Origin of the sequence: Asticcacaulis tiandongensis (assembly GCF_006475605.1) — a bacterium.
Taxonomy (GTDB): Bacteria; Pseudomonadota; Alphaproteobacteria; order Caulobacterales; family Caulobacteraceae; genus Asticcacaulis; species Asticcacaulis tiandongensis.
In genome coordinates this window covers 1,314,857-1,406,801 of the sequence record NZ_SSBC01000010.1, presented here as the reverse complement: position 1 = coordinate 1,406,801, position 91,945 = coordinate 1,314,857, and the positions used below count along the sequence as shown (strand labels likewise).

Here is a 91,945-nt window from a genome sequence, read left to right as displayed (position 1 = left end):
CAGGCAGAAGGTTTCCACCAGACCGGCCGCATATTGTTCGACATCGCCCGGGTTTGAAATGCCCCAGTCACCCAGAACCAGTTGGGTTTCACCTGTGGTGGTGTTGAGTTCACCCTTACGGAAGGCAGCCCCGAAATCAAAGCGGCTGTCGCCACCGAGTTCGTAGGTAGCGTCAATGCGGAATTCATCCACATCGTGAGTCTGGCTGTTAGCCCAGGTACGTGCGATCTGTGAACCCAGATCTCCGAGATCCAGACGGCCATTGTCGTTACCGCGAATGGAATCGTCCATTTCGTAACGCTGAACCGGGAAGCCGCTGCGGAAATCAACTGAGTGAGAGGTTACAACCGGTGCACCGATGGAGACGGTGGTCGAGGTCGAACCATTCGAGTTGTTCGGCAGGGATTCGCCCTTGGACTTATGGTAGTCGAAATTAACCGTCAGGTTGTCGCTGACATTCCACTGTGCATTAAGTCCAAAGGACTTAAGGGTATCCTTGGTCGAGCGATACTGTTGCTCAAAGCCCATATCCTTAACAGGTGAAAGGGTTTCATGCATAAATACGGCAGTGCTGACCGGACCGTCTTCGAAGATGACCTGATCGAACGGACGGTTGAACCAGTTGGTCTGGTCCATACGTTGTTCAGTGGCTTCATTCTCAACAAACAGAACATCCGCCGTGAACAGCCAGTTTTCTACCGGACGCCATTGAGCCGTGGCTTGAACGTTTGTGCGCTTCGAGTTGATGTCGGAGATGTGGTAACGCGAATCATTGGCGAACGAGACCCACTCGGTCGCGCCTGGGGCGTTAGTAACAGTGGCACCCGGAGTTATGCGGTTGCCGCCGGGTAAGAAGGCGCTGCCGGGTTCGATATTCCAGCCATTGACAGTTGCCGAACGGGTGGTGATGTCACGTTCCGAATGGGCACCGAACAGAGAGAAACCAAAGGTGCGGTCTTCGTTAGACCAGCTGTAGGCGCCGGACACTTCGGGGGTCCAGTCCTTGCCGTCATAGACGTTTTCGCCATGCAGGCCCTTAACGGTGATCGAACCTTGTGAACCGGCACGGTTCAGCGGACGCAGGGTTTCGATGTTCAGGGTTGCACCAATACCGCCGGAAGAGATGTTAGCTTTACCTGTCTTATAGACCTTCAGGCCGCTGACGCCGTCTGAGGCGATGTTGCCGAAGTCGAAGTTCCGGCTTCCGCCGCCAGCGGTATCACCCGTCTGGTCACCACCGATTGCGGCGATGTTTGCGGTTGGCATGGTACGACCGTTAAGGGTCACAAGGTTAAAGCCCGGGCCAAAACCACGCACGGTGACTTCGGAACCTTCGCCGTTGACGCGGTTGATCGACACGCCGGTGATGCGTTGAATCGATTCGGCTAGGTTAGTGTCAGGGTATTTACCCATGTCTTCGGCAGAGATGGCATCGACGATGCCGTCCGAGTTTTTCTTGACGTTCATCGAGCGCTGAAGCGATCCACGCACGCCGGTGACGACAATGGTCTCTATTTCTTCGGTGCCTGTGTCGACACCCTGTGCCTGAGCGGTACCTGCCATTACGGCGAGGGTCGAGGCGCTGCAAAGCGCGACCCCACGCAGTAATCTTTGCAGATTCCGGCTGTTGTTCTTACGGCTCATTATGTTTCCTTCCGACTGTATTATTATGGTTATGGCTGTGCGTCCGCAGACGGCTGAGCGCAGGGGCGCAGCACACGTTTGCAGCGTTCAGTACGCAAACTCACCCGGACGTCACGGCGGTTACCATGTGTGCCGGGAGCATTGTCCTAAGGGAGCGTTTTGAACCTTTTGAGGTTTCCGACGTTCCTGCCCCGTTCGGGATCGCCCAATGGGATCAATCCTCGTTTTTTATGGGGTAGCGCTATCATGATAACGTTGTCAATTAAAGGGGGTTGGGACATTTCAAAGACATTTTTAACGTTATGAATGGCTGGTCGTTGCAAAAAGAACACAAAAATGTTTTTATAAATAAAATTTGTAATAATATTTTCGAAATTAGTTATTGATTTATATGCATAATATCTAAGATTGTGATAGCGTTGTCATACAATTGTGTGCAAAAATTTTAGGGGTTGGGGTGGCTCTGTCATTGCGCAGGGCGCATAAGGCGGGTGGCAGAGGCGAAATGCGCTTTTTCTGACAAATTTCTGCGGAAACTGGCGTCTGGTGCATCCTTAAGGGGACAGATCGACATCAGGGATTATGCAGCATGAAATTTTTCCTAACCGGCCTTGTGATTCTCGGGGGCTGTTTCGTCCTGCCCGCCGCGGTACAGGCAGAGACGTCACCGCGTGCCTATTATTTCGGCAGCGATCTTTCGTATGTGAATGAGATGGAAGATTGCGGAGCGGTTTACCGGGATAAGTCCGGTGCCCCGACGGACATATATGGCTTGTTTGCAGAGACCGGTACCAATCTGATTCGTATTCGTCTGTGGAATGATCCGCACTGGACGGATTATTCGCATCTGACGGATGTGAAGCGGGCCTTGCGGCGGGCGAAGGCAGCAGGGCTGCCGGTGTTACTGGATTTTCATTATTCCGATGACTGGGCTGATGGCGAGAAGCAACTGGTGCCCAAGGCCTGGGTCGGGTTGTCGGACGATCAACAGGCCGAGGCCTTATATAAATTCACCTATGACATCCTGATGGAGCTCCATGCCGAGGGGCTGATGCCGGATCAGGTGCAGGTGGGCAATGAGACCAATGGCGAAATGATGGGCGATCTGACCTATAGCGAAGGGCAGGCGAAAAAGCCGATCAACTGGGAACGCAACGCCAAACTGTTCAAGGCCGGTATCAAGGGGGTTCAGGATGCAGGTAAGGCGGCAGGCAAGATGCCGCGCATCATGCTGCATATCGCCCAGCCGGAAAATGTTGAGCACTGGTTTCTGGAGGCGACGCGCCATGGTGTGGACGGTTATGATCTGATTGGTATCAGCTATTATCGCAAATGGTCGAAGATGGATCTGACGGGATTGGCGGCGGTGATGAACCGGGTGCGCCATACCTATCCGGATAAGGACATTGTTGTAGTGGAAACCGCCTATCCGTTTACCGATGACCATAATGACCAGAGCGGAAATCTTCTGGGGTCGGATTCGGCTTTTGCCCCCTATGATGTCACGCCTGAAGGACAGGCGCGCTATATGAAAGATCTGATGCAGCTGACGCTCGATAATGGCGGGGTCGGTGTGGTCTATTGGGAGCCGGCATGGGTTTCGACGCCGTGCAAGACCCGTTGGGGTACGGGGTCGAACTGGGAAAATGCCACCTTTTTTGATTTTGACGGTAAGCCCTTGCCGGTGCTTGACTGGCCCACGGCGGACTATGTCTATCCGGTAGAACTGACCTTTGTTGTGGCCGGCGAAGGGCAGGAGGCCCTGTATATAACCGGTGATTTTACCGGCGGGCTGGCTGTGCCCATGCAGAAACGGGGCAGCGATTTTGTCTATTCGAGCTGGCTGAAGCCGGAGGCGCCGATTCTGGTGGGGGTGGCTCCGAAGCCTGAGGCATTGGGCGATGCCGAAGCATCGGAAATCATCGTGCCCAAAACGTCGGCGCGGGTCAGGCTAAGTGTGGCGCAATAACAGTCTCTAAAACGTCACAGGTGAATTAATTGTCATACAATTGTCTGGTCAAAGGCAAATTCTCATGCTTTACTCAAGGCGATCACCCGCACCAAGACGGGCGACGTTTCAGACAGGGTAAAATATGGAAAAGCGTAGTAACGGGAGGCGTCTCGCGGCGTATCGGTCGTGAGTATGCACCAGGAGCGGCTGGCCTTTGTGGGGACACATATCATGCCGCATGAAGCCGGATTGCGACAATGGCTGATGCGGGCCGGACTGAGTGAATCCGAGCGCGATGATCTGGTGCAGGAAATGTATTATCGCCTGTTGCGTCAGACGGGGTTCAGGCATATCACCAATCCGCGGGCCTATATGTACCGGACCGCGCGCAATATTCTGCTTGAGCAGGTCAGGCGCAATCGCGTGGTATCGATTACCACCGTGCAGAATATTGATGAACTGGGGATGCTGGATTTTACACCCTCCCCCGAGGACACGGTGTCGGCGCGGCGTGAACTGACGCGGGTGATGGACTTTATCGAAGGCCTGCCGGAACGTTGCCGGTCTGTGTTTGCCCTGCGGCGTATACATGGTCTGTCTCAGGCGGAAACAGCGCAACGTCTGGCGCTGAGTGAGAATGTTGTCGAGAAGGAAACCGCCAGAGGGTTGAGTCTGATACTGGCGCGCATAGCCGAAGGTGATTCAGACGCATTACAGGCAAAAGCGCTCACCCCTTTGGCGACCGGTCAGGTTAAGGCGGGCCATGTCACCTGAGGCTTTGTGTATCGATGAGGTGGCGGCCCAATGGGTGGCGCGTCAGGCCGACGCGCCGCTGGGGGCGGAGGCGCAGGCGGCATTTGATGTCTGGTATGCCGCAGACACCCGTCATCAGGGGGCCTATTTCAGGGCGCAGGCGGCCTGGGCCATGCTGGGGCGGGCCCGTGTGATGGGGGCCGGACAGGTGGTGCCTGAAAGCGTTACAGAAGCGGCGGCATTGGCGGCCCCTGTCGGTCAAACCGTAAGCGTCACCAGACGGCGGTGGCTGGGGCGTGTCGCCGGCGGGGCCGTGGCGGCCTGTGCCGGTATGGGTTTTGTGACGCATCAGGTCACGGGGGGGCGTGTCGCCTTGCAAACCGGTGTCGGGGAACTGCGGCGGTTGCCGCTTAAGGATCAGACCATAGCCAGCGTCAATACCGACAGCCATGTCGAGGTCGCCCTTAAGCCGCATCTGCGTGAAGTCAAACTGCACAAGGGAGAGGTGTGGTTTGATGTAGCCAAAGATCCCGAGCGACCGTTTCAGGTGCAGGCTGATCATCTTAGGGTTCAGGCGGTGGGGACGGCCTTCGGTGTGCGCCGCTTTGACAATGGTATAGAGGTGCTGGTCAGCGAGGGCACGGTCAGGGTTCGTTCCGAACGTTTATCCGAGGTGGATATGACGCTGACGGCGGGGCACATGGTCTTTGTGGCTTTTGATCAGGCCGATGCCCGTGCCGATTTCAGACCGGAAAGCGTTGATCGGGCACTGGCCTGGCGTGAGGGGCAGATTGCGCTGGATAATGACCGTCTGGATACGGCGATTGCTGAATTCAACCGCTATAACCGGCAAAAGATTGTGCTGGCGGACGAAGCGCTTGCCGGAGAAAAACTGGTGGGCTGGTTCCGTACTGACCAGCCCGAAGCCTTTGCCCGTGCCGTGCATGAGGCGCTGGGGGCACCGGTGAGGGTCAATGCGCAACAGATTACGATTGGTGAGACGGTAAGCGCTGCTGCCGGATAAAATTTATCGTCAGTCTTCGGCGGAAATGACAGCGTTATTCATCTTAGGGGCAGGGAGGGTGAGTGTCGCGAAAAAAGAGCGGCATTCTAACCCGTAAAATAACCACGGCCCGGTCAACCCGACGACCAGAGCCAAGATAAACGGGAAGCACATGTCATATCTATTCGGAACATCTTCAAGGATGGCTCTTTCAAGCGTGGCTCGTTCAGGCGTAGCTCTGGCGGTTTCCGCTATTGCCGTTATGTCGGCACCGGCCGCCTATGCGGAAACGGCGCGGGCCTTTGATATCGCCCCGCAACCTGCCGCCAGCGCGGTGCAGGACTTTGCGCGTCAGTCAGGCCTGCAAATTCTGGCCAGTGGCGACGACCTTGAGGGTTTGCGCACCAATGCGGTCAAGGGCACGTTTACGCCACATGCCGCGCTGAAAAACCTCATCAGCGGCACGGGCCTGACGATCAAATCCAATGATGGCCGCGTGGTGGTTCTGACGCGCGTGCAGGCACAGGATGCGGCCTCGCAGGCCGATACGGCACAGGCGGTCGCCCCTGCGGAAGAGCCGCAGGAGGTTGTGGTCGTCGGCATGCGCCGTTCCATGCGCGATGCCATTGCCCAGAAGCGTAGCCATTCCGGTGTGGCGGAATATGTGTCGGCCAAGGAAATCGGCGTCCTGCCGGATGTAACCATTGCTGAAACCCTTGCGCGTTTGCCGGGTGTCACCGCGACCCGCGACCGGGGTAATGATTCTCAGGCGGCCATACGCGGCATCGGCCCGCGTATGGTGCTGGGGACAATCAATGGCCGCGAAGTGGCGACCTCTGAACCTGACCGCAACGTGCGCTGGGAAATCTATCCGTCCGAAGTGGTATCCGGGGCGGCGGTATATAAATCGTCGGAAGCGCGTCTGTTGTCCGGTGGTATTTCGGGCACGGTCGATCTTCAGACCATTCGTCCGCTGCAATATAGCGGGCCTGAATTCGTCGCCCGTGCCGGTCTGGTGCATTATGATGGCGGTTCGGAGTTTCCGGACTATGACCGTACCGGCTGGCGCGCCTCAGGGTCGTGGGTCAAAAAGGTCAATGATCAGCTGGCCTTTGTTATCGGTCTGACCGGACAGAACCAGAAGAACGGGTACGAAAGTTTCCGGGGCTGGGGCTATAATGACGATAAGATACGCTCAGGCGATTCCACCGGCCCCATTGTCGCGGGCGGGCCGGACGTACCAACGCCGTGGGGCGCAGGGGCGCAGGCGAAGTTCCTTGATGCCGATCGTCTGGGGGCTTCGGTCGGGTTGCAGTATCGTCCGAATGAGCGGTTTGAACTGACCTATGACCTGCTCTATTCGAAATACAAGATCGATGAAAAGCAGAATCAGGCCTGGTACGGCGGTAATAACTGGGGCAACTGGGACGGTGGCAATGTGGGGGCCCATACTGACCCCGTTATCATCGGCGGCGATTTGGTAGGGGCGACGACGGCCTGGTCCGAGATCACGGCGGTGGTGTCGCGGTATCAGGAAGACAAGTCGCTTCTGGTGACCGGTCTGAACGGTAAGTGGATGCTGGACAACTGGACGGTGAGTGCCGATCTGTCCTATTCGACGGCCGAGCGGGAGAATATCTGGCGTTCGGTTCAGATGAACTATTATCCCGAAAGCATGACCTGGCGTCTGGGGGAAGACCCGCACATCAGCGTGTCGCAGCAACCCGATGCGGCTACGTTTACACCGGAGGCCGGTGAGGCGTCACCGGGGCGGGTCAAGGATGAACTGACCTCTGGCCAGCTTGATCTGCGGCGTGATTTCAGCGGGGATTTCTGGACGAGCCTCCAGTTCGGGGCGCGTTATGCAGATCGCACCAAGTCCGAGGCGATTGGCTATGGCACAAATCCGGCACCTCTGGCCGGTGTCACGGTCGATGGCTCAACGCTTAAGGCCTATGAGTTTAAAAACTTCGACATTCCGGCTATGCTGGATGGCAATTTCGACAGCCTGCTGCGGACGGTTTATGGTGCAAATGCCGTGGCGGTTAACCCCGGTAGCCTGCCGTTCAATGCCGAGGTCTCGGAAAAGGTCTGGGAAGGCTATGTGCAGGGTAATTTCGACACGACCTTCATCAATGCCCGTGCCGTCGGTAATGTCGGTGTGCGTGTGGTCGATGTTGAAAGCCTGTCGACAGGAGATTCTACGGTTAGTCAGTGGGTTGAGGTAACGCCCGGCAACTGGGTCGAGCAATCCGTCGTCACGCGTGTCTCAGCGGGGGTAAGCTATACCAAGGTGCTGCCGAGTGCTTCGGTAAGCCTTGAGGTGATGCCGGGGACCTATCTGAAGCTGGGGGCGGCGCGGGTGATCTCACGGCCGCCGCTGAATGAGCTTCGGGTGAACCGCAGTCTGTCGTCAGGTGCGCCCTATACAGGGTCATCCGGAAACCCCTATCTGAAGCCGTTTGAAGCGGATCAGATTGATGTGTCCTATGAGTATTATTTCGGTGCCGAAGCGCTGTTTGCGGTGGCCGGTTACTATAAGAAGGTCGGCAATTATGTGGGTTACAGCCAGCGGTCGGAAACGATCAATGGTAATAATTATGTGCTGACGTCACCGGTTAATTCGTCAGGCAGCGGCGGTATTTCCGGATTGGAATTTACCTTCCAAACGCCGTTTAGTGCCTTAACGGATGTCGCGTTCCTCGATAATTTCGGGGTCTACGCCAATCTGGCGCTGGTCAATTCCGATATCAAGGAAAGGGTGCCGAATGATAATCCCATGCCTATGGTCGGTATTGCCGATCAGACGGGGATTTTCGATCTGTGGTATTCGGCCAATGGTTTTGAGGCGCGTCTGGGGGCCAAGTATAACTCGGAATATACGGCACTTATGGGGTGGGATTCTTCAGCCCTTGTGCGGGTCAGGCCGTCAACGACGCTGGATTTCTCGGCGTCATATGCTGTGACACCGGCGGTGTCGGTGCGCTTTCAGGCGGGGAACCTGCTGGATACCCCCAGTGAGGTCTATACGGACTATAAGCGCCATCGCACGGGTGATGTCGAATATTACGGGCGCAGGTTCCTTATGGATCTGACGGTCAGGTTCTGAGAATGAAAAACAGGCTCCGGAAAACCGGAGTCTGTTTTATTGTGCGGGTATCACGCTCACGCTCAAGAGGGGAGGGGGTCAGACGCGAATGTTCAGCAGGCTGCCCGGGCGCAGGATGCGGCCTTCTTCGGGCCGGACAGGCTCGGCGCGGGCAATGTCTGCGGCCTTAAAGACGGTGGGCATATTTTGGGCGGCGGGGGCCTGAGTGACGGCTGTTTTTTTGAGGGTCGCCAGTGCCTGAGCGAAGCTGTTGGGCTGGCCTGAGGGGGCGTCTGAAACCGGTGCTGCCTGAGGGGCCGGACGCACCGACGCGTTGCGGAGCATCTGAGACAGGGAAGGGGTAATAGGCGTGCTCATGGCTTTAACCGGTACGGGTAAATTATGGTTAATGCGATCTTAAGGGTAAAAGGTCTTTCCGCAAAGTTAATATTGTATACGGAAATTAAAACGGCCCTCCTTGGGGGGCAAGGAGGGCCGCGCATGTCGCCGGTTTCGAGGGGGGGGGATGATCCCGGCGACTTACTTGGTGGCTGACATCAGTTGTATGACGTTCGCCTATAGGAAGATAAATAGGACCTATTTCAAAAAATGGAAGACCTAAAATAAAAAACTCACGTTATTTTTTATCAGGTCCAGTTGTTTTGAAGCAAGTCAGCGGCATTGTGGTATTCACCAACCGTATTTATCGCAACCGTGTAGTATAATGCCAGCATTACGCGAATAGTTTGGCCCATCCACGCTTCTCACGACCTTTCCAGGCCCCGCGATGATAGACGTCTGAGGCGATCAGCGGTACGACTGTAGTGGCTTCGGCAAAGACCATCTGCTCATAGGTGGTGTCGACCTTGCCCCATGAGGCGGCTTCCTTGAGGGTCGAGGACGAACAGGCCCCGTCACGCACATCGGCCACCGTGATCTGAACGGCATATTTGTGCATGTCGGCTTCGACGCCCAGAATTTCGGCGCAGACGACCGTGTCCTGTGCGAAGTTTTTCGGCACCCCGCCGCCGACCATAAACAGGCCGGTGGTGCCCGCAGCGATCTTGATGTCCGTCAGTTCGCGGAAATCGGCAATCGCGTCGAGCATCAGGTAAGGCTTGCCTGCGGCGGCGCGTTCTTTCTGGTGCTTCACCAGACCGAAACCGGCAGACGAATCGACAAAAGCCGGACAGAAGATCGGCACGCCATGCTCATAGGCGGTCTGGATCAGGCTGCCTTCTTTCTTGGCGTTTCCTTCCGACAGCCACTTGCCCATTTCCCAGATGAATTCGCGTGAGGAATAGCCGCGAGGCTCAAGGCGGTTGGCGATCTCAAGGATCGTGTGGTCGCAGGCCTGAAGCTCTTCTTCGTCGATATAGGTGTCGTAGATGCGGTCGATATAGTTGTCGCGCAGGACGTTGTCGTCCACCTGACCGGCGGCCTGATAGTGCTTGAAGCCAAGGGCTTCGAAGAAGTCCATGTCAACGATCGAGGCGCCGGTGGCGACGACGGCATCAATCATGCCGAACTTGATCATGTCGCGGTAAACGTGCATGCAGCCGCCTGCGGAGGTCGAACCGGCGAGGATCAGCCAGGGCGAGCAATCCTTGTCTTCGAGCGCCATGTTGAAGATGTCAGCGGCGCGCGCGGTGTCGCGGCTTGAGAAGCTCATCTTGCGCATGGAATCGATGATCGGGCGCGCGTCGTAGGACGTGATGTCCACGTGCTCGACGGTATTTTGCAGCAGTTCAGCCTTGGTGTTGGGGGTATTCGCGTTCATCTCTTGTGTCCTTTAGGAGATAAGAAGGTGGACGCCCGTCATTAAGTTTGTCGCGCATTTTTGTCCCAAAACCGCTGGGCACTTTTGGGAATGCGCTTCAAGCCTTTTGACCCCCAGACGGTGCGATGGGGAAGGTGCGCGGGCCTATACGGCATAAGGGCGCAATTTGCAAATCAAGGTTTTATAAAACCGATGAAGGCAGGCGCGGGTCAGGGACGCTTCATGGTGAAGCGGGCGGCTTCGGTGATCGCGAAATAATCGCCTGACCCGCCGCCGCGTAAAATGGGTTCGGCGTCAGCCGTGTGATAGACGCCATCGGTCAGGAGCGTCTGAGCGATATGCACGCCAACCACTTCGCCAAATACCATCAGGCCGTTGGTTTCGGCACCGACAGCGTTTTTGAGGGGAACGATCTGGGTTAGCTGGCATTCAAACGACACCGGACTTTCGGCCACACGCGGGGCCTTGATCAGGCGTGACGGCACGGGCGTAAGTCCCGCCAGTTCAAATTCGGAAATCTCCGGCGCGACCATAGCTGAGGTCTGGTTCATCGCTTCGGCCAGTGGGCGGGTCGCCAGATTCCAGCCAAAGCTGCCGGTGGCTTCGATATTACGCACCGTGTCCTTAAGGGTGGTGGAGGCAAAACCAACAATCGGCGGGCTATAGCTGAACAGATTGAAGAACGAATAGGGGGCGAGGTTAAGCCTGCCCTGTGCGTCCGTGGTCGAAATCCAGCCGATGGGACGTGGCCCGATGATGGCGTTCATCGGGTCGTGCTTAAGTCCGTGGCCTTTCGCGGGTTCATAGAAGTGTGCGTTATTCATTTTGCCCCGTATTGTTAGATGAGGCTGCGGCTAAATCAGAATCCCCCTCTGTCACTTCGTGACATCTCCCCCAGCGTAGCTAGGGGAGTATGAAGCGGGGGGAGCCTTAGATGCCTTCGCCATAGGCGACACTGTGGATGCCGCATTCGGTCTTTTCCTGACCGGCCCAGCGACCGGCGCGGGCGTCCTGACCTTCTTCGACCGGCTTGGTGCAGGGGAAGCAGCCGATAGATGGATAACCCTGCTCGACCAGAGGGTGCGGTGGCAGGTCATTTTCGGCCATATAGGCCTTGATGTCCTCGGACGTCCATGTCGCCAGCGGATTGACCTTATAGTTTCGGCCATCCCACTCAACGAGCGGCATGTGGGTGCGCGTCGCGCTCTGGTGACGCTTGCGACCGGTGATCCATGCCTGATAATCGTCCGTGACGCGGTTCAGCGGACGTACCTTACGCAGGGCGCAGCAGGCATCGGTTGACTGCTGCCACAGGATGCCCTTGGGATCGAAGTCTTTGGCTTCCTGCGGATCGGCCTTGAGGTTGATCAGGTTGGTCAGGCCAAGCTGCTTTACCAGCTGGTTGCGGTATTGTGTGGTTTGAAAAAAATGGCGGTCGGTATCAAGAAAGATTACCGGCGTATGCGGATTGATCTCAGACACCATATGCAGCAGCACCGCCGAATCCGCGCCGAAAGAGGAAGACAGGGCAATCTGTGACGGAAAAAACTCAGTCAGGGTCAGGCGCAGAATCTCCTGCGCCGTCAGCCCTTCGAGGCGTGCGGAAATCTCCGCTGCGTAAGCGGTTTCCGTGCCGTCTTCGACCTTGAGTGTGTCGATAAGTGTGGTCATATACCTTCAGGCTTCGGTTTTGGCGTGGCGTAAAGCCCAAACGGGTTTGTGGGCGTCAGCCGCGCTTTGATAGCTGTACTGATATAGGGATTTGATCCACGCAATAACACCCTCAGGGTCGGCATCCTTAAGGAGCAGCTCGGTAAAGCCGCACCGAAGCATGTAATGGGCCTGATCGCGCAGCACATCGCCGACCGCGCGGATCGGGCCGGTAAAGCCCAGATTCTGTTTCAGAATACGCGCTGTCGAATAGCCGCGCCCGTCACGATAGCCGGGGAAGCTGACCTCAACCAATGCGATCTTATCGAGATAGGGGATCAGTTCGCGCACATCATCGCCCGGCTCGATGCGCACACCATAGCGGCCATTGAGGGTGGGCAGGTCGGCCAGGGCGCGTTTGAAGGTCAGAACATAGGCCCCGTCGGCACCGATGGCGTCTTCGTCGGCCAGCAGCTGCCAGTCATTGGCGATAACCTGACCTTCAGCGGTGATCAGTTGCGGCGCAGATGCGGAATTAGGCTGGCTCATGCAGGGCCTCTTTGAATGTGTCGCGACCGAGACGGCCCAGCGTGTCGATGAAGCGTTCCGACGGATCGGTGCGCAGTTCAAGATAGAGCTTTACCACGCGCTCAATGGCGGCGGGGACGTCTTCGGCAGACAGGCCCTTACCCGTAATGGCCCCAAGCGCGGCCTTTTCGTCGGCACGGCCGCCGAGCAGAATCTGATAGAATTCCACGCCCTGCTTATCGACCCCCAGAATGCCGATATGGCCGACATGGTGGTGACCACAGGCATTGATACAGCCGGAAATCTTGATCTTCAGTTCGCCGATAGTGTCGGAAAGCTGGGCGTCCTCAAAGCGTCTGGAGATGTCCTGCGCCAGTGGAATGGAACGGGCATTGGCCAGAGAGCAATAGTCGAGGCCCGGGCAGGCGATCATATCGGTGATCTGGGCGACATTGGCCTCACCGAGGCCCGCAGCATCCAGTTTCTGATAGATCGTATAGAGGTCGTTGCGATGGACATGGGGCAGGATGATGTTCTGTTCGTGTGAGACGCGCAGTTCACCATAGGCATAGTCATCGGCCAGATCAGCCATCACATCCATCTGGGCATCCGAGGCATCGCCCGGTACGCCGCCGATGGGCTTAAGGGAGATGGTGAGGCTGATGTGGTCGTCATTGCGATGCGCCAGCGTATTGTTGCGCACCCAGCGGGCGAAACGGGAATCAGCGGCTTTGGCGCGGTCGAAGGCGGCCTGATCGAAGGCCTCAGCCTTATAGGCCGGTGCCGGGAAGAAGCTCTTGATGCGGGCGATTTCCGCATAGGGTGCGTCGATGGCGTCCTGATCGAGGGCGTTCCATTCTGCCTCGACCTGACGGGCATATTCTTCGGCACCGAGGGCAGCCACCAGAATCTTGATGCGCGCCTTGTAGCTGTTGTCGCGGCGACCATAGCGGTTATAGACGCGCAGACAGGCTTCGAGATAGCTCAGGAGCTTTTCACCGGGCAGGCCGGATTTGATCAGCGGAGCGACGGCGGGAGTACGACCAAGGCCGCCACCGGCATAGACGTCAAAGCCACGCTCGGTCAGTTGCAGGCCGATATCATGTACCCGCACGGCGGCGCGGTCTTCGGTGGCACCGGTGATGGCGATCTTGAACTTGCGCGGCAGGAAGGCATATTCGGGGTGGAAGGTGGACCACTGACGGATCAGTTCGGCCCACGGGCGCGGATCGTCGATTTCGTCCTTCGCGGCACCGGCGAACTGATCCGTCGTGGTGTTGCGGATGCAGTTGCCTGAGGTCTGGATGGCGTGCATCTCAACCTCGGCCAGTTCGTCGAGAATGGCGGGTACCTCGGCCAGCTTGATCCAGTTGAACTGAATGTTCTGGCGGGTGGTGAAGTGGCCAAAGCCCCGGTCATAGGTGCGGGCAATATGGGCGAATTTACGCACCTGACGCGAGGACAGCACACCATAGGGCACGGCGACGCGCAGCATATAGGCGTGCAGTTGCAGATAGACGCCGTTCATCAGACGCAGGGGCTTGAACTGGTCTTCGGTGATCTCACCGGACAGACGGCGGCGCACCTGATCCGAAAATTCGGCGTTACGCTGTTTGACGATGGCGTGGTCGTAATGGTCGTAAACGTACATGACTTCAGAACACCTCAGGACGGTTGTGGGCCTTGGCGGTATCAAGCGCGGTCTGGCCTATGGACGGGCCATTGGCGCGGACATGTTCGCGGACATATTCACGCTGAACCGGCGTGTTCTCATCCACCAGAGGAATCAGATAGGCACCGACGATCTCGGTTTCGCGCGGCTTCCAGGCCTCAAGGATCGCGTCGGCTTCGGCGTCTTCAAGGCGCTTGGCAAGGGCGGCGTCCTCAACCCAGCCTTCGGGCCAGTTGTCAGACGCATACCATATCACCAGCCCGTCCGTCAGACGATTGGCGGTCAGAAGTTTCATACCTATACAGTCCTCTCGGTGAAGGCGCGCTCTATTATAACGGAAGCGTCGCCGGTCGTATCTGGGTTTGTCCGGTAAAGGTGGGCTACCTCGCCGATAATCAGCAGGGCGGGGCCGGACGGGGGCTGATCCTCAAGGCTTCGCGGCAGGGCCTCAAGGCTTGTCCGCCAGCGGCGTTCATTGGCCCTTGTGCCGTTTTCCACCACCAGAACCGGTGTGTGGCGGTCACGTCCGTGACGGATCAGCCGTTCGGAAATCAGACCTGCGGTCGCCACGCCCATATAGATGACCAGCGTATGATGGGCTGCGCTTAAGGCTTCCCAGTCAAGTTGTAAAGGCGTCTCTGAATCGCCGCTTTTGGCGTGGCCGGTAATGAAGGTCACGCTTTGGGCATGGTCGCGATGGGTCAGGGGCACGGCGGCCGAGGCGGCGCAGCCCAATGCCGCCGTAATGCCGGGGGTGATATGCACGTCGATGCCTGCGGCTTTCAGGGCTTCGACCTCTTCGCCGCCGCGTCCGAAGACGAAGGGATCGCCGCCTTTGAGGCGCACGACGCGCTTGCCGAGGCGGGCCTGTGAGACCAGAAGTTCGTGAATCTGATCCTGAGGCACCGAATGGTTCGAGCGCGCCTTGCCGACATAAAAGCGTTCGCAGTCACGCCGCGCCAGATCCATGATGCCATCACCCACCAGACGGTCATAGACAATGACATCGGCCTCACTGAGGAGGCGCAGGGCCTTGAGGGTCAGGAGTTCAGGGTCGCCGGGGCCGGCACCCACCAGATGCACGATGCCGGTGCGGGGTGTGGGGTGGCGGGCGTCTTCAAGGGCCAGAGCCACGGCGGCATCGATATGGCCTTCGCGGGCCAGTCGGGCGGCGGGAGAGTCAAGGACGCTTTCCCAGAACCGGCGGCGGTCATCGACATTCGGGAATATCTCACGCAAGGCGGGGCTGAGGCGCAGGGCGAAATCGGCGACATGGGTTTCGGACGGCGGGACGGCGGCTTCGATCTTGCGGCGCGTGTCGCGCGCCAGTACCGGCGCGGTGCCGCCGGTGGCGACGCCAATGCTCAAGGAGCCGCGGTCGATAATGGCGGGGACGTGGAAATCGCTCAGGTCGGGCTGATCGACGACATTGACGGGTTTTTGAGCGGCGCGGGCCAGTTCCGCGCCTTTGACAGCATTTTGCCGATCCGTGAAGGCGACAATCACCAGAGAGGCGTCCAGAAGTTCGTCAGGGGTGGGCCAGCGGTTATGGACGGGGGCGCTGACGTTCAGGTTCGTATCCCCTTCGGGAACGAACAGGTCAAGCCGGGCCGGTGTGCGGCTCAGGAGGGTCAGTTTGCGCACAAGCACGTCCCCCGCGCCAATCAGGGCGACGCGTCGGCCATCCAGCGGCCAGGACAGGGGTAAAGCCAGCATACGCAAATCCGAAAACGACAAGAGGGCCTTAAAACGGGTTAAGGCCCTTAACAGGTTTGTTTTACGCCTTTATGGGTCGGAATGAAAACGATGCTTTGTCAGGCAAAGGTTTAGGGGCGCTAATCAAAAGGCTTCAGGCACTTTTACCGTCATAGGGGTGGATTTGAAGGGCGCTCAGATCAATGTCGGACAGACACCGAAGATTAAGCGCCACAGTTTCGCTGCCGTCAGGGGCTGTGCCTTCGCCATAGGGCGCGATGCCACAGACATTGCAGAAGTGGTGGGCGATCTTGTGCGTATTAAACCGGTAGGTCGAAAGGTCTTCGCGCGGTGTTTTAAGGCTGAAAGCGGTGGCCGGGGCAAAGGCCAGCAAGCCGCCACGTTTCAGGCACAGGGAGCAGTTGCAGTCGATCCCTGAGGTGAAATCCCCTTCGACTTCAAAGGCGATCTTGCCGCAGTGGCAGCTTCCCTGATGCGTGGTCATTATGTGTTCCCTGATATGATTATGGCCTGACTATGAAGTCAGGCCATATCAAAATCAACAGGGTCTTTTTATCAGACCAGAGAGCGGAACTTAAGGGTTCCGTTGACGGCCTTAAGCTCCTCAAGGGCTTCGCGGGAATAGCCACGGTCGACATCAACGATGACATAGCCCAGACGCTCATTGGTCTTAAGGTGCTGCGCCAGAATATTGAGATTATATTTGGCGATGATGTTGTTGATGGTGGCGATGACACCCGGCACGTTCTGGTGGATGTGCAGGAAGCGGTGGCGGCCTTCGACTTCGGACAGTTGTACGTTCGGCATATTGACCGAGAAGGTGGTGTCGCCACGGCTGATGAAGTTCAGAAGGCGCTCGGAGGCAAATTCGCCAATGGCTTCCTGTGCTTCTTCGGTTGACCCGCCGATGTGCGGCGTCAGGATGACGTTCTCAAGGCCCATCAGTTCGCTGACGAACGGGTCGTCATTGGTGCGCGGCTCTTCGGGGAAGACGTCAATGGCGGCACCATAGACCTTACCGGATTTGACGGCTTCGGACAGGGCAGCGATATCGACCACGTGACCGCGCGACAGGTTGATGAAGATTGCGCCGTCTTTCAGTTTGGCGAACTGGGCCTTGCCAAAGAAGTTCTTGTTTTCGGCGCGGCCATCGACATGCAGGCTCAGGACGTCGGCTTCGGCCAGAAGCGCATCGAGCGAGCGGTAACGACGGGCATTGCCGAGTGTCAGCTTTTCGGCCAGATCATAATAGATCACACGCATGCCAAAGGCTTCGGCGAGTACGCTAAGCTGCGAGCCGATGGCGCCGTAACCGATGATGCCGAGCGTCTTGTTACGCACTTCGTGGGCGCCGGTTGCGGACTTATCCCACTTGCCGACGTGCATCTTGACGGACTTGTCGTAGATGTTGCGCGTCAGGATAACCGTCAGGCCCATGACCATTTCCACCACCGAACGGGTGTTGGAATAGGGCGCGTTAAAGACGGCAATGCCTTTTTCGGTGCTGGCTTTCAGGTCGATCTGGTTGGTGCCGATGCAGAAAGCCCCGATAGCCATCAGCTTATCGGCGGCATCCAGCACCTTTTGCGTCACATTGGTTTTCGAGCGCAGGCCGAGGACGTGCACGCCCTGAATAGCCTTGATCAGATCGTCTTCGCCGAGCGCACCCTTGACGGTGGTGACATCATAGCCTTCTTCGCGGAAGTGCTGAATGGCAACCGGGTGGACGTTTTCCAGCAGCAGCATCTTCATGCGCGAACGCGGGAAGGAATAGCGGCCTTCATAGCCTTCGAGGTGCAGCACTTCGTCGAATGAGGTGACAACCTGCGTGGCCTCATTAGCGCGGGTAGCGTCAACGACTTTCTGACGCGTTACGTTTTCCGTGAAGGCATAGAAGCGGTCAACGGCACCGCCCGCGAAGACTTCGTAGTCCGTCCAGCCATCGCCGACCATGACCACGGGGCCAGTCAGGTCCCATCCGCGCAGGGCTTCGATCTTACCGCCATCACGTGACAGCGGGTTTTCGGTGTCAACGCCGACCGCTATGCCATTGGCGTCAAACACCAGACGGTTGGCCAGTACGTGTTCCGGTGCAATGCCGTATTCGGCGACAACCGGTTCAATGAATTCATGGAAGCCGCCGGAAATGATGCGGATTTTGCCCGCATAGTCTTTCAGGGCTTTCTGGTTGCGGATGATCGAGGCGCTGACCTGTGATTTCAGATGCTCGGCCAGAGCGGCGATGTCTTCGCGCGTGGGTTTCAGCAACTGCACGCGGCGCAACAGGGCCTCACCGAAACCGATTTCACCGGACATGGCCAGATCGGTCAGTTCGCGGATCGCATTGAGGTCGGTCTGTCGGGCGGGATCGGCAGCGAAGAGCTGACCGGCCAGAACATCGAGCGCCTCGACCTGGGTAAAGGTCGAATCGAAATCGAGAACGAGGGTGGCGAGGGTTTGACCAGAAAGATTTTGGCCGGTTGGCGAAATATGCATGGGCGTCATCGCAAGTCGGAGGTCAGGATAAACCACCTGACAGGTAAGAAAGGGATATGGCAGGCAGATAGGCCAATTAGACCGTCAAAACAACCGTCTTTGCCGTTCAAATGCGGTTACACTCTTTCTTTATGGCTCAACCAACCCTATCTGTGGCAAACTTAAGCCCTTGAACCCTGCCTTTCCCGAACGGTTATTTGCATGACTACGACCTCCGCTCCGATCCGCGATTACGCCGCGCGTTTTGTCCTTGATACCTTGCCGGTTCACGGCAGGCTGGTGCGTCTGGACGAGTCGCTGAATGAAATCCTGTCGGCGCATGATTATCCGGCGCCTGTGGCCAATCTGCTGGCTGAGGCCTGTGTGCTGGCGGTTCTGGTCGGTTCGGCGCTGAAATTTGACGGACGCCTGATCATGCAGGCGCAAGGTGACGGGGCGGTGCGCTATGTCGTCGCAGACTATGATACCAGTGGCACCCTGCGCGGGTTTTGCCGGTTTGACGAAGGCGAACTGAATGCGCTGATCAATGCTAATGCGCAGGAGTTTACCTTGCTTGGGGCGCAGGATTTGCTGGGCAAGGGGACGTTTCTTATGACCCTTGAGCCGGATAATGGCGGTGAGCGCTATCAGGGGGTGACGCCGATTGAAGGTGAGTCGCTGTCGTTATGTGCGGAATATTATTTCGCCCAGTCCGAACAGGTGCCGACCCAGATCAAGCTGGCCGCGGCACAGGAAGACGGACGCTGGCGCGCCGGTGGGGCCATGATTCAGGCGCTGGCCAGTGATGATAGTCGTGGTGATACCCGCGAAGCCTTTACACATGTGCGCGCCCTGTTTGCGACACTGGGGGAAGATGAGCTGACGGATTTCAGCCTTGATGCCGAGCGGTTACTGTATTGTCTGTTCCATGAAGATGGAGTCAGGCTGTCTGCGCCGTTCCAGATTACGCGCAAGTGCCGCTGTTCTCAGGAAAAGGTCGAGGAACTGGTGAAGTCCTTCCCCGGTGAGGATCAGGCTGACATGATCGAGGCCGACGGCAAGGTGCATATCACCTGCGAGTATTGCTCGACGACCTATTATATCGAGCCATAGGACGAGCTTATGCCAGAAGCCTTATGAGCGGGCTTCTGGCGAATGGTTACAAACCGAAGGTCACAAGACCGTTGGCATCAATACGCCATGCGGGGTTCCAGGCAATTTCCCATGCATGGTCGTCCGGATCAGCGACATAGCCGCGATAACCGCCATGCGACGGCGCATCGGCAGGGCGAAGTAACGTGCCGCCCGCGCTGAGCAACTGCTGCATAAGCGGTTCGACGTCACCCTGAGTGGCGACATTATGTGCGAGGGAAAAGGCAGCCGGTTGAGGCGATGCCCATCGGTTCATGTCGGCTTCGAGGGCTTTTTTCTCAAAAGTGCCGAGGACGAAACCGTTCATCTGATAAAAGAGAATTTCATGGTTTTCAAAGACGGGCTGCCAGCCAAAGCCTTCGGTATAGAAGCGGCGTGAGCGGCTGAGGTCTGTGATGCCAAGGGTGATGATGGAAATCTGTTGTTGCATAGCCATAACCTTCTGTGGACGCCTGCGCGGTGCGGGCGAATGAAAGTCATGGGCCGTTTAGCAACGGAAGGACCCGTGTTTCTGCGGGGGGAGGGCCAACCGCACCTCCCTAACCTGTTTTAGACCGGCTGAGTGTAGCGAAATTCCGGCGAAATACCAAGAGGGGGCAAAGACGGATAGTGGGCTTGCTTGTCTTTTTGTACGAAAGCAAGCCAGATGCCCCCCCACCCCGCCCGCAAGCGGTCGCGGTCTCCCTCCCCATTAAAATGGGGAGGTATGAAAAGGATTGTTGCCACGCGCCGGATGAGGGGGTCAGGCCTGCGAGTCGAGGGAATAACCGGCGGAGCGTACCGTACGGATCGGGTCAAAGTCTGAGTCGTTGTTCAGCGCCTTGCGCAGGCGACCGATATGCACATCGACCGTGCGGGCCTCGACATAGACATCATTACCCCAAACGGCATCAAGCAGTTGTTCGCGGCTGAAGACGCGGCGCGGGTGCTGAATGAGGTAGTCGAGCAGGCGGTATTCGGTCGGCCCCAGATGAATGTCACGACCGGCACGTTGCACGCGGTGCGACAGGCGATCCACCGTGATTTCACCGAACTCGACCTTTTCTTCCGACAGGCCCGGACGGATGCGGCGCAGGACGGCGCGGATACGGGCAATCAGCTCAACCATCGAGAACGGTTTGACGACATAGTCATCGGCACCGGTATCAAGGCCGCGGATGCGGTCGGTCTCTTCGGAACGGGCCGTCAGCATGACAATCGGCAGGTTGCGGGTTTCAGGTTGTACCCGCAACCGCCGTGTGACTTCGATGCCGGACACCTTCGGCATCATCCAGTCGCAAACCAGAAGATCCGGCAGGCGTTCGTCTATCATCATCAGGGCATCTTCGCCATCAGCGGCGATGCCGATCTCATAACCTTCTTTTTCAAGGTTATATTGCAGAAGGGTGGACAGAGCGTCCTCGTCCTCGGCGATGATGATATAGGGCTTTACGCTCATGGATACAGATTCCGTCTGGTCACCCATCACCACAGACGGTGACGGGCAGGGTTAAACCGTTGTGCCTTTCGGGCGATCCTCGACATAGTCTTCGCCCGTCAGCTCATAGTGGATGTGTTCAGCAATATTGGTCGCGTGATCGCCGATGCGTTCAAGGTTCTTGGCCATGAACAGGATATGGGTGCAGGCGCTGATGGTGCGCGGGTCGCCCATCATGTAGGTCAGAAGTTCACGGAACAGGGCGTTGTAATGTTCATCGACCTCTGTGTCCGAAGACCAGACGGTCATGGCCATATCGAGCTTGCCACTGCGGTAAGCATCAAGGACGTCTCTGAGGCGCGAGGACACAAGCTTACCCATGCGTTCAATCGAACGCGTCAGGGGCGACATCGGTTCGGCTTCGGAGATGATCACGGCGCGCTTGGCGATGTTTTTGGCCAGATCGCCGGTACGTTCGAGCGAGGTGGAAATCTTCATGGCGGCGACCGTCTTGCGCAGGTCAGCGGCCATCGGCTGACGCAGGGCAATCAGTCGGATGGATTTGCGCTCGATGTCTTTTTCAAGCTCATCAAGACGGTGGTCGCGGGTAATGACGCTCTGGGCCAGTGCCACATCGCGGCGGGCGACGGCTTCGACGGCATCGGCCACCTGAGCTTCGGCCAGGCCACCCATCAATATGACTTCGGCGCTGAGCTGATCCAGTTCTTCGCCGTAGGTTTTGACAATATGCGGGTTCATTTCAATCAGTGTCCTTAACCAGAGGGGTGAGGTTTATAAGATCAACATACGCTGCCCGTTTGCCGGGGCAAGCACCAAAGCGCCAAAACCGTCATTCCCTTCAGGCCAGCCTCTTAAGGCCGACCCTCTGCGCTTTATGTTAGTTTTGTGACAAACATATTACAGTGACGGGCTTTGCGGCCATATCTGTCATGATTCAGTGATGGCGTGGGGTTCAGGTGGAACGTCGAAGCGGCGCGGCTGCGGGAAATAGGCGGTGAAGGCGGTAAAGGTTTCGAGCGGAACCACAGGCGGGGGCGTTGCGTGATCGCTGCGCGGGGCATCAGGCAGGACGCCCAGCGTTTCTTTTTCGCCGGGGGGGCTGTGGCTGACCGATTCGACCAGCAGCCCGCCGCGATGACGGTTGATGATGTGCTTGACGATGGCCAGACCGAGACCTGTGCCCAGCCGGTCACCGCTTTTCTGGCCTTCGACGCGGTAAAAGCGCTCGGCCAGTCGCGGCAGAAATTCGCGCCGGATGCCCGGGCCTGAATCGCGCACCCTGATAACCGTATAGAGGTCTGAGCTTTGGGGGGTGCGGTCTGGTTTTAAAAGCACCAGACGCGCGGCACCGGGTTCACGCACGGCATTGGCCTGTTCCTTGGTTTGGTTAATGCGGATATCGATATGGACTTCGGCACCGGCGGAACTGTATTTCAGGGCGTTGTCGCTGAGGTTCTGAATGACCTGAATGATCTGGTCGCGGTCGGCGGTGATGCGGTAAAGACCGGTGGCGGGGCCGGTCACCCGTAAAGCGACATTTTTTTCGCGCGCCAGAACGCTTAGGGTGTCCATGACGTCATTGACGGCGGACGACAGGTCAGCCTCACCGGCGGGCGGGACGTGCTCGTTCATCTCGATGCGGCTTAAGGACAGAAGGTCGTTGATCAGCCGCCCCATGCGCTCGGCCTGAGCGGCCATGATCCCTAAGAACTTATCACGGGCGGCGGGGTCATCCTTTGCCGGGCCGCGCAGGGTCTCGATAAACCCGCTGACCGAGGCCAGAGGGGTGCGCAGTTCATGGCTGGCATTGGCGAGGAAGTCGGCACGCATACGTTCAATGCGCCGCGTATCGGTTTCGTCATGAATGACCACCAGCGCCAGTTTTTTGGCCCCCGTCGGATTGGGCAGGGGTGCCGTCCAGGCCTGCCAGAACTGATCCTGTGCGCCTGAAGTTTCAAAGGAGGTATGCCGCGCCTGACGATCAAACAGGGCGACATCTACGGCATCAAGCAATTGCGGGTTACGCATGGAGCTGACGAGCAGGCTGTTGTCGCCGGTAATGCCGAACAGGGTGCGGGCGGCGGCATTGGCGAAAACGATCCAGCGGCCGGCGATGTCGTGTGGTTCGAAGCCCGAGACGATCAGCACCGGATCGGGCAGGGCGCTTAAGGCCTCCTGAAAGCCGGAATCTTCGTCGATATTGACCGGAAGATGTACCGGTGTTTCAGGGATGGCGTCGCGCAGGCGTTTGACGTCCTGTGTCAGATTATGCAGGCTGAAGCCCAATAGAGCGATGCCAATCCACAGGGGTCCGTTCCACTGACCCAGCGCGCCTGTGATCAGCAGCAAAAGGCCCACGCTGCCGGTCAGAAGCCCCAGAGGAATATAGGTTTTGTCCGTACCTGAGGTTTCGGTCATAGGCTTGTTCAGATTCAGTCTAACGGGGGTGTCAGGGAATATATGCCGTAAGCGGTGTTAATTTATCATTAGTCATTTCCGGCACACACACGGTCACAACCTCTGTTTGTACAGAGCCTTACGAGGGTTTCACGACAGGGATGTGACGGTGTGCGCAGGGTTTAGGGCGTGGCTTATGGGCGGGTTTGGCCTGCGCCGCGCACGACATATTTGAAAGTCGTCAGCTGATCGGCACCCACGGGGCCACGGGCGTGCATCCGGCCTGTGGCAATACCGATTTCGCCGCCCAGACCAAACTCACCGCCATCGGCATACTGCGTTGAAGCGTTCCAGATCACGATGGCCGAATCCACCTCGTTGAGGAAGGTTTCCGCCGCCTGTGCATCTTCGGTGATGATGGCTTCGGTGTGTTGGGTGCCGTATGTGGCGATGTGGGCAATGGCGTCTTCGATGCCGGACACGACCTTTATGGACAAGACCGGCTCCAGATATTCGGTGCGCCAGTCGTCTTCGGTGGCGGCCTTCATGGCGTAGATCAACTGTGCCTTAGCGTCACCGCGCAGTTCGCAGCCCTTGGCCTCAAGGGCCTTTGCGATTTCAGGCAGAAGGTTTGCGGCCACGGCGTCGTCGATCAGCAGGGTTTCGGTCGCGCCACACACCGAGACGCGACGCATCTTGGCATTGAGGGTTATCTCAAGGGCCTTTTTGGGATCGGCCCTGGCGTGGATATAGGTGTGGTTCAGCCCTTCGAGGTGCGCCAGAACGGGCACACGGGCTTCGGATTGCACGCGCGCCACCAGTGACTTGCCGCCACGGGGAATGATCAGGTTGACCGTATCGTTCAAGCCACCGAGCAACAGGCCCACGGCGTCACGATCCGTCGTCGGCACCAGTTGTACCGCTGCGGGCATGTTATGTCGCGCAAAGGCGTCCTCAAAGGCCGCATAGATAGCGCGGGCCGAATTGATGGCTTCGGAGCCGGTGCGCAGGATCGCGCCATTGCTGGAGCGGATGCACAGGGCTGCGGCGTCCGCCGTCACATTGGGACGGCTTTCGTAGATAATGCCGATGACGCCGATAGGGGTGGAGACGCGGGCAATATCAAGGCCGTTGGGGCGGCTCCAGCGGGCCAGTTCGCGGCCCACGGGATCAGCCAGTGCCGCGACCTCTTCGAGGCCTTTGGCCATGGCTTCGACGCGGTCGGCGTTGAGCACCAGACGCTCAACCATAGCGCTGGAGAGGCCCTTGCCGGAGGCGGCTTCGACGTCTGAGGCATTGGCCGTAAGGATATCGGCCTGACGGGCGCGGATGGCCTGAGCGGCATCAAGGATGATCTGGGTACGGATTTCCGGGCCCGCCAGACGCAGGGCTTCAGCACCTGCCTTGGCGTCTTGCGCCAGTGCGGTCATCAGTTGCGTCAGGCTAAGGCCGGAAGTGTCGTCCATAATAGATATCCATTAAGTATTTGCAGGTTCATACGCTTTTGTAACGAGAGGCGGGAAAGCTACCCCACCACCCCGACCCTCGCGGGTCGCGGTCCCCCTCCCCAATGAATTGGGGAGGTATGAAGGTTCGGGCTTCAATTTAGGGCATGGTTGCCTGATTTACAAGACAGCGCCTCAGGCCTGATAGCAGGTGATAAAGTATCCGTTATCTTCGCTGGCCAGTCCGGCCTCGTAGGCAGCGGCATCAAAGCCTGAGAGGGTGCGGAGGTGTTCGGCAAAGGCGGGCATATTATTGGCCTGATGCGGGATCGTCAGGTCACCGCCCGTGTGGGCAATATGCAGGAAGTGCGTGTCGTCAAACGGGCCTTTGTCAGTAATGAACAGGGTGATTTTCAGCACATCCTGCCAGCGGACATGGACGGCGGTGTGCGGGCCGGACAGGCGGGCGCTGAAGCCTGTGTCGGTCAATGAAAGGGTTAGGCGCTCCGGTGCCGGTGCAGAAAGTTCTGTCGGGCGATGAAGGAGTTTTTTCAGCCAGTTCATGAGCCGAGCACAACCATGTCGTCGCGGTGGATGACCTCGGCACCGGCGGTATAGCCCAGAATGGATTCGGTGTCCTGACTGCCGTGGCCTTTGATCAGGGCGATGTCGTCCGAGCCATAGGCGACGATGCCGCGGGCGCGTTCGGTGCCATTTGCATCACAGACACTGACGCTTTCGCCCTTTTCAAACAGGCCAGTGACGCGGGTAATGCCCGAGGGCAGCAGGCTTTTGCCGTTGTGCAGGGCCTTTACAGCACCATCATCAATATGAATTTGACCAGCGGGAACCACGGTGCCTGCGATCCATGCCTTGTAGGCGGCCTTGGTGGTGGAAGGCGCTTTGATGAGGGTGAAACGTGCGCCGGTGCTTAAGGCGGTGAGGGGTTGGTTTGCGCCGCCGTGGGCAATGGTGGTCGAACACCCTGCCGAACCGGCAATGCGGGCGGCCATTAGCTTGGTGGCCATGCCGCCTGTGCCGACACCCGTATCGGCATTGGCCCCGCCAGCCATGCTTTCGATATCCGGCGTTATGGTCTCGATGACAGGCAGATGTCGGGCAGTGGGGTCTTTGCGCGGATCGGCGGTGTAAAGCCCGTCAACATCAGACAGAAGCACCAGCGCCTCGGCCTGTACGAGCATGGCGGTACGCGCCGCCAGACGGTCATTGTCGCCATAACGGATTTCTTCGGTGGCCACCGTGTCGTTTTCGTTGACGATCGGCACGGCCCCGAGTTTCAGCAGGGTATCGACGGTTTCGCGCGCATTAAGCCAGCGGCGGCGACGTTCGGTGTCTTCGCGCGTCAGCAGCACCTGCGCTACCTTGGTGTCCAGCGGCTCAAAGGCTTCGCGCCAGGCCCGCATGAGGATGGGTTGACCGGCGGCGGCGGCGGCCTGTTTCTGATCGAGCGTCAGCTTGCCGGATCTGAGGCCAAGATAGCGCCGCCCCAGCGCCACGGCACCCGAAGATACCAGCACGACTTCGGTGCCGGAGGCCTTAAGGGCGGCAATATCCTGCGCCAGTCCTTTGGCCCATGCCAGATCGGCCTTGCCGGTTTCCGTATCGACCAGAAGCGCCGACCCTACCTTAATGGTGATCCGTCTGGCCGCCGCCAGATGCGCGGGGAAAGCCGATTTTGTCGTCTGGGAACCCATGAAAGTCTTTTCTAACGCCGCTTAAAATGATAGGCCCGCCGCACACAGAATAGGTTGGCGCACCCCCATGCGCATTTAGCGGACAAACCCCGCCTTAAGCAAGGCAGGTTTGAGACGCCAAAGCACAGAAGTTCAGAGGACGTGAAGTGATGAACTATATCGGCACCCGTGGTTTCAAAGAGCCTCGTAACTTTGCAGGCGCTTTGCTTGATGGCCTGACACCCGATGGCGGACTTTATGTGCCGGAAAGCTGGCCGGTGCCGGCGTTTGATCTGAAGGAAGCTTCGGCCGGTGGCTATGGCGATCTGACCGAAAGCCTTCTGAACCTGTTTGGCGTCAATGTGCTGGGTGAGCACGCCGTTAAGGCTGCCGCCGCCAAGACCGAAGCGGCGTTTCTGCGCAATGGCGAGGTGCCGCTGACCAAGCTTGAGGATAATCTCTGGATACTAGAGCTTTATCACGGGCCTACTCTGGCGTTCAAAGATATGGCCATGCAGATGATGGCCCCGCTGACCGATGCGGCGCTGGCGCAACGCGGTGAGAAGCTGACGCTGGTGACGGCGACATCAGGTGATACCGGCGCTGCCGCTGTGCGCGCCTTTGCCGGTTCCGAGCATGTCAAGCTGATCGTGTTCCATCCGCTCGGTCGCGTGTCGCCGGTGCAGCGTCTGCAAATGACCACGGTTGAGGCCGAGAATGTGCTCAATGTCGGCGTTGAAGGTGATTTCGATGACTGTCAGAAGATCGTCAAGGCGCTGCTGACCGAGCCATCGCTTAAGACCGCCGGTCTGATCTCGTCGGTCAATTCGATCAACTGGGGCCGTTTGCTGGGGCAGGTGCCCTATTATCTGGCGGCGGCGGCGAAATCCGGCGCGGACAAGCCTGAGTTTGTTGTGCCGACCGGTAATTTCGGTGACGCCTTCGCCGGTTGGGTCGGGCGCAAGATCGGTGGCAATGTCGGTCATCTCCATGCCGCCGTAAACCGCAATGATGCGCTTAATCAGGCGATCAATACCGGTCGCTATGTCCGTCGTCAGGCCGTGGAAACGGCGTCTGTGTCAATGGATGTGCAGGCCCCGTCGAATTTTGAGCGTCTGGTGTTTGAAGCCTCGGGCCGTAATGCCGAAACGACAAAGGCCATGTTCGACACCTTTGGGCAGACCGGTGCGGTGACCTTAAGCCCCGAACTGCAAAACGCCCTTAAGGGTGAGGTGTCGGCCTCTACGGTGTCTGAAGAAACCACCAAGGCGACCATCAAATTGGCCTATGAGAAATATGGTCAGGTCATATGTCCGCATACGGCGGTGGCGCTGGCGGCGGCGCTTGAGCGTAAAGGTGATGCGCCTCAGATCGTACTGTCGACGGCACATCCGGCCAAGTTCCCGGCCTTCGTCACTGAGGCGCTCGGTTTTGAGCCGAAAGCACCGGATGCCATTACGGATCTCTATGGTCTGACGGAAACCCTGACCGAAGCGCCTGCCGATGTTGCGGCAGCGGTGACGACGGTAAAATCGTTTATTGAGTGGCTGTAGGACGCGTCTTTTAGGCTGAGGCTCCAGCCCTTTTAAACTACCACGAAGTTTAAGCCCCCTGCCGATAACCGGCAGGGGGCTTTTTTCTATTGCGGGCGGATGGTGAAACTGTAGGTCACCGGCTCAAGCTTGACGCGGTATTTGACATGGGCGCGGCCATCTAGGCTCCAGCCGGTATCACCGCCTACGCCGGTCTGGGCGATGTCGATCAGCAATGAGCCGTCGCCATGCGGCCGGATGTCTGAGCTTTTGCCTTCTCCCTTTGGTTTCAGGTACAGGTCTTCGTAAGGGAAGGCCAGCGCATTGACCGACAGGAACTGATCACCTGTGACCCTGAAACCTTTGCCTGAAGGGGTGTTCAGGGCAATCCAGCGGACATCGGTCTTGTTGCCGCTTTCCTGAGGGCGGATATAGTCGTGATATTGTTCCGCGACCGTGCCGGAATAGAGACCGACAAGGGCTGAGGACTTGCGGTCCGAATAGGACTCCCACGGGCCGCGCCCATACCACTCGGCCTGAGTGAGGGACGGATCATTGTCAAAGCGCAGGCCGAGACGCAAGGGGTCGGGCAGATCATCCTTGAGCGGGATGAAGCTGGCGGTGACGTGCAGGGCTCCGTCCTCAAGCAGGCGATAGGTGTTTTTCCAGTGGGCGTCACCGGCACCGAAGCTGTAGTGCACCGTCACCTGATCACCGGTCACCGACAGGTCACGCAGCTGGCGGTTTTCGGTGTGGGTTTTCCAGATAGCGTGCGTGCGCTGAACGACTGCGCCTTCGTCATTGTCGGTCAGGCCGCGCCAGAAGTTGGGTGCGCCGTTTTTCAGCAGGGTCTGGCCGTTGACGCTGTAGCTCATCAGGCCGGTGGTGGCATCGACCGTCAAACGCGCATTGGCTGCCGAGGCGGTAACTGTGTTGCCGGAGCGCGAAGGCGTGGCAGCGGGCGACGGGTTCGGCACCGTCGTGGCGGCACGAAGGGCAAACTGTTCCCAGCCGACGGTGGCACCGGTGGGCACGCCTTTGATGGTATCGGCCCTGGCGGTGGCATAGACGTTAAGAAGGTATTCGGAGGTATCTGCCGGAAGGGGCGGCAGGTTAAGCGCCACTTCGGTCGACTGACCGGCTGCGGCCTGAGCGGCAAAGGCACCGCGATTGACGATCTCACCGTTTTTAAGCAGTCGCCATTCAAAGTCATAACCGTCGAGGCCGATGAAATCATTGAGATTGGTGACGCTCAGGCGGCCTGTTTTCGGATCGCCTGAGAAGGTGACGGGCGCATAGACCTTGGCCAGTTCGTAATAGTGCGGATTGGGCGTGCGATCGGCCTGAAGGATGCCGTCGCCGACAATCGACATGTCCTTGCGCGGATTGGGGCCGAAGTGGATGCCTGAGGCCCAGTAGTCGCGGCCTTTGTCGTCCTTAAGCAGCATGGACTGATCGACCCAGTCCCAGACAAAGCCGCCCTGAAGTTTTTTGTGGGCGCGGATGGTTTCCCAGTAGTCGGCGAAATTGCCGAGGCTGTTGCCCATGGCATGGGCATATTCGCACTGGATCATCGGCTGGGTGTAGCGCGGATCAAGGGCGTAGTCGGCCATCTTGTCCTTGTCGTCATACATGGGCGCGTAGATGTCGACATAGGCGTTGGGACGGTGCTCGCCATAGAAGGTGCCGTGGCCGAGATAGTTGATCAGGCGGGTCGGGTCGTTCTGGCGAATCCATTTGGCGGAATCTTCGAATGCCGGGCCAAGGCCCGCTTCGTTGCCCAGTGACCAGAAGATAATCGAAGGGTGATTTTTGTCGCGTTCGACCATGCGCGAAATACGATCGACATGGGCGGCGTGCCAGTGCGGGACGAAGCCCAAATGCTGAGACTGTTCGGCCTTATGCATATATTCGTGGGATTCGATATTGGCTTCGTCCATGACATAGAGGCCATATTCATCAGCCAGCTGATAGATGAACGGATCATTGGGATAGTGGGCGGTGCGCAGGGCATTGACGCCCGCCTGTTTCATCAGCTCAAAATCCTTGCGCGTTGTTTCTTCGGAGACGACACGGAAGGTGTGCGGGTCATGTTCGTGGCGGTTGACGCCTTTAATCATGATGCGCTTGCCGTTGACCTGCACCTCTCCGTTGCGGATTTCGACGGTACGGAAGCCGATGTTCTGAGAGGTGGCGGAGATCAGATTGCCCTTAAGGTCGTGGTGTTCGACCACAAGGCGGTACAGGTTGGGCGTTTCGGCCGACCATGTTTTAACGTTAGGTATCTGGCCTTTGAGAACAGCGGGTTTGGAAGTGGTGCCACGTGCCTTTGTGGTCAGGACGGCGGTGTCGCCATCATAAATGGTGGCGGTGACCTGGCCCGATCCGGTCTTACCGGCCAGTTCGGCCTCCAAGGTAAACTGGCCGTGGCTATAGGTTTTATCGAGGCCGGAACCGACCGTATAGTCACGCAGACGGGTCGGGGCTTCGGCATAGAGATAGACCGAGCGCTCAATGCCCGAGACGCGCCAGAAGTCCTGATCTTCGAGGTAGGAACCGTCGGCAAAGCGATAAAGCTCAATGGCAATGACGTTTTTACCGGCCTTGACGAAAGGCGTCAGATTAAATTCGGACGGCAGTTTGGAATCTTCGGAATAGCCGACGCGCTCACCGTTGACATAGATATAATAGGCGGCACCGGCGGCACCTATGTGCAGAAAGACATCCTGTCCGGCCCAGCTTTCGGGCAGGTCGAAGTCGCGGCGAGAGGAGCCAACCTCGTTCATGTCGTGCTTGATGAAGGGCTCATTCATCGGAAACGGGTAGTCGATATTATTGAAGTAAGGCTGGCCGTAGCCTTGGGCTTCCATCATGCCCGGCACCTGAATGGTCTTGAAGCCGGAAATATCGAATTCGGGCTTATAGAAATCAGCGGGGCGCGCCTGAGGGTTCGGGGAATGGTGGAACGACCAGGTGCCATCAAGTGACAGGAAGCGTGAGGAGGCGGATTTGTCTCCGGCGATAGCCAGATCGCGCGTTTCAAAGTTAAAGAAAGTCGCTTTCATCGGCTCGCGGTTTTGTGCGAAAACTTCGGGCTGCTCCCATTCGGCGACCGGTGCGCTCTGGGTTTGGGTTTGGGCCTGAGCTATAAGCGGCGTAAGGCTGATCAGGGCGGCGGTGAGGGCATACAGGCTTACGCGGGTGGGGGAGAGCCGAGAGGGCATTGACGTTTCCTTATTATGTCGGACTATTTTATTTGTATTATTTAATTGCATAGTTCGGAGTGGTCAATGGCTGAGGCGATGACCGTAAAAAGGGCATTAGGCCATTATTAAAGCCGTTTTGGTAGAGTGGATGCAGTGACAACTCAGGAAACGGGCCTGACGGCATGATTTTGCGTTCAATTCTATCTGGCGGTATGTGCGCGATGGCGGGCCTTTGGGCCATGTCAGCGGCGGCAGAGGGGGCGCGGCCCTATCTCAGCTGGCCGGGTAAAAGCGCCGGCGTTCAGGCGACGGCGCCACGACTTGAAAAGGCCCTGCCCAATCCGGCGACCGGTGCGCCCGGTTTTGATATACCGCCCTCGCCTTACGGGCAGGTGGGCAGTCCCTATGTGCAACCTGTGCCCCAATCGGCCCCCAAACCGGTCGTCGTACCGGTCGCGCCTGTCAGGGCCGAGGTGCCGCGTCCGGCAGAGGTCATGCCGCCACCGCCCGTACACATGCCGGAGCCGGTAGCCCCGAAGACGATTGCCCAGCCCGTTGCGCCGCCGGTTGTGGTAGCGCCTGTGGTGACAGAGATGCCTGCGCCAGCCGTTGCGGCACGGACGGAGGAGGGGGCGTTTGTGCTGCCGGCGACCAGTAAATATGCGGGCCGACAGGCTGCGCCAAAGGCCGAAACGCAAACCCAGACCCAAGCCCAGACGCAAACTCAAACTCAAATTCAGGCTCAGGCCCAAACCCAAACCCAACCTCAGGCCGTTACGGCGACGGCTCCGGCGCTGTCGGAGCCGCTGATCGTGCCGGAAAATGAGTCAGTATTCGTGCCGGGTATGCGGGTGACTGATCCGGCGACCCAGTCGCCGCGGTTTTATTCGCTGCATCGGGCCTATGGCTATCAGCCTGATCCGGTGGACAGTCAGGGCGGTGATCTGAAGATTGATCCGTCACGGGTGGAGACCAAAGACTAACGCGCCGTCAGGAAGCGCGCGGAAGATAATTTCGGCTAAAAAACAAAGTAGGCGTCAGTAAAAAACGGACGGCAAAAAAGCCGCCAGATATGCCGATAAAGAATGGGGTATTATAATGAGCCAGACGCTCAACCAGTTGATTGAACTGGCTAAGGAGCCATCGAGTGCCAAACGTCGTGAATTGCTGCGTGAGGTGACGGACATCTTTATGGCGCATCCTGAAGATGTGTCGGGGCCAGAACTGGTGCTCTATGATGAGGTAATGACGCACCTTTCGGGCGAGATGGAAGCTATGGTGCGGGCCGAGATCGCGCAGAAGATTGCCAGCACGCGCAATGCGCCTCTGGGGCTTTTGCGTAAGCTGGCGTCTGATCAGATAGAGGTGGCGGAGCCTATTCTGAAGGGTTCAAAAGCCCTGACCGAAACCGATCTTTTGCATGTGGTGTCCACGCAGGGACAGGGGCACCTCAAGGCGGTGTCACAGCGTGAGGATGTGCCGGAAGCGGTATCCTATGTCATTGTTGAACGCGGGGATGACGAGACGGTCAATGTGCTGTTGCGCAATGATGGGGCACGTTTGTCGCGCCAGACCAATGAGGCCGTTGTGGCCCGCGCCCAGAACAGCCCTGCCTTGCATGAGGCGGTAGTCGGACGTAAGGACTTGCCGGTCGATCTGATGAACGACATGTATTTTGTCGTTGAGGCGCGGTTGCGTGAGCGTATCTTGCAGGAAAATGCGGCGCTTGATCCAACGGTGATCGAACTGGCCCTGTCGAAGAGCCGTAACCGTGTGGCGATTGCACACGGCAGTTTTCCGGAAGACTATGAGCGCATTTCGACTGAGGTCGAGATATTGCGCAACAGTGAAAAGCTGACGCCATCGCTGCTGGCGAAATATATGCGTGACCCTAATCAGACCTATTTCCTTGTGGCCCTGTCGCAGTTGGCGGATATTGATTTTCTGACGGCGCGGCATCTGGTGGAAAAGCGCGAAATTGATGCGCTGGCCATTGCCTGTAAGGCGGCGGGTCTGGAGAAGGCGCTGTTTCTCACCTATGCCATGATCATGCTGTCGTCCGAGGAAAACGCCATGGGCAAGGCGGCGGAATATGGCCGGCTCTATGAAGAACTGCCGAAGGAAACGGCGATGCGCACCATTCGCTTCTGGCGGTTAAGGCGCGTCGAAGGACATGCAGCTTAAGAGACGGTTTCAAAAGACCGTTTTCTGGCCTGCAAAGTCGCACCTTCTGCACTTAAGGTGCGTAACGGCTTGAGTACGCTGCGCTACGGTCCTCGCAGCCACGTCTTTTCGGCCCAGAGTCTGAGCTTTCCTCCAACCTTTTGAAACCGTCTCAAAGATGCCCCTCCGGCCAGCAAGCTGGCCACCTCCCCGCAAAGCAGGGAGGAGGGATTTCAGAGCAGGTTTTCGATTTAATTTGACTGAAATTCGCTCTGAGAGGGCAGCAAGATACCCCACCACCCCGACCGTAAACAGTCGTGGTCCCCCTCCCCGCCAAAGGCAGGGAGGTATGATTGGGATCAGGCCTGACGGATGCGCATCAGGTTACGGTCGGTCAGGCCGAGCAGGGTTTTGAGGCCGAATTCCTCGAAAATATCGCGGGCGGCCTCAAGGGCATAGGCGATTTCGGTGCGCCCCGGCATGAAGCCGGTCAGGTCACAACGTGACACATAAAGCCGTCCCAGATTGGTTTGCAGGATAGCCCAGCCGACCGGATCTTCGTTCGGGTTGGTGGTGATGAGTTCTGATTTGAAGGCATCTTCGGCGGCGTCAAGGGCCAGAAGATCACCCTTAAGCTCAGCAAGGCGCGTCAGGCAGGCGACGCGGTTATTGATCAGTTCGGCGCGCGCCCGCAGGCCCTTTTGCAAGGGCTTGCTCATGGCCAGATCATAAAGCGACAGAGCCTGTTCGGACAGGCGTTCCTCGGCGGTGAGGTCGGCCAGTATCTGCAGGGCCAGAGCCATGGTCTGTTTGTGTTCAAGCCAGTCCATCGGGCTGTGTTCATAGGGCAGAAGATCCGCTTTCAGGCCCAGAACCGACAGGGCGTCGGCGACCCCTTCAGGGGTGCCGTCAATCTGACCCATATGGGCCTTTACCAGCGCCAGTCTCTGGCTCAGGCGGGCCGTGGTCAGGGGCTCAAACTGAGGGTCGAAGCGGATTTTCAGGGCGCTGAGTTCTTTGATGACAGCTTTCAGAAGGCGGCTGTCCTTGCGGTCAATGCCCACCAGCGCCAGAAGGTCGCACCGTTCAATACGGGCATTGGCGGCCTCGATCTTGTCTTTGGTGGCACCGGACTGACGTACCAGATGGTCGTATTTTTCCACCGCACGGTCAATCTGGGCCATGGCTTCGAGCGCCGGTTCAAGATCACCGCCTACGCCTTGGCGCAGCGCCAGACGGGCCAGAAGACGCGCTTCGGTCAGGGTGAAGGCGGCATCGAGGCTGTGGTTATGGTGCGGGTCAACCGCCGCGCGGGCCTGAGCCAGCAGGCTTTCGGCGCTGTCGAGCAGGTCAGGGGTTTCAAACAGGTCATAGCTTAAGAGGCAGATGTCAGCCTGAATGCGGGCGGCACGGGCGGCATCAACGCCATTAATCGCGCTCTGGCCCGCCTTTTCAGCCGCGGTCGTGGCCTTGGTGATGGCCAGGGTGTCGCCGGTGCGGCGGGCATATTCGCGCCAGATCAGGGCTGACTCAAGGCAATGCTCAAGGGTGTTTTTGCTGGAGACACGACTGATCTCGGTGTCGAGGCTGTGGCCCTGAGCGATAAGCATCTCAAGGTTCATCAGTTCGTACAGACTGGTGTCCGGGTCAGAGCGGGCGCTCAGGCCCAATACGTTCTGTCCCAGTATACGCCGCAGTTCGCGTCCAAATTCAAACATTGTAATCTACTCTGGTTTGGCACTGACCGTATCAGGACGATACAGGTGCGGGCCGTTAACCAGAACATTGCAAAGCGTGCGCCGCAGCGGTTATATGAAACCACTGAAACGGTTGATATGTGTGATTATGTCAAAGACAACGGCAGCGACGGCCGCGCTCACCAAGGCGGGCGTCACGTTTGATCTTCATCCCTATGATTATGATCCCGATGCGCCGCGTGTCGGATTGCAGGCCGCAGAAGCCTTAGGCGTTGATCCGTCACAGACCTTTAAGACCCTGATGGCTGAGGTTGATGGCAAGGGCGTGTGCGTGGTGGTGCCGTCCAATGGTGAGGTCAGTATGAAGAAGCTGGCGGCGCATTTTAAGGGCAAGGCCGCGCAGATGATGAAGGTGCCCGATGCCGAACGGGCCACCGGTTTCAAGGTCGGGGGGATATCGCCTTTTGGCCAGAGAAAGCCTGCGCCGACCGCAATGGACGAGACGGCGCAGCTATTTGATCTCATTTACATAAACGCCGGTCAGCGGGGGTTGTTGCTAAGTATCGCGCCCGATGAGGCCGCGGCGTTTTTGCAGGCCGGTTATGTGGATTTGATGGCGTAAAGCCAAAAAGATACCCCACCACCCCCGCGATGGATCGCGGCGGTCCCCCTCCCCGACAAGTCGGGGAGGTATGAAGAAGAGATGGCTATTTAGCCTATGGCGTCTTTGCCAATGGTCAGGCCCTTTTGGACAGCCGGGCGGGCGGCAATCTCACTGAACCATTTGAGAAGATGCGGGAAGTCAGCCAGAAGTTCCGGCTGCTTGTAGGAGACAATCAGGCCATTGATCCACGGGAAGATGGCGATGTCGGCAATGGAATAGTCCCTACCGGCCACGTAGTCGTTTTTCGATAGCTGGGTATCAAGCACTTTCAGGAGGCGTTTGGCCTCATTGCTATAGCGCTCAATAGCGTAGGGGATTTTGTCCTTGGCGAAGACAGCGAAGTGACCCAACTGACCCAGCATGGGGCCAAGACCGCCCATCTGCCAGTTGAGCCATTCCAGCACCTTGTAGCGTTCGGGGCCTGAGGCGGGCAGGAGTTTACCTGTTTTTTCGGCCAGATAGACCAGAATGGCACCGGTTTCAAACACGCTCAGGCCGTTGTCTTCATCGACGATGGCAGGGATTTTGTTGTTCGGAGAAATTTTCAGAAAGTCGGGATGAAACTGTTCGTCCTTGCCGATATCTACCGGTCTGACACGGTAGGGGAGGCCCAGCTCTTCGAGGGCAATGGAGGCTTTGAAACCGTTAGGCGTGGTCCATGTGTGCAGGGTGATCATCGGTAAGCTCCTGAGGGGTATGCAAAAAGAGATGGGGCGCACGGGGGCGAAGTCAATAGAGCATTGTCGCCTGACATAATCCGACCTAAGACAGGTAAGGTTTTAGGGGTAAGGCTTTGATGGGCGATCCTGAAAATGAGGGTGACGGATTGTGGCTGGTCTATGACGGCGATTGCCCTTTGTGCCGATCAGCGGCGCAGGCCATCAGGGTGAGGGCGGCGGTCGGGCAACTTCATATTTTGAACGCACGTGAAGCCGTGGATCATCCGTTAATGCGTAAGATCGGGGCGCTGGGACTTGATCTTAATGAGGGGATCGTCGTCAAATATCAGGGACAGTTCTATCATGGTGCAGAGGCCTTGCATCTGTTGGCTTTGCTCGGGTCGGCGCATAATGGCTTCAATCGGTTTGTTGTGTGGATGTTCGCCTCACAAGGACGGACGCGGTTTATTTATCCGCTGTTAAAAATGGGCCGAAACCTGCTGTTGTGGGTGAGAGGAAAGAAATCATTATGACCAAAGCCACCTTCGAGGCGGTATTTGCGGAACAGTGGGCGGCATTGCCGCCGGTGCTTAAGGCCCATTATGCCAATCGTCCGTTTTCACGTGATCGGGTGACGGTCGAAGGCGTGATGGATGTCGAAATGGCGGGGTGGCTGAAAGTGCTGTCGCCTGTGATCCGCTGGTCGCGCATGCTGACGCCCTATGCGGGGCGTGACGTGCCGGTCACGGTCAGATTTGAGTCAGAACGGGACAGTCAGGCCTTTGTGTTCCATCGTCAGTTCCGTTTCTCACAGGGTGAGATCGTGTTCCATTCGCGCATGATCCCGACAGGGGCGCATGAGGTTATCGAATATATGAATCTTGGCATTGGCTGGCGCGCGGCCTATGTTTTCGACGGTCAACGCGTGCAGATGACTCATAAGAACTATGTGTGGCGTGTGTTTGGGCGTTTGCTGAATTTGCCGAAGTTCATTGAGCCTGTGATCGGGCGCGGCATGGCCTGGGAAGAGGCGGTGTCAGAGGATGAGTTTATCATGCGCATGGAATTGCGCAGTTCATTTTTCGGGCTTTTATATGCCTATGGCGGGCGGTTTCGTATCGCGGAAGTGACCTATCAAGATGCGTGACTCGGTTCTGATACTTGGGGGGTATGGTAATTTCGGCAAGCGTATTGCGGCGGGATTGCTGGCGCGAAATGTGCCGGTGGTCATTGCCGGACGCAACGCGGATAAGGCGCGGGCCTGCGCCGAAAGTCTGGGGGCAGAGTATGCTGTGGTGGACATTGCCGGTGATCTTAAGGGGGCGCTTGAGGCCTTAAGGCCGCGCGTGGTCATTCATACGGCGGGGCCGTTTCAGGGAGCGGATTATCGGGTGGCGGAGGCCTGTGTTCAGGCGGGCGCACACTATGTCGATCTGTCGGACGGGCGGGCCTTTGTCACGGGCTTTGGGCGGCTGGGGGCGGTGGCAAAGGCGGCGGGGGTGACGCTGATCAGCGGGGCCTCAAGCGTGCCATGTCTGTCGTCGGCAGTCATTGAGGCAGTGAAGGATGAATTTGCCGTTCTGGAACGGATTGAGTTTGGTATCTGTCCCGGTCAGGGGGCGGAACGGGGGCTGGCGACGACGGCGGGGATTTTGAGCTATGTCGGCAAGCCGCTGAAGCCCTATGCGGGGAACGACAGGCCCTATGGCTGGCAGGATTTGCGGCAGCATGACTTTCCGCAACTGGGGCGGCGGTTCATGGGCAATTGCGATATTCCCGATCTTGATCTGTTGCCGGAGCGTTACGGGTTTAAGGCGGTGCGCTTTGGGGCGGGGCTAGAGGTCGGGTTCATTCATCTGGGGCTTTGGGCCATGTCGTGGCTGGTGCGCTTAGGGCTGATGCCGGTGGCCTTGCCGAAGCTGGCGGGGCCGTTGCTTAAGGGCGCGGACTTGTTTAACGGGCTGGGGTCGGATGACGGGGGGATGTTTGTCGAGATCGAAGGGGTGGATCGTGACGGTCAGCGGATAAGGCGTGAGTGGCATATTATTGCGCGCGACGGGGATGGGCCGCAGATACCGTGTGTGCCTGCGATCTTGCTGGGGCAGCGTTTGTATGAGGGTGATGAGAGCCTTAAGGCGGGGGCGTATAGTAGTCTGGGGCTGGTGCGGCTTAGGGATTATCTGGCGGCGCTGGAGGGGTTTGCGATTGAGGCGGGGTTTGAGGGGGAGGGGGCAAGACAGGAAGGAAGAGACCCCTCCGGCACTCAATGCCTGAAGTCATTGAGTGCCACCTCCCCGCAAGGCAGGGAGGAGGCAGCAAGGAAGAAGGCCTCTCCCACCCTTCCCGCAAGCAGGGAGGGATTTAAGGAAGATACCCCACCACGCCCGCGCTGATGCGCGGCGGTTCCCCTCCCCATTGAAATGGGGAGGTATGAAGCAGGGGAGGGGTTGCCAAATGGGGGGAAGGGGTGAATGTTTCGGTCAAAGCGATTTTGACAAGGATATATTATGCGCAAGTCCCTGCTTCTGGTTTCGGTCATGTCATTAGGTGTCGCGGGAGTGGCGCAGGCGGATGAGCGTCAGTGTCTGGATGCCCATTGTTTTACCCAGAGCGTACCGGCGATTGAGGGGCTGATCAGCGGCGGGGAGGCGGCGTCAGGGACAGAAGCCCCGTCGTTCGGGACATGGGGGTTTGATCTCAGTGGCATGGACTTAAGCGTCGCGCCGGGTGATGACTTTTTCCGCTATGCCAATGGCAAGGCGGTTGACCGGATTGTTATTCCTGATGACCGTACCTCCTATGGCAGTTTTCTGGCCCTGAGAAATCTGTCGGAGAACCGCTTGCAGGCCATTGTATCGGAACTGGCGGGGCGCAGTGACCTTAGGGGCGATGAGAAGAAGATCGCCGATCTTTATGCCTCGATGGTTGATGTCGAGCGGCGCAATGCGTTGGGGGTGACGCCGTTACAGCCGTCATTGACGCGTATTGCGGCCATTACGGATAAGGCGGAGATGGCGCGCTATATGGGCGAAAGCGCGGCCTTTTTCGGTGGGTCGGTCTTTAGCCCCTATGTCTGGGATGATGCCAAGAACCCGCAAATCTATGCGCTCTATCTGTTTCAGGGCGGTTTAAGCCTGCCGGATCGTGACTATTATATTGCCGATAGCTTCAAGGAGAAGCTGGCGCTTTATGAGGTCTATGTTGCAGATGTGCTGCGCCTGATTGGCCATGAAGCGCCGGAACAGGCGGCGAAGGCCATTGTCGCCTTTGAGACGGAAATCGCTCAGGTCAGCTGGTCGCGGATTGAAAGCCGCGATGATGACAAGACCTATAATCCGATGACGATGGCCGAACTGACGGCCTATGCGCCCGGTTTTGACTGGGGCGGGTTTTTGAGCGGCGCACGGGTTGATAAGGCGCAAAAGATTATCGTAGCGCAGAATACGGCCTTTCCGAAGATTGCGCAGATTTTTGCCGATACGCCGCTGGAAACCTTAAAGGACTGGCAGGCGTTTAAGACGGCAGATCAGGCAGCACCCTATCTGTCGGAAGCGGTGGCTGAGCGGCACTGGCAGTTCCGGTCACGTGACCTGAGCGGTGCCGTGGCGCAACGGCCGCTTGAGAAGCGCGGCATTGCGGTGGCGGAGACCTACCTGGGGGAGGCTTTGGGGCAGGCCTATGTCGCGCGCTATTTTCCGGCTGAGTCCAAGGTGCAGATGGACGCGCTGGTGCGTAATCTGAAAGTGGCCATGGGGCGGCGGATTGACGGGCTTGAGTGGATGAGTGCGGCGACCAAGGTAAAGGCGCATGAGAAGCTGGCGAAGTTTGGCGTCAAGATCGGCTATCCCGACAAGTGGAAGGATTATGCGGCCTTTGAGGTCGTGGCCGGTGATCTTTATGGCAATGTCGAGCGCGGTAACGCCTTTGGCTGGAACGAGCACGTCGAGCGCCTTGATCAACCGGTCGATCGCACCGAATGGAGTATGACGCCGCAGACGGTGAATGCCTATTATTCCCCGACGCGTAACGAGATCGTTTTCCCTGCGGCGATTTTGCAGGCCCCGTTCTTTGATCCTGAGGCCGATCCGGCGGTCAATTACGGCGCGATTGGTGGGGTGATCGGGCATGAGATCACGCACGGTTTTGACGATCAGGGGCGCAAATCCGATGGTGACGGGCATTTGCGGGACTGGTGGACGGCGGAGGATGCGGAAAAGTTCGAGGCGCGGGCCGGACAGTTGGCGGCGCAATATGGCACCTATGAACCCTTGCCCGGGGCCAAGGTGCAGGGCGGATTGACCATCGGGGAGAATATAGCGGATCTGGGGGGTATATTGCTGGGGCTTGAGGCCTATCGCCTGTCACATAGTGAGGCGCCCGTGCTCGATGGCTTTACCGGTACTCAGCGGGTGTTTTTAGGCTGGGCGCAGGTCTGGGCCAGCAAGTATCGCGATGACGCCTTACGGCAGCATGTGGTTTCCGCGCCGCATTCGCCGCCACAATTTCGCGTGATCGGCCCCATGCGGAACATAGATGACTGGTATAAGGCCTTTGGGGTGACGTCGGGGACATATTATCTCAAGCCCGAAGAACGGGTGAAAATCTGGTAGGTGCCCTATGAGCGATATGATTGATAATGCTGATGAAAGCCGCTTTGAACTGCATGTGGATTCGCATGTGGTCTATGCCGATTACCGGCGGCAGGGAAATGATCTCTATATAGATTATGTCTTTGCGCCGGTGCCTTTGCGCGGCACAGGGGCTTCGGGGCGATTGATGGCGGATATTCAGCAACTGGCGGTGGCGCAGGGGCTTAAGATCATACCGATCTGTGGCTATGCCGCCACGTGGCTCAGAAGACATGCCCCAAAAACCTGACCCAAGGTTTACAGGTCGGGGCTGTGTTTCTAAAGTCGTTACAAACGTACTTAAATGACCGAGGACATATTCTATGGGACAGATGATCGAGATTACCCGACCGGATGGCGAAATGCTTTCGGCATGGTGTTCGGGGATCGATCCGGCGCGTCCGAGTGTCATTGTCCTGCAGGAATGGTGGGGGCTGAATGACCACATCAAGGCGATTGTCGATCGTTTTGATGCCGAGGGGTTCAATGCGCTGGCCCCTGATCTGTATCACGGGCGGGTGACGAAAGATGCCGATGAGGCGAGCCACCTGATGAACGGGCTCGATTTCGCGGGCGCGGTACATCAGGATATTGCGGCGGCGCGGGATTACCTTAAGGGGATCAATGCCCATGTGGCGGTGATGGGATTTTGTATGGGCGGCGTGTTAAGTATTGTGTCGGCGGCGAAGCTTGAGGGCTTTGCGGCGGCGGTGTCATTTTATGGGGTGCCGCCGAAGGATGTGGCTGATCCGGCGGAGATCAGCATTCCGTTTCAGGCGCACTTCGGCACAAAGGATGACTGGATCACGCCGGAAGTCGCTGCGGAGCTTGAGGCCGATATGACCGCCGCAGGGCGGTCGCCGGAGCTGCATCATTATGAGGCGGATCATGCGTTCTTCAACCGTACACGGCCTGAGGTCTATGATGCGGAAGCCGCAGAACTGGCGTGGGAGCGGACGATAGATTTTCTCAGGGATAATATCTGAGGGGATTGAGAGACATCGTTCGGGAAGTGCCCCCTCCGGCGCGGACCTTGCCGCGCCACCTCCCCCGTAAACAGGGGAGGATTTAGGGGTCAGGCGTTGCGGAACAGGCGGCCTTTTTCGCCAACGAAGATGATGAGCATGGCCAGTCCGGAAGTGATGACGACCGACAAGGGCATCAGCCACAGGTGGCCGGTCCAGAAGCCGCTCAGGAAACCGCCGAACAGGCTGCCGCCCATCATGGTGATAAAGCCCTGAACTGAGGCGGCGGTGCCGGCGACATGGCCGAAGTCTTCCATGGCAATCGACATGAAATTCGAGGTCGACAGGCTCATGCAGCCGAGCGTCAGGGCCTGAAGGGTGACAAACAGCCAGAGCGGTTCATTGAAGCTGTAGGCAATGGCAAAGTGCAGCACCCCAAAGCCCAGCATGCCTAACTGGGCATAATGGGAAACGGTGCGGGCACCGACTTTTTCGACGATACGCGAATTGAGCAGGGCGCAAACGCTCATGGCGACGACGCAGATGGCAAAGACCGGTGCCAGCCATTCGGGGTGGTTATAGACCTCGTCAAACACCTGAGGCATCAGAGACAGATAGACCAGCAGCATGGCCACTATGGTGGTGCTGGCCAGGGTATAGGTCAGGGACACGCGGTTGGTCAGGAGGCTGATGCTGGTGCGGCGGATATGGCCGATATCGGGCTTGCGGCGGGCTTCGGCGGGTAAGGTTTCCGGCAGGCGGAACAGGGCCCAGACCAGCAGCAACATGGCATATATGGCCAGAGTGACGAAGATGAAGCGCCACGGGGCAATCAGCAGGATCAGCTGCCCCAGAGCGGGCGCCAGCGCAGGCACGGCGAGGAAGATCATCTGGACGATCGACATGACCTTTGCCATGCGGTCGCCGGAATAATAGTCACGGACAATGGCGCGGGAAATGACACTGGCGCAGGCGGCGACCAGCCCTTGCGCGAAGCGCAGGGCGATCAGCAGGCTCATATTGTCGACAAGGGCCGCCAGCAGCGACAGGACGACATAGACGCCTATGCCCCACAGAAGCACATTGCGGCGTCCCAGCCAGTCCGATAAGGGGCCAAAGGCCAGCTGGCCGACGCCTGCGCCCATGAAAAAGGCCCCGATAATGGCGTGCAACTGATTGTGGTCGGTAATCTGAAACTCACGCCCGATGGTCGGCAGGGCAGGCAGAATGGCATCAATAGCCAGCGCCATCATGGCCATGATGGCGGCAGCCAGACCGACAAATTCAGGAAACGAAGGGGCTTTTATGGTGCGTGTCGACATAATGGCCTTCGCCTTAGACCTTTCGGGCAAGGGAGGCAATTAGTTTCAAATGAAATTTTTTCACGGATTATTTCAGAGTGATCCCGATATAAAGGGCGCGCCCTTCGCCGGGATAGAAGTGGCGACCGTCATTGCCAAAGGCATTGGCGATGACATTGGTCGTGGCGACATAGGCTTCGTCGTTCAGGTTGCGTAGGTCGGCATAAAAGCGGATGGGTTTTTGCGATGGTGACCATGTGGCCCGCAGATTCCAGACCGTATAGGCGGGGCTTTGGAGGCTGTTGTTCATGTCGATATAATAGGCCACAGGTGACCACTCGACATTGGGTGACAGGGTGACGGGGCCGATATGGTAGCTCAGTTCGGCGCGCAGATAGTGGCTGGGCACGCCCGGCAAATGGTTGTCGCCATAGACCGGATCGTTGCGGAAGCGGAAGTGGTTGTAGGTGTATGCCGTATTGACCGACAGGAGGCGGGTCAGTTGCCCACCGAGGCCGAGTTCGAGGCCGGCGTGATGGGTGCGGTCGGCATTGACGGCCTGTGAGGAACCGTCAGGCTGACGCAGGATGATATATTCACCGCTTAGGGTCGACAGATAGGTGGCGGCCTCCCAGCGCAGGTTTTTGTACTGACCGCGACCACCGATTTCGCCCGTGGTGGCGCTCTGGTCGTTGAGTGAGCGAAAACCGGGGCCATTGCCGCCGGATAGCTCGCTCAAAGTAGGAGGTTCGTAGCTGCGGCTGAAATTAGTGAACAGGGTATAGGTCTGGGCGTCATAGCGCAGGCCGAGGCGTGGACTGAAGGCCGAATAGCGGTTCGTGCGGCGCTCGGTTGAGGGGAAGTGTTCATCTATGCGGCGGGTGACGGCGGTGGCCTGAAGGCCAGCTATGGCGGTGGTGAACGGCGCAATCAGATGTTCATACTGGGCGTAGGCCTCAAGGGTCAGGGCCGTCAGGTCGCGGGTAACAATGGGGGTGGTGGGCGTGCCAGCGACATTGACGAAGCGGCGTTCTTTTTCCTTGCCGTAATAGGCGTTCAGGCCGGTGGTGAAGCGGTTGGGGCGCAGGCCATAACCGTATCTCAGGCGCAGGCCGTGTTCGTTGGAGCGGCTTTTGATGGCCACGGTGACGGGGGTGTCGAGGCGGCGGTGGCTGGTGTAGGCGGCGAGTGACCATTCCGACAGGCCATCCGTATAGATTCCGCGATAGGCCAGACGACCGAGATCAACATCGCGATAGAAGCGGCCGGTAATATTGGCCGGATTGGCGGTGCGGGTGTCGCGGGCGATTTCGGCAAGGCTTATGGAGCCGGGGATTTCGGCGTCAGCACGGCTTAGGGAGGCAAACAGGCGGTGTTCGAGGTGGGCGGAGGCCTGCCAGCCGAAATTGGCGGCGAGGCGAAGGGAATCTTGTTGATTGTGGTGGCGGAAACCGTCCTGCGACAGGTAGGTCAGGGCCATAAACCCGTCATGGGTCGGGGTGGCAAAGCCTGAACTGATCAGGGCGTGGCGGTGGCCGAATGAACCGGTCTCAAGGCGCAGGCGGGTGTAGGGTTGCGTGCGGCCAGTGGGGGTGATGAGGTTGATCGAGCCGCCGAGTTGGGTCGCACCCTGTTCCAGCGCATTGGCCCCTTTGAGGATTTGCATGTGCTGAATGAGCCACGGATCAAGCGTATTGAACTCAAAGCTGCCGTCGGCGGTGTTGACGGGCACGCCATCCTGAAGAATCAGCAGGCCGCGTCCCTGAAAGGTTCGGGTCAGGCCTGAGCCACGGATGGATAGGCGTAAGGATTCTGCGCCGTTTCTCGGTTGGGCCAGAACACCGGGGGTGAAATCGACCATGTCCTTAAGGGTGGTGGCGCGCTGGTTGGCCCACGCGCTTTCGTCAACAAAGGCGGTGGCACCGGCGACGTCGGCGGTGCGCTGACGCAAGGCTTCGGACGGAGAGGGTGTCGGGCGTTCACCGGTAACGGTGATTTCCACGGGTTCAGGCGTGGTCGGTTGTGGTGAAGCAATAGCAAGCAGGGGGAGGAGATATGGTGACACAGTGGCTCCTTACGGGGTTTGCTTTGGGGCGCGGGGAAAGCAAGATACCCCACCACCCCGATCCTGCGGATCGCGGTCCCCCTCCCCGACAAGTCGGGGAGGTATGGTTAGTTGTGGTGATGGCCGGAACCGGTGCAGCCAAGGCCCAGGACATGGCTGAAGGCGTGGGCCAGTCGGGCCGGGGCATCTGGGTCGTAGGTCAGATAGAGGTCGGGTTCGATCAGTTCGAGTTCCATCAGACACGGCTGGCCGCTGTCGTTTCTGACCATATCGACGCGGGCATAGAGCAGGTCAGGGCCACCGGCATAGTCAAGCGCTTCGTAGGCCAGTTCCAGCGCTTCGGGCGGGACAGGCAGTGTGCGCAGGTTCGCGTCATAATCGGGCTGTGAGCGGAAATCACCGGATTTGGGGGTCTTCAGCACGGCGTGGGAGAACTGGCCGCTATAGAACAGAAGTGACCATTCGCCTTCGGACTGGATGGCGGGCATAAAGGGTTGCAGCATAAGACTCCCCCCTCCGGCTTCGCCGGTCTCCCCCCAATGAATTGGGGGGATATGATCCGTGTCGAGTATAAAAGTGTTTTTGGAACCGGCAGATATGACGGGTTTGATGACCAGTTTTTGCTGATTGAAATCAGCGCGGGCATTGGCGATCACTCTGGGGGTCAGGCTGGCGGCAAACAGGGTAGGTACGGTGCGGATGCCGGATTGTGACAGGTCACGCAAATAATGCTTGTCGATGTTCCATGCCAGAATGCCGGTGGGGTTCATCAGTCTGTGGCCCTTGGCTTTGATGTAGGCGAGGCTTTTACGGAAGTCATCGGGCGCATTGTGATAGCCCCAGACCACCAGCGGACACACCAGATCATAGTCACGCGTCAGGGGCGCTGACCAGGGCTGGGTAAAGATATCGACGGGAAGGTCGGAGAGGGCGGCGCGGTAGGCGTCGACGACGGCGGGCCAGCGGCTGTGGGTTTTATAGTCGGGATCGGGGGTCAGGATCAGGAGGGACTTGCGCATGCTGGCTTTATGCGCAACAGAGGGGGATAAAATCAACCGGATAAATCCCTATGTTTTCTGATTATGATGTTGTTGCCGTCGGTCATGCCATTGTCGATGTTATTGCGCCCGCGGAACCTGCGTTTCTGGCGGCGGAAAACCTGCCTGCGGGGTCGATGACGCTGATTGATCAGCACAGGGCGCTGAATCTCTATGAGAAGATGACGGCGCGTGGGGATGTGACGCAGGAATCCGGCGGGTCGGCAGGTAATACGATTGCCGGTGTCGCTTCGTTTGGTGGCAAGGCAGCCTATATTGGCAAGGTGGCACATGACGCTTTGGGGGAGGTGTTTTCACGCGACCTCAAGCGTCTGGGCGTGACGTTCGGTACGCCGTTTCTGCATGATGATCCGACGGCCACGGCGCGGTGCCTGATTAATGTGACACCGGACGGGCAGCGCACCATGGCGACCTATCTGGGTGCGGCGGCGCTTGTCGGGCCTCAGGACGTTGATGCGGCGATTATTGAGGCGTCGAAGGTAACCTATCTGGAGGGCTATCTGTTTGATACGCCGTCAGGACGGGCGGCTTTTGCCAAGGCTTGTGAAATTGCCCGTGCCGCAGGGCGTCAGACGGCGATTACGCTGTCGGACAGCTTTGTTGTCGATCGCTGGCGTACCGATCTGCTGGCCTTTATCGAGCGGCACATTGATGTGGTCTTTGCCAATGAGAGCGAAGTCCTGTCCTTTTTCCAGACGGATAATTTTGATGAAGCAGTGAAGTTTCTTGGGACCAAGGCTGATCTGTCGTTTGTGACGCGCTCGGATAAAGGCTCTGTGGCGGTGACCTATGATCAGGTTTTGCCGGTTGAGGTGTGCGCGGCAGAGGTGGTCGATACCACCGGTGCCGGTGACCAATATGCGGCGGGGGTGCTTTATGGTCTGACTCAGGGCCTGTCGGTTGTTGAGAGCGGGCGGCTGGGGTCGCTGGCGGCGGCGGAAGTGATCGGCCACTATGGCCCGCGTCCGCAGGTGAATTATGGGGAACTGGCGAAGGCGCGGGGGTTGTTAGGGTAAGCAAGATGCCCCACCACCCCGTAGGTCAAACCGGCGCGGTCCCCCTCCCCAGCAAGCTGGGGAGTATGTATTAAACGCGGCGTTTGAGGGCGATGTAGAGCGCGCCGGAGCCGCCGTGGCGGGCGTGAGCCTGCGAGACACCGGCAATCATATGTGACAGCGCCGGATCGGCCAGCCATTCCGGCGCATGGCGTTTGAGTATGCCGTTTTCAGCCAGACCTTTGCCCGTAATGACCAAAATGGCGCGATAGTCGTTGGCATAGGCCTGATGGACGAAGGCTTTGAGGCGCGATTCAGCCTGAATCTGCGTCAGGCCGTGCAGGTCGAGGCGGGCTTCGATGGGGTCGCGTTCGCGGCTCAGGCGGCGCTTGCGTTTCGGCTCAATGGGATAGGGATCGGATTTGGGACTGTCGCTATAAAGCTTATAGCCCGTCTGGGGTTTGACGGCCTCACCCACCCGAAAAGGGGCCATGGGCAGAGGGGGCAGCTTTGGGGCCGTCATGGTGTTTTTACCGGCAGGCAGGCCCTTCAGGGTTACGGTTTCCGGTTCCGGAGTCGGGGTGGTTGTTGTCTTGAGTTTCGTTTTGGCCGTATGCGGTCGCACAGTCGCCGCTACCAGCGACCACAGGCGTTTGTCTTCGTCTTTGAGCGGGTAACGGGCCATGAGGTTCGCTATGGCATGTTGAGCGCGTAAGGAAAAGATATGAAATATCCCCTACGTTGTAGAATGCCCCCTCCGTCAGCGACTTCGCGCTGACACCTCCCCCGCTTCGCAGGGGAGGATGATTAGGTGAGGGCTTCGCGTTTTTCCTCGAGTTCGAGCCATTCAAGTTCGCCGTTTTCGAGGTCGGTTTTTAACTTTTCCAGCGTTTTCATCAGGGCGTCAAACTTGGCCGGTGATCTGGCATAGAGGTCGGGATCGGAGAGGGCCGCTTCGGTGTTTTTGATTTCCGCCTGCCATTTGGGCATCAGGGCGTTGAGGTCTTCGAGGCGCTTCTGGTCTTTGTAGCTGAGTTTTTTGGTGGCGGGCTTAGGGGCCGGTTTAGGTGCCGGAGCCTTTGCGGCGGGTTTTGAAACCGTCGGGGTGCGGTGGCTGAGTTCGGTGAAAAATTCCGGATTCTGACGCAGGAAATCCTGCCAGCCGCCAGGCGTTTCGACGGTCTTGCCCTTGCCGTTCAGGGCGAGGGTCGAGGTGGCGAGACGGTCAATAAAGTCACGGTCGTGGCTGACGAGGATCAAGGTGCCGTCATAGTCGGCCAGCATGTCTTCAAGCAGGTCGAGCGTATCCATGTCGAGGTCGTTGGTCGGCTCATCCAGCACCAGAAGATTGGTCGATTTGGCCAGGGCGCGGGCCAGTTGCAGGCGGTTACGTTCCCCGCCGGACAGGGATTTGACCGGCTGGCGCAACTGGTTTTCACGGAACAGGAATTCTTTGGCGTAGCCAGCGACGTGCTTCGGCTGGCCCTGCACCATGATCTGATCCGAGCCGGAATTGGCCAGCGCGTCCCACAGGGTTTCCTCACCTTTGAGGGTGTCGCGGCCCTGATCGAGATAGGCGGTTTCCAGATTGGTGCCGAGTTTGATTTCACCGGAATCGGCGTTAATCTGACCGATCAGCAGCTTGACCAGCGTCGATTTGCCCGCCCCGTTCGGGCCGACAATGGCCAGACGGTCGCCGCGCATGATGCGGGTCGAAAAGTTGTTGAGCAGGGTCTTGTCGCCGAAGCCTTTGGAGACGCCTTTGAGCTCGGCCACAAGCTTACCGGAGGTGCCACCGGAATCGATGCTCATTTCCATGGTCTTGCCGAGGTTTTTTACGCGTTCGGCGGCGTCGGCGCGCATGGCCTGAAGGCGGGCGGCGCGGCCTTCGTTGCGGGTGCGCCGCGCAGTAATGGAACTGTAGAAGGTTTTGGTTTCGCGCTCGATGGCCTTTTCGAGGCGGCGCAGGGATTCGGCCTGTTCTTCGACGATTTTTTCTGACCAGCCTTCGAACGTCGCGTAACCGGCGTCAAGGCGCATGATCTTACGGTCATAAAGCCAGTAGCAGCGCTGGGTGACGCGTTCAAGGAAGGTGCGGTCGTGGCTGACGATCAGGGCTGCGCCCCGGAAAGATTTCAGGCGTTCTTCCAGGGCTTCGATGGCGAAGATATCAAGGTGGTTGGTCGGCTCATCGAGGAAGATAAGGTCGGGTTCTTCGGCAAAAGCCTTGGCAAGCGCGGCGCGGCGCTTTTCACCGCCCGAAAGCGAGGCGGCGGAGGTTTGCGGATCAAGGCCAAATTCAAAAAGCTCGGCCTCGGCCAGATAGGATTCGGCACCATCCGAGATCGCCCAGTCGAGTACGGTGTCCCCGTCGGGTTGCGGTTCCTGAAGCACATAGGCGTAGCGTAGGCCCTGCATGAGGGTGCGTTCGCCGGAATCGGCCTCGATCAGGCCTGCCATCAGGCGCATCAGGGTCGATTTGCCCGCGCCGTTCTTACCGACCAGACAGGCGCGAACGCCGGGTTCAAGCGCGATGTCCACGCCGTCAAACAGGGGGTTCATGCCGTCCATCAGGCGGACGTCTTTGAGTGCGAGCAGGGGGGCCTTGGTGTTCATGGGCTTGCCTGTACAGGCTGGGGCCGGTTTTGTGAATAGGGTGTGTGAGGTAGGGGAGGTAAAGTAAGCCCCCCCGCGCTGCGCACGGCGGTCCCCCTCCCCATTAAAATGGGGAGGTATGGATAAGGTGAGGGTTTTGGAGTATGGCGAGGCATGACCAGACCTTTTTGGCAGACCAAGACCTTAGAGCAGATGAACGTGACAGAGTGGGAAAGCCTCTGTGACGGGTGCGGGCTTTGCTGTCTGATAAGGCTTGAGGACGAAGACTCGGGCGAGATCATACCCACGCGGGTGCATTGCAAGCTGTTCGACAACCAGTCGTGCCGGTGCAGTGATTATCCAAACCGCAAAAAATATGTGCCGGACTGCATCAAGCTGACGCCGCATAATATCGAGGCGCTGGAGTGGATGCCGCTCAGTTGCGCCTATCGCCGCATCTATGAAGGCAAAGATTTGCCACGCTGGCATCATCTGATCAGCGGGGATCGTGAAACGGTGCATCAGGCAGGGGTATCGGTGCGCGGGCAGACGATTTCGGAAACCGAGCTGGAATACGAAGACGATGCGCTGGATTATGCGGCGTTTGATCTGCTGGCCGACAAGAGCGACCTGTAAAGGAAAAGGCCACGGGGTTAACCGTGGCCTGCGCTCAATGATCAAAAAAAGATCTAATAGAAAATAGGGGTGCCTTTATGCGGGGGCGCACCGTACTGAAGCCTGACTATTCACATAACCTGACTTTGTGACAGTTGTTTTGCACCTGCGAGCATAAAAGTGAGATAGGCGTTTACCCGCTTAATGTAAAAAAAACATAAGGCAATTCTTAAGGTTACATTTAGTGCCTGAGGTCTTATGCCCCGTCTCTCCAGCCCGTTTATAACTAAGGGCATGGGACGCACGACACTTTCCGACAAAACAATATCGAAAAGAAAAGTGATGCACGAACAACGGCTTATGGCGCTGTTTGGCAGGCTGATGGCGGATTGCGAGGCCATGCTGACACCCGCCCAGTTTGCGGCGGTCGAGAAGCGGGCCAAGGCGCTGAGCGCGGTCAGGCGGACCCTGAAAGAGGTTTACACGAAAGAATCCGAAGGCGGAGAGACGGGTATGCATGACGACGAACAGGACACAGCCGACACGCTTGAAGCCTGGAAACTCAGGCTGGAACGCAAGCTCGATCGTCTCGCTGGGGCGCGAAGCGCGTCAGGCGTGGATGGACGAGATAACGAGCCCGGCGATCGTCAGGGGGATACTGAATGACTGGCGGTTCTGGGCCAGACCGGCGCAGATGCCGCCTGAGGGCGACTGGGGGACATGGTTGTTCCTTGGCGGGCGCGGGGCGGGCAAGACGCGGGCGGGTGCCGAGTGGGTGCAGGCGCTGATCGATAAGGGTTTGCGCTTCGCGCTGGTGGGCGCAAGCCTGCATGATGTGCGTGAGGTGATGATCGAAGGGCCTTCGGGGTTACGGGCTGTGGCGCAACGCGGCAACCGGCCGCATTACGAGGTGTCACGGCGCAGGTTGCGCTGGCCTAACGGGGCGGTGGCCTATGCTTTTTCGGCGGAAGATCCTGAGAGTTTGCGCGGGCCGCAGTTTCATTATGCCTGGGCGGATGAGTTCTGCGCCTGGCGCGCACCGGCGGAGACTCTGGCGATGTTGCGCATGGGGCTGCGGTTGGGAAGTGCTCCGAGATTATGCGTGACGACAACGCCCAAACCTCTGATGGCCCTGAAGGTGCTGATGGGGGAGGCGGGTGTGGTGCTGACGCGGTCTTCGACCCGTGAGAATGCAGCCGGGTTGTCGGACAGTTTTGTCGAGAGCCTCAATGCGCTCTATGGCGGCACACGGCTGGCGGCGCAGGAGCTTGAGGGGCTTGTGGTCGATGGGGATGCGCAGGCCTTGTGGCGGGCGGCTGATCTCGGGCGCCGTTATGGCGCGCGGCCGGTGGCGTTTGATCAGGTGCTGGTGGCGGTTGATCCGCCTGCGACGTCACATGGCGATGCCTGCGGTATCGTGGTGGCGGCTAAGGCGGGGACGCAAGCCTTTGTGCTGGAGGACGCAAGCGTTTCGGGGCTGTCGCCGCTGGGCTGGGCCAAGCGGGTGGCCGGGCTGGTGGCCGATTACGGGGCTTTGCGCGTAGTGGCAGAGGCTAATCAGGGCGGGGAGATGATCCGTTCGCTGCTGGTCATGGCGGGTTGTGACGTGCCGGTAGAACTGGTGCACGCACGGGTCGGTAAGCGGGCGCGGGCCGAGCCGGTGGCGGCTTTGTATGAGCAGGGGCGCGTGGTTCATGCGCCGCTTGAGGGGCGGTTTGTGGCGCTGGAGGAGGAGTTGATGGCGCTGGGAACGGAAGGCGGCAAGTCGCCGGATCGGGCGGATGCGCTGGTGTGGGCGGTGACGGCACTAATGATTACGGGGCGCAGTGAGCCGAGGTTGAGCCGGTTGTAGGGCAGGGTTTTGCCCCCTCCGTCGCGGACTTCGCCGCGACACCTCCCCCGCAGGCAGGGGAGGATGAAAGGCAGGCCCCGCGATCTTATGCCTCGAAGGGGGAAGAGGAAGAGACCCCACCACCACAAAGGCGGGCCTTTGTGGTCCCCCTCCCCATCACAGATGGGGAGGTATGAAAGGGAAGAATGATGGTTGATGTGTTTAAGAAGTGGCGGGAGCAGAAGCAATCGCAGGGGCGCGCTCTGGTGGCCTTGACCGGGCAGGGGCGGGCGCAGTGGACACCGCGCGATTACCAGCATCTGGCGCGTGAGGGTTTTGCCAAAAATGCCATTGCCTATCGCTGTGTGCGCATGATTGCCGAGGCGGCGGCTTCGGTGCCGTTACGGGTTGATTGTGACGGGCGTCATGAAAGCGCGCACCCTATGGCAAAGCTTTTGGAGCGGCCCAATGCCGAGCAGGGCGGGGCTGATCTCAGGGAGGCGCTTTATGCGTCCTTGCAGACGGCGGGTAATGCCTATGTCGAGGCGGCAGGCGGGGATGATGGCCCGTTGGAATTATGGGTGCTGCGGGCTGATCGGGTCAGGGTGCTGCCCAATGCCAAGGGCTGGCCGGAAGCCTATGAATACAAGGTCGGCGCGCATACGGCGCATATCGGGCGCGACCCTCAGGGCTGGTTGAAGGCGCTGCATCTCAAGCTGTGGCATCCGCTCGATGACTGGTACGGGTTTTCACCGCTGGAGGCGGCGGCCTTTTCCATCGATGTGCATAATGCGTCAGGGGCCTGGAATAAAGCCTTGCTTGATAATGCGGCGCGGCCTTCGGGGGCTTTGGTCTATGGGGCGAAGGCATCGGAGCGGTTGTCTGAGGAGCAGTTCAGCCGGTTGAAGGCGGAACTTAGCGAGGCCCATGCGGGGGCGGATAATGCCGGACGGCCATTATTGCTTGAGGGCGGGCTTGACTGGAAGCCCATGTCACTTTCGCCCGCCGATATGGATTTCATCGAGGGCAAGCACGCGGCGGCGCGGGATATTGCGCTGGCCTTCGGGGTGCCGGCGCAGCTTCTGGGGATACCGGGCGATAATGCCTACAGCAATTATCGTGAGGCCAATGCGGCCTTCTGGCGGCACACGGTTTTGCCTCTGGTCGAGAAGACGACGCGGTCCTTGTCGAACTGGCTGGAGCCAAGGTTTCAGGGCGCGCGGATCATTGCCGATGTCGAGACCTTACCGGCCCTGTCGGCGGAACGGGAAGCGCTGTGGGCGCGGCTTGAGGGGGCGAGTTTTCTTGAGGTGGCCGAGAAGCGGCGTCTGGCGGGCTTAAGTGAGGTCGCGGATTGCGGAGGGGCGCATGGGTGAGTGGTTTAGTGGCGGGGTCGTGACGGCCATCATCCTGCAGACCGCTGCGGCGCTGATGTGGACCGGTCGGGCGGGTGCGCGATTAGAGGGGGTTGAGCGGCGTCTGGAGCAGCAGGCCGGTGTGGCGGAACGTCTGGCGCGGCTTGAGGAACAGGCCATTGCCACGCGGGCAGCGCTGGGGCGGATTGAGCATAAGCTGGATGAGGAGCGGCGCACATGACGGTGGTGATCGAGGGTTATGCGTCGCGGTTTTATCAGCGTGATCTCAATGACGATGTCGTGGTGCCGGGGGCGTTTCGTGACAGCCTGACGCGGACGGGGCCAGAGGGAGTGCGGATGCTTTATCAGCACAAGGCCGAAGCGCCGGTCGGGATCTGGGATGAGGTTTATGAAGATGCGGACGGATTATTTGTGCGCGGGCGGGTGTTTGAGGTCACGCCGGAAGCGCGGATGGTCTGTGCGTTGATACGGGCGGGGGTGATTGACGGTTTGTCGATTGGTTTTCGCACGGAAAAGAGCCGGTTTGATGAAACAGGCAGGCTCAGGGTGCTGGCGGGCGTGGCGCTTTGGGAGGTGTCGCTGGTGACCTTTCCCATGTTGCCAACGGCGCGGTTTCGGATAGCTGAAGCGGCGCGGGCGGCGGCGTAGGGAAGATACCCCACCACCACAAAGGCAAGCCTTTGCGGTCCCCCTCCCCAACAGGTTGGGGAGGTATGAAGAATAGCGGTGTGGGGGGAGGCCCCTCACCCTAACCCTCTCCCCTGAGGGGAGAGGGAATTTCAGGAGAAAATGGATGAAAGAAGTGAAACACGCGGTGGCGTCCACCGAGGTGAAGGCGGCCCTGCATGAGGTTCTGGGAGCGTTTGAGGCGTTCAAGGATGCCAATGATCAGCGATTGAGTGCGCTGGAGAAAAAGCAGGGCGATGGTCTGCTGGATGACAAGGTCGCGCGTATCGAGGACGGGCTTCAGTCGGCGCAGGCACGGCTTGATCGTATTCTGAGCCAGAAGTCGCGCCCTGATATTGGCGCGCCGGTTAAGGCTATGCCGGAAGAATCTAAGGCCGCCTGGGACGGTTATCTGCGTTCCGGTCGAGTGACGATGGAGCTTAAGGCCGGTCTGTCGAGCGCGTCGGGTTCGGGGGCTTTGGCCCCGTTTGAGACCGAGCGGTTTGTCGAGCGTCGTCTGGCGCAGGTATCGCCCATGCGTTCACTGGCAACTGTGCGCACCGTAGGGGCGGGCGTGTTCCGTAAGCCTGTGTCGACCGCCGGTGTCGTGGCCGGTTGGGTGGCGGAAACTGCGGCGCGTCCGGAAACTGATCCGGCGACTTTGGCTTTGCTGGAGTTTCCGGCGGCTGATCTTTATGCCTCACCGGCGGCGACGCAGGCGCTTCTGGATGACAGTTTCATCAATCTTGATGAGTGGCTGGCGTCGGAGATCGAAGACAGCTTTGCGGCGCAGGAAACCGCGGCCTTTGTTAATGGTAATGGCACCAATAAGCCCAGGGGTTTCTTAAGCTATACGACGGCGGCGGCACCTGTCTGGGGGCAGATCGGTCATGTGGCTACCGGTACGTCAGCGGCGTTTCCATCCAGCAATCCGGTCGATATTCTGATTGACCTGATCTATGCGCTTAAGGCCCAGTATCGTCCAAACGCGCATTTTGTGCTCAATCGCAAGACGGCGGCGATTATTCGCAAGTTCAAGGATGCCGATGGCAACTATATCTGGTCGCCGGCGTCTCAGGCCGGAGCCTTGCCACAGGTGCTGGGCTATCCGGTGCAGGAGCTTGAGGACATGCCGGATGTGGCGGCAGGGTCTTTGTCGGTGGCGTTTGGTGACTTTGCCAAGGGCTATCTGATTGTCGATCGGGCGGGCCTGAGTGTGCTGCGCGACCCGTATTCGGCCAAGCCCTATGTGCTGTTCTATACGACCAAGCGTGTCGGCGGCGGGGTGCAGAATTTTGATGCCATCAAGGTGCTGAAGTTCGCGGCCAGTTAAAAATCGCGTTCTGACCCTTCTCCTCTGTGTGCAGGGGAGAAGGTGAAAGATACCCCACCACCCCCGCGTAAATCGCGGCGGTCCCCCTCCCCAGCAAGTTGGGGAGGTATGAAGAGACAAGGAAAATGAAGATGGCTGATCCTGTTTCGCTCAGTGAGGCGAAGCTGTTTCTGCGTGTGTCTCATGAGGATGAGGATGCGCTGATTGCGACCCTGATCGACGCGGCAAAAGACCGGCTGGAGACGGCTTTGGGCATTGAACTGACCGAGGCGTCACCTGCGCCGTTACGGCTGGCGCTGCTTGATCTTATTGCGCGGGCCTATGGGGTGCGCGGTGAGGGCGAGGTGTCCCTTGAGGGGCTTGAGCCGTGGATCGCACCTTACCGGCAGGTGCGGTTATGAGTGCGCCCTTACAAGCCGCGCGGTTGAAGACGCCTGCGAAACTTTATCGGATCGCGCGCACGCCGACCGAATTCGGCGGGTTTGTGCGGACGCCGGAATGGGTGGGGACGGTGTGGGGGGATTTTGACCCCGAAAAGCCGGTATCGGGTCTGACGCCCGAAGGGGAAGTGCTGGTGCGGCAGCAGGCGGTATTTACCTGTCGGTCAGCGGAAGGCCTGAGTGTTGGCGGGCGTCTGGTTATCGACGGTAATGACTGGGCCATTCAGGCCTTTGACATCGCTCAGGACAAGGCGGTGCGGGTGCGCATCGAGCGGGTGCAGCCATGAGTGTCGATCCGTTGCGGGGCTTACAGAAAGGCTTGTTGGCGTTTCTGAAAGCGCAGGCCTCGTTGCAGGTCTGGCTGGGGGCGGCAGTCAGGATCTATGACGAGGTGCCGCCGGAACCGGTCTATCCCTATGTGCGGTTGGGGCGTGCCGAGGCGCGATCAATTGGCGGCTTAGGGCCTGAGGTGACCGAACAGGTCGTGACCCTGACGGTGGTGTCGCGCTTTGCCGGTACCGAGGAGGCGCGGGCTATTGCGGCAGAGCTGAGGCTGTTGCTCGATCAGGCGAGTTTGAACCTTGAGGGGCAGCATGTGGTCAGTGTGCGGGTCACCTATGTCGATGTGTTCAGATCAAGTGATCGCTATTCGGTGCACGGGCTGGTGCGGCTCAGGGTGGTGAGTGAAGCAGTGTAGGGGATTTGCCCCACCCACCGCTTCGCGGTCCCCCCTCCCCGTAAACAGGGAGGGATGAAACAGAAGGAGAAAAGATATGGCTTTGCAAAAGGGCCGCGACATGTTGCTCAAAATAGCCAATGGCGCGACGCCTGCGGTGTTTGTCACGGTGGCGGGATTACGGGCGCGGACGGTATCGCTGAATGCGCGCACCATTGACGTGACGGACTCAGACAGTGCCGGTGGCTGGCGGGAATTGCTGGCGGGCGCGGGCGTTAAGTCGCTTTCGGTATCGGGGGCGGGTGTGTTTCGTGATGAGGCTTCGGACGCGCAGATGCGGGAGGTGTTTTTCGCGCAGGTTGCGCGGCAGTGGCAAATCGTTGTGCCGCATTTTGGGCAGTTTCAGGGGCCGTTCCTGATTGCGTCGCTTGACTATGCCGGTGAGCATGACGGGGAGGCGACCTTTGCGGTGACTCTGGCGTCGGCGGGGGAGGTGAGTTTTGTCGCCCTTTAATCCGGCCAGAGGCGAGGTGCTGGCGACCCTTGGAGGGCGTGAGGTCAGGCTGTGTGTGACCTTACGGGCGCTGGCGGCGCTTGAGGCGCATTTCGGGGTGACGGGCTTTGAGGCGCTGGGGGCGCGGCTTGGGGGCATGGGCGCGTCGGATGTGCAGGTCGTGCTCAGGGCACTGGTGCTTGATGAGATCGAGCCGGAGGCCGTTGGATTTAAAGAGGCTCTGGCGGCGATTGTAGCGGCGTTTGCGGCGATGAATGCATGACCGAGACCTGGGGTGCGATGCTGCGGCAGGCGGTGATCGGCTGGGGCCTGTCGCCGCAAGTCTTTTGGAGTTTGAGTTGGCGTGAGTGGGTTTGGCTTACGCAAACCGAGGCAGCGGCGCGGCTTGAGAAGGCAGGGCTTAGGGCCATGATGGCGCAATTTCCGGATGAGGCGGACTAATGGAAAACGAATGGCAGGGCGTCGAGGGGTTGCGGGCGCAGGTTGAGGCGGCGTCCGAGGCCTTAAAGGCGCTGGAGGCTCCGGCCAGAGAGAGTGCGGAGGCCATAGATCAGGCCTTTGCCCGTGCCGGAGCCTCGGTGGTGCGCTCGCTCGGGCGGGCGGCCTCGGATGGCAAGATCACTATGGCCGAACTGGCGGCGGCGGTGATTGCGGCGGTCAATGCCGCGTCGGGTCAGACGCGCGGGGCGGGGTCGCTGGGGGCTGTGCTGGGGGAGATTTTTTCGGGGGCGTCAAAGTCGTTTGCCGGATCTTTTGCTGGCGCAAGAGCCGATGGCGGGCCGGTGACGGCGGGCGGGGCCTATCTGGTGGGGGAGCGCGGGCCGGAATGGTTCAGGCCTTCGGGGTCGGGTGTCATCGAACCGGCAGGCGTGGGCGGGCCGGTGGTTAATCTGACGCTTAATATGGAGGGCGGGGCGGCGGGTCTTGTGCGCTCTGAGGCGCAGATTGCGGCCATGTTGCATCGCGCGGCGCGGTTGGGAGGGCGATAGATGGGCTTTCATGAGGTGTCTTTTCCGGCGCGACTCGCCTTTGGGTCGGGGGCAGGGATCGAACGCAAAACGCAGATCGTGTCGCTGGCGTCCGGCTTTGAGCAGCGGATCAGTCCGTGGGCGCTGGGGCGCAGGCGTTATCTGATCGGGGCCGGGGTCAGGTCGCTGACCGATGCAGCGGCATTGCTGAGCTTTTTCGAGGCACGGCAGGGGCCGCTTTATGGCTTTCGCTTCAGGGATTTTGCTGATTGTCGCAGTGGGGCGCTTAAGGCCGCTGTTACGGCGTTGGATCAGGTGATCGGGGAGGGCGACGGGCAGAAGACTGAGTTTCAGCTGGTGAAACAGTATGGGGCCGTGGTGCGGCCTGTGCACAAGCCGGTTGAAGCGACGGTGGTGGTCGCAGTCGGGGGCGTGGCGGTAACCGGCGGGTTCAGCGTTGATCATACGACAGGTCTTGTGACGTTTGATGCGGCACCGGAGGTGGGCGCACAGGTCACGGCGGGGTTCGAGTTCGACACACCGGTGCGCTTTGATTCTGACCGGCTGGATATGACGCTTGAAGGGTTTGAGGCGGGGCGTGTGGCTGCGGTCCCTTTGATTGAGGTGCGGGTTTAAGAGGCCCCTCACCCCGACCCTCTCCCCTGAGGGGAGAGGGGGGAGGATGAAAGGAAATCTATGAGACAGATACCGGAGCGGATAGCCGCTGCCCTAGGGCGGGGGGCGGCGGGGTTGTGTCATGTGTGGATCATGACGCGTAAGGATGCGCAGCGGCTGGGGTTTACCGATCATGACGCGGCGGTCAGGTTTCTGGGCGTGGACTGTCTGGCCGCCAGCGGTCTGACGCAAGGGGCGGCGTCTGAGGCGCTGGGGTCTGAGGCGTCGGATAGTTCGGTGTCGGGTGTGCTGACGGCTGAAGCCTTAAGGGCGGAGGACATCGAGGCGGGCCTTTATGACGGCGCGCGGCTTGACACCTATGTGGTCAGCTGGGTGCAGACAGAGGATTATTTGCATCTGGCTTCGGGTACGCTGGCGCGGCTCGAGTGTCGGGGGCAGGCGTCGTTCATTGCCCATGTTGAAGGGCCTGCGGCAAGGCTGAGGCAGATAGTGGGCCGCAGGTTTACGCCCCTGTGTGAGGCGGCTTTGGGAGATATGCGTTGTGGTGTGGCCGCTGAGGTCGGGGTGGTCTGCGACAAGCGCTACGCCACCTGTCGCGGTGTGTTTGGCAATGAGATTAATTTCCGCGGCTTTCCCGATATGCCGGGCGAGGATTTTATCAGTCTCTATCCAAGGGCCGGTGACCTGATGAATGGGCGGTCGAGTGGTCACCGGGTATGACCTTTGAGGATATGCGACGGGCGGCGGTGGTCGATGAGGCCCGGTCATGGATCGGTACGCCTTATCAGCATCGCATGAGCTTTAGGGGCGAGGGGTGTGATTGCCTCGGGTTGATACGCGGGGTGTGGCGCGGGCTTTATGGCACAGAGCCGTGGGAATTACCGGTCTATAGCGGCGACTGGGCGGAGGTCGGGGGACAGGAGGTTTTGGCAGCGGCGCTTGGGCAGTGGATGCGGCCTGTGCGGATTGACGAGGCACGGGCAGGGGATGTGTTGCTGTTTCGCATGAAGGCGGTGGCGGTGGCCAAACATGCGGCCATCCTCAGTGCGGGCGATATGGCCGATCAGAGGGCAGAAATCATCCATGCCTATTGGGGGCAGGCGGTGGTGGCCTCATGGCTTGGGACCTGGTGGCGCAGGCATGTCGTGGCGGCATTTGCGTTTCCGGAGATGGGGTGAGGTGTGGATGAAGAGGCCCCTCACCCCGACCCTCTCCCCTGAGGGGAGAGGGAGAATATACCCCGCCACCCCCGCGATAAATCGCGGCGGTCCCCCTCCCCATCAAAGATAGGGAGAAATGAAGTAGAGAGGCAGAGGTTAGGTTATGGCGCAGGTTGTTTTAAGTGCGGTGGGGTCTGCGATTGGCGGGCCGGTGGGCGGTGTCATTGGTGCGGCGCTTGGGGGGCTTGTTGACAAGACCCTGATCAATACGCTTCAGCCGGTGCGGCAACTGGGGGCGCGGCTTGAGGGGCTTCGGGTGTCGGCATCGGCGCAAGGATCACCCATCAAGCAGGTATTCGGGCGCGGGCGCGTGGCGGCTTCGGTCATCTGGACGGCGCGGCTTAAGGAAAGCCGTGAGTCGACGCGGGCGTCGAAGAACGGGCCGCGCACGGAGAGTTTTGGCTACAGCCTGTCGTTTGCCGTGGGTCTGTGTGAGGGGCCGATTGACGGTATCGGGCGCATCTGGGCCGATGGGCAGGTACTGGATATGTCGCAGATTGCCTTCAGGCTGTATAAGGGCGGTGAAGACCAGATGCCCGACAGCCTGATCATGGCGATTGAAGGTTCAGCACCGGCCTATCGCGGGCTGGCCTATATGGTGTTTGAGGACATGCCTCTGGCGGCCTTTGGTAATCGTCCGCCGAACCTGTCGGTTGAGGTGTTCCGGCGCGGGGCAAAGGCGGACGACCTTGAGAACCTGATTGACGGGGTGTGTCTGATTCCGGGGGCGGGCGAATTTGTCTATGCTACGGCGCATAATGTCGTGCTGACGGGCCTGACCAAGGCGCGGTACGAGACGCAGAATACGGCTGAGGGGCAGCCGGATTTTCTGGTGGCACTCGATCAGCTTGAGGCGCAGTTACCCAATCTGAAGCGGGTCAATCTGGTGGTCAGCTGGTTTGGCGACGACCTCAGGGCGGGTCATTGCCGGATCAGGCCCGGCGTCGAGCAGCGATATAAGCGCACGCGGCCCTTAAGCTGGACGGTGGCTGGTGTCGGGCGCGATACGGCACATCTGATTGGCACCTATGAGGGGCGTCCGGTCTATGGTGGTACACCCTCTGACCAGACGGTGATTTCGGCCATTCAGGCGCTGAAAAGCCGTGGTTATGAGGTGACGCTTATTCCGTTTATCCTGATGGATATTGCGGCGGATAATACGAAGCCCGATCCCTATGGCGGAACACGTCAGGCGGCCTATCCGTGGCGGGGGCGCATTACCTGTGACATTGCGCCGGATCGTGTGGGTACGGCGGACAAGACGTCGGTGATTGCGGCGGATGTGGCGGCGTTTTTCGGCGCAGCGCAGGCGGGACATTTTTCTGTGTCCGGCGGGCGTGTGACCTATAGCGGGCCTGACGAGTGGGGGATGCGGCGGTTTGTGCTGCATCTGGCGGCGCTGGGGCAGGCGGCGGGCGGTGTGGCCTGCGTGCTGCTGGGGTCGGAGATGCGCGGCCTGACGACGCTCAGATCGGCGGTCAATACCTATCCGGCGGTGGCGCAGCTTAAGGGGCTGGCGGCGGAGGTACGTAGTCTTGTGGGTGGCGGGACGCAGATTTCCTATGCCGCCGACTGGAGCGAATATTTCGGCCATCAGCCTGCAGGCGGGCATGTGGCCTTTCATCTTGATCCGCTATGGGCTGATGCCAATATCGATTTCATCGGTATAGACTGGTATGCGCCGCTGACCGACTGGCGCGACGGGGACGGCCATCGGGATGCGTCTGAGGCGGCGTCGATCTATGAGGACGCCTATCTCAGGTCGCGGGTTTGTGGCGGGGAAGGCTTTGACTGGTACTATGCGTCAGAAGGCGATCGGCAGGCGCAGGTGCGCACCCCCATCACCGATGGCGCGCATGATGAGCCGTGGATTTACCGACCCAAGGACATCGTCAACTGGTGGGGGCGTAATCACCATGACCGGCCAGACGGTGTGCGGGCATTGATGCCTACGGCATGGGTGGCGAAGTCAAAGCCGATCCGGTTTATTGAGTATGGCTGCGGGGCCATCGATAAGGGGCCGAATGCGCCGAACCTGTTTTTAGATCCGAAGTCTTCGGAGAGCTTTGTACCGCCGTTTTCGACCGGTGAGCGCGATGATCGGGCGCAGAAAACCTATCTGAAGGCGCTGGTCGATCATTACCGGCAGGCGGCGAATAATCCGGTCAGTCCGGTCTATGGCGGGTCTATGCTTCAGGGCATGGATGTCTGGTGCTGGGACGCGCGGCCCTATCCCTATTTTCCGCTTAAGCGTGACGTGTGGGGCGACGGCGATAACTGGCGTACCGGTCACTGGCTGAACGGGCGGCTGGGGTCGGGGGAGGCCAGAAATCTGCTGGGGCAGCTGGTGGCGCAGGTCGGGGTGACGGACCTTGATGTTTCAGGGGTGGTGGGACTGATTGACGGCTATGTCATTGAGCAGCCGATGAGTGTGGCGCAGGCGATTGAGCCGGTGCTCGATTATCTCGGGCTGAGCATTGCCGAGCGCGGTGACGGGCTTAGATTTATCGGCAAGCCGGAGGCTGTTTCGCGGCTGACGGCGGGGGATATGGCCTGCGAGGCACGTGCGCCGGTATTGTCACGGCGTGATCTGGTGACCGTACCGTCAGGCCTGACGCTCAGATGCTACGATCTCGATCGCGATTATCAGTTGCAGGCGGTCTATGTGCGCCATGAAGCGGCCTCGGGCGGTGATACGCTGGGGGTCGATTTGAGCCTGTGCCTGACGGGGGCGCAGGCGCGCGATTATGCCCGGTATTGTCTGGGGCGGGCACGTAGCGTGCGCGAAAGCCTGACGGTCGATATCGGCCCGCAGGCCGCGCTGACGCTTGAGGGCGGTGATGTGGTGCAGCTTGAGAGTGACGGCGCGTTATATCAGGTGAGCGGGATTGAGCGTGCGGAAACGCCTTCGGTGCAGCTTGTGCCGCTTATGGACAGGCGGGCTTTGCTGTCGGTAGAACCGGAAACCGGCGGCGGCGACTTTGCGGGGCGTTTGGTGGTCACAGGCTTCAGGCTTTTGGAACTGCCCTGTTTCGGGAGCAATGAAACCGATGTCCGGCCGCTGCTGGTAGCGACGGCTGATCCGTTTTCGGACATTGATATCTATGCGGGTGCGGGCGTGTCCGATTTACGTTTGCGTGGGCGCGTGACGCATCCGGTATCGCTGGGGCATGTGCTTACGGGGTTGCCGGACGGACAGGCGGGGGTGTGGCTGAGGGCGGCTTATCTCGATATTCATCTGGAGGGGCCAGCGCCGGTGTCACGGACTGAGGCCGAGATTCTGAGCGGGCAGAATATGGTCTGTGTGAAGGCGCGAAATGGGGAATGGGAGATGATCAGCTTCCTTAATGTGCAGGCATTGGGGGGCGAGGCCTATCGCCTGAGCGGGCTTATCAGGGGGCAGTCGGGGACCATCGGGGCTATGGTCGCGGGCGTTGATGCGGGGGCAGAGGTGATCCTGTTGCCGGCTGATCCGGTGCGGGCCGATATGGCGACGGCAGAGATAGGTCTGCCGCGGCTATGGCGGGCGGGGCCTGCCGGATTTGGCGCGGCGGCAGGAGAGGCGTTAGAGGTTGAGGCCAGCTGGACAGGGCTCGCGCTCAGGCCGCGCGCACCGGCGCATGCCCGCATCAGGGGGCGTTACGGGCAGGATATGGCCATAGGCTGGCAGCGCTGTGCGCGGTACGGCGGGGATAATCCTGAGGTCGAGCCGCCGCTGGATGAGGCGTTCGAGATATTCCGCTTAAGGATTTATGCAGGAGAGAGCCTGAGGCGTGAATTTGAGGTCAACGGGCGGACGTGGGTCTATCCGGTGAGCTGGCAATCGGAAGATTTTGTCAGTGGATTCAATGCGCAGGCCCGTCTTGAAATTGCGCAGAAATCGACCACATCTCACTACGGTCTGGCGTTGGAGGTAAGGCTTGTGGCCTGATTTATCTGTATCAGGCGTTGACTAAGTCCCTATCCTGCGCCAACTGCATATGGAGTTTGACGGAGGTTTATCAGTGGCGGGCGATCCCTATAGCGAACTGGGCGTAAAACGTGACGCCAGTGCGGAGGATATCCAGAAGGCGTTTCGCAAGCTGGCTAAGGAACTGCATCCCGATCGCAACCCCGGTAACGCGGCAGCGGAAGACCGTTTCAAGCGGGTGTCGGGCGCGTTTGACCTGCTCAAAGACCCTGAGAAGCGCAAGAAATTCGACCGTGGCGAGATTGATGCGGATGGCCGCGAAACCTTCAGAGGCTATGGCGGGGGCGGGGCGGGTGCGTCTCAGGGTTATGGGGCCTATGGCGGTGGGGCTGGCGGGCGTTTTGATGGTGTCGATCTGGATGACATATTCGATATTTTCGGTGGTGGTCAAAAGCGCGGTCAGGGCGCCGGTGGTGGCGGTTTTGGTGGCTTTGGCGGTGGGGGCTTCGGGGCTCCGAGCAAGGGCAGCGACCTGAAGGTCAAGCTGGATATCGATCTTCTGGATGCCCTCAATGGCAACAGCCGCCGCGTGCAGTTCACCGATGGCCGCACGGTGGATGTCACCATCCCCAAAGGGGCGAAAGACGGTCAGACCCTGCGCCTGAAAGGGCAGGGGGCGGCACCGGCAGGGGGGCGCGGGGCCTATGGCGATGCGCTGGTCGAGCTTAGGATCAAACCGCATCCGATCTTCCGGCAGGAAGGTAGTGACCTGCATATGGACCTTTATGTCTCGGTGCCCGATGCGGTGCTGGGGGGAAAGGTGCAGGCACCGACGCCTGACGGGCCGGTCAATGTTACCATTGCCAAGGGCTCAAATTCGGGTGCCGTGCTGCGCCTTAAGGGCAAGGGCGGCCTTGTCGGCAAGGGGGCGCGGGGTGATTTGTTTGCCCATATTGTGGTGACCTTACCCGATATGCCGGATGCTGATGTGACGGCCTTTGCCGAAGCCTTGCGCAAATCCGCGCCCTATGCGCCGGTGCATCCGTCGCAAAAGAAGAAATAATACTTTCCTGAGGGTTCTGTTCAGATATGGTTCAGGTCTGATGCTGTAAACCGGATGACATGAAACGGATTATGCCCCTTTTGAGTGTGATGGTGTTGGGTCTGGCGGCTACGCAGACCTCTGCCCATATCGCCGTACCCGCGCCTCTGGACGCGCAGGTGCACGATGCCCAATGGGTTAAGGCGCAGTATGACCGCCGTGAGCGCGGCGGGCGTCAAGGGGATGGCCGTGATAACCGCGATAATCGCGGCAATGATCAGCGTCGCGGCAACGAACAGCAACCCCAGCGCACCTATTCGATCGATGAGGCCATTAATCTGGTGGAATCACGCACCGGCGGGCGCTATGTTTCCGGTAATCGGGCCGGGCCTTCGACCTTTGTTATCAAGGTGCAGGTTGGCCCGAACATAGTCTCCTATCGGGTCGATCTGGCCAACCGCTCACTAAACCGGATGTAATTCATGCGTATATTGCTGGCTGAAGATGATCCTGATCTGTCGCGCCAACTGAAGTCTTCGTTGTCGGATGCCGGTTACGTCGTTGATCATGCCCCTGATGGTGAAGAAGCCCATTTTCTCGGTGACACGGAACCCTATGACTGTGTCATCCTTGATCTGGGCCTGCCGAAGATTGACGGTGTGTCGGTGCTTGAGCGCTGGCGGCGTGACGGCAAGACAACGCCGGTGCTTATCCTGACGGCGCGTGGGGCCTGGTCGGACAAGGTGTCGGGCTTTGATGCCGGTGCCGATGATTATCTGACTAAACCGTTCCATACCGAGGAATTGCTGGCGCGTTTGCGGGCTTTGGTGCGACGCGCTGCCGGTCATGCGCAGCCCTTGCTGGTCTGTGGCGGTTTGCGCCTTGATCCGCGCGCGGCGCGGGCGTCGGTTAATGGCGAGCCTTTGAGGCTGACTTCGCTCGAATATCGTTTGCTGCATTACATGATGCTGCACAATGAGCGGGTGATCTCACGCACCGAACTGGTGGAACATCTTTATGATCAGGACTTTGATCGCGATTCCAACACCATCGAAGTGTTTATGGGGCGTCTGCGCAAGAAAATTGGTACCGAGCGCATTGAGACGGTGCGGGGGCTGGGTTACCGGCTGAAACCGCTGCACGACGAAGTGTCAGATATCTGAGCATGGCTGAAAGCAGGATACTCCCTGACCGGATTCCGCCTCTGTGGGGGCGTGGATCTTTGGTCGGGCGGCTGATCCGGTTGGCGGCGATCTGGTTCATCTTTGCGCTTATACTGATCAGCGCCGGTTTGACGGCCTTTTTCAACTATTCGACCGTGACCCGCTTTCAGGCGGGTATTTCCGATATTGTGCGCAATCTCTATACGCATACGGAGTTCGATGCGCAGGGCCGTATCGATATACCTGAGCTTTATAATATCCGCACCGACGATATCTATTCGGGGCTTTACTGGCAGATCAGTGAACTGGATGCGACGGATAAGGTCGTGAAAGTGCATAAGTCGGCGTCTCTGGCCGAGCGCACGCTTACGGGGCCGGAAAAGCTTGATAAGACCAGTGGGGAGCCGGTCTATTATAACGCCGAAGGGCCACGTGATCAGCCCTTAAGGCAGGTGGCCATCTATCTGCGCATTCAGGATCGTCCGCTTCTGTTTATAGCCGGTGAAGACCGCTCGGAAGTCGACCGCAATGTCGGCCAGTTTGCCCTGATTACCGGATCGACTCTGGTGGTGCTGGCCTTAGGGTCGCTGATTGCCATCTTCCTTCAGGTGCGTATCGGTCTGAGGCCGCTGTTTGATCTGACCGATGAACTGGGGAAGGTGCGAGAGGGTCAGAAATCGCGGCTTGAGGGGCAGTATCCGATGGAAATCACGCCCGTGACCGAGCAGATCAACGCGCTTCTGAGTTACGGTCAGGAGGTGGTGGAACGTCAGCGCACCCATGTTGGCAATCTGGCGCACGCGTTGAAAACACCCTTGTCGGTGCTTCTGACCAGTGCGGGAGATAGTCCTGAACCTTTGGCCGACGCTATTCGCAAACAGTCGGCGCTGATGAAGGAACAGGTCGATCATCACCTGCGCCGTGCCCGTGCCGCTGCCCGCGCCCAGCATATGGGGGAGCGCACGCCGGTGGAGCCGGTGCTCGATGAACTGGCGGTGATGCTGGAGCAGGTGTTCCGTGACAAGGGCGTGGTTATCGACTGGCGCGCACCGGAGAATCTGGCGTTTCGGGGTGAGAAGCAGGACTTTCAGGAGATTGCCGGTAACCTTCTGGAGAATGCCTGTATCTGGTGCCAGAAACGTATTCGGGTCACGGCTTCGCTTGGGAATGAAGCCGAGGGCATGACGTTGCTCATTGAGGATGATGGCCCCGGTATGCCGGAAAGCCGCTATGATGAGGTGCTGAAACGCGGGGCGCGTCTGGATGAAAGTGCGCCCGGTTCGGGTCTTGGTCTGTCGATTGTCGATGAACTGGTGCGTGCCTATGGCGGGCGACTGCACTTTGAGCGTTCGGCGCTGGGCGGGCTTAAGGCCGTGGTCAATCTGCCAGCCAATTTCATCACCTGAAAGGGTATCAGGGTTTGTTAACCGTGACGGCGGCATACTGCGGTCCTTATGGATGCTTTTCTATGACAGACTCCCAAGGAAAGCGCGCAGGAAAACTGCCGGAGCATAAGCGTGTCCTGATCCGGCAGGTAGTGAAGGCCATGCCGGTGCAGGTCTTGCTGTCGCTTGAGCGGGCGCTTGGTCTGACCGAGGATGCCCTGCTGGGGGATGTTCATGATATCGTCAGCCTGGAACTGGAGAGCCATGACATCAAGGCGATGATTTTCCGTCCGTTCATGCCGATGTTTGAACGGCGTGAAGACGGCTTGTCGGGTGTCCATTTCCCTGTCTGGGTGCTGGATAATCTGTGGAAAGCGCTTGAGAGACACCAAACCGCGCTGTTTGCCCGTCTGCACATAACCATGCGCGGGTTCAGCCAGTCTGATCCGGTGCCGCCGGTGTTTACCGAACTGGTTGACGCCTCAGCGCAGATGCTGCGCCAGCGGCCAGAGTTAATGCTGCCTGAAGGCCATGATGCGGATGATCAGGCGCTGATTGCGGAGTTTGCCGCCTATCTCGATATCTATCACACCGCCCGCGAAGCCATACGCAAGATGCCGGAATGGCTGGGGCGGCTAACGGCGGATAAGGCGGTGGCGATCCGCATATTATTCAAGGATGCCGGACGTCTGGCGGAGGACGGTGGCCTGCGGTGGCTTGAGGTGGTGTTTGCCAATCTCGAAGATGGTGCAGACATTATGGCCTTTGTCGGTATTGCCTCGGATCGGGCCAATGACCGGTTCTTGAGCCAGTCGGAACTGGCTGTGTTTGGTGAGCGTGTGCTGGAGGCGGCAGAGGGGGCGCAGAGACGGCTGATGCCTCTGATACGGACACCCGATCGTCTGGCGGAGGCGGCAGAGATGGCCTTGCAGGCCCTGCATCTGACGCAGACTATGGAAACGGCGATTGAACTGACCCGTGATGGCCCGTGGGGGCAAAGGGTGGCCCGCATCCGTCAGGCGGTCGCGGCTCAGGTGGAAAGCCAGATCGAACGCTTGCAGCCAGCGATAGAACGGGCCTTGCCCACCAAGGCCGAGCGCCACCACGGACGTGTGGTGGGGGCAACGCCGATAGTGGGGGCTGTGTCCGAACCGGCCATGGCCGAGGTTTTGGGTGTGACCGGGTTCTGCCATCATATAGGCGCAGGGGCGGCACAGGGCGGATATGCCGTGCGGCTCAATCAGTGCATTGAGGCGGGGGAAGCCTATCTGGAGGCCTATCTTGAGGCGGCGCTGGCGCTTTATGCCGATGCCGACGCCGATCAGCAAGCGGTGATCAGTGCCCAGCTTGAGGCCCTGATTTGCCTCACCGGCGCCTTGTGCGGAACGCCGAAGGCCAACCTTGCGCGACGACGTGTCGCGTCTCTGGGGAGCGGGGAACGGTCGAAAACGGTTGCCTAAGCGGTTAAACCCTGCCTTAACCCTCGTTTAACGCCACGCTCTCGTTTAACCTTCAGACGAAAATCCCTGACGTATCTCATGCTGCTGTTTTCCATACTCTCCGCCATCGTGACCGCAGGCCTGCTGGGGGCGGCCTTGCTGTGGACGCGACGCCAGCCGGACGACGAACGGCAAACGGCGCGTGAAGACTATGCCCGCTTTGTCGCCGAGATGGATCGTCGGGTCGCGAACGGGGTTATTGAGGCGTCGCTTGCACACGAAGAAAAGCTTGAGGCCGCCCGTGCCTTGCTCAAGGCGGATGCCGCCGGTGAAGGGGCACGCCGGTCTGTGTCGCCGCTTCTGGGGCTAATCGGGGCTTTTGTGATCGCGGGCGGTGCGCTGGGGCTTTATCTGGTGACGGGTAAGCCGGAACTGCCGGATCAGCCCTATCAGCAGCGGCTTGACGCGTGGATGGCGCAGGCGGAGACGCAGCCGGAAACCATGGCCTCAAAACCTTTGTCAGAAGTATTGAAACGCAAGGCGGCCGAAAATACCGAAGACCCGCAATACTGGATGTTTCTTGGGCGGCTTCAGGTCATGTCCGGTGACTATTATGACGGGGCGAAGTCGTTCCGTGTGGCAGTGACCAAAGCGCCTGACAATGCCGAAGCCTGGTCGAATATGGGCGAGGCCCTGACCCTGATGAACGAGGGTAAGAGCGGGCCGGATGCGCGGACCGCGTTTGAGGAAGCCCTGAAGCGTGACCCCAATGACCTTTCGGGGCAGTATTATATGGGCAAGGTTCTGATTGCCGAGGGGCGCTTTGAGGCGGCGCGTGCCATGCTTGGGGGCTTGCGTGAGCAATTGCCGGTGGGTGACCCAAGGCGTCAGGCGGTGGAAACTGAACTGGCAGCCTTAGAGCAGGCACAGACTGTGGATGCGCAGACGCGGGGGCAGATTGCGGGCATGGTCGCTGGTCTTGAGGCGCGTCTGGCGGACAATCAGGAAAACCCTGACGGCTGGGCGCGACTGTTGCGCTCTTACCGTGTGCTGGGGGATGTGGCGTCCGAGGCGCGGGTGCTGGCGGACATTGAACGCGTCTATCAAAAAAGGCCTGAGATAAAGGCCAGTATAATCGAAAAAGCAAATCGCCCCGTAGGTAGTCAGTAGGATCGAGAGCGTAGGAAAAATGGGTTTCTGGCCGAAGTCAGCGCGGGCACGTCGCCGCCTGAAGATATTTCTGATCGCCGCCCCCGTGCTTATTGCCGGTGTGGTGCTGGCCCTGTTCGTCATGAAGGATCAGGTCGTCTATTTCTATACGCCCGCTCAGGCCATTGAAGCCAATGCCCCCCTGCATAAAAACATGCGTCTTGGGGGGCTGGTGAAGGACGGCAGTGTGCGCAAGGCCGAAAACGGTGTCGTGCATTTCGTGGTCATGGATCAGAAGGCGGAAATGACCGTCAGTTTCAAGGGCGATTTGCCTGATCTGTTCCGTGAAGGGCAGGGCGTGGTCTGCGAAGGGCAGCTTGTGTCGGAAACGGCGTTTGAAGCGCGGACGGTTCTGGCCAAGCATGATGAAACCTATATGCCGAAGGACGTGCAAAAAGCCCTTGAGGAACAGGGCGAATGGCGTCCCGATGCCGAGAAATACAAGGAAGCGCCCAAGCCATTTGGCGCGACATCCGAGGGTATGCAATGATTGCGGAACTCGGCACCTTTTGTCTGGGGCTGGCCTTTGTGCTGTGTGTGGCGCAGGTGCTTCTGGTGCTGGCCGGACAGTTTAAAGTCTGTCGCGGCGTTGAGCGTTTTAGCGAAGGCCTGTCCTTAAGTGCGGCACTGGCGGCGGCGCTGGCCTTTGCGGCGCTGTTGTATGCGTTTGTCGTCTCGGATTTTTCCGTCGCCAATGTGGCGCACAATTCGCATACCCTGAAACCGATGCTCTATAAGGTGTCCGGCGCGTGGGGCAGCCATGAAGGCTCAATGCTTTTGTGGTGTGTGATCCTGCTGGCCTATGGGGCGTTGATTACCCTGTTCGGGCGCGGATTACCGGAAAGCCTCAAGCACAAGGTGCTGGGGGTTCAGGCGCTTCTGGGGGCCTTGTTTGCCGGTTTTACACTGTTTTCGTCCAATCCTCTGGCGCGGATTGATCCGGCCCCCTTTGAGGGCCGTTCGCTCAATCCGATGTTGCAGGACCCCGCACTGGCTTTCCATCCGCCGCTTTTGTATCTCGGCTATGTCGGTCTGTCGGTGGTATTTTCCTTTGCCGTGGCCGCGCTGATTGAGGGGCGGCTGGATCGCTCATGGGCGCGTTGGGTCAGGCCGTGGACACTGGCGGCATGGGTGTTTCTGACGCTCGGGATCGCGTTGGGGTCGTTCTGGGCCTATTACGAACTGGGCTGGGGCGGCTGGTGGTTCTGGGACCCCGTGGAAAATGCCTCGTTCATGCCGTGGTTAGCGGCGACAGCACTGTTGCATAGCGCCATTGTTATGGAAAAGCGCGACGCCCTGAAGTCATGGACGGTGTTTCTGGCGCTTCTGGCCTTTACCTTCTCGATGATGGGCGCGTTTCTGGTGCGCTCGGGCGTGCTGACCTCGGTGCACGCCTTTGCCGTTGATCCGCAACGCGGGATTTTGCTGCTGATCATCCTGTTTATTACCGCCGGTGCAGGATTTACGCTCTATGCTCTGAGAGCCGGATCGCTCAATTCCGGCGGCGTCTTTGCCAATGTCAGTCGTGAATCGACGCTGGTGCTGAACAATCTGCTGATCTTTGTCGCCCTGACGACGGTGTGTCTGGGGACGCTTTACCCGTTGTTGATGGAGGCAGTGACGGGGCAGGCGATTTCCGTGGGTGAGCCCTATTATGTCTTAAGTTTCGTGCCCGCGATGGGTGTAGCCATGCTTCTGCTGCCGTTTGCCGGACTTATGGCCTGGAAGCGCGGGAACCTTAAGGTGGTCTGGAAGCAGCTTGTCGGGGCGGCGGGCTTAAGTGTACTGCTGGCGGTTATTGGTCTGGCGCTGACGCGTGATCTGACAGCGCTTAAGGGCTTAAGCCTCGGCATCGGATTCCTGCTTGGGGGATGGGTGATATTCGGCAGTGTGCAGATGCTTATGGAGCGCACGCAGGTCTTTAAGGTTCCCGCGAAAGATGCCTGGAAGCGGTTTAAGGCCCTGCCACTGGCGACACATGGCATGGTGCTGGCCCATATCGGACTTGGGGTGTTTGTCCTTGGGGCCGTGGTGGAAACCAATACCCGACTGAGTGCAGTCGATAATCTGAGAATTGGCGAGCAGATTACGGTGGCCGGTTATCAGGTCACGCTTAAGGATGTTAATCAGGTGCCGGGGCCAAACTATGATGCCGATCAGGCGGTGATTACGGTACGCAATGCCCGTGGTCAGGTCTGCGAAGCGCGGCCCGAGCGCCGGTTTTATGCGGCGTCTTCAAGTGTGACCACCGAAGTGGCCCTGTGTTTCCGCCCTGTCGATGATCTTTACTTTGTGCTTGGCGAGCCGGTCATGACCCCTGAGGGGGCCAGATGGCAGGTCAGGGCCTTGTATCATCCTTTGGCGCGCCTGGTTTTCTTTGGGCCTTTACTGATGGCACTTGGCGGCACATTGTCCTTGTTTGACCGACGCCTGCGTTTGGGCGTGGCGGCGAAGGGTAAAAAGGTATGAGCCGCAAAATCCTGATCATTCTGGCCATGATCTTCGGGTTGACACAGATCGCTTCGGCGGTTCTGCCGTCCGAGGTGATGCGCGACCCCGATCAGGATGCCCGTGCGCGGATGCTTTATCGCGAAGTGCGCTGCGTGGTCTGTCAGAACGAAAATATCGCCGGTTCCAGTGCCGATATTGCCGCCGACATGCGCCGCGATATTCGCCTGCACATCCGTGAGGGCCTGAGCGATGCTGATATTCGTCAGACCCTGCGTGACCGTTATGGCGACTATGTGCTGTTTCGTCCGGCGCTTAATCCGGCGACCCTGGCCCTGTGGTTTTTGCCGGTCATTGTCCTGATCATTGGCGGGGTTATTTTTCTGCGCCTGCCGCGAAAGGCGGCAGAGACTGAGGGGGCGGTAGACGTGGCGGAACTGTCCGCCGAAGAACGTGCGCGGCTTAATAAGCTGCTTGAAGACGACAATAACCGGTCATCCTGACGTCATCATTTCGCCGTATCAGAAGCCTTAACTCGTGAACGGGCGTACTAAAAAGCATCTGAAAACCGGATTAACCTCTGGTCTAAGGCCGAAAAGCGCTTATGTTATCCGTCAGGGTGCTGTCTAAAGGCGCTTACACAGAAGTGATGAAATAGGATCGATAATGGGGAACAGGTTCCTGAATACGGTGTTCAAGCATAAGGGTACGGCAGCCGGTGTCGTTGGCGGACTGATGCTTGGGGCCGCAGTTGCCGGTGCGGCGGTGTCGGGTTTCGGCAGCAATGGCTATGACGGTGCGACCCTGCTCAAGACCGCCGAGGTCAAGCCCGTGGCCCCGCCTGCCGGTGCGCCCATGTCCTTTGCCGACATCATCGAGCGCGTGTCGCCTGCCGTGGTATCGATCGAAACCAAGGGCAAGGCACAGTTGCCGCAAGGTATTCCGTCTATTCCGGGCTTTGATTTCCGCCTGCCGGAACAATCCGAAGCCCCCGAAGTGCGTGGTGCCGGTTCGGGCTTCTTCATTTCGGCAGATGGCTATATTGTCACCAATAATCACGTCATCGAAAATGCCGATGAGATTACGGTTGAGCTGACCAATAAAACCAAGCTTAAGGCAACGGTCATCGGGCGTGATCCGGCGACCGATCTGGCGGTCATCAAGGTGGATGGCCAGAATTTCCCTTATGTGAGCTTTGAAACCGAAACCCGCCCGCGTGTCGGTGACTGGGTTGTCGCCGTGGGTAACCCGTTTGGTCTGTCGGGGACGGCGACCGCGGGTATCGTTTCGGCCTTTGGTCGTCCTGACGGGGCGCAGGGCTATGTTGAATATATGCAGATCGATGCGGCGATCAATCGCGGCAACTCCGGCGGCCCGACCTTTGATCTCAATGGCCGCGTGATTGGCGTCAATTCGGCTATTATTACGCCTTCCGGTGCCAATGCCGGTGTCGGTTTTGCTATTCCTGCCAATACGGCTGAGGCCATTACCTCCAAGCTGATTGCCGGTGGCAAGATCGATCGCGGCTATATTGGCGTGTCCATTCAGGCCGTCACCGATGATATTGCCGAGAGCCTGGCGCTTAAGGACAAGGATGGCGCCTATATTGCCGATATGGCACGGGGTGGCCCTTCGGAAAAGGCCGGTGTGCAGGTTGGCGATATCGTCAAGAAGGTCAATGGTGAGGCGATCAAGACCTCTACGGATCTGACGCGCCGCGTCGCCGATGTCCGTCCGGGCGAAAAGCTGACGCTTGAGGTGTTGCGTAACAACAAGCTGGTCAATGTGACCATTACCGCTGCCCTGCGTCCGTCCGAGGATGAGCTGGCCAAGGGGCTGGGCAACAATCCGGTGGCACCTGACGCCAAGGGGCTTGAGCCGGTTCTGGGTATCAAGGTGGCCCCGATTGATCCGGCGGCACGTCGCAATTTCAGCCTCAGCGACACGGTGAATGGTCTGGTGGTGCTTGAGGTTGAGGGCACCAGTGACGCGGGTAAGAAGGGCCTTCGGGCCGGTGACGTGATCGTGCGGGCCAATAATCAGGCGGTGACCAGCCGTGAAGCCCTCAACAAGATCGTTACCGATCTTAAGGCTGAGGGACGCCCAAGCATTCTGCTTCTGGTGAACCGTAACGGAAGCAATATTCCGCTGCCGCTCAGCCTGAAATAGATGATTGCAAAAATGTAAGAAAGATAAGCGGCTCCGCAGGTTTACGGGGCCGCTTTTTTTCTTATTATGCGAAGAAAAAGGGGAGGTCGCATGACGCAGGTTCTGATTGTTGAAGATGACGTGGACGCGGCCCTGACCATGCAGAAAGGCCTGCGTGAGGCTAACATTCACGCCACCCTGACGCATGATGGGGAAACGGGCCTGAGAGCCTTACGCGCCGGTGCGTTTGATGTGGTCATACTGGATCGCATGATGCCGGGGCTTGACGGGATTGCCCTGCTTGAGCGGGCGCGGCAGGAAGGCATCGATATTCCGGTCCTGTTTTTAAGCGCGTTGGGTGAGCTTGAGGATCGTGTCTATGGCCTTAAGGCCGGTGCTGACGATTACCTGACCAAACCCTATGCTATTGTCGAACTGGTGGCGCGTGTCGAAGCGCTGGCGCGGCGCAAGGATAATGGCACGGGCGGGCTTGAGGCTGTGCTGAAGGTCGGCGCGCTGGAGATGAACCTGATTACGCGTATTGTCAGGCGCGGCGATCAGGAAATTGACCTTCAGCCGCGCGAATTTCAGTTGCTTGAGTTCCTCATGCGCAATGCCGGTCGCAGCGTGACGCGCACCATGCTGCTTGAGAAGGTCTGGGCCTACCATTTCGATCCGCAAACCAATGTCATCGACGTGCATGTGTCGCGCCTGAGGGCTAAGCTGGATAAGGGTTTTGACCGCGCGATGCTGCATACGGTGCGCGGTGAAGGCTATCAGTTGTTGCCTTAAGCATGGCATCCCCCACGCCCCAACCGAGGCCTCTCCAGCCCAAACCGCCTCTGCAAGTCAAACCTATGTCCTGGCGCAGCTTTCTGCGGCAGACGCCGTTCCGCCTGACGCTGTTGTTTATTGTCGTCTATGCCTTTGTGGCGGGCATGATCTTCGGCTATTTCTATTTTGCCAATGCTGCGGAAACCCGTGCCCTGACCGATATGCGGGTCAGGATGCGGGTTGAGCATTTTCGCGATATCTATGAGGTTCAGGGCCCTGAGGCCCTGCGGCGTATAATTGCACATGACGACAGTCCTGACTGGTTTATGGTCGAGCAGGTGCATAATGATCAGGGGCAGGTCACGGCGCAAAACCGGCGGGCGACGGATCTGGTGTCGCAGGGCGGTTTGGCTGATGCGGTCCCTATGTCAGCGGTTGGGGCGCAGGATTCTGAACCCGTTCAGCAGCGGATAGACCCGCCGGGCAGCAAGTCCTTTTATCTGCGCGGTCAGGTGGTGCGCCTCGGGCCGGACACGCGTCTCTATGTGGCCATGGATACCTCATGGGCGGATCGCGGCTGGCACATGGGGGTTAAGGCGATCTGGGGTGGCGCGGGGCTTTTGATCGTGCTGGGGCTGATGGCCGGTTTGCTGATTAACCGCGAAGTCTCCCGATCGGTGCATGACCTGATGAAGGTGCTTGATGCCGTCAAGGAGGGGGATCTCAAGGCGCGGGTGGTATTGCGGGAGTCCGGTGACGAATTTGATGCGCTGGCCGAGCGGATTAATGACACGCTGGACCGGATGGAAGGCACTATTGGTAACCTGAAATATGCCGGTGATGCTATTGCGCACGACCTGAGGACGCCATTATCACGCCTGCGAACCCGGCTGGAGGTGGCGCTTTATGAGGTGGAAACCGATGCCGCACAGGCACCGGATGTGCTTGAGCGGGCGCTGGCCGACACCGATCAGTTGCTGCGCACCTTTCAGACCGTGTTTGCTATGTCGCGTCTGGAGGCGCAGGGCAAGGCCCCTGATCCGCAGCTCTTCGATGCGCAGGCACTGGCCTGTGATATGGCGGAACTGTTCGAGCCTCTGGCGCAGGACAAGGGCCTCGCGTTTGATACGGAATTTGCAAGTAATCTTAAGGTGTATGGCAACCGCGATTTTCTGGCGCAGGCGCTGTCCAATCTTCTGGATAATGCCATTAAATATACCGAAAACGGCGGTATTACCTTCCGGTTGCGGCAAACCTCAGGCGGAGACGTTGAATTTTCCGTGACCGATACGGGGCAGGGGGTGCCGGAAGCCGATCGGTTACGCATCATCGGGCGCTTTGTCAGGCTGGAAAGCAGCCGCTCCTTACCGGGGGTGGGGCTCGGTTTATCCCTTGTTGAAGCTGTGGCCCGTGCACATGGCGGGCGATTAGCCATAGACGAAGGCCCGGGAATCTATAAAAAGGGTATATATGTAAACAGGGGGCCGGGCTTGAGAACGGCTCTGGTCTTGCCGCCTGTGTAAAAACATCCGTTCCAGACCTAGCGAGTTGATGAAAGATATACTGTTCGCCCCGCTGATTGATCGCCTGCAACCCTGCGGCCCCGTGCTGAACGAAGGGGCGGTAGCGCATAATTTCGAAGCTATTGCTGAGGATGCGGACACAGACGGCTGGACAGATGTTTTTGAGCGCGCCAAACCGGCTCTGGCACCGGTGGTGTCTTCGTCACCTTATCTGGCGTCTCTCATGCGCCGTGATCCGAAGCGTCTGCATGAAACCCTTGTGTCGGCACCCGAAGCGCGCCTTAAGGCCATATTGCTGGCCACTGAGGCCCTGACGCACGATGCGCTTAATGCCGAAACACCGCCGGATACGGATGCGGCCAAGAAAAAGCTGCGTCAGCTCAAGGCCGATACCCATCTTCTGACGGCGCTGGCCGATCTGGGAGATGTGTGGAATCTCGATCATGTGACGGCGGCCCTGACGCGCTTTGCTGATGCGGTGACCGAAGCGGCGATTGCGCTGGCGGTGCGTGAAGAACGCGATCGCGGGCGGCTTAAGGCCTATGATCCCGCCGGTGAACGCGGTGTCTTGCCGGGCCTTTTTGTGCTGGCCATGGGTAAGCACGGGGCGGGCGAGCTTAACTATTCCTCGGACATCGACATCACTTTTTTCTGTGAGTTGGAGGAACTGCCGCTCAATGACGGCCTTGAGCCGCAGCCGTTTGTTGACCGTCTGGCGCGGCGGGTGTCCAATATTCTCTCTGATCGTACCGGCGACGGTTATGTGTTCCGTGTCGATCTGCGCCTGAGGCCTGACCCGTCTTCGACACCGACGGTCGTTTCCGTGCCGTTCGCGCTGAATTACTATGAGACCGTCGGGCAAAACTGGGAACGGGCAGCCTTTATTAAGGCACGCGCCATGGCCGGAGATCCGGTCGAGGCGAAGCTGTTCATGCAGTCACTATCGCCGTTTATCTGGCGACGCAGTCTCGACTATCCGGCGATTGCCGATATTCACTCCATCAAACGCCAAATCCATGTTCACAAGGTCACGGATCGTCTTGATCCGGCGGGCGCGAACCTCAAGCTTGGGGTAGGCGGGATTCGCGAGATCGAGTTCTTCGTTCAGACGCAGCAACTGATCCTTGGCGGGCGTGACCCGTCCCTGCGATCACGCCGCACACTTGATGCGCTGGATGCCCTGCGTCGGGCCGGACATCTGGCGCCGGCGGTGGCCAAGGAACTTAAGGCCGCCTATATCCGTCTGCGCGACTGGGAACATCGCGTGCAGATGATCCATGACGAGCAGACCCACACCCTGCCGCAATCCGAAGAAGAGCGGCTGAATGTCGGGGCCCTGTCGGGTTTCTCGAACCTCAGTCGCTACGATCTGGCGGTGTCGCGCACCCTGAAGCTGGTCAATAGCCATTATGGCGAACTGTTCTCGGAATCCGAAGACCTGTCGTCTTCGTTCGGCAGTCTGGTGTTCACCGGTGTTGACGATGACCCAGAGACCCTGAAAACGCTGGAGCGGATGGGATTTGATAATCCGTCACAGATCAGTGCGACTATCCGTTCATGGCACCATGGGCGTATTCCGGCCACGCGTACCGAACGCGGTCGTGAGCTGTTTACGCGTCTGGTGCCAAAGTTGCTTGATGCCGTCAATGAGACCGGTTCGCCCAATCAGGCCTTTACGCGTTTTGCGGCCTTTTTCTCCAATCTGACGGCCGGGGTGCAGATACAGTCGCTGTTTCTCGCCAATCCCAAGCTGTTTAATACCATCGTCGAGATCATGGGCTTCAGCCCGCGTCTGGCGACCTTTCTGTCGCGCTATCCTACCATTTTCGACGCTATGCTTGACGCCGGATTCTTTGATCCGCTGGGTGAAGATGTCGATCGCCTGATTGCCGATGAGGTGGCGCGCGAACCACAGGACCTCGAAAGCGTCATGAACGCTTTGCGTCGTGTGTGCCGTGAACAGCAGTTCCGTATCGGCATGCAGGTGCTCAATGCCCGCCTGACGACCGAGGCGGCAGGCGCGGCCTATGCCCGTCTGGCGGACGCCTGTATCAACCATCTGGCGCCCTTAAGCCTTGAGGAAGTGCATCGTCAGGGGGGCGATCTGTCGGGCCATGTGGCGGTTGTGGCTCTGGGGAAACTCGGGTCGCAGGAAATGACCGCGCGGTCTGACCTTGATCTGATGATCATCTATTTGCCGGATGATCCGTCTGAGGTGTCAAGCCTGAAGCAATGGGGTTCGGAGACTTTCTTTGCCCGCTTTACCCAGCGCCTGATTGCCGGACTATCGGCACCGACCCACGAAGGGTTGCTGTACGAAATTGACATGAAACTGCGGCCTACAGGGGCGAAGGGGCCGGTGGCGGTGTCTCTGGCGGCATTTGAAAACTATTATACCAAGGATGCCGATACCTGGGAGTTTCAGGCCATGACCCGTGCGCGGGTGGTCTGGGCGTCGGATGAGGACTTTGCCGATCTGGTGCGCCTGAAGATTGAAACCGTGCTGCGCTCAAGCCGGTCGGCGTCAAAAACCGCTCAGGATGTACTGGACATGCGTGCGCTCATGGAACGTGAGCGCCCCGCCAAAAGTTTCTGGGATTTCAAGCTGTCGGTCGGTGGTCAGGTTGATTGCGAGTTTGCCGCCCAGTATCTGCAACTGATCCATGCGGCCAATGGCGGACCGTTGCGCGTTTCGACGCTGGCAGCGCTGTCGGCCATGCAGCGGGCGGGGCTGGCGCCAGCTGAGCATATCGAAGCCCTCTCGAGTGCCTGGAAGGTGCAGCAGGCTCTGGCCCAGATCATGCGCATATCGCTTGAGGCCGATCACGATCCGCGCAGCGAATCCGAGGCGTTTCAGCGTAAACTGGCCCGGGCGGTACACACGCGTCGCCTTGATACGCTTGAAAACAAGCTGAAAGAGATCAGAAAACGCGCCCGTGACGCTTTTGAGGCCGTGGTAATCCCCTGACCGTCTCTAAGTCCTTCTCCAGAAAGGGGAAATGTGGTGACACCGATTGAATCTATTGTGAAACGGTGTTATTTTTACGGCTTGTGATCTCTTGCATTTATGCGGGGCACAAAAGGGGGCGCATCATTTCAAGGGCCAGGACACAGGATCGGAAGCGATCAGGCAGAGCGCTGTCGCTTATTCTGGCGGCCTGCGCAATGGTCGGGTGCGCTTCATCGCCCGTGCAGAATGGCGCGCCACTCAAGGGGTCGAATGGCCTGTCACTAGCGCCGACCTTGCAGGAAATTGCCCCCACCCGTCGTGCGCTTTTTGATCTGCCGCCGCCAAATCGCCCCGTAGCTGTGGCCGTATATGGCTTTACGGATCAGACCGGACAGTTTCGTCAGTCATCCGTCGGACAGAGCTTTTCCAGCGCGGTCACCCAAGGCAGCACATCAGTGCTGGTCAGGGCGCTGGAGGATGCCGGCAAGTCGCGCTGGTTCACCATTGTCGAGCGGGAACAGGTTGGCCGCCTGATGCAGGAGCGGCGTGTTATCCATAATATGCGCGAGATGTATCTGGGGGAAAAAGGCTATGACCCGCAAGTGCTGCCGTCATTATTGTTTGCCGGTGTCCTGCTTGAGGGCGGAATTATCGGATATGACTCAAATACGGTCACCGGCGGCATAGGGGCCGGTTACCTGGGCATCAGCGCACGTACCCAGTACCGTCAGGATGTGGTTACGGTCTATCTGCGGGCCGTTTCGGTGCGCACGGGCGAGGTTCTGACGACTATTACCTCAAGCCAGACCATTTCATCCTATGCGCTGGGGGGCGGGGCTTTTCGCTATGTCGGTTTCAAGAAGCTGCTTGAGGCCGAGGCCGGTATGACACTGAATGAGCCGCGCCTGATGGTATTGCAGCAGGCGGTGGAGCACGCCGTCTATGGTCTGGTGATGGAGGGTGTTGAGCTGAAGCTGTGGGAGTTTCAGGATACCAGCGCGGGCTGGCCCTATGTCTGGCATTACCAGAAAGAAAGGGATTCCAGCTATTTACCGGCCAATCTGGCGCACGCGAAGGGCCTGTCGCACGAGAAGTGAGTGGGTTATGGCCTTGGGCATGTGGTGTACAGGCACAGTTTTTCCTGATTTTCGACGGAAACGAATAAATCTTACGTAAAAAGAACTATCAGGTCCGTCACGGGTGATCGGGCAAACAGGCATTAGGGCCGTTTTCATAACGGTTCATGATAACGGTTATGACCAGACAAGATTTGACCAGACAGCATCTGACGCTCATAAAGGGGGGGCAAGCTGCGGACAGGGAACAGCCTGCGGAGGCAGGACGGGCCGCACGTGACACAATGACAGCGCATTTGGATCCGGATGAGGAACTGATAAACAGGGTGGGTCAGGGCGATATCGCCGCGACCCAGACCCTTGTGACGCGCAAATTACCGCGCATGCTGGCGCTTGCGCGCCGGTTGCTGGGCGATGCGGCTGAGGCCGAAGACGTGGCGCAGGAAGCGCTTTTGCGTTTGTGGAAACAAGCCGGACACTGGGTTCCCGGACGGGCCAAGCTTGATACCTGGCTGCATAAGGTCGCTGTCAATCTTTGCTATGATCGTCTGCGCAAGCGTCGGGATATGGTCGATGCGGCGGATATTGAACTGGTCGATGAACAGGCTGATCCCGCAAAACGTCTGGATCAGGTCGAGGTCAGCGCACAGGTTGAGGCCGCATTGAACGCCCTGCCGGAGCGGCAAAAACTGGCCATTGTGCTGTGTTATTATCAGGAATTATCGAACATCGAAGCGGCCAGCCTGATGGATATATCCGTTGATGCGCTGGAAAGCCTCTTGTCGCGAGGACGCAGACAACTAAGGGCACTTCTGGCGGGGCAGCAGCAGAATCTTTTGGGGCATGACGCTGTCGCCTCATCTGACGGTACCGCCTTTAAGGCCATTTCAAAAACAACCCAACGCACCGCTTAAGGAAAGAAAGGAGCCCCGAAATGATGCGAAAAACAATGCGTTCAGACCGCTTTAGGGCGATTGTCGAAGCCTATGGGGTGCGCCCGCAATCCTGGCCCGACCATGAGCGTCAGGCGGCCATCGACTTTATGGAGCGCCAGCCCAAAAAAGCGCAGGCCCTGATGGGAGCGGCGCGCGAAACAGATATGTTTCTGGATATGTCGCGTCCGCTTCAGCCCTCTGAGACCCTGCATTGGGAGACCTTGGCGCGTTTGATGCCGGGCTTGCAAAGTTCGGCGGAGATACTGGCCTTTGCCCGTCCGGTGCGACCCAGCCCCGGCTTTCTGCTGGCGACGGGGCTGGGCCTGATGGCGGCCTGTGCCGCCGGTATGATCGTGGGCATTAATATCGGCTTGATGAGTGCAACTGACATGCGCGTTGAGGAGGTGCTTGCCGCCTCCAGCATGATTGATCTGGAAAACTGGTAATGACGACACAGCCTGTAAAACCGAAATCGCTGAAGGTCTGGCTTGGGGCCTCCATAGCGCTCAATCTGTTCCTGATCGGGGCAGGGGTAGGGCTTGGCTATATTGCCAATGACAAGTGCAAGATATTGCCTGCCAATCACCAGAAGAAACCGGCCATGCACTATCTGACAGACGGGCTTTCGCCGGACAGCAGCGAAAAGGTGCGTAAGATCGTGACGGCGGCGGCGCTTGATGGTGAATCGGACATGCAGGCCGGACGTGACCATCGCAATGCGGCGGTGAAAATCCTTCTGAGTGACACACCCGATGCCGTGGCCGCTCAGGCCGAAATCAGCAAGGCCCGTGCGGCTGAAAGCCGTGCCAAGGACAAGATTGAAACCGCTGTGGTGGGGCTGCTGATCGATTTGCCGGCAGCGGATCGGGCCATTGTTACCGAGCATCTGGTGCGCACACCGTTCCGTGCCCGTCATAAGGCTCTGCATGACCTTAAGAAGGCGGAAGAGGCGGCGGCCCAAGGGACATCAGCGGTGGCGCAGAGCAAGGCCAGCGCGAAATAAACCGTTAGGAGGCCAGAGCTGACGCAGGGGGCGTGGGTTCCTGTGAGCCGTCGTCTGTGTGGCTGAGGTCTGTGTCCGGCTTGCGGGTGATCGGCAGGATGATGCTGACGGTTGTGCCCTGACCGACGTTGGAATCCACTTCCAGAGAGCCGTCATGTAACTCAATCAGAGACTTGGTGAGGGCCAGCCCCAGACCGGTGCCTTCACGCGTCTTGGAAAACTGGTTTTCAATCTGCTCAAAGGGCTTGGCCAGCCGGTTCAGATTTTCTGCCTCGATGCCAATACCGGTATCGGCGATATAGAGATGCACATTATTGTCGGTCGAAACCGCTGAGATGGTCACCGAACCGCCGGAGGGGGTGAACTTGACGGCATTGGTCAGGATATTGAGCAGTACCTGTTTCAGGGCGCGGAAATCGGCCTCGATTTCCGGCAATTGCGGCAGGTGAACACGCAGTTTCAGGCCTGCCTTTTCCGCCCGCTGACGGATCAGGCGCAAGGTGTCCTCGACGACCTCATCGATGGCCAGCGGCTCGAAATTAAGGTTGAACTTACCGGCCTCGATCTTTGACATATCGAGAATATCATTGATCAGCGCCAGAAGGTGCTGGCCGGAACTGAGGATATCTGCGGAATATTCCTTGTAACGGTTATGCCCGAGCGGACCGAACATCTCAGAGGCCATGATCTCAGAGAAGCCGTTAATGGCGTTCAGCGGCGTGCGCAACTCATGGCTCATATTGGCGAGAAACGCGCTCTTGGCTTGATTGGCGGCCTCGGCGCGCAGTTTTTCCAGCTCGTATTTACGTGCCAGATCGGCCTCCTTGCGGCGGCTTTGCTCCAGCTTATCGACCATGCCCTGAAGCTGTTCTTCGCCACGACGGCTCATCTCTTCTTGAAGCTTGACGGCGGTGATGTCCGTGCCTGATACGACGCGCCCACCTTCGGCGGTGCGACTTTCGGAGATTTGTATCCAGCGCCCGTCATTCAGTTCGGTTTCGACAATGCCTTCGCGGTTATCCGCGGCGGGCTGGCTGCGGCGGATAGATATCTGCATGACCTGTTCGATCAGGTCGCGTGGCGTTCCCTGACGCAGGAAGCGCTCATCAATGCTGAACGTCCGGCCGAAAGTGGCGTTCCACATCAGAAGGCGACCCTTGCGATCCCACAGGACAAAGGCGTCGGACACGCTGTTGATGGCGTCGGTCAGGCGGGTCTCGGCCCTTTGGGCGCGGGACTGGGCCATGCGTTCGCGCGACACATCAAGCGCAACGCCGCTAAAGCGCGTAAACCCGTTGGCACCCCGACTGCCGGTCGCCTGACCGCGTGCGTCGATCCACAGGGCGCGTGCCGTGTCGTTAGGCACGCGGAAAGAGACATCCAGCGCGCCGGTAGAGCGGGCCGTGTGCAGCGCCTGACGGAACAGGTCGCGATGTTCCGGAGCAATGCGTGAGAGGATTTCTTCGGTGCTGGCCACGCCGCCGCCACCCCAGCCGAACATGACGCCGGTGACATCGGACATATTGACCAGATCCTGCTCAAGGTCCCAGTCCCATATGCCACAATGCGCCGCTTCGACCGCCAGACGGTAGCGTTCTTCGTTTTCGATATGCCTGCGTTTTGCCTGCGCGCTGCCGCGTCCTTGCAGATACAGGAGCCAGGCGCTGATCAGGCCAATGAGCAACGGCCCGCCGACCAGTAATCCGCCCTTGATCCAGCCGCTCAGGGGCGTGCTGATACGACCGGCGGGGACGGCCTGTAAGGTGGTAAAGCCCAGCATATCGCCGGTAGCGCTGGCGACCCGCACAAACCCGCCTTCGGTCAATGCGCCCTGTGCGACTGTGCCGGAACCGGCATTATTATGGATTTGCTGAGGGCTGAGCGCCAGCGCCTTTTTGACATCCTGCCCGTTCAGACGTTCATCTGAGGACAGGACGATGACGCCTTCGTTGTTCAGCAGGGCCGTCAGGCGCTCGCGGCCGTTTTCCCCATTCATCAGACGCGCCGACAGGCGGGCGACAATTTTCGGGCGACCGGGGCCGGGGGTAAGAACGGCATAGGCCTGAGGGGTTGGTGACAGGCGGGACGTGACGGGGACAAGGTCAAAGCTTTTGTCGGTTGCACGGGCGGCCTGTTGCAACAGAGGCTGGTCGTCGTCACCGGTGCGCACCAGCACTTCGCCATCGGGGCGAATAATGGCCAGACCGGTGATGGCGCCATTGGATTGTTTGACGATATTTTCAAGCGCCGCAAGGGTTTGGCCGCTGTCCGCTCCCGTAGGAATTGTCTGCATCAGGCTGTGGAGAACGCTCAGGCGGCCATCAAGACGCGCGGCATTGAGGCGGGCCTGTTGCAGGGTCTGGGTGTCGCGCAAGGCCTGATCGGTTGGCAGGTCACCCGAAAGTTTGGCCGTGGACAGGGTGACGACACAGACTAGCAGCAGGCACAGCGATAGGCCGCTGATACGCATCCAGGCGGGAATATTCGGCGCGATTTGCGTCAGAAGGCCAAAGCCGGAAGCCTTGTCACGCTCGGGGTTAAGTGTGTCCCGTAACGCTGCCGCATTTTCCCTGTGGTGTTTCATTACCGTTAAGAGGTCCCGGGCCGATTCGCGTTAATAAACAGGGTAAATGCTTCGTTAACCTAATGTCGAGATGTCTTAAGAATTAATGAATGCTGATCGCCAAATAAGCTGTGGATGCCGTGGGCGGATTATATGTCTCTTTTGTTTTTCCGCCTTTCGGGGCCATTGTAATCAGCCTTCTGACGACGACGGCGATCCGGGCCGAAATAGGTGTCGGTCTTAATGAAGGGACGCGGGTGTTCAATGATGGCAGTGATCTTGCGAAACAGTTCCAGCGCCGTTACCGGCTTGGTGCAGAACTCATTGACTCCGGCATCGCGGGCCTGAGTTACGCGTGAGCGTTCGGAATGGGCGGTCAGCATAATGACCGGCACGTAGCGGTTCGGGCTATCGGAGGAATTGCGCACCATATGCACGAATTCGACGCCATCAAGCACCTCCATCATGAAGTCAACAATGACGATATCAATTGAATCGTTTTTCAGGCGTGAGAAGGCGTCAGAAGCGTCGCGGGCTTCGAAGATAAAGACCGCACCAAACCCGCGCAGGATGGTTTTGACGATGTTGAGCATGTGACTGTTGTCGTCAACCACAAGAAATCTGACACGCTCAAGTCCCGCCACAGCGGCCACTCCTTAAAGTCTTTCAGGGCAATATATCCACAAGGGTTTGGTAAGCCGTTAACGGGTTGTGTTAACGGCCTGTGCGCCTGTCAGCCTCTCAGCGCTTTTTCGGTCAGTTCAGCGACGTTTTTCGACAGGTTTTCGCTTTTGGCTATGCGTTCAAGGGCCGCACGCATCAGATCGCCATAAGGGGCCGCATAGCGTTTATGAGCACTGAAGACGTCCACCAGACGCGCCGCTGTCATCGGATTGAATCTATCGACGCTGAGGATCTGATTGACCACAAAGTCATAACCCCTACCTGACGGATGATGGAAGGTAGCGGGGTTATTGCTGGCGAAGGCCTGAACCACGGCGCGCCAGCGGTTAGGGGTGCGGGCATCAAAGTCGGGATGGCTGATCAGTCGTTCGACCCGGTCAAGGGTTTCAGGATGCGCACAGGCGGCCTGAACGGCAAACCATTTGTCGATCACCAGAGGCTCTGTCTTTTCCATCTCATAGAAATGCGCCAGCGCCTGATCATAGGTTTCCCCATGAATATAGGTGAAGCCGTTCAAGGCGGCCATGGCATCGGTCATGTTGTGCGAGAGTTGATAATGATATTGCAGACGCCCTTCCAGATGCGCCTGACGATCAGCATCGGCCTGAGCATGCCCGGCGAGCAGCAGGTCAAGCAAGGCGTTGCGTAAGGCGCGACGGCCCGCCGATGCCGCGTCGGGGCTGAAAGGTTGCGGATTGTCCATGCGGTCGCCCGCGTCATCAAGGCTTTCGTAAAGTGCAATCAGGTCGTCATAGAGGCTATGGGACAGGGCTGATTTAAAGGCTTTGCGGCGGCTGTGGATGAACTGAGGATCAACCGGTGACATGGCCTGAGCCAGATCGGTTTCCGTCGGCAGGCCGATTATCAGGGCTTTGAAGGCCTGATCCAGTGTGCTGTCCTTGAGGGTGGCGCGCAGGGCGGTGGCGTAAGCGCTGGCGTCGCCCTGAGCATCAAGGATAAGGGTGCGGGCCAGTACCTGCGCGGCTTCCCAACGGTTGAAGGGATCGCTGTCGCCTTTGAAACGGGCGAACTTGTGGCTATCCGGTTCGGTAAGGCTAAGCTTAACCGGTGCAGTGAAATGACGCAGAGCGGAGATCACCGGCTCGGCGCTGACGTTTTCAAGAACGAGTTCGGCCTTGTCGCCGGTCAGAACATAGAGATAATCCGTATGCGCAACGCCATCGACGGTGAAGCCTAATGGGGCACCGTTTTCGGTCAGCAGGCCGAGCCGCACCGGAAGGGGTAGGGCGGATTTCTGGGGCTGCGACGGTGTGGGCGCGGTGTGTTGCGTGAAGGTCAGGGTCAGTCGCTGATTTGCGGCATCGTAATGGGAGTCTATGCTTAAGGCTGGCGTACCAGCCTGCGTGTACCATTTGAGCCAGGGCGAGAAATCCTCGCCGGTCACGACTTCGAAGCTTTTGAGGAAATCCTCAAGCGTTGCGGCGGTACCGTCATTGGTTTCAAAATAATGATCCAGCGCCTTACGGTAGGTTGCGGGGCCAACCACGGTTTTCAGCATGCCGACAATCTCCGCACCCTTTTCATAGATGGTAGCGGTATAGAAATTGTCGATCTTGAAATAGGATGACGGACGCACGGGATGGGCGAGGGGACCGGCATCTTCGGGGAATTGCCGCGCACGCAGCATCTTCACGTCCTTAATACGGGCGACCGCCGTGCCGCGCATATCGCCGGAAAAGCCCTGATCGCGGAAAACGGTCAGGCCTTCCTTGAGGCAGAGCTGGAACCAGTCGCGGCAGGTGACGCGATTGCCCGACCAGTTATGGAAATATTCGTGGGCGATAACGCTTTCGATGCGCTCATAATCAAGGTCGGTGGCTGTGTCGGGATCGGCCAGCAGCAAGGAGGCGTTGAATATATTCAGGCCCTTGTTTTCCATGGCCCCAAAGTTGAAATCACGCACGGCGACGATCATGAACAGGTCAAGGTCATATTCGCGGCCATAGGTGTCTTCGTCCCACTTCATTGAGCGTTTCAAGGCATCCATGGCATAGGTCGCGCGATCCTTCATGCCGGTATCGACATAGATTTTCAGATCAACCTTACGGCCTGAGGCGGTGGTGAAATCATCCTCAAGGACATCCAACTCACCGGCCACCAGCGCAAACAGATAGGCAGGCTTAAAGAACGGGTCTTCCCACAGGGCAAAGTGACGACCTTCGGGAAGATCACCGCTGTCGATGAGATTGCCGTTGGACAACAGGTGCGGGAAACCGGCCTTTGGCGCTTCGATGCGCACGGTATATTTCGACAGGACATCGGGGCGGTCAGGGAAATAGGTGATCTTGCGGAAGCCTTCGGCCTCGCACTGCGTACAGAAGCGGCCCGAGGACATATAAAGCCCTTCAAGGGTCTTGTTGTCTTTCGGGTTGATCTCGACTTCGGTCTCCAGAGTGAACCGGTCAGGCACGTCCGGAAGCGTCAGGGTCTCCGGCGTGATGTCCGCCGTTTGTGGTGCACCATCGAGCGTCAGAGAGATCAGTTTCAGGCGCTCACCCAGCAGCACCAGAGGGGCATCACTGGCACCAATGCGCTCGATCTCAAGGCGTGCTGTAACGCGCGTAGCCTCAGGGATGAGGTCAAAGCTGAGATGCGTCTCAAGGATACGGAAATCCGGTGCCTTATAGTCGGAAAGACGGACGGGGCGGGCAATATCTGTGCGCATGAAAATACAATCGGTCTGAAAGAAATAAAGGATTTTAGAATAGTGCGCATCCTGAAAGGCGCAATGCTTTTCGACATAGGATGTGCGGCTAAAAAAATGCGCCAAGGGGCAAGGTACACCCTGAAGACGGGTCGCCTCAGACCTGTCGCGCCGATTCCCGAACGATCAGACCAAAGGGCAGGGAACGGGTGGTCTCAATCGGCTTGCCGTTTTCGTCTTCGGTGGCGCGATTAAGCAACAGATCGGTTGCCGCATAGGCCATTTCCTCGACCGGTTGACGGATGGTGGTAACATGTGGCCAGACCAGAATAGCGCCGGGGACGTCATCGAATCCGACAACGGAAATGTCTTCGGGGATCCGCACCCCAATCTGCTGAGCATAGGCCATCAGGCCAAATGCCATGTAGTCATTGGATGAGAAGATAGCCGTAGGGCGCGGTGCACCCGCGGCAAACAGCGAACGGGCGGCATCAATGCCGGATTCATACGAGAAGAAGCCCTGCTTGACCCATTCGGCGCGAGGTTCAAGGTTATTTTCACGCAGGGCCTTGACGAAACCTTCGTAACGCAGGTGACTGGCGCCATGTTCCGGATGGCCAAGGATGAAGCCGATATCCCTGTGGCCCTGAGCAATCAGATGCAGGGTCATTTCATAAGCGGCGGTCACATCATCGATGCGCACACTGGGCGAGCGACCGGGATTGAGGAAGGGCGATACCCGCACATAGGGCACACCCGCCGTTTCAATGGCGTGCAGGACAACGGCCATGTCACAGAGGGGCGGGGTCAGGATGACACCATCCAGACGCACCGTGGCCAGCAGTGAAGAGATGGAACGCTCAAGGTCCGGTGAATGGCTGTCCTGAGGCTCAATCAGCAGGTGGTGGTTATCTTCGCGGGCGCGGCGGATAACGCCACGCTGCATGGCGTCGATATAGTGCGGGACAGGGTTGTCGTAAAACAGGCCAATAAGGAAACTGCGGGAACCGGCCAGTGAACGGGCCAGAAGGTTTGGCCGGTAATGCAGAAGCGTCGCCGCCTCCTGAACCTTTTGGCGGGTTTCCTCACGCACATTAGGTTCTTTGTTGATAACGCGCGACACCGTCTTGATCGACACACCCGCCAGACGCGCCACGTCATTGATGGTTGAGGTCGTCGTGCCACCGCCGCTCAAAGGGGCTTTTATCTGACTGGGCGGTTTCATGGACGGTAGGATTTGCCGTTATGTGTAAGTTATCAGATCGCACAATGGCCTAACCGCCGCTTTTGTCAATTGTCCGCTTGCGGACAGAGTGAAATCAAAAGCGACGGCAGGGGATTAGTCTCAGGAGAACTTCTGGACGGCTTCGGCAGACAGGCGCGAAATTTCCGCCCAGTTGCCGTCTTTCATGGCCTTTTCAGGCGCAACCCACGAGCCGCCAACGCACAGGACGTTATCAAGCGCCAGAAAATCAGCAGCATTAGACAGGCTGATGCCACCGGTCGGGCAGAACTTGGCCTGAGGCAGCGGGCCGCCGATGCCTTTGAGCGCGCCAACGCCACCGGCGGGAACGGCGGGGAAGAACTTCAGATGGGTAAAGCCCCACTCAAGCGCGCGCATGACCTCTGACGAGGTAGCGACGCCCGGCAGCAGCGGCAGGGCGTCCTGCTTGGCCAGAGTCTTGGTCAGGCCCGGCGATACGGCGAATTTTGCACCGGCCTTGGCGGCCTTTTCGGCGTCCTTAGGGGTAATGACTGTGCCGGCACCGACGATGGCGTCAGGGCGTTCCTTGGCAATCAGGGCGATGGCGTCCAGCGCACAATCGGTGCGCAGGGTGATTTCCAGCACACGGATACCGCCCGCCATAAGCGCATCCGCCAGAGGCAGGGCCTGATCCAGAGACGGGATGACCATAACCGGCAGTACTGGCCCAGTGGTCATGAACTTCGGGATATCGGGATGCGTGGTCATGGTGGGCCTCTATATTTATATCTTTGTCGCGTAAGCGGCATGGGAAAAAGACAGGCTTGAGCGCGGAGCCGCCTCAAGGGAAAGCCTGACTACCTTAAACCCACGAAAAAGTATACTGAGCGCGAGGCGCGAAGGACTTTTTCGTGATCAGGCGGTTATCTCCGCATCCGTCAAGGCGTTTGCCGCCCCCACAAGTGCGGCGCATTTATGAGTGATGATGTGCGAGGGTATGGTTTCAACCAGCGCCGTCATAGGCGCCTTGGATTCAAGGCGAGCGCGGAAGCGTGATTCGTCAATGTGCGGGATCAGGCGCGGCGCAATGCCACCGGCAATGAAGATGCCTGAGGTCGCCCCCTGATAGAGCGCCAGATCACCGGCCACAGAGGCCAGAATATCGAGGAAGACCTCAACCGTGTAACGTGAGCCTTGCGCGTCTTCGCCCTCAAGGTGGGTGATTTCGGCAGGGGTCAGGTTCAGGGTCGGCTCACCACGGGCGGTGGTAATGGCCTGATAGAGATTGACCAGACCGGGGCCGGACAACAGCATTTCAATGGTCACGCGACCATATTTCTTGCGCAGGATCTTGTGGATCTCGACTTCGAAATCATTAACCGGAGCCCATGAGGCGTGGCCGCTTTCGGTGGACAGGCAGTAGGGGCCAAACGCCCCGCCCACCAGCACCGATGCACCAAAGCCTGTGCCTGCGCCCATAACGGCATGGACATTGCCCTTGCCACGGGTGACCGGGCCTATGGTTTTGCAATCATTGGCGTTGAGGTGCGGCAGGGAAAAAGCCAGTGCGGCATAGTCATTGAGAAGCCGCGCCTTACGGACACCCGTGCGGGCCTTAAGCTCGGATTCGGTCAC

83 protein-coding genes (1 of these 83 only partly in view) are annotated in these 91,945 nt (G+C 58.8%); 51 read left to right on the top strand and 32 right to left on the bottom strand.

Features of this window, described 5'->3' with window-relative positions:
* Positions 1–1,644 (bottom strand): TonB-dependent receptor (locus tag E5201_RS10860; protein WP_140986036.1); only part of this gene is annotated, 1,644 nt, incomplete at its 3' end.
* 589 nt (positions 1,645–2,233) lie between these two features.
* On the opposite strand from E5201_RS10860, the gene E5201_RS10855 reads away from it, so the two are divergent.
* The 4 genes from E5201_RS10855 to E5201_RS10840 all read left to right on the top strand — a co-directional run bounded on the left by E5201_RS10855 (position 2,234) and on the right by E5201_RS10840 (position 8,460).
* A complete protein-coding gene (locus tag E5201_RS10855; protein WP_140986035.1) occupies positions 2,234–3,613 on the top strand; it encodes a glycoside hydrolase family 53 protein in 1,380 nt (459 codons plus the stop codon).
* 174 nt (positions 3,614–3,787) lie between these two features.
* Positions 3,788–4,369 (top strand): RNA polymerase sigma factor, encoded by a 582-nt coding sequence (locus E5201_RS10850; RefSeq protein WP_181404607.1) that lies wholly within the window; start codon positions 3,788–3,790, stop codon positions 4,367–4,369.
* Positions 4,359–5,372, top strand: a complete 1,014-nt coding sequence (locus E5201_RS10845) for a FecR family protein (RefSeq protein WP_140986033.1) — start codon at positions 4,359–4,361, stop codon at positions 5,370–5,372. Before E5201_RS10850 ends, E5201_RS10845 begins: the two co-directional genes overlap by 11 nt.
* 196 nt (positions 5,373–5,568) lie before the next feature.
* Positions 5,569–8,460 carry a TonB-dependent receptor gene (locus E5201_RS10840; RefSeq protein ID WP_246050572.1) on the top strand — a complete coding sequence of 964 codons (2,892 nt, stop codon included), beginning with the start codon at positions 5,569–5,571 and terminating at the stop codon, positions 8,458–8,460.
* 78 nt (positions 8,461–8,538) lie between these two features.
* On the opposite strand, the gene E5201_RS10835 is transcribed toward E5201_RS10840, so the two are convergent.
* From E5201_RS10835 to serA, 10 genes are all read right to left on the bottom strand, one after another.
* Positions 8,539–8,817, bottom strand: coding sequence for a hypothetical protein (locus E5201_RS10835; RefSeq protein WP_140986031.1), 279 nt, complete (start codon positions 8,815–8,817; stop codon positions 8,539–8,541).
* A gap of 355 nt (positions 8,818–9,172) precedes the next feature.
* Positions 9,173–10,219 carry a 1,9-bis(guanidino)-5-aza-nonane synthase gene (locus tag E5201_RS10830; RefSeq protein WP_140986030.1) on the bottom strand — a complete coding sequence of 349 codons (1,047 nt, stop codon included), beginning with the start codon at positions 10,217–10,219 and terminating at the stop codon, positions 9,173–9,175.
* A 209-nt stretch (positions 10,220–10,428) separates the two neighbouring features.
* On the bottom strand, positions 10,429–11,043 hold the full coding sequence (locus tag E5201_RS10825) for a flavin reductase family protein (protein WP_140986029.1): 615 nt from the start codon (positions 11,041–11,043) through the stop codon (positions 10,429–10,431).
* Between the two features lie 106 nt (positions 11,044–11,149).
* Positions 11,150–11,890 (bottom strand): phosphoadenylyl-sulfate reductase, encoded by a 741-nt coding sequence (locus E5201_RS10820; RefSeq protein WP_140986028.1) that lies wholly within the window; start codon positions 11,888–11,890, stop codon positions 11,150–11,152.
* A gap of 6 nt (positions 11,891–11,896) precedes the next feature.
* Positions 11,897–12,418 (bottom strand): DUF934 domain-containing protein, encoded by a 522-nt coding sequence (locus tag E5201_RS10815; RefSeq protein WP_140986027.1) that lies wholly within the window; start codon positions 12,416–12,418, stop codon positions 11,897–11,899.
* Positions 12,405–14,048: a nitrite/sulfite reductase gene (locus tag E5201_RS10810; protein WP_140986026.1), complete on the bottom strand. Its 1,644-nt coding sequence runs from the start codon at positions 14,046–14,048 to the stop codon at positions 12,405–12,407. The genes E5201_RS10815 and E5201_RS10810 overlap by 14 nt, the downstream gene beginning before the upstream one ends.
* Before the next feature lie 4 nt (positions 14,049–14,052).
* Entirely contained in the window at positions 14,053–14,364 is a 312-nt protein-coding gene (locus E5201_RS10805; protein WP_140986025.1) for a DUF2849 domain-containing protein, read from the bottom strand.
* Between the two features lie 2 nt (positions 14,365–14,366).
* Positions 14,367–15,785, bottom strand: coding sequence for a siroheme synthase CysG (cysG, locus tag E5201_RS10800; RefSeq protein WP_140986024.1), 1,419 nt, complete (start codon positions 15,783–15,785; stop codon positions 14,367–14,369).
* Positions 15,786–15,918: 133 nt separating this feature from the next.
* Complete coding sequence (locus tag E5201_RS10795; RefSeq protein WP_140986023.1) at positions 15,919–16,269, bottom strand: GFA family protein; 351 nt, start codon at positions 16,267–16,269, stop codon at positions 15,919–15,921.
* Positions 16,270–16,340: 71 nt separating this feature from the next.
* Positions 16,341–18,281: a phosphoglycerate dehydrogenase gene (serA, locus tag E5201_RS15130; protein ID WP_140986022.1), complete on the bottom strand. Its 1,941-nt coding sequence runs from the start codon at positions 18,279–18,281 to the stop codon at positions 16,341–16,343.
* 201 nt (positions 18,282–18,482) lie between these two features.
* Here serA and E5201_RS10785 point away from each other — a divergent pair, with 201 nt between their 5' ends.
* Positions 18,483–19,373 (top strand): Hsp33 family molecular chaperone HslO, encoded by an 891-nt coding sequence (locus E5201_RS10785; RefSeq protein ID WP_140986021.1) that lies wholly within the window; start codon positions 18,483–18,485, stop codon positions 19,371–19,373.
* A 46-nt stretch (positions 19,374–19,419) separates the two neighbouring features.
* Here E5201_RS10785 and E5201_RS10780 read toward each other — a convergent pair whose 3' ends face one another.
* The 7 genes from E5201_RS10780 to proB form a co-directional block, all read right to left on the bottom strand.
* Complete coding sequence (locus tag E5201_RS10780) at positions 19,420–19,842, bottom strand: VOC family protein (protein WP_140986020.1); 423 nt, start codon at positions 19,840–19,842, stop codon at positions 19,420–19,422.
* A 312-nt stretch (positions 19,843–20,154) separates the two neighbouring features.
* Positions 20,155–20,850: a phosphate regulon transcriptional regulator PhoB gene (gene phoB, locus E5201_RS10775; RefSeq protein ID WP_140986019.1), complete on the bottom strand. Its 696-nt coding sequence runs from the start codon at positions 20,848–20,850 to the stop codon at positions 20,155–20,157.
* A 51-nt stretch (positions 20,851–20,901) separates the two neighbouring features.
* Positions 20,902–21,588: a phosphate signaling complex protein PhoU gene (gene phoU, locus E5201_RS10770; protein WP_140986018.1), complete on the bottom strand. Its 687-nt coding sequence runs from the start codon at positions 21,586–21,588 to the stop codon at positions 20,902–20,904.
* 189 nt (positions 21,589–21,777) lie between these two features.
* On the bottom strand, positions 21,778–23,268 hold the full coding sequence (locus E5201_RS10765; protein WP_140986017.1) for a histidine kinase dimerization/phospho-acceptor domain-containing protein: 1,491 nt from the start codon (positions 23,266–23,268) through the stop codon (positions 21,778–21,780).
* A 173-nt stretch (positions 23,269–23,441) separates the two neighbouring features.
* Positions 23,442–24,713: a glutamate-5-semialdehyde dehydrogenase gene (locus E5201_RS10760; protein WP_140986016.1), complete on the bottom strand. Its 1,272-nt coding sequence runs from the start codon at positions 24,711–24,713 to the stop codon at positions 23,442–23,444.
* A 174-nt stretch (positions 24,714–24,887) separates the two neighbouring features.
* Positions 24,888–25,256, bottom strand: a complete 369-nt coding sequence (locus tag E5201_RS10755) for a hypothetical protein (protein ID WP_140986015.1) — start codon at positions 25,254–25,256, stop codon at positions 24,888–24,890.
* Positions 25,253–26,407 (bottom strand): glutamate 5-kinase, encoded by a 1,155-nt coding sequence (gene proB / locus E5201_RS10750; protein WP_140986014.1) that lies wholly within the window; start codon positions 26,405–26,407, stop codon positions 25,253–25,255. Before proB ends, E5201_RS10755 begins: the two co-directional genes overlap by 4 nt.
* A 149-nt stretch (positions 26,408–26,556) precedes the next feature.
* Here proB and thrC point away from each other — a divergent pair, with 149 nt between their 5' ends.
* A complete protein-coding gene (gene thrC, locus E5201_RS10745; protein ID WP_140986013.1) occupies positions 26,557–27,939 on the top strand; it encodes a threonine synthase in 1,383 nt (460 codons plus the stop codon).
* Between the two features lie 86 nt (positions 27,940–28,025).
* On the opposite strand, the gene E5201_RS10740 is transcribed toward thrC, so the two are convergent.
* Positions 28,026–31,142 carry a glycoside hydrolase family 2 TIM barrel-domain containing protein gene (locus E5201_RS10740; protein ID WP_140986012.1) on the bottom strand — a complete coding sequence of 1,039 codons (3,117 nt, stop codon included), beginning with the start codon at positions 31,140–31,142 and terminating at the stop codon, positions 28,026–28,028.
* Positions 31,143–31,306: 164 nt separating this feature from the next.
* On the opposite strand from E5201_RS10740, the gene E5201_RS10735 reads away from it, so the two are divergent.
* Together E5201_RS10735 and E5201_RS10730 are read left to right on the top strand one after the other, a co-directional pair.
* Positions 31,307–32,107: a hypothetical protein gene (locus E5201_RS10735; RefSeq protein ID WP_140986011.1), complete on the top strand. Its 801-nt coding sequence runs from the start codon at positions 31,307–31,309 to the stop codon at positions 32,105–32,107.
* Positions 32,108–32,222: 115 nt separating this feature from the next.
* Complete coding sequence (locus E5201_RS10730) at positions 32,223–33,308, top strand: DUF2336 domain-containing protein (RefSeq protein ID WP_140986010.1); 1,086 nt, start codon at positions 32,223–32,225, stop codon at positions 33,306–33,308.
* A 338-nt stretch (positions 33,309–33,646) separates the two neighbouring features.
* Here the strand turns inward: E5201_RS10730 and E5201_RS10725 are convergent, their stop codons facing one another.
* The gene (locus E5201_RS10725) at positions 33,647–35,005 is read right to left on the bottom strand and encodes a hypothetical protein (RefSeq protein WP_140986009.1); all 1,359 of its coding nucleotides are present in this window, start codon (positions 35,003–35,005) and stop codon (positions 33,647–33,649) included.
* 127 nt (positions 35,006–35,132) lie between these two features.
* On the opposite strand from E5201_RS10725, the gene ybaK reads away from it, so the two are divergent.
* Positions 35,133–35,606, top strand: coding sequence for a Cys-tRNA(Pro) deacylase (gene ybaK, locus E5201_RS10720; RefSeq protein WP_140986008.1), 474 nt, complete (start codon positions 35,133–35,135; stop codon positions 35,604–35,606).
* A gap of 89 nt (positions 35,607–35,695) precedes the next feature.
* Here the strand turns inward: ybaK and E5201_RS10715 are convergent, their stop codons facing one another.
* Positions 35,696–36,325, bottom strand: a complete 630-nt coding sequence (locus E5201_RS10715) for a glutathione S-transferase family protein (RefSeq protein WP_140986007.1) — start codon at positions 36,323–36,325, stop codon at positions 35,696–35,698.
* A gap of 119 nt (positions 36,326–36,444) precedes the next feature.
* On the opposite strand from E5201_RS10715, the gene E5201_RS10710 reads away from it, so the two are divergent.
* The 6 genes from E5201_RS10710 to E5201_RS10685 all read left to right on the top strand — a co-directional run bounded on the left by E5201_RS10710 (position 36,445) and on the right by E5201_RS10685 (position 41,921).
* Positions 36,445–36,840 (top strand): DCC1-like thiol-disulfide oxidoreductase family protein, encoded by a 396-nt coding sequence (locus tag E5201_RS10710; RefSeq protein WP_140986006.1) that lies wholly within the window; start codon positions 36,445–36,447, stop codon positions 36,838–36,840.
* Positions 36,837–37,454, top strand: a complete 618-nt coding sequence (locus tag E5201_RS10705) for a DUF4166 domain-containing protein (protein ID WP_140986005.1) — start codon at positions 36,837–36,839, stop codon at positions 37,452–37,454. Before E5201_RS10710 ends, E5201_RS10705 begins: the two co-directional genes overlap by 4 nt.
* The gene (locus E5201_RS10700; RefSeq protein WP_140986004.1) at positions 37,447–38,700 is read left to right on the top strand and encodes a saccharopine dehydrogenase family protein; all 1,254 of its coding nucleotides are present in this window, start codon (positions 37,447–37,449) and stop codon (positions 38,698–38,700) included. The genes E5201_RS10705 and E5201_RS10700 overlap by 8 nt, the downstream gene beginning before the upstream one ends.
* Before the next feature lie 114 nt (positions 38,701–38,814).
* Positions 38,815–40,917 (top strand): M13 family metallopeptidase, encoded by a 2,103-nt coding sequence (locus tag E5201_RS10695; RefSeq protein ID WP_140986003.1) that lies wholly within the window; start codon positions 38,815–38,817, stop codon positions 40,915–40,917.
* 7 nt (positions 40,918–40,924) lie between these two features.
* On the top strand, positions 40,925–41,185 hold the full coding sequence (locus E5201_RS10690; protein ID WP_181404595.1) for a GNAT family N-acetyltransferase: 261 nt from the start codon (positions 40,925–40,927) through the stop codon (positions 41,183–41,185).
* A gap of 73 nt (positions 41,186–41,258) precedes the next feature.
* Positions 41,259–41,921, top strand: a complete 663-nt coding sequence (locus tag E5201_RS10685) for a dienelactone hydrolase family protein (protein ID WP_140986002.1) — start codon at positions 41,259–41,261, stop codon at positions 41,919–41,921.
* Between the two features lie 89 nt (positions 41,922–42,010).
* On the opposite strand, the gene E5201_RS10680 is transcribed toward E5201_RS10685, so the two are convergent.
* From E5201_RS10680 to E5201_RS10670, 3 genes are all read right to left on the bottom strand, one after another.
* Entirely contained in the window at positions 42,011–43,222 is a 1,212-nt protein-coding gene (locus tag E5201_RS10680) for a multidrug effflux MFS transporter (protein WP_140986001.1), read from the bottom strand.
* Between the two features lie 67 nt (positions 43,223–43,289).
* On the bottom strand, positions 43,290–45,266 hold the full coding sequence (locus tag E5201_RS10675) for a TonB-dependent receptor family protein (RefSeq protein ID WP_140986000.1): 1,977 nt from the start codon (positions 45,264–45,266) through the stop codon (positions 43,290–43,292).
* Positions 45,267–45,373: 107 nt separating this feature from the next.
* Positions 45,374–46,285, bottom strand: coding sequence for an ATP-grasp domain-containing protein (locus E5201_RS10670; protein ID WP_140985999.1), 912 nt, complete (start codon positions 46,283–46,285; stop codon positions 45,374–45,376).
* A 50-nt stretch (positions 46,286–46,335) separates the two neighbouring features.
* Between E5201_RS10670 and E5201_RS10665 the strand changes: the two genes are divergently transcribed.
* Positions 46,336–47,340: an adenosine kinase gene (locus tag E5201_RS10665; RefSeq protein WP_140985998.1), complete on the top strand. Its 1,005-nt coding sequence runs from the start codon at positions 46,336–46,338 to the stop codon at positions 47,338–47,340.
* A 70-nt stretch (positions 47,341–47,410) separates the two neighbouring features.
* Here the strand turns inward: E5201_RS10665 and E5201_RS10660 are convergent, their stop codons facing one another.
* Together E5201_RS10660 and E5201_RS10655 are read right to left on the bottom strand one after the other, a co-directional pair.
* Positions 47,411–48,004 (bottom strand): Smr/MutS family protein, encoded by a 594-nt coding sequence (locus E5201_RS10660; protein ID WP_140985997.1) that lies wholly within the window; start codon positions 48,002–48,004, stop codon positions 47,411–47,413.
* Between the two features lie 122 nt (positions 48,005–48,126).
* Positions 48,127–49,935, bottom strand: a complete 1,809-nt coding sequence (locus E5201_RS10655; RefSeq protein ID WP_140985996.1) for an ABC-F family ATP-binding cassette domain-containing protein — start codon at positions 49,933–49,935, stop codon at positions 48,127–48,129.
* 153 nt (positions 49,936–50,088) lie between these two features.
* Here E5201_RS10655 and E5201_RS10650 point away from each other — a divergent pair, with 153 nt between their 5' ends.
* From E5201_RS10650 to E5201_RS10480, 35 genes are all read left to right on the top strand, one after another.
* Positions 50,089–50,550 (top strand): YcgN family cysteine cluster protein, encoded by a 462-nt coding sequence (locus E5201_RS10650; protein WP_140985995.1) that lies wholly within the window; start codon positions 50,089–50,091, stop codon positions 50,548–50,550.
* Positions 50,551–50,871: 321 nt separating this feature from the next.
* Positions 50,872–51,195, top strand: coding sequence for a hypothetical protein (locus E5201_RS15020; protein WP_140985994.1), 324 nt, complete (start codon positions 50,872–50,874; stop codon positions 51,193–51,195).
* Positions 51,149–52,381: a DNA-packaging protein gene (locus tag E5201_RS10640; RefSeq protein ID WP_140985993.1), complete on the top strand. Its 1,233-nt coding sequence runs from the start codon at positions 51,149–51,151 to the stop codon at positions 52,379–52,381. Before E5201_RS15020 ends, E5201_RS10640 begins: the two co-directional genes overlap by 47 nt.
* A 188-nt stretch (positions 52,382–52,569) precedes the next feature.
* A complete protein-coding gene (locus E5201_RS10635) occupies positions 52,570–53,736 on the top strand; it encodes a phage portal protein (RefSeq protein ID WP_342774729.1) in 1,167 nt (388 codons plus the stop codon).
* Positions 53,729–53,956 carry a hypothetical protein gene (locus tag E5201_RS10630; protein WP_140985991.1) on the top strand — a complete coding sequence of 76 codons (228 nt, stop codon included), beginning with the start codon at positions 53,729–53,731 and terminating at the stop codon, positions 53,954–53,956. The genes E5201_RS10635 and E5201_RS10630 overlap by 8 nt, the downstream gene beginning before the upstream one ends.
* Positions 53,953–54,384 carry an HK97 family phage prohead protease gene (locus tag E5201_RS10625; RefSeq protein ID WP_140985990.1) on the top strand — a complete coding sequence of 144 codons (432 nt, stop codon included), beginning with the start codon at positions 53,953–53,955 and terminating at the stop codon, positions 54,382–54,384. Before E5201_RS10630 ends, E5201_RS10625 begins: the two co-directional genes overlap by 4 nt.
* Before the next feature lie 145 nt (positions 54,385–54,529).
* Positions 54,530–55,735: a phage major capsid protein gene (locus tag E5201_RS10620; RefSeq protein WP_140985989.1), complete on the top strand. Its 1,206-nt coding sequence runs from the start codon at positions 54,530–54,532 to the stop codon at positions 55,733–55,735.
* 131 nt (positions 55,736–55,866) lie between these two features.
* Positions 55,867–56,136 carry a head-tail connector protein gene (locus tag E5201_RS10615; RefSeq protein WP_140985988.1) on the top strand — a complete coding sequence of 90 codons (270 nt, stop codon included), beginning with the start codon at positions 55,867–55,869 and terminating at the stop codon, positions 56,134–56,136.
* Positions 56,133–56,462, top strand: a complete 330-nt coding sequence (locus E5201_RS10610) for a phage head completion protein (RefSeq protein WP_140985987.1) — start codon at positions 56,133–56,135, stop codon at positions 56,460–56,462. The genes E5201_RS10615 and E5201_RS10610 overlap by 4 nt, the downstream gene beginning before the upstream one ends.
* Positions 56,459–56,872, top strand: a complete 414-nt coding sequence (locus tag E5201_RS10605; protein ID WP_140985986.1) for a DUF3168 domain-containing protein — start codon at positions 56,459–56,461, stop codon at positions 56,870–56,872. Before E5201_RS10610 ends, E5201_RS10605 begins: the two co-directional genes overlap by 4 nt.
* 76 nt (positions 56,873–56,948) lie before the next feature.
* On the top strand, positions 56,949–57,365 hold the full coding sequence (locus E5201_RS10600) for a phage major tail protein, TP901-1 family (protein ID WP_140985985.1): 417 nt from the start codon (positions 56,949–56,951) through the stop codon (positions 57,363–57,365).
* Positions 57,352–57,627, top strand: coding sequence for a GTA-gp10 family protein (locus E5201_RS10595; protein WP_140985984.1), 276 nt, complete (start codon positions 57,352–57,354; stop codon positions 57,625–57,627). The genes E5201_RS10600 and E5201_RS10595 overlap by 14 nt, the downstream gene beginning before the upstream one ends.
* Positions 57,624–57,806, top strand: a complete 183-nt coding sequence (locus E5201_RS10590) for a phage tail assembly chaperone (RefSeq protein WP_140985983.1) — start codon at positions 57,624–57,626, stop codon at positions 57,804–57,806. Before E5201_RS10595 ends, E5201_RS10590 begins: the two co-directional genes overlap by 4 nt.
* Positions 57,806–58,354 carry a phage tail tape measure protein gene (locus E5201_RS10585; RefSeq protein ID WP_140985982.1) on the top strand — a complete coding sequence of 183 codons (549 nt, stop codon included), beginning with the start codon at positions 57,806–57,808 and terminating at the stop codon, positions 58,352–58,354. The genes E5201_RS10590 and E5201_RS10585 overlap by 1 nt, the downstream gene beginning before the upstream one ends.
* Complete coding sequence (locus E5201_RS10580) at positions 58,355–58,969, top strand: DUF2460 domain-containing protein (protein ID WP_140985981.1); 615 nt, start codon at positions 58,355–58,357, stop codon at positions 58,967–58,969. It abuts the gene before it with no gap.
* Positions 58,970–59,029: 60 nt separating this feature from the next.
* Positions 59,030–59,689, top strand: a complete 660-nt coding sequence (locus E5201_RS10575; RefSeq protein WP_140985980.1) for a baseplate hub domain-containing protein — start codon at positions 59,030–59,032, stop codon at positions 59,687–59,689.
* Positions 59,686–60,147: a C40 family peptidase gene (locus tag E5201_RS10570; protein ID WP_140985979.1), complete on the top strand. Its 462-nt coding sequence runs from the start codon at positions 59,686–59,688 to the stop codon at positions 60,145–60,147. Before E5201_RS10575 ends, E5201_RS10570 begins: the two co-directional genes overlap by 4 nt.
* A gap of 145 nt (positions 60,148–60,292) precedes the next feature.
* Positions 60,293–64,120 carry a baseplate multidomain protein megatron gene (locus tag E5201_RS10565; protein ID WP_140985978.1) on the top strand — a complete coding sequence of 1,276 codons (3,828 nt, stop codon included), beginning with the start codon at positions 60,293–60,295 and terminating at the stop codon, positions 64,118–64,120.
* 73 nt (positions 64,121–64,193) lie between these two features.
* Positions 64,194–65,162: a DnaJ C-terminal domain-containing protein gene (locus E5201_RS10560; protein ID WP_140985977.1), complete on the top strand. Its 969-nt coding sequence runs from the start codon at positions 64,194–64,196 to the stop codon at positions 65,160–65,162.
* Positions 65,163–65,221: 59 nt separating this feature from the next.
* On the top strand, positions 65,222–65,620 hold the full coding sequence (locus E5201_RS10555) for a hypothetical protein (protein ID WP_140985976.1): 399 nt from the start codon (positions 65,222–65,224) through the stop codon (positions 65,618–65,620).
* A 3-nt stretch (positions 65,621–65,623) separates the two neighbouring features.
* The gene (locus tag E5201_RS10550; protein WP_140985975.1) at positions 65,624–66,304 is read left to right on the top strand and encodes a response regulator transcription factor; all 681 of its coding nucleotides are present in this window, start codon (positions 65,624–65,626) and stop codon (positions 66,302–66,304) included.
* A gap of 2 nt (positions 66,305–66,306) precedes the next feature.
* Positions 66,307–67,710 (top strand): ATP-binding protein, encoded by a 1,404-nt coding sequence (locus tag E5201_RS10545; protein ID WP_140985974.1) that lies wholly within the window; start codon positions 66,307–66,309, stop codon positions 67,708–67,710.
* Positions 67,711–67,772: 62 nt separating this feature from the next.
* A complete protein-coding gene (locus tag E5201_RS10540) occupies positions 67,773–69,149 on the top strand; it encodes a hypothetical protein (RefSeq protein ID WP_140985973.1) in 1,377 nt (458 codons plus the stop codon).
* A gap of 78 nt (positions 69,150–69,227) precedes the next feature.
* Entirely contained in the window at positions 69,228–70,298 is a 1,071-nt protein-coding gene (ccmI, locus tag E5201_RS10535; protein ID WP_140985972.1) for a c-type cytochrome biogenesis protein CcmI, read from the top strand.
* Positions 70,299–70,317: 19 nt separating this feature from the next.
* Positions 70,318–70,827, top strand: a complete 510-nt coding sequence (gene ccmE / locus E5201_RS10530; protein WP_140985971.1) for a cytochrome c maturation protein CcmE — start codon at positions 70,318–70,320, stop codon at positions 70,825–70,827.
* Positions 70,824–72,806: a heme lyase CcmF/NrfE family subunit gene (locus E5201_RS10525; RefSeq protein ID WP_140985970.1), complete on the top strand. Its 1,983-nt coding sequence runs from the start codon at positions 70,824–70,826 to the stop codon at positions 72,804–72,806. Before ccmE ends, E5201_RS10525 begins: the two co-directional genes overlap by 4 nt.
* Positions 72,803–73,288 carry a cytochrome c-type biogenesis protein gene (locus E5201_RS10520; RefSeq protein ID WP_140985969.1) on the top strand — a complete coding sequence of 162 codons (486 nt, stop codon included), beginning with the start codon at positions 72,803–72,805 and terminating at the stop codon, positions 73,286–73,288. The genes E5201_RS10525 and E5201_RS10520 overlap by 4 nt, the downstream gene beginning before the upstream one ends.
* A 163-nt stretch (positions 73,289–73,451) precedes the next feature.
* Positions 73,452–74,954 carry a Do family serine endopeptidase gene (locus tag E5201_RS10515; RefSeq protein ID WP_140985968.1) on the top strand — a complete coding sequence of 501 codons (1,503 nt, stop codon included), beginning with the start codon at positions 73,452–73,454 and terminating at the stop codon, positions 74,952–74,954.
* A 90-nt stretch (positions 74,955–75,044) separates the two neighbouring features.
* A complete protein-coding gene (locus E5201_RS10510) occupies positions 75,045–75,725 on the top strand; it encodes a response regulator transcription factor (RefSeq protein ID WP_140985967.1) in 681 nt (226 codons plus the stop codon).
* Positions 75,726–75,790: 65 nt separating this feature from the next.
* Positions 75,791–77,230 (top strand): sensor histidine kinase, encoded by a 1,440-nt coding sequence (locus E5201_RS10505; protein ID WP_140985966.1) that lies wholly within the window; start codon positions 75,791–75,793, stop codon positions 77,228–77,230.
* Between the two features lie 28 nt (positions 77,231–77,258).
* Positions 77,259–80,198 (top strand): bifunctional [glutamine synthetase] adenylyltransferase/[glutamine synthetase]-adenylyl-L-tyrosine phosphorylase, encoded by a 2,940-nt coding sequence (locus tag E5201_RS10500; protein WP_140985965.1) that lies wholly within the window; start codon positions 77,259–77,261, stop codon positions 80,196–80,198.
* A 197-nt stretch (positions 80,199–80,395) separates the two neighbouring features.
* Positions 80,396–81,277 (top strand): CsgG/HfaB family protein, encoded by an 882-nt coding sequence (locus tag E5201_RS10495; protein WP_140985964.1) that lies wholly within the window; start codon positions 80,396–80,398, stop codon positions 81,275–81,277.
* 263 nt (positions 81,278–81,540) lie between these two features.
* Positions 81,541–82,170, top strand: a complete 630-nt coding sequence (locus E5201_RS10490; protein ID WP_246050569.1) for an RNA polymerase sigma factor — start codon at positions 81,541–81,543, stop codon at positions 82,168–82,170.
* A 20-nt stretch (positions 82,171–82,190) separates the two neighbouring features.
* Positions 82,191–82,637: a hypothetical protein gene (locus E5201_RS10485; RefSeq protein WP_140985962.1), complete on the top strand. Its 447-nt coding sequence runs from the start codon at positions 82,191–82,193 to the stop codon at positions 82,635–82,637.
* Complete coding sequence (locus E5201_RS10480; RefSeq protein WP_140985961.1) at positions 82,637–83,194, top strand: periplasmic heavy metal sensor; 558 nt, start codon at positions 82,637–82,639, stop codon at positions 83,192–83,194. Before E5201_RS10485 ends, E5201_RS10480 begins: the two co-directional genes overlap by 1 nt.
* A gap of 4 nt (positions 83,195–83,198) precedes the next feature.
* Here the strand turns inward: E5201_RS10480 and E5201_RS10475 are convergent, their stop codons facing one another.
* The 6 genes from E5201_RS10475 to glk form a co-directional block, all read right to left on the bottom strand.
* Positions 83,199–85,778, bottom strand: coding sequence for a sensor histidine kinase (locus tag E5201_RS10475; RefSeq protein WP_140985960.1), 2,580 nt, complete (start codon positions 85,776–85,778; stop codon positions 83,199–83,201).
* A 128-nt stretch (positions 85,779–85,906) separates the two neighbouring features.
* Complete coding sequence (locus E5201_RS10470; protein ID WP_140985959.1) at positions 85,907–86,401, bottom strand: response regulator; 495 nt, start codon at positions 86,399–86,401, stop codon at positions 85,907–85,909.
* An 89-nt stretch (positions 86,402–86,490) separates the two neighbouring features.
* A complete protein-coding gene (gene pepN, locus E5201_RS10465) occupies positions 86,491–89,127 on the bottom strand; it encodes an aminopeptidase N (RefSeq protein WP_140986129.1) in 2,637 nt (878 codons plus the stop codon).
* A gap of 136 nt (positions 89,128–89,263) precedes the next feature.
* A complete protein-coding gene (locus E5201_RS10460) occupies positions 89,264–90,331 on the bottom strand; it encodes a LacI family DNA-binding transcriptional regulator (RefSeq protein WP_140985958.1) in 1,068 nt (355 codons plus the stop codon).
* Between the two features lie 120 nt (positions 90,332–90,451).
* The gene (gene eda / locus E5201_RS10455; RefSeq protein ID WP_140985957.1) at positions 90,452–91,078 is read right to left on the bottom strand and encodes a bifunctional 4-hydroxy-2-oxoglutarate aldolase/2-dehydro-3-deoxy-phosphogluconate aldolase; all 627 of its coding nucleotides are present in this window, start codon (positions 91,076–91,078) and stop codon (positions 90,452–90,454) included.
* Positions 91,079–91,225: 147 nt separating this feature from the next.
* Positions 91,226–91,945 carry the 3' portion of a glucokinase gene (gene glk / locus E5201_RS10450; RefSeq protein WP_140985956.1) on the bottom strand. Its footprint extends 294 nt past the window's final position, so only the last 720 of its 1,014 coding nucleotides appear in the window; the start codon falls outside the window, past its right edge; it ends in the stop codon at positions 91,226–91,228.

Excerpts from the sequence above, each read along its gene's own strand:
- E5201_RS10705 (WP_140986005.1), top strand. The coding sequence starts at position 36,837 with ATGACCAAAGCCACCTTCGAGGCGGTATTTGCGGAACAGTGGGCGGCA.
- E5201_RS10525 (WP_140985970.1), top strand. The coding sequence starts at position 70,824 with ATGATTGCGGAACTCGGCACCTTTTGTCTGGGGCTGGCCTTTGTGCTG.
- E5201_RS10620 (WP_140985989.1), top strand. The coding sequence starts at position 54,530 with ATGAAAGAAGTGAAACACGCGGTGGCGTCCACCGAGGTGAAGGCGGCC.
- E5201_RS10480 (WP_140985961.1), top strand. The coding sequence starts at position 82,637 with ATGACGACACAGCCTGTAAAACCGAAATCGCTGAAGGTCTGGCTTGGG.
- phoU (WP_140986018.1), bottom strand. The coding sequence starts at position 21,588 with ATGAACCCGCATATTGTCAAAACCTACGGCGAAGAACTGGATCAGCTC.
- E5201_RS10685 (WP_140986002.1), top strand. The coding sequence starts at position 41,259 with ATGGGACAGATGATCGAGATTACCCGACCGGATGGCGAAATGCTTTCG.
- E5201_RS10570 (WP_140985979.1), top strand. The coding sequence starts at position 59,686 with ATGACCTTTGAGGATATGCGACGGGCGGCGGTGGTCGATGAGGCCCGG.
- E5201_RS10555 (WP_140985976.1), top strand. The coding sequence starts at position 65,222 with ATGAAACGGATTATGCCCCTTTTGAGTGTGATGGTGTTGGGTCTGGCG.
- E5201_RS10485 (WP_140985962.1), top strand. The coding sequence starts at position 82,191 with ATGATGCGAAAAACAATGCGTTCAGACCGCTTTAGGGCGATTGTCGAA.
- E5201_RS10630 (WP_140985991.1), top strand. The coding sequence starts at position 53,729 with ATGGGTGAGTGGTTTAGTGGCGGGGTCGTGACGGCCATCATCCTGCAG.
- E5201_RS10650 (WP_140985995.1), top strand. The coding sequence starts at position 50,089 with ATGACCAGACCTTTTTGGCAGACCAAGACCTTAGAGCAGATGAACGTG.
- E5201_RS10500 (WP_140985965.1), top strand. The coding sequence starts at position 77,259 with ATGAAAGATATACTGTTCGCCCCGCTGATTGATCGCCTGCAACCCTGC.
- E5201_RS10735 (WP_140986011.1), top strand. The coding sequence starts at position 31,307 with ATGATTTTGCGTTCAATTCTATCTGGCGGTATGTGCGCGATGGCGGGC.
- E5201_RS10660 (WP_140985997.1), bottom strand. The coding sequence starts at position 48,004 with ATGGCCCGTTACCCGCTCAAAGACGAAGACAAACGCCTGTGGTCGCTG.
- E5201_RS10460 (WP_140985958.1), bottom strand. The coding sequence starts at position 90,331 with ATGAAACCGCCCAGTCAGATAAAAGCCCCTTTGAGCGGCGGTGGCACG.
- E5201_RS10710 (WP_140986006.1), top strand. The coding sequence starts at position 36,445 with ATGGGCGATCCTGAAAATGAGGGTGACGGATTGTGGCTGGTCTATGAC.
- E5201_RS10765 (WP_140986017.1), bottom strand. The coding sequence starts at position 23,268 with ATGACCGAAACCTCAGGTACGGACAAAACCTATATTCCTCTGGGGCTT.
- E5201_RS10725 (WP_140986009.1), bottom strand. The coding sequence starts at position 35,005 with ATGTTTGAATTTGGACGCGAACTGCGGCGTATACTGGGACAGAACGTA.
- E5201_RS10565 (WP_140985978.1), top strand. The coding sequence starts at position 60,293 with ATGGCGCAGGTTGTTTTAAGTGCGGTGGGGTCTGCGATTGGCGGGCCG.
- E5201_RS10680 (WP_140986001.1), bottom strand. The coding sequence starts at position 43,222 with ATGTCGACACGCACCATAAAAGCCCCTTCGTTTCCTGAATTTGTCGGT.
- E5201_RS10575 (WP_140985980.1), top strand. The coding sequence starts at position 59,030 with ATGAGACAGATACCGGAGCGGATAGCCGCTGCCCTAGGGCGGGGGGCG.
- E5201_RS10850 (WP_181404607.1), top strand. The coding sequence starts at position 3,788 with ATGCACCAGGAGCGGCTGGCCTTTGTGGGGACACATATCATGCCGCAT.
- E5201_RS10520 (WP_140985969.1), top strand. The coding sequence starts at position 72,803 with ATGAGCCGCAAAATCCTGATCATTCTGGCCATGATCTTCGGGTTGACA.
- E5201_RS10845 (WP_140986033.1), top strand. The coding sequence starts at position 4,359 with ATGTCACCTGAGGCTTTGTGTATCGATGAGGTGGCGGCCCAATGGGTG.
- E5201_RS10805 (WP_140986025.1), bottom strand. The coding sequence starts at position 14,364 with ATGAAACTTCTGACCGCCAATCGTCTGACGGACGGGCTGGTGATATGG.
- E5201_RS10590 (WP_140985983.1), top strand. The coding sequence starts at position 57,624 with ATGACCGAGACCTGGGGTGCGATGCTGCGGCAGGCGGTGATCGGCTGG.
- E5201_RS10755 (WP_140986015.1), bottom strand. The coding sequence starts at position 25,256 with ATGAACTGGCTGAAAAAACTCCTTCATCGCCCGACAGAACTTTCTGCA.
- E5201_RS10665 (WP_140985998.1), top strand. The coding sequence starts at position 46,336 with ATGTTTTCTGATTATGATGTTGTTGCCGTCGGTCATGCCATTGTCGAT.
- E5201_RS10625 (WP_140985990.1), top strand. The coding sequence starts at position 53,953 with ATGACGGTGGTGATCGAGGGTTATGCGTCGCGGTTTTATCAGCGTGAT.
- E5201_RS10820 (WP_140986028.1), bottom strand. The coding sequence starts at position 11,890 with ATGACCACACTTATCGACACACTCAAGGTCGAAGACGGCACGGAAACC.
- E5201_RS10700 (WP_140986004.1), top strand. The coding sequence starts at position 37,447 with ATGCGTGACTCGGTTCTGATACTTGGGGGGTATGGTAATTTCGGCAAG.
- E5201_RS10690 (WP_181404595.1), top strand. The coding sequence starts at position 40,925 with ATGAGCGATATGATTGATAATGCTGATGAAAGCCGCTTTGAACTGCAT.
- E5201_RS10615 (WP_140985988.1), top strand. The coding sequence starts at position 55,867 with ATGGCTGATCCTGTTTCGCTCAGTGAGGCGAAGCTGTTTCTGCGTGTG.
- E5201_RS10715 (WP_140986007.1), bottom strand. The coding sequence starts at position 36,325 with ATGATCACCCTGCACACATGGACCACGCCTAACGGTTTCAAAGCCTCC.
- E5201_RS10670 (WP_140985999.1), bottom strand. The coding sequence starts at position 46,285 with ATGCGCAAGTCCCTCCTGATCCTGACCCCCGATCCCGACTATAAAACC.
- phoB (WP_140986019.1), bottom strand. The coding sequence starts at position 20,850 with ATGAGCGTAAAGCCCTATATCATCATCGCCGAGGACGAGGACGCTCTG.
- E5201_RS10830 (WP_140986030.1), bottom strand. The coding sequence starts at position 10,219 with ATGAACGCGAATACCCCCAACACCAAGGCTGAACTGCTGCAAAATACC.
- E5201_RS10855 (WP_140986035.1), top strand. The coding sequence starts at position 2,234 with ATGAAATTTTTCCTAACCGGCCTTGTGATTCTCGGGGGCTGTTTCGTC.
- proB (WP_140986014.1), bottom strand. The coding sequence starts at position 26,407 with ATGGGTTCCCAGACGACAAAATCGGCTTTCCCCGCGCATCTGGCGGCG.
- E5201_RS10640 (WP_140985993.1), top strand. The coding sequence starts at position 51,149 with ATGGACGAGATAACGAGCCCGGCGATCGTCAGGGGGATACTGAATGAC.
- E5201_RS10635 (WP_342774729.1), top strand. The coding sequence starts at position 52,570 with ATGGTTGATGTGTTTAAGAAGTGGCGGGAGCAGAAGCAATCGCAGGGG.
- ccmI (WP_140985972.1), top strand. The coding sequence starts at position 69,228 with ATGCTGCTGTTTTCCATACTCTCCGCCATCGTGACCGCAGGCCTGCTG.
- E5201_RS10795 (WP_140986023.1), bottom strand. The coding sequence starts at position 16,269 with ATGACCACGCATCAGGGAAGCTGCCACTGCGGCAAGATCGCCTTTGAA.
- E5201_RS10490 (WP_246050569.1), top strand. The coding sequence starts at position 81,541 with ATGACAGCGCATTTGGATCCGGATGAGGAACTGATAAACAGGGTGGGT.
- E5201_RS10540 (WP_140985973.1), top strand. The coding sequence starts at position 67,773 with ATGACAGACTCCCAAGGAAAGCGCGCAGGAAAACTGCCGGAGCATAAG.
- E5201_RS10695 (WP_140986003.1), top strand. The coding sequence starts at position 38,815 with ATGCGCAAGTCCCTGCTTCTGGTTTCGGTCATGTCATTAGGTGTCGCG.
- E5201_RS10515 (WP_140985968.1), top strand. The coding sequence starts at position 73,452 with ATGGGGAACAGGTTCCTGAATACGGTGTTCAAGCATAAGGGTACGGCA.
- E5201_RS10655 (WP_140985996.1), bottom strand. The coding sequence starts at position 49,935 with ATGAACACCAAGGCCCCCCTGCTCGCACTCAAAGACGTCCGCCTGATG.
- E5201_RS10785 (WP_140986021.1), top strand. The coding sequence starts at position 18,483 with ATGACTACGACCTCCGCTCCGATCCGCGATTACGCCGCGCGTTTTGTC.
- E5201_RS10550 (WP_140985975.1), top strand. The coding sequence starts at position 65,624 with ATGCGTATATTGCTGGCTGAAGATGATCCTGATCTGTCGCGCCAACTG.
- E5201_RS10580 (WP_140985981.1), top strand. The coding sequence starts at position 58,355 with ATGGGCTTTCATGAGGTGTCTTTTCCGGCGCGACTCGCCTTTGGGTCG.
- E5201_RS10610 (WP_140985987.1), top strand. The coding sequence starts at position 56,133 with ATGAGTGCGCCCTTACAAGCCGCGCGGTTGAAGACGCCTGCGAAACTT.
- E5201_RS10600 (WP_140985985.1), top strand. The coding sequence starts at position 56,949 with ATGGCTTTGCAAAAGGGCCGCGACATGTTGCTCAAAATAGCCAATGGC.
- E5201_RS10605 (WP_140985986.1), top strand. The coding sequence starts at position 56,459 with ATGAGTGTCGATCCGTTGCGGGGCTTACAGAAAGGCTTGTTGGCGTTT.
- pepN (WP_140986129.1), bottom strand. The coding sequence starts at position 89,127 with ATGCGCACAGATATTGCCCGCCCCGTCCGTCTTTCCGACTATAAGGCA.
- eda (WP_140985957.1), bottom strand. The coding sequence starts at position 91,078 with ATGACCACGCATCCCGATATCCCGAAGTTCATGACCACTGGGCCAGTA.
- E5201_RS10835 (WP_140986031.1), bottom strand. The coding sequence starts at position 8,817 with ATGAGCACGCCTATTACCCCTTCCCTGTCTCAGATGCTCCGCAACGCG.
- E5201_RS10505 (WP_140985966.1), top strand. The coding sequence starts at position 75,791 with ATGTCCTGGCGCAGCTTTCTGCGGCAGACGCCGTTCCGCCTGACGCTG.
- E5201_RS10740 (WP_140986012.1), bottom strand. The coding sequence starts at position 31,142 with ATGCCCTCTCGGCTCTCCCCCACCCGCGTAAGCCTGTATGCCCTCACC.
- E5201_RS10585 (WP_140985982.1), top strand. The coding sequence starts at position 57,806 with ATGGAAAACGAATGGCAGGGCGTCGAGGGGTTGCGGGCGCAGGTTGAG.
- E5201_RS10730 (WP_140986010.1), top strand. The coding sequence starts at position 32,223 with ATGAGCCAGACGCTCAACCAGTTGATTGAACTGGCTAAGGAGCCATCG.
- E5201_RS10825 (WP_140986029.1), bottom strand. The coding sequence starts at position 11,043 with ATGAATAACGCACACTTCTATGAACCCGCGAAAGGCCACGGACTTAAG.
- E5201_RS10545 (WP_140985974.1), top strand. The coding sequence starts at position 66,307 with ATGGCTGAAAGCAGGATACTCCCTGACCGGATTCCGCCTCTGTGGGGG.
- E5201_RS10475 (WP_140985960.1), bottom strand. The coding sequence starts at position 85,778 with ATGAAACACCACAGGGAAAATGCGGCAGCGTTACGGGACACACTTAAC.
- ybaK (WP_140986008.1), top strand. The coding sequence starts at position 35,133 with ATGTCAAAGACAACGGCAGCGACGGCCGCGCTCACCAAGGCGGGCGTC.
- E5201_RS10810 (WP_140986026.1), bottom strand. The coding sequence starts at position 14,048 with ATGTACGTTTACGACCATTACGACCACGCCATCGTCAAACAGCGTAAC.
- serA (WP_140986022.1), bottom strand. The coding sequence starts at position 18,281 with ATGCATATTTCGCCAACCGGCCAAAATCTTTCTGGTCAAACCCTCGCC.
- E5201_RS10760 (WP_140986016.1), bottom strand. The coding sequence starts at position 24,713 with ATGGACGACACTTCCGGCCTTAGCCTGACGCAACTGATGACCGCACTG.
- thrC (WP_140986013.1), top strand. The coding sequence starts at position 26,557 with ATGAACTATATCGGCACCCGTGGTTTCAAAGAGCCTCGTAACTTTGCA.
- E5201_RS10780 (WP_140986020.1), bottom strand. The coding sequence starts at position 19,842 with ATGCAACAACAGATTTCCATCATCACCCTTGGCATCACAGACCTCAGC.
- E5201_RS10815 (WP_140986027.1), bottom strand. The coding sequence starts at position 12,418 with ATGAGCCAGCCTAATTCCGCATCTGCGCCGCAACTGATCACCGCTGAA.
- cysG (WP_140986024.1), bottom strand. The coding sequence starts at position 15,785 with ATGCTGGCTTTACCCCTGTCCTGGCCGCTGGATGGCCGACGCGTCGCC.
- E5201_RS10510 (WP_140985967.1), top strand. The coding sequence starts at position 75,045 with ATGACGCAGGTTCTGATTGTTGAAGATGACGTGGACGCGGCCCTGACC.
- E5201_RS15020 (WP_140985994.1), top strand. The coding sequence starts at position 50,872 with ATGCACGAACAACGGCTTATGGCGCTGTTTGGCAGGCTGATGGCGGAT.
- E5201_RS10495 (WP_140985964.1), top strand. The coding sequence starts at position 80,396 with ATGGTCGGGTGCGCTTCATCGCCCGTGCAGAATGGCGCGCCACTCAAG.
- ccmE (WP_140985971.1), top strand. The coding sequence starts at position 70,318 with ATGGGTTTCTGGCCGAAGTCAGCGCGGGCACGTCGCCGCCTGAAGATA.